Annotated in this window: 91 protein-coding genes, 16 pseudogenes and 1 riboswitch; of the genes and pseudogenes, 57 read left to right on the top strand and 50 right to left on the bottom strand. The window is 60.1% G+C overall.

Annotation, left to right across the window (positions count from 1 at the left end):
- Window positions 1-98 precede the first annotated feature (98 nt).
- Window positions 99-247, bottom strand: a pseudogene (locus tag EH240_RS38965) (IS21 family transposase); the annotation flags it as partial.
- A gap of 195 nt (window positions 248-442) precedes the next feature.
- Complete coding sequence (locus tag EH240_RS14805; protein ID WP_124999358.1) at window positions 443-1,168, bottom strand: FkbM family methyltransferase; 726 nt, start codon at window positions 1,166-1,168, stop codon at window positions 443-445.
- A 264-nt stretch (window positions 1,169-1,432) separates the two neighbouring features.
- On the opposite strand from EH240_RS14805, the pseudogene EH240_RS14800 reads away from it, so the two are divergent.
- A pseudogene (locus EH240_RS14800) lies at window positions 1,433-1,894 on the top strand (IS6 family transposase); the annotation flags it as partial.
- A 461-nt stretch (window positions 1,895-2,355) separates the two neighbouring features.
- The gene (wecB, locus tag EH240_RS14795) at window positions 2,356-3,498 is read left to right on the top strand and encodes a non-hydrolyzing UDP-N-acetylglucosamine 2-epimerase (RefSeq protein ID WP_124999356.1); all 1,143 of its coding nucleotides are present in this window, start codon (window positions 2,356-2,358) and stop codon (window positions 3,496-3,498) included.
- Between the two features lie 424 nt (window positions 3,499-3,922).
- Here wecB and EH240_RS14790 read toward each other — a convergent pair.
- From EH240_RS14790 to EH240_RS14785, 3 genes and pseudogenes are all read right to left on the bottom strand, one after another.
- Window positions 3,923-4,320: pseudogene (locus EH240_RS14790) on the bottom strand (NAD(P)H-dependent oxidoreductase).
- Window positions 4,310-4,480 carry a hypothetical protein gene (locus EH240_RS40340; protein ID WP_483466605.1) on the bottom strand — a complete coding sequence of 57 codons (171 nt, stop codon included), beginning with the start codon at window positions 4,478-4,480 and terminating at the stop codon, window positions 4,310-4,312. The pseudogene EH240_RS14790 and the gene EH240_RS40340 overlap by 11 nt, the downstream one beginning before the upstream one ends.
- A 1,717-nt stretch (window positions 4,481-6,197) precedes the next feature.
- Window positions 6,198-6,866 carry a hypothetical protein gene (locus tag EH240_RS14785; RefSeq protein WP_124999355.1) on the bottom strand — a complete coding sequence of 223 codons (669 nt, stop codon included), beginning with the start codon at window positions 6,864-6,866 and terminating at the stop codon, window positions 6,198-6,200.
- Window positions 6,867-7,244: 378 nt separating this feature from the next.
- Between EH240_RS14785 and EH240_RS14780 the strand changes: the two genes are divergently transcribed.
- The gene (locus tag EH240_RS14780; protein ID WP_124999353.1) at window positions 7,245-7,517 is read left to right on the top strand and encodes a hypothetical protein; all 273 of its coding nucleotides are present in this window, start codon (window positions 7,245-7,247) and stop codon (window positions 7,515-7,517) included.
- Window positions 7,518-7,643: 126 nt separating this feature from the next.
- Here the strand turns inward: EH240_RS14780 and EH240_RS14775 are convergent, their stop codons facing one another.
- The 5 genes and pseudogenes from EH240_RS14775 to EH240_RS38960 all read right to left on the bottom strand — a co-directional run bounded on the left by EH240_RS14775 (window position 7,644) and on the right by EH240_RS38960 (window position 10,762).
- Window positions 7,644-8,645 carry a hypothetical protein gene (locus tag EH240_RS14775; RefSeq protein WP_124999351.1) on the bottom strand — a complete coding sequence of 334 codons (1,002 nt, stop codon included), beginning with the start codon at window positions 8,643-8,645 and terminating at the stop codon, window positions 7,644-7,646.
- Between the two features lie 219 nt (window positions 8,646-8,864).
- Window positions 8,865-9,685, bottom strand: a pseudogene (locus EH240_RS14770) (IS5 family transposase).
- A 225-nt stretch (window positions 9,686-9,910) separates the two neighbouring features.
- Entirely contained in the window at window positions 9,911-10,180 is a 270-nt protein-coding gene (locus tag EH240_RS14765) for a hypothetical protein (RefSeq protein WP_245436052.1), read from the bottom strand.
- A 13-nt stretch (window positions 10,181-10,193) separates the two neighbouring features.
- Window positions 10,194-10,439: a hypothetical protein gene (locus EH240_RS14760; RefSeq protein WP_124999347.1), complete on the bottom strand. Its 246-nt coding sequence runs from the start codon at window positions 10,437-10,439 to the stop codon at window positions 10,194-10,196.
- Between the two features lie 86 nt (window positions 10,440-10,525).
- Entirely contained in the window at window positions 10,526-10,762 is a 237-nt protein-coding gene (locus tag EH240_RS38960; protein ID WP_245436058.1) for a helix-turn-helix domain-containing protein, read from the bottom strand.
- Window positions 10,763-11,040: 278 nt separating this feature from the next.
- On the opposite strand from EH240_RS38960, the gene EH240_RS38955 reads away from it, so the two are divergent.
- Window positions 11,041-11,517, top strand: a complete 477-nt coding sequence (locus tag EH240_RS38955; protein WP_245436050.1) for a TIGR02391 family protein — start codon at window positions 11,041-11,043, stop codon at window positions 11,515-11,517.
- 58 nt (window positions 11,518-11,575) lie between these two features.
- Here the strand turns inward: EH240_RS38955 and EH240_RS14745 are convergent, their stop codons facing one another.
- From EH240_RS14745 to EH240_RS14695, 11 genes are all read right to left on the bottom strand, one after another.
- Window positions 11,576-12,613, bottom strand: a complete 1,038-nt coding sequence (locus EH240_RS14745; RefSeq protein ID WP_124999346.1) for an EscU/YscU/HrcU family type III secretion system export apparatus switch protein — start codon at window positions 12,611-12,613, stop codon at window positions 11,576-11,578.
- Complete coding sequence (sctT, locus tag EH240_RS14740; RefSeq protein ID WP_124999344.1) at window positions 12,610-13,428, bottom strand: type III secretion system export apparatus subunit SctT; 819 nt, start codon at window positions 13,426-13,428, stop codon at window positions 12,610-12,612. The genes EH240_RS14745 and sctT overlap by 4 nt, the downstream gene beginning before the upstream one ends.
- Before the next feature lie 8 nt (window positions 13,429-13,436).
- Window positions 13,437-13,685 (bottom strand): EscS/YscS/HrcS family type III secretion system export apparatus protein, encoded by a 249-nt coding sequence (locus EH240_RS14735; protein WP_206075270.1) that lies wholly within the window; start codon window positions 13,683-13,685, stop codon window positions 13,437-13,439.
- A 29-nt stretch (window positions 13,686-13,714) separates the two neighbouring features.
- Complete coding sequence (gene sctR / locus EH240_RS14730) at window positions 13,715-14,380, bottom strand: type III secretion system export apparatus subunit SctR (protein WP_124999342.1); 666 nt, start codon at window positions 14,378-14,380, stop codon at window positions 13,715-13,717.
- Window positions 14,373-15,350, bottom strand: a complete 978-nt coding sequence (gene sctQ, locus EH240_RS14725; RefSeq protein WP_167484026.1) for a type III secretion system cytoplasmic ring protein SctQ — start codon at window positions 15,348-15,350, stop codon at window positions 14,373-14,375. Before sctQ ends, sctR begins: the two co-directional genes overlap by 8 nt.
- 125 nt (window positions 15,351-15,475) lie before the next feature.
- Entirely contained in the window at window positions 15,476-16,012 is a 537-nt protein-coding gene (locus EH240_RS14720) for a hypothetical protein (protein WP_124999338.1), read from the bottom strand.
- A complete protein-coding gene (gene sctN / locus EH240_RS14715; RefSeq protein WP_167484025.1) occupies window positions 15,988-17,307 on the bottom strand; it encodes a type III secretion system ATPase SctN in 1,320 nt (439 codons plus the stop codon). Before sctN ends, EH240_RS14720 begins: the two co-directional genes overlap by 25 nt.
- Window positions 17,308-17,342: 35 nt before the next feature.
- Window positions 17,343-17,966, bottom strand: coding sequence for a type III secretion system stator protein SctL (gene sctL, locus EH240_RS14710; protein ID WP_124999334.1), 624 nt, complete (start codon window positions 17,964-17,966; stop codon window positions 17,343-17,345).
- Window positions 17,963-18,406 (bottom strand): nodulation protein NolU, encoded by a 444-nt coding sequence (locus tag EH240_RS14705; protein WP_342634085.1) that lies wholly within the window; start codon window positions 18,404-18,406, stop codon window positions 17,963-17,965. The genes sctL and EH240_RS14705 overlap by 4 nt, the downstream gene beginning before the upstream one ends.
- Before the next feature lie 195 nt (window positions 18,407-18,601).
- Window positions 18,602-19,453, bottom strand: a complete 852-nt coding sequence (gene sctJ / locus EH240_RS14700; protein ID WP_124999330.1) for a type III secretion system inner membrane ring lipoprotein SctJ — start codon at window positions 19,451-19,453, stop codon at window positions 18,602-18,604.
- Between the two features lie 9 nt (window positions 19,454-19,462).
- Window positions 19,463-19,966 (bottom strand): nodulation protein NolB, encoded by a 504-nt coding sequence (locus tag EH240_RS14695; protein ID WP_281035120.1) that lies wholly within the window; start codon window positions 19,964-19,966, stop codon window positions 19,463-19,465.
- A 173-nt stretch (window positions 19,967-20,139) separates the two neighbouring features.
- Between EH240_RS14695 and EH240_RS14690 the strand changes: the two genes are divergently transcribed.
- The 8 genes and pseudogenes from EH240_RS14690 to EH240_RS14660 all read left to right on the top strand — a co-directional run bounded on the left by EH240_RS14690 (window position 20,140) and on the right by EH240_RS14660 (window position 26,644).
- A complete protein-coding gene (locus EH240_RS14690) occupies window positions 20,140-20,847 on the top strand; it encodes a secretin N-terminal domain-containing protein (RefSeq protein WP_124999326.1) in 708 nt (235 codons plus the stop codon).
- A 168-nt stretch (window positions 20,848-21,015) separates the two neighbouring features.
- Window positions 21,016-21,786: pseudogene (locus tag EH240_RS14685) on the top strand (IS5 family transposase).
- Between the two features lie 61 nt (window positions 21,787-21,847).
- Window positions 21,848-23,201: pseudogene (locus EH240_RS14680) on the top strand (IS701 family transposase).
- 111 nt (window positions 23,202-23,312) lie between these two features.
- A pseudogene (locus EH240_RS14675) lies at window positions 23,313-23,531 on the top strand (helix-turn-helix domain-containing protein); the annotation flags it as partial.
- Entirely contained in the window at window positions 23,500-23,760 is a 261-nt protein-coding gene (locus tag EH240_RS38490; protein WP_124999324.1) for a hypothetical protein, read from the top strand. The pseudogene EH240_RS14675 and the gene EH240_RS38490, both read left to right, overlap by 32 nt.
- Window positions 23,700-24,089: pseudogene (locus tag EH240_RS38950) on the top strand (transposase); the annotation flags it as partial. The gene EH240_RS38490 and the pseudogene EH240_RS38950, both read left to right, overlap by 61 nt.
- 172 nt (window positions 24,090-24,261) lie before the next feature.
- Window positions 24,262-24,495 (top strand): hypothetical protein, encoded by a 234-nt coding sequence (locus EH240_RS38480; RefSeq protein ID WP_206075271.1) that lies wholly within the window; start codon window positions 24,262-24,264, stop codon window positions 24,493-24,495.
- A gap of 283 nt (window positions 24,496-24,778) precedes the next feature.
- The gene (locus tag EH240_RS14660) at window positions 24,779-26,644 is read left to right on the top strand and encodes an HrpF/NolX family T3SS translocon protein (RefSeq protein WP_124999322.1); all 1,866 of its coding nucleotides are present in this window, start codon (window positions 24,779-24,781) and stop codon (window positions 26,642-26,644) included.
- A 907-nt stretch (window positions 26,645-27,551) separates the two neighbouring features.
- Here the strand turns inward: EH240_RS14660 and EH240_RS14655 are convergent.
- The 9 genes from EH240_RS14655 to thiC form a co-directional block, all read right to left on the bottom strand.
- Window positions 27,552-28,130: a CpaD family pilus assembly lipoprotein gene (locus EH240_RS14655; protein WP_124999320.1), complete on the bottom strand. Its 579-nt coding sequence runs from the start codon at window positions 28,128-28,130 to the stop codon at window positions 27,552-27,554.
- 10 nt (window positions 28,131-28,140) lie between these two features.
- Window positions 28,141-29,601: a type II and III secretion system protein family protein gene (locus EH240_RS14650; protein ID WP_425374801.1), complete on the bottom strand. Its 1,461-nt coding sequence runs from the start codon at window positions 29,599-29,601 to the stop codon at window positions 28,141-28,143.
- A gap of 28 nt (window positions 29,602-29,629) precedes the next feature.
- Entirely contained in the window at window positions 29,630-30,316 is a 687-nt protein-coding gene (locus tag EH240_RS14645) for a response regulator (RefSeq protein ID WP_124999318.1), read from the bottom strand.
- A 1,091-nt stretch (window positions 30,317-31,407) separates the two neighbouring features.
- Window positions 31,408-32,190 carry a hydroxymethylpyrimidine/phosphomethylpyrimidine kinase gene (locus EH240_RS14640; protein WP_124999316.1) on the bottom strand — a complete coding sequence of 261 codons (783 nt, stop codon included), beginning with the start codon at window positions 32,188-32,190 and terminating at the stop codon, window positions 31,408-31,410.
- Entirely contained in the window at window positions 32,181-32,786 is a 606-nt protein-coding gene (locus tag EH240_RS14635) for a thiamine phosphate synthase (protein WP_124999314.1), read from the bottom strand. Before EH240_RS14635 ends, EH240_RS14640 begins: the two co-directional genes overlap by 10 nt.
- Entirely contained in the window at window positions 32,783-33,556 is a 774-nt protein-coding gene (locus EH240_RS14630; RefSeq protein WP_124999312.1) for a thiazole synthase, read from the bottom strand. Before EH240_RS14630 ends, EH240_RS14635 begins: the two co-directional genes overlap by 4 nt.
- A 1-nt stretch (window position 33,557) precedes the next feature.
- Window positions 33,558-33,755 (bottom strand): sulfur carrier protein ThiS, encoded by a 198-nt coding sequence (thiS, locus tag EH240_RS14625; protein ID WP_124999310.1) that lies wholly within the window; start codon window positions 33,753-33,755, stop codon window positions 33,558-33,560.
- Window positions 33,724-34,725 (bottom strand): glycine oxidase ThiO, encoded by a 1,002-nt coding sequence (gene thiO, locus EH240_RS14620; protein WP_124999308.1) that lies wholly within the window; start codon window positions 34,723-34,725, stop codon window positions 33,724-33,726. Before thiO ends, thiS begins: the two co-directional genes overlap by 32 nt.
- Window positions 34,722-36,557 carry a phosphomethylpyrimidine synthase ThiC gene (thiC, locus tag EH240_RS14615; protein WP_124999306.1) on the bottom strand — a complete coding sequence of 612 codons (1,836 nt, stop codon included), beginning with the start codon at window positions 36,555-36,557 and terminating at the stop codon, window positions 34,722-34,724. Before thiC ends, thiO begins: the two co-directional genes overlap by 4 nt.
- Window positions 36,558-36,662: 105 nt before the next feature.
- A riboswitch (TPP riboswitch) is annotated at window positions 36,663-36,779 on the bottom strand.
- A gap of 401 nt (window positions 36,780-37,180) precedes the next feature.
- Between thiC and EH240_RS14605 the strand changes: the two genes are divergently transcribed.
- Window positions 37,181-37,486, top strand: coding sequence for a hypothetical protein (locus EH240_RS14605; protein ID WP_124999301.1), 306 nt, complete (start codon window positions 37,181-37,183; stop codon window positions 37,484-37,486).
- A gap of 604 nt (window positions 37,487-38,090) precedes the next feature.
- Here the strand turns inward: EH240_RS14605 and EH240_RS14600 are convergent.
- The 3 genes from EH240_RS14600 to EH240_RS14590 all read right to left on the bottom strand — a co-directional run bounded on the left by EH240_RS14600 (window position 38,091) and on the right by EH240_RS14590 (window position 41,783).
- Window positions 38,091-39,635, bottom strand: a complete 1,545-nt coding sequence (locus EH240_RS14600) for a Fic family protein (protein WP_124999299.1) — start codon at window positions 39,633-39,635, stop codon at window positions 38,091-38,093.
- A gap of 326 nt (window positions 39,636-39,961) precedes the next feature.
- Window positions 39,962-40,165: a hypothetical protein gene (locus EH240_RS14595; RefSeq protein ID WP_124999297.1), complete on the bottom strand. Its 204-nt coding sequence runs from the start codon at window positions 40,163-40,165 to the stop codon at window positions 39,962-39,964.
- Between the two features lie 463 nt (window positions 40,166-40,628).
- Complete coding sequence (locus EH240_RS14590; RefSeq protein WP_124999295.1) at window positions 40,629-41,783, bottom strand: porin; 1,155 nt, start codon at window positions 41,781-41,783, stop codon at window positions 40,629-40,631.
- Between the two features lie 1,229 nt (window positions 41,784-43,012).
- On the opposite strand from EH240_RS14590, the gene EH240_RS14585 reads away from it, so the two are divergent.
- Window positions 43,013-44,245, top strand: coding sequence for an IS110 family RNA-guided transposase (locus EH240_RS14585; RefSeq protein ID WP_124999293.1), 1,233 nt, complete (start codon window positions 43,013-43,015; stop codon window positions 44,243-44,245).
- Window positions 44,246-44,291: 46 nt separating this feature from the next.
- On the opposite strand, the gene EH240_RS14580 is transcribed toward EH240_RS14585, so the two are convergent.
- On the bottom strand, window positions 44,292-44,660 hold the full coding sequence (locus EH240_RS14580; protein WP_124999291.1) for a hypothetical protein: 369 nt from the start codon (window positions 44,658-44,660) through the stop codon (window positions 44,292-44,294).
- A gap of 419 nt (window positions 44,661-45,079) precedes the next feature.
- On the opposite strand from EH240_RS14580, the gene hemN reads away from it, so the two are divergent.
- A complete protein-coding gene (gene hemN, locus EH240_RS14575) occupies window positions 45,080-46,414 on the top strand; it encodes an oxygen-independent coproporphyrinogen III oxidase (RefSeq protein ID WP_124999289.1) in 1,335 nt (444 codons plus the stop codon).
- Window positions 46,415-46,669: 255 nt separating this feature from the next.
- Here hemN and EH240_RS14565 read toward each other — a convergent pair whose 3' ends face one another.
- From EH240_RS14565 to EH240_RS14525, 9 genes are all read right to left on the bottom strand, one after another.
- Window positions 46,670-47,653, bottom strand: coding sequence for a beta-ketoacyl-ACP synthase III (locus tag EH240_RS14565; RefSeq protein WP_124999287.1), 984 nt, complete (start codon window positions 47,651-47,653; stop codon window positions 46,670-46,672).
- A complete protein-coding gene (locus EH240_RS14560) occupies window positions 47,650-48,915 on the bottom strand; it encodes an adenosylmethionine--8-amino-7-oxononanoate transaminase (protein WP_124999285.1) in 1,266 nt (421 codons plus the stop codon). The genes EH240_RS14565 and EH240_RS14560 overlap by 4 nt, the downstream gene beginning before the upstream one ends.
- The gene (gene bioD / locus EH240_RS14555) at window positions 48,912-49,550 is read right to left on the bottom strand and encodes a dethiobiotin synthase (protein WP_124999283.1); all 639 of its coding nucleotides are present in this window, start codon (window positions 49,548-49,550) and stop codon (window positions 48,912-48,914) included. Before bioD ends, EH240_RS14560 begins: the two co-directional genes overlap by 4 nt.
- Complete coding sequence (locus EH240_RS14550; RefSeq protein ID WP_124999281.1) at window positions 49,547-50,692, bottom strand: 8-amino-7-oxononanoate synthase; 1,146 nt, start codon at window positions 50,690-50,692, stop codon at window positions 49,547-49,549. The genes bioD and EH240_RS14550 overlap by 4 nt, the downstream gene beginning before the upstream one ends.
- Window positions 50,689-51,693: a biotin synthase BioB gene (gene bioB / locus EH240_RS14545; RefSeq protein WP_124999279.1), complete on the bottom strand. Its 1,005-nt coding sequence runs from the start codon at window positions 51,691-51,693 to the stop codon at window positions 50,689-50,691. Before bioB ends, EH240_RS14550 begins: the two co-directional genes overlap by 4 nt.
- 206 nt (window positions 51,694-51,899) lie before the next feature.
- A complete protein-coding gene (gene nadC / locus EH240_RS14540; protein WP_206075266.1) occupies window positions 51,900-52,781 on the bottom strand; it encodes a carboxylating nicotinate-nucleotide diphosphorylase in 882 nt (293 codons plus the stop codon).
- 1 nt (window position 52,782) lies between these two features.
- The gene (locus EH240_RS14535) at window positions 52,783-54,324 is read right to left on the bottom strand and encodes an L-aspartate oxidase (protein WP_124999277.1); all 1,542 of its coding nucleotides are present in this window, start codon (window positions 54,322-54,324) and stop codon (window positions 52,783-52,785) included.
- Window positions 54,321-55,289, bottom strand: coding sequence for a quinolinate synthase NadA (gene nadA, locus EH240_RS14530; protein WP_124999276.1), 969 nt, complete (start codon window positions 55,287-55,289; stop codon window positions 54,321-54,323). Before nadA ends, EH240_RS14535 begins: the two co-directional genes overlap by 4 nt.
- 63 nt (window positions 55,290-55,352) lie before the next feature.
- Window positions 55,353-56,321: an NUDIX hydrolase gene (locus EH240_RS14525; protein ID WP_124999373.1), complete on the bottom strand. Its 969-nt coding sequence runs from the start codon at window positions 56,319-56,321 to the stop codon at window positions 55,353-55,355.
- 173 nt (window positions 56,322-56,494) lie between these two features.
- Here EH240_RS14525 and panB point away from each other — a divergent pair.
- From panB to EH240_RS14475, 12 genes and pseudogenes are all read left to right on the top strand, one after another.
- Window positions 56,495-57,321 (top strand): annotated as a pseudogene (gene panB / locus EH240_RS14520) (3-methyl-2-oxobutanoate hydroxymethyltransferase).
- Window positions 57,318-58,229 (top strand): pantoate--beta-alanine ligase, encoded by a 912-nt coding sequence (panC, locus tag EH240_RS14515; RefSeq protein WP_124999274.1) that lies wholly within the window; start codon window positions 57,318-57,320, stop codon window positions 58,227-58,229. The pseudogene panB and the gene panC overlap by 4 nt, the downstream one beginning before the upstream one ends.
- Before the next feature lie 95 nt (window positions 58,230-58,324).
- Window positions 58,325-58,690: an autoinducer binding domain-containing protein gene (locus EH240_RS39645; RefSeq protein WP_281035119.1), complete on the top strand. Its 366-nt coding sequence runs from the start codon at window positions 58,325-58,327 to the stop codon at window positions 58,688-58,690.
- Window positions 58,683-58,919, top strand: coding sequence for a helix-turn-helix domain-containing protein (locus tag EH240_RS39640; RefSeq protein ID WP_281035118.1), 237 nt, complete (start codon window positions 58,683-58,685; stop codon window positions 58,917-58,919). The genes EH240_RS39645 and EH240_RS39640 overlap by 8 nt, the downstream gene beginning before the upstream one ends.
- A 36-nt stretch (window positions 58,920-58,955) precedes the next feature.
- A complete protein-coding gene (locus tag EH240_RS39860) occupies window positions 58,956-59,054 on the top strand; it encodes a hypothetical protein (RefSeq protein WP_342634084.1) in 99 nt (32 codons plus the stop codon).
- A gap of 94 nt (window positions 59,055-59,148) precedes the next feature.
- Window positions 59,149-59,781 carry an acyl-homoserine-lactone synthase gene (locus tag EH240_RS14505; protein ID WP_124999272.1) on the top strand — a complete coding sequence of 211 codons (633 nt, stop codon included), beginning with the start codon at window positions 59,149-59,151 and terminating at the stop codon, window positions 59,779-59,781.
- A 19-nt stretch (window positions 59,782-59,800) separates the two neighbouring features.
- Window positions 59,801-59,998: a transcriptional regulator domain-containing protein gene (locus EH240_RS40080; protein WP_425374800.1), complete on the top strand. Its 198-nt coding sequence runs from the start codon at window positions 59,801-59,803 to the stop codon at window positions 59,996-59,998.
- Window positions 59,999-60,426: 428 nt separating this feature from the next.
- Window positions 60,427-60,615 carry a DUF2285 domain-containing protein gene (locus EH240_RS40075; protein WP_425374799.1) on the top strand — a complete coding sequence of 63 codons (189 nt, stop codon included), beginning with the start codon at window positions 60,427-60,429 and terminating at the stop codon, window positions 60,613-60,615.
- Between the two features lie 188 nt (window positions 60,616-60,803).
- Window positions 60,804-61,778, top strand: a complete 975-nt coding sequence (locus tag EH240_RS14495; protein WP_124999270.1) for a hypothetical protein — start codon at window positions 60,804-60,806, stop codon at window positions 61,776-61,778.
- 520 nt (window positions 61,779-62,298) lie between these two features.
- The gene (locus EH240_RS40070; protein ID WP_425374798.1) at window positions 62,299-62,829 is read left to right on the top strand and encodes a hypothetical protein; all 531 of its coding nucleotides are present in this window, start codon (window positions 62,299-62,301) and stop codon (window positions 62,827-62,829) included.
- A 600-nt stretch (window positions 62,830-63,429) separates the two neighbouring features.
- Entirely contained in the window at window positions 63,430-65,253 is a 1,824-nt protein-coding gene (gene glmS, locus EH240_RS14480; protein ID WP_124999268.1) for a glutamine--fructose-6-phosphate transaminase (isomerizing), read from the top strand.
- 456 nt (window positions 65,254-65,709) lie between these two features.
- Window positions 65,710-66,009, top strand: coding sequence for a helix-turn-helix domain-containing protein (locus EH240_RS14475; protein ID WP_124999266.1), 300 nt, complete (start codon window positions 65,710-65,712; stop codon window positions 66,007-66,009).
- Window positions 66,010-66,159: 150 nt separating this feature from the next.
- Here the strand turns inward: EH240_RS14475 and EH240_RS38940 are convergent, their stop codons facing one another.
- Both EH240_RS38940 and EH240_RS38935 read right to left on the bottom strand, forming a co-directional pair.
- A complete protein-coding gene (locus EH240_RS38940) occupies window positions 66,160-66,432 on the bottom strand; it encodes a Fic family protein (protein WP_245436048.1) in 273 nt (90 codons plus the stop codon).
- 3 nt (window positions 66,433-66,435) lie between these two features.
- On the bottom strand, window positions 66,436-66,780 hold the full coding sequence (locus EH240_RS38935; protein WP_245436041.1) for a hypothetical protein: 345 nt from the start codon (window positions 66,778-66,780) through the stop codon (window positions 66,436-66,438).
- Window positions 66,781-67,070: 290 nt separating this feature from the next.
- Here EH240_RS38935 and queC point away from each other — a divergent pair, with 290 nt between their 5' ends.
- From queC to queE, 3 genes are read left to right on the top strand one after another with little or no spacing between them, the layout of a single operon-like run.
- Window positions 67,071-67,769 (top strand): 7-cyano-7-deazaguanine synthase QueC, encoded by a 699-nt coding sequence (gene queC / locus EH240_RS14465; protein ID WP_124999264.1) that lies wholly within the window; start codon window positions 67,071-67,073, stop codon window positions 67,767-67,769.
- Window positions 67,769-68,125, top strand: a complete 357-nt coding sequence (gene queD, locus EH240_RS14460; protein ID WP_124999262.1) for a 6-carboxytetrahydropterin synthase QueD — start codon at window positions 67,769-67,771, stop codon at window positions 68,123-68,125. Before queC ends, queD begins: the two co-directional genes overlap by 1 nt.
- Window positions 68,122-68,856: a 7-carboxy-7-deazaguanine synthase QueE gene (gene queE, locus EH240_RS14455; RefSeq protein ID WP_124999260.1), complete on the top strand. Its 735-nt coding sequence runs from the start codon at window positions 68,122-68,124 to the stop codon at window positions 68,854-68,856. The genes queD and queE overlap by 4 nt, the downstream gene beginning before the upstream one ends.
- A 79-nt stretch (window positions 68,857-68,935) precedes the next feature.
- On the opposite strand, the pseudogene EH240_RS14450 reads toward queE, so the two are convergent.
- Window positions 68,936-69,220: pseudogene (locus EH240_RS14450) on the bottom strand (transposase); the annotation flags it as partial.
- Between the two features lie 251 nt (window positions 69,221-69,471).
- Here EH240_RS14450 and EH240_RS14445 point away from each other — a divergent pair.
- The 13 genes and pseudogenes from EH240_RS14445 (at window position 69,472) to EH240_RS14380 (ending at window position 92,393) form a co-directional block, all read left to right on the top strand.
- On the top strand, window positions 69,472-70,437 hold the full coding sequence (locus EH240_RS14445) for a hypothetical protein (protein ID WP_124999258.1): 966 nt from the start codon (window positions 69,472-69,474) through the stop codon (window positions 70,435-70,437).
- Window positions 70,431-71,186, top strand: a complete 756-nt coding sequence (locus EH240_RS14440; RefSeq protein WP_124999256.1) for a hypothetical protein — start codon at window positions 70,431-70,433, stop codon at window positions 71,184-71,186. The genes EH240_RS14445 and EH240_RS14440 overlap by 7 nt, the downstream gene beginning before the upstream one ends.
- Window positions 71,187-71,760: 574 nt before the next feature.
- On the top strand, window positions 71,761-73,104 hold the full coding sequence (locus EH240_RS14435) for an IS1380 family transposase (protein ID WP_124999254.1): 1,344 nt from the start codon (window positions 71,761-71,763) through the stop codon (window positions 73,102-73,104).
- 814 nt (window positions 73,105-73,918) lie between these two features.
- Window positions 73,919-74,346 (top strand): annotated as a pseudogene (locus tag EH240_RS14430) (ectoine synthase).
- A 110-nt stretch (window positions 74,347-74,456) separates the two neighbouring features.
- Window positions 74,457-78,920 (top strand): amino acid adenylation domain-containing protein, encoded by a 4,464-nt coding sequence (locus EH240_RS14425; RefSeq protein ID WP_167484024.1) that lies wholly within the window; start codon window positions 74,457-74,459, stop codon window positions 78,918-78,920.
- 337 nt (window positions 78,921-79,257) lie between these two features.
- Window positions 79,258-79,935, top strand: coding sequence for a 4'-phosphopantetheinyl transferase family protein (locus EH240_RS14420; protein ID WP_124999250.1), 678 nt, complete (start codon window positions 79,258-79,260; stop codon window positions 79,933-79,935).
- A gap of 97 nt (window positions 79,936-80,032) precedes the next feature.
- Complete coding sequence (locus EH240_RS14415; protein WP_124999369.1) at window positions 80,033-80,383, top strand: c-type cytochrome; 351 nt, start codon at window positions 80,033-80,035, stop codon at window positions 80,381-80,383.
- 52 nt (window positions 80,384-80,435) lie between these two features.
- Window positions 80,436-81,734, top strand: a complete 1,299-nt coding sequence (locus tag EH240_RS14410) for a molybdopterin molybdotransferase MoeA (RefSeq protein WP_124999248.1) — start codon at window positions 80,436-80,438, stop codon at window positions 81,732-81,734.
- Between the two features lie 324 nt (window positions 81,735-82,058).
- A pseudogene (locus EH240_RS14400) lies at window positions 82,059-83,174 on the top strand (IS630 family transposase).
- Window positions 83,175-83,373: 199 nt separating this feature from the next.
- Window positions 83,374-83,746: pseudogene (locus tag EH240_RS14395) on the top strand (LLM class flavin-dependent oxidoreductase); the annotation flags it as partial.
- A 385-nt stretch (window positions 83,747-84,131) separates the two neighbouring features.
- Entirely contained in the window at window positions 84,132-84,341 is a 210-nt protein-coding gene (locus tag EH240_RS14390) for a TlpA disulfide reductase family protein (protein ID WP_342634083.1), read from the top strand.
- A 148-nt stretch (window positions 84,342-84,489) separates the two neighbouring features.
- Window positions 84,490-90,963, top strand: a complete 6,474-nt coding sequence (locus EH240_RS14385; protein ID WP_245436040.1) for a non-ribosomal peptide synthetase — start codon at window positions 84,490-84,492, stop codon at window positions 90,961-90,963.
- 44 nt (window positions 90,964-91,007) lie between these two features.
- Window positions 91,008-92,393, top strand: coding sequence for an MATE family efflux transporter (locus tag EH240_RS14380; RefSeq protein ID WP_425374802.1), 1,386 nt, complete (start codon window positions 91,008-91,010; stop codon window positions 92,391-92,393).
- Window positions 92,394-92,877: 484 nt separating this feature from the next.
- Here EH240_RS14380 and EH240_RS14370 read toward each other — a convergent pair.
- Window positions 92,878-93,045, bottom strand: a pseudogene (locus EH240_RS14370) (transposase); the annotation flags it as partial.
- 231 nt (window positions 93,046-93,276) lie between these two features.
- On the opposite strand from EH240_RS14370, the pseudogene EH240_RS38925 reads away from it, so the two are divergent.
- The 14 genes and pseudogenes from EH240_RS38925 to EH240_RS14305 all read left to right on the top strand — a co-directional run.
- Window positions 93,277-94,509 (top strand): annotated as a pseudogene (locus EH240_RS38925) (ATP-grasp domain-containing protein); the annotation flags it as partial.
- Between the two features lie 36 nt (window positions 94,510-94,545).
- Window positions 94,546-95,718 carry a cytochrome P450 gene (locus tag EH240_RS38920; protein WP_124999365.1) on the top strand — a complete coding sequence of 391 codons (1,173 nt, stop codon included), beginning with the start codon at window positions 94,546-94,548 and terminating at the stop codon, window positions 95,716-95,718.
- Window positions 95,719-95,808: 90 nt separating this feature from the next.
- Window positions 95,809-97,098, top strand: a complete 1,290-nt coding sequence (locus EH240_RS14355) for a cytochrome P450 (protein ID WP_124999244.1) — start codon at window positions 95,809-95,811, stop codon at window positions 97,096-97,098.
- A gap of 1 nt (window position 97,099) precedes the next feature.
- Window positions 97,100-97,408 (top strand): ferredoxin, encoded by a 309-nt coding sequence (locus EH240_RS14350; RefSeq protein ID WP_124999242.1) that lies wholly within the window; start codon window positions 97,100-97,102, stop codon window positions 97,406-97,408.
- Window positions 97,395-98,240: an SDR family oxidoreductase gene (locus tag EH240_RS14345; protein ID WP_124999240.1), complete on the top strand. Its 846-nt coding sequence runs from the start codon at window positions 97,395-97,397 to the stop codon at window positions 98,238-98,240. The genes EH240_RS14350 and EH240_RS14345 overlap by 14 nt, the downstream gene beginning before the upstream one ends.
- Window positions 98,240-99,580, top strand: a complete 1,341-nt coding sequence (locus EH240_RS14340) for a cytochrome P450 (protein ID WP_124999238.1) — start codon at window positions 98,240-98,242, stop codon at window positions 99,578-99,580. The genes EH240_RS14345 and EH240_RS14340 overlap by 1 nt, the downstream gene beginning before the upstream one ends.
- Window positions 99,581-99,725: 145 nt before the next feature.
- Window positions 99,726-100,709 (top strand): polyprenyl synthetase family protein, encoded by a 984-nt coding sequence (locus EH240_RS14335; protein WP_124999363.1) that lies wholly within the window; start codon window positions 99,726-99,728, stop codon window positions 100,707-100,709.
- A gap of 305 nt (window positions 100,710-101,014) precedes the next feature.
- Window positions 101,015-102,565 carry a hypothetical protein gene (locus EH240_RS14330; RefSeq protein ID WP_124999236.1) on the top strand — a complete coding sequence of 517 codons (1,551 nt, stop codon included), beginning with the start codon at window positions 101,015-101,017 and terminating at the stop codon, window positions 102,563-102,565.
- Window positions 102,562-103,464 carry a terpene synthase family protein gene (locus EH240_RS14325; protein WP_124999234.1) on the top strand — a complete coding sequence of 301 codons (903 nt, stop codon included), beginning with the start codon at window positions 102,562-102,564 and terminating at the stop codon, window positions 103,462-103,464. The genes EH240_RS14330 and EH240_RS14325 overlap by 4 nt, the downstream gene beginning before the upstream one ends.
- Before the next feature lie 85 nt (window positions 103,465-103,549).
- A complete protein-coding gene (fni, locus tag EH240_RS14320; protein WP_124999232.1) occupies window positions 103,550-104,599 on the top strand; it encodes a type 2 isopentenyl-diphosphate Delta-isomerase in 1,050 nt (349 codons plus the stop codon).
- A gap of 33 nt (window positions 104,600-104,632) precedes the next feature.
- Window positions 104,633-105,048 (top strand): annotated as a pseudogene (locus tag EH240_RS38915) (transposase); the annotation flags it as partial.
- 858 nt (window positions 105,049-105,906) lie between these two features.
- A complete protein-coding gene (locus tag EH240_RS14315; protein WP_124999230.1) occupies window positions 105,907-106,677 on the top strand; it encodes a hypothetical protein in 771 nt (256 codons plus the stop codon).
- A gap of 24 nt (window positions 106,678-106,701) precedes the next feature.
- Window positions 106,702-107,736: a hypothetical protein gene (locus EH240_RS14310; protein ID WP_124999228.1), complete on the top strand. Its 1,035-nt coding sequence runs from the start codon at window positions 106,702-106,704 to the stop codon at window positions 107,734-107,736.
- A 132-nt stretch (window positions 107,737-107,868) separates the two neighbouring features.
- Complete coding sequence (locus tag EH240_RS14305; protein WP_124999226.1) at window positions 107,869-109,788, top strand: potassium transporter Kup; 1,920 nt, start codon at window positions 107,869-107,871, stop codon at window positions 109,786-109,788.
- 259 nt (window positions 109,789-110,047) lie between these two features.
- Here EH240_RS14305 and EH240_RS14300 read toward each other — a convergent pair whose 3' ends face one another.
- The 3 genes from EH240_RS14300 to groES all read right to left on the bottom strand — a co-directional run bounded on the left by EH240_RS14300 (window position 110,048) and on the right by groES (window position 114,160).
- Window positions 110,048-111,064 (bottom strand): hypothetical protein, encoded by a 1,017-nt coding sequence (locus tag EH240_RS14300; protein ID WP_124999224.1) that lies wholly within the window; start codon window positions 111,062-111,064, stop codon window positions 110,048-110,050.
- A gap of 1,081 nt (window positions 111,065-112,145) precedes the next feature.
- On the bottom strand, window positions 112,146-113,801 hold the full coding sequence (gene groL, locus EH240_RS14285; RefSeq protein WP_124999222.1) for a chaperonin GroEL: 1,656 nt from the start codon (window positions 113,799-113,801) through the stop codon (window positions 112,146-112,148).
- Window positions 113,802-113,863: 62 nt separating this feature from the next.
- Window positions 113,864-114,160, bottom strand: coding sequence for a co-chaperone GroES (gene groES / locus EH240_RS14280; protein WP_006203049.1), 297 nt, complete (start codon window positions 114,158-114,160; stop codon window positions 113,864-113,866).
- Window positions 114,161-115,343: the final 1,183 nt, after the last annotated feature.

The following is a 115,343-nucleotide window of genomic DNA, read 5'->3' as shown; positions in this document are numbered from 1 at the left end:
CGCGCACATGCGGATAATTTTGCGCCTATCCTGAGCCTATGAAATACGTCTTCGGCGCGTTCAGGGCCTGCGCTCGCGGGACATGGAGCTGAGGCCGTCTCCAGCAGCAAGGCGTTGAGTTCCTCCAGGTTCTTGAAGCCCAGCCCTGGCGTGAAAAAGCGCTCGCGCCCAGCCTGACCTGGTTCTCGACCCGACCCTTCTCCCAACCCGACGCTGGAGTGCAGGCCACCGGCTCGACAAGATAGTGGCCGATCCAAAGGCATGGCCAAACAGCGGTATCGACGCCCTCGTGCCATGGAATTCCCAGCGCTGAATGGCCTCAGCTGCCGCTTACGCTACATGCGGCAATATGCGCTTCCATCTGATTGCCACGCAGCACCCAAGGACGGACGCTGGGAGGCTTGGTGTACGTTCAATGACGCGTTTGATTTGGGCCGCTGCATCAAACCAATCGCTCGAACACGACGTTGATGTCAGTCATTGCAGCAAGCCGGTATGATCTGCATTCCATTACATTGATGATCCGATCCCTATTGCCCTTTAGATAATGCTCGTTTGGCTCGCATTGGATGACAGCAGGTCTGATGCACTCGTAGTCAATGGCCTTGACGAGATCGTGATCCAGTCCTTCGCAATCGATCGATAAGAAATCGATCTTATTGGCATAAGGGGCCAGTAGTTCATTGATACCGATCGCGCTCACCTCGATATGTTCTCGGATACCTCCTATACCGTCGAAGTCCCCGAAACTTTCAACGTGCGCTTTATCCACCGACGAAAGCTCATGGGCGTTTCCGATGAAGAGCGTCGCAGACGCTTGCGGAGCGGGCAAGACAACGGAGCGAACGAGAACGTCTTCCGGGCGAGCAGTCCTGATCAGCGCTTCCAATTCAGGATTGGGTTCAACCAGAACACCTCGCGCGCCCCGTTGGTACATAAGAAAGGTATTTGAGGTAGAAATGGGGTGATTAGCGCCGATATCGACATAAAACACGCTGGCCCAAGATCTTTTACTCTTGCATAGTTTTGCAGCCAAGATTCCTTCGACAATAACATCTTCTCCGGCTTGTGCGTAACTAGCCGGCGCGAAGTGCTTTATCCGAGAGTTCGGCAGATTGCGCCTAGCGACCTCTTGGTTTATGGACTGGTTTTCAAACTGGGACAGCATAGCTCGACCTCCAATGCATTGGACAGGGGACCGCTACGACCGGTTGTCGCGACGGCTCCTGTCATAATCCCTGCAATCGGCGCGCCACGTGCCGAATGCGGTGCTCCTTACTTAACAAGCGTGAAACACGTGCGCCCGCTGGAATGGCCGCGACACTTTTGTCGGGTTCGCGACATCGGCGCCACCGTCCGGCGACTTGCCGAGGAGGTTGCAAAGTTTTTGGCAATCAGGCCATCGGGCTCCGGTGTTCCTCGGAGAGTTGAGATGTTCAAAGGCCGCCATTTCGACCAATCCGTTGTTCTTGCTTCGCATTCGCTCGCATTTGGCCTACGGACTGAGCCTGCGCGATCGTCGAGAAATGATGGCGGAGCGTGGCATTAGTGTCGATCATTCAACGATCCATCGCTGGGTCGTTCATTTCGCGCTGCTGCTGATGCGGCACAAGCGCCTCGTGACCGGCAAATGGCGTGCGGACGAGACCTACATCAAGGTCCGCTGGCGATGGATGGACCTTTATCGCGCCATCGACACCGTCAGCGACACCGTCGAGTTCTGGTTCGGTGAATCCTGGGATTTGCCGACCGCCAAGCGTTTCTTCACAAGAGCGTTGGCACGCCATGGCTGTGCCGATCGCATCGTCATCGACGCAGGCAGACCAACCGGAAAGCCATTGCTTCCTGCGATGCCACAAGTCGATCACAGGATTGCTCCCAGCGCCGGTCGAAAGCCGACCCGAATTGCGGCCAGCTTGCCCGACGCAGCGATTTGCTGTTCGTCGCCGTCGTGTGTCGGCTTTGTCGGGCCCGTGACACGAAGTCCGGTTGGGCAATCTTTTGTTCCTGTTTGCTAAGTAACTGTAAGCAATCACTAATTGTTTTTCAGCTCGATCAGCCAATGTGGCACGAGTTTTGTGCCTCCTCGTTGAGGAGTGGCGGCAGCAATTGCCGCCATCATTGATGCCGGGGTCAGTCGCGATGGAGGAAGGCGATCCGCGTCAGATCGCGTACTATGGGAAGGGGACATCCTCGTCGTCCGCTGTGATTGGACAAGACGTGGTTCGCTTCGGCCCTGATGGATGGCGCCTTTGGCGCCCTTATGCGATTCCTTGGCGACTGCGGTCTCCGACGCCCCGAGGCCACGCAAGACACTAGCAGAGAGCGCGCTCAGATTTATTTGGAGAGACGATCATGCCCAAGGTGGCATTTATTTTCGGTACTCGTCCTGAGGCGATTAAATGCGCCACAGTAATTAACGCGATGAAGCTCGACCGCAGGTTCGAGCCCCTCGTTGTTTCCACGGGGCAGCATCGCGAGATGCTGGATATTGCTTTAGCGGAATTCGGTATTCGACCCGACATCGAACTAAGCGTCATGCAACCTCGCCAGACCTTGTCGCAGGTCACATATCGAATCCTGGAAAGGCTCTCCGGGCAAATAGAACAATGGGGGATCGACGCAGTAGTCGTTCATGGCGATACCGCGAGCACCTTGGCGGGAGCCCTGGCCGCCTTCCAGCACCGTATTCCAATCATCCATATCGAGGCGGGCTTGCGTAGCGGCAACATTGCATCGCCATATCCAGAGGAGGCCAATCGGCGCCTGGTCGCCCAGATAACGGATCTTCACTTGGCGCCGACGATTCGTAGCAGCGAGAACCTTCTCCGCGAAGGTGCCGCTGAGGATCGTATCACGGTCACCGGGAACACGGTCGTCGACGCCCTTCACTGGGCGGCCGAAAATGCCCCCGCCTTCGCCGAGCCAGCGCTTGCCGACCTCAAGAACGAATCGCGGCGGATCGTGGTCGCCTCAGCACATCGGCGTGAATCGTGGGGCGCACCGATGCACGAGATCGCAAGAGCTCTTGTGCAGCTATCATGTCAGGAGAACGTGCGTGTCATCATCCCATTGCACCAGAACCCGGCAGTGCGCGAAGTCATTTTGCCCTATTTAAGCAACCAGGCGAATATTACGGTGGTGGATTCTCTGCCGTACCGCAATTTCTGCAGCCTTATGCTGCGCGCGGACATCATCATCTCGGACAGCAGCGGCGCAGAGGAAGAAGGCCCTTCACTCGGCAAACCGACGCTTGTTTTAAGAGACATCACCGAGCGGCCGGAGGCTGTCGAAGCTGGCACGGCGCGCCTTGTGGGCCGCAGCACCGCCCGCATCGTGAGTGAAGCGACCCGGCTGCTACGCGATCCGGACGAATATTCACGGATGGCCCAGCCCGTGGACGCCTACGGCGATGGAAAGGCGACAACTCGGGTCATCGGTGCAATCGCGAGATATTTCGCTGCGCACACCGCGCGCGAGTCGCAGCTGGCCAACTGATGGGCCGCCAGATCAGCGGCGTGGCGCGGAGGCCCGCCCCCGATTCCGATTTGAAGCGCCCATACCCAAGGATCAGGGATTCGTCCTCAGTTCCTGGGGCAACCGCCTCTCGGCGACCGGCCTGCAAAATGGCTTTGCCGAGGTCCATAACCTCTTGTGGCGCGACAATCTGGGGATCTTCCGCATATTTGGTGCAGGGTCGGCGTTCTCTTGGTGTTTCTACGGTGTGAGGCGGCTGCCAGCAGCCTGTTTCTCAGCAGCGGATAGCCGCAGCTTCCCAACCTTGCTCACCTTCAGTCTCCTTTTCAGCCACAATAAAAATTCGCGATCAGGACGATGCGTTGCCGGGGTGCTATCCGCCGGGATTTCGGCAGCGTTGCTGTCGGCCAACGGTGCCGATGTCGGTCCCCATCCGGCCGCGCGCTTAGGCGGCCAGGCTGACGTTGCCCGTCTCTCCAACCACCCGGCAGGCTTCGACAACGGCTTGTTCGGTGCGGTTGCGGACGGCTTCGGATATGATGACGCCATCGGCGAAGTCTCGGTCGGAGGCGTAGATGCCTGTCGGGATCGTCAATGCCTCGAAGAAGCCGAAGAGTGGCCGAAGCCGATGTTCCACCACGAGGGAATGACGTTCGCCGCCACCAGTTGCCGCGAGGATGATTGGCTTCCTTTGAGTGAGGACGGCTCCAGCAGATCGAAGAAATGCTTGAATAGCCCAGTGTAGCTGCCTTTGAACGTCGGCGAGCCAACCACAAGGACTGCGGCGTTCGACAATTGCTCGACGATGTTTCGGGCCGATCGATCAAGGTCGCTAAGCCGCATGGCCTGTGCAAAAGGACGCGCCGAGATCCTCGATATCGAAAGTAGCCGAAGCTGCGCCGATCTTCGTCGCGACCTGTCCGACGATCTGGTCGACGAACAGCCTAGTCTTCGAAGGACGAGTAAGATTGCCCGAAACCCCTATTGCGAACTTTTTCGACATTCCTGGCTCCGTCAAAGCATTTAGAGCCACTATGGATTTGTAGAAATTGAAAAGACAGTTGATTTCAAAAACCAACCGCCAATCGGATGGAGTTTGAGGAACATCCGCTGCAATTGGTTCATTCGATGCAACTGATGCGTCAGGCCACTGCGATCGCGTATCTGACGCTGCTAATGCGCAGGCGCCTTTAGCAGGAACGGGCGACGAGTGCCGCCCGTCTCTGATCGCGCTTAGTTGGGGCCAGCTTCCATCGAGCGGTCACGGACCTTGCCAAGTTCACTTTTGTCAATGATTGCGCGGCCGGTGACGATGTGAGTGGCCACGTCTTACAGATGGTGCGCCGCCTTGTTGCGGCCGTTTTCGGACAACGATAGAGACTGAAATGGCACAGACGCGGAGCATTCATCAGACGATTACCGACAGCATGTCAACGCGACCGAGAACGGAGCGGCGGGGACTGGCAGATGGCCGTTAGAGCCTCGCCTGGGCGTTTGCGGAACCATGCAATAGGGTTTCGGCCCGAGGATTCAGCTCGGGCCGAGAGCGTGCCGCAAATTTCGTAGTTCCGAAAGGAGCCGCTGCCCAGCGGCTTGGAGTTGATGCGGGAAGACTATCGTCGGTCGGGATCGGGAAGGAAGTATAGCAAATGTCCAAGCAATGCGTTTAGACGATATATCCGACACCAACCTTGCTGCGCATCTTAGATCGAAATGGCGCTTGCCGCGGTATCGCTGCGCCCGGCCTGTCGTGGCTGGGCCATCGTGCGCAGCAGCCTGCTTCTGTCGAGCCTGCTGATCTATTACGCTTCGCTATCGCGCCTGGGATCCGGGACAATGCCGCCTCATCGCCGTCGACGACGCGCCGGATTTGAATTCCCGCGCTTTTCTGCCGGCCGTTGAAGCCGCCAGCCGCGAGCAGAAGCTCGCAAGTGTCTTATAAGAGCGATAGATTGCTTTGTTTGCCAATTAGGTCGGCCGTGAACGGATCTCGGGGACAGCGACAATCTGAGTGGCTCTTCGTGATATTGTCGATCCGTTGTCGTCCAGGCGACAGAGTCCCTCGATCGGCAACAAGCCGCGCGAATGCCGCGCATTCGGACTATGGCAACGAATCCTTACGTCATACTGATAACTCCCCCAAAAAGAGGCTGCCGCCAAATGCTGTTGGACGACAGCCAAGGCGCCTCGGGACGAGGGCTGAACACTTCCTATCTACGCGATGTGTGCTGCTGCTTGGCATCATGTCGCACCGAAAGGTAACCCGAGCAAGCCGCCGCTTACACCAAGCTAATCGGCAAGAACCTCGCCCTTGGAATGACAGCTTCCGTATGTCGCCGAGCATTTTTTAACGAAGCTGCGAACATTCTCCTGTCATACGATCTTGTGGCTGGCCTCCTTGCCGTCGCGGTACCAGCGGCAGCGACATGGATGAGAGCCCCGCGTCAATCTTCTCGATCTGGGCAGTGTTCAGCGGCAAAGCCTTGTAGCCTTTCTTCGAGCATAAAGAGAGTGCGTTGGGTAATAGGCACTGGCGAACACAATGTCGTAGACGGAGCACGTTCGCCGCCGGCTCTTCGCGCCTGAGACTACGGAAGCGCTCGAATACGCGGCAGCGGCAAGTGCCGGCGTCGAAACTGTTTCGACTTCTTTCGACTGTGAAAAACTAAATGATCTTTTGTCATCTCCGTGCCAAAGAGGGAGGGGCGGTTCGCGGCGTTTCAGCGGCGGCCGAACGCCAGGACGTCGGCTGTGTAGGTCTCCACCACCAAGCTGAAGGGCTGGTTCGCTCCGGTATAGAGGATGGCTCGGTGCCGCAGCACCTCGTGGGGAATAATCAGCGCCCCCTTAGCCGCCGCCGGCAACGGCGCATCCATCTCCCACCCCTTGGGCAGCGGCGACCACAGCAGCTCGGCGCTGATGGTCTGGCGGCGGAAGTGAAGGGGCTGGACCACCTTCCCGAAGGGCTGGTCGGTGGTGTCGAGCACGTGGTTCATCTCGAATGTGAGGCGCGACGGGACGTACCAGTTGTCGGCCTCGGAGAGCACGAGTTCGCCACAGGCGAGCTGCACGCGGCGGTAGTGCACGGGTTCGTCAGCGCTGATGCCCAACGCCTGGCGGGCATTATCCGGCAGCGGTTTGTCTTCGCCCTTCACGCGATGGGCGACGATCTTCGCTTCCAGCGCGAGCCCGTGGTCACCGCACCACCGTTCCAGCGTGAGCGTGGCGCTAGGGTGGCTGAGCAGGTCGGCGTTGAGGGTTTCCAGCAGGGCCAAGGTCTGGGTGCGAGAGGCGGTGTCGTTGGTGAAGGGGGTGCGGGCCTCGGAGGGCGACGAGACAGTCATCACCATAGCGAAGGAGGCTGCTGCGATGAAATTTCGAGTACCCATGCTACGAAAACCTTTGCGTTGCGTTAAGAAGCGGCGATTAGCAGGAACGCGCCCTATGCGCGATTGAAAAACAGCGCAGCGCAGCCGCACCCACGACCCCCCGTGCGCGACCGCTATTCGCGACAACGCTGCAGGGGACTGTCGCGCCTGCAAAATTATGAGTGCGATTCTCCCTTGGCAACCCCTTGAGTCAGGACGATCGGGTGATGTAACGGGTGACAAGAGACTATGATGGACCTGTTGTCCTTGATTTCGAGGGAGGGGTTGCGATGGATGATGTGCCGGCGTGTGATCGTGAGGCGCTTGGCGAAACGGTTGTCTTTCTGAGCTATTTCAAAGATCCGAACCCGCGGTAGCGCGGCAAAAGTGATATATTCCTTGGCTGAGGTGCTGTTGCTGTGCCTGCTTGCGGTACTAGCCGGGGCGGAAACCATCGCCGACATCGCCGACATCGCCAGACACATCGCCACATTCGGCATCGGCCAGAACCATGTCGGGCGCGCCGTCCTCGCGTTGGCCGTCTTGATCTACTCGAGCGCGATCTGCGGCTTCGTCTGGAACGCGATCCTGTGCGGGAATCTCGGACTTCTTGGGCTGTTCGGAATCTTCTGCCCAACTGTGCGGGAGATACAAACCCTAGGCGATCGGTAGGCTGGCGGCCTGCATGGCCACCCACAGACTGCCGAAGACCTGGCAGTTGTCCTGCTTGCGTAGGCCCCGTCGGGGGCCGACGCAGGTTTTACTTCTCCATCTTCTTTGTGGGCGGCAATCACTTGTTTAGTTTCGGTGGAGATGAATGTCGTTTTGCCTGCCTGATGGTCCCAACATCGCCGTGTAGGGCACGCCATCGATAGTGAAATTTGTCTGCGGCTGAGATGGGCTCGGAAGCACGCCCATGTAGTGCATTCCGCGCATGAGGTGCATAGGCGCGCGCTGATTGCCGTGTTGCCAGCCGGGGGCGTAGATTGCTAGATCAGGCACCGGAGGCGCATAAGACGCGTGTGCTACCCCAAAAATCGATGCTTCGGCGCCTTGATCCCATGATGGGCTTGGCTGGTTGACGCTTGGCGCCGGCGAAGGCACATCCATTCCCCGCCAAAAGCCTGACGTGTTGGTCAAACTCTGGGGCGGCAACTCGTTCCTTTCATCCACCCCCATCCAAAATCCCTCCGAAATGTCGCTGGGCGGCGGAGAAGCGTCCCCCGGCACCTCGGCCGCATCATACGCCTCCCAAAGCTGGTCTTGATTGTGACTGGACACTCGCGACGGGGATGACTCATGCTGCGGCGATGGCTGATGCACTGGCTGGCGTGAGCTGCCCTCGGCAGCGCGCGAGGTACCCACTCCAAGGGTCTCGCGGTACTTCCTAAGCATGTTCAACCCTTTCATGACCCGGCCGTCGTCCTCCGGACACAACTCCCTAGCATAAGCCTTCAGCGACTCGTCACCAAGGTCATTGAGAGACAAGTTGTGATGCTGCTGGAGCCTTTGAGATAACTTGCGGAGACCCGTACCATAGTCGATTACGGTGCGATTCCTAAGCCTTCCGCGAGCCGCATCACCCGCCCTCTGGATGAGGGCCGCGTCTTGAGGGGTGACCCCATACCGCCTCCCATAATCCGGGGCGTCCTGCTGGCCCGCCTCTTCCAGATGCTGCTCAAAGACGGGTTGTGCAGCCTCGGCCGGTTGCTCCCCCTGTCCTGCCTGCTGCTGTGCCAACATGGCGTAGTACGCGTTTTGCCAATCTGGAGAGAAGGGATTGAAGTTTTTCGGATCCATAGGTCACCTCGCTGTTTAAGAGATCTAATAGACGGGGAACATGCTGACCCTATCCACTGACGACAAGCTGACGGGGCCGCAAATCACAGACTAACAACCGCCCTTTTGCAGAATTGGCTGCCTGGGATGCGTCTCCGCTGAGGTGAGCAAACGACGAGTTGACCACCTCGGAACGGCCCTCGTCCTGCTAACCTGAATTTCTCAGAGTCAGTTTGAAATTCACGGATGAGCATTTCGGCGGACGAGATTGCCGCCCATTGCGACAAGGATCATGGCTTGCGAGACATCGATGCGCTGCTCGTAGTCGCGCACGAGGCGGCGCCATCTTGTCATCCAGCCGAAGGTCCGCTCGACGACCCAGCGGCGGGGCAGGATCTGGAAGCCCTTTTGGTCGTCGGATCGACGGATGATCTCGACCACGAAGTCGAGATAGGTGGCTTTGTCCATGAGCTTCAGCCGGTCATAGGCGCCGTCGGCGAACAGATGCTTCACCCAGGGCCAGCGCTTGCGAATACCATCCAGGATCGCCTGAGCGCCGGCACTGTCGGAGATATCGGCGGTGGTGAGGTTGACCATCAACAGCCGCCCATCCGTATCGACGGCAATGTGTCGCTTGCGGCCGACAATCTTCTTGCCGGCGTCGTAACCCCTTGTTTCAGCTTGCGGAGCTTTGACCGACTGGCTGTCGATCACGCCAGCCGTGGGAGTGGCCTCGCGCCCGGCTCTCGCGATCCAGCATCAGCGCCACGTCGTCGATGGTCTGGAACAGAAACCGCCGTGCCAACTCGCGGAACCAGCCGTAGACCGTCTGCCAGGGGCCGAAATGGATCGGCAGCATCCGCCAACCGCAACCGGAGCGGACCAGGTAACGCACGGCGTTGACCACCTCCCGGAAATCAACCTCGCGCGGACGGCCGCGACGCCCAGGCTTGGGCATCAGTGGTGCGAACTGCTCCCACTCCTCGTCCGTCAAATCAGACGGGTAGCGCTTGGTTCTTGGCGATCTGGGCCATCCGCCCACGGCTCTGCTCTGTCCACATCTAAAGCTTGAATCACAACCAAGCCTCAGACGGAGCCCATAGCCAGCCGATTTTCAAAACAGTCTCTCAGTGCACCCCGATGGCGCGTATCACCAGTGGAGGAAGGATCCACCCAGAAAGTGACTTGCTCCGAACCGATGACAAACCGGTCAGCGGCAGCGTAGGTTCGTTCATGGCGGGTGTGGTCTCCGGGACATGGCGAGGATCGGCCTAAGTAACCAAATCCTACGTCGTTGCAACCGTTTGCTCCAACCGCCAACCTGCCATGAATTTTCCGGGTTTAGATGCGTCGAATTCAATCGCAAATCGCGCGTCAATGGCACTCCGTGCAATGAGATCGCCGAATTCCCAGTCCGTGAATTCACAAAGCGGGAACATCTTCCTCATGGCGCGGATCGCCTCTGATATCGAAACGCTTGGGTGGTCGACATTGTCGATTAAATAGCGGACGATCGCTTGCCGAACGTCCGACGAGGTTGGCGCTTGCGCCAGCACGAGCATTTCCGGCCTACGAATGGAGCCGAGGTTCTACGCCATCGGCTGTTTTTACGTCGAAAGCGATGGGCACACCGTGAACGATGGATGCCGCCGCCAGCAATTCCTCCAACTCGCGATCGGTAGCCTTGCACGCCGGCACCAGGGTTCGAATGGCACGGATCGCCTGTGCGATGGAGAGGAAGTGGGCTTTGCCTCTAGAGAGGACATAGGCTTCGGCGGCTTTTTCGACCGTGATTGTGTGAAAAGTGTTGGTCATCGAGAATTTCCTCCCTGAAACCCTAACCAACATGATTTTGAGCAGCAATTTCGGCGCCGTTCAAGCTTCTGTCCGATACCGGACACTCAGCCATGGGCTATTCCGAAGTGACGCTGTTCTTCCTCGCCGTAAGCACCATGTGTGAGTTTTATCATCCCGGCGCGATCGACAATCGTGATCTCGCCGCGCCTGGCGTGAACCAGCCCCCGATATTCAAGCATTTGCAGGGCGGTGGTAACGCCGGGACGCCGGGCGCCGAGCATCGTCGCCAGAAATTCATGCGTCAGGTAGATCTTGTCTCCTTCACCGCGATCGTGGACCATCAGCAACCAGCGGGCGAGCCGTTCCTCGATTTTCGAATGGCCGTTGACCAGTGCCGTCCGCGACGACTGGACGAGGAACGCGTGGGCATGGCGAAGCAGGGACTCACGAAGGCTCTGGCTTTCTGCAATCACGGAGCGGAGATTATCGACGGGCAGGCCCCAGCCATTACCGGCGACAGCCAAGGTGCGGTCCCGCACCGGACTCGATGACGATGGCGCCGTGCTCGTCGACAGGGCGCCGTGCTCGAAGCGGTGAAGAGTTTTCGGGGACGCCTCCGATGCTGGCAATCAACGCCCTCGCGACTAAGAGCGAGCAGGACGAGCAGAAGGGCTTCGGCAATCTGCTGAAAGGGACGTTCGGGATGTTCCGCAATACCACCGCACACGAGGTGCGGATAAACTGGACGATGTCGAAGGAGGACGCCCAAGACTTGCTGTCGCTTGTCTCGTTGCGGGCCACAGCTGGCTTTACAAAACTCAATTTCCGCGTCCGCTCGTGGTTTCGACCACCTTCTAAAGATTATCTTGGAGACTTTCGCTTTGTAGATGTCGAGCGAGATCGCTTCACTCATTCCGAAAAATATTATATGGATACCGATCGAGGTATCGTCGCGCTTTATTCAGCCCGGTCAGTTTGGTTATGGGCATTTACCGTGCGACATCGGCACTCGCCATTGTTTAGCGAATTTCAAAATCATCTTTCTTTCGCGCGAAATGCGTGCGGCGATTGTGTTGCAGATGCGATATGTCGGTGACAGCGATTGGTGCAACTGGATCAGAACACTCGCAAAAACAGCGGTTTATGGATGCACGCTAGGCTAAGCCTGCGGCGAAGAGTGCTCTCGCGACGGGCTCGAAATATTGCATAGGAACCGCGTTGCCCAGTCTCGTTGTGCTGATGAGCTGACGCGCTAGGACATGATCATCGATAATCTTGATACGTAGCGCCTGCGCCTCACTAAACATGACTGAAGCGGGCTCGCCCTCGGCGCGGCAAACTAAGACGGGCACCCCGGTCTCACCACGAACGTAACGCAGACCGACCAGTATCGCTCCCCCTGTGAAGATCAACGTAGCGCGATGCACGCCAAGCGGAGGCTCGCCAGCCGCCTCGTCGCGGATGCGACGTCGTTCACCCTTCAACTCTGGCGTCCCTTCCTGCTCCTTCGACTCGCGCGTCACTTCGGTCTTGGTCATGCGCACTTCGCGCAGAAATAACGCGCGCTGCAGCAGGAGATCGATCAGTCCGCCGACTACAAGTGCGCCGGCGCCAATCCCGATCAGCAGTTTCGCCTCCGTAAACATGATGCCCAGACAGCCCATGCCACAGACCGGCAGATAGACCATCGTCTTCGACATGCCGAGAAGCGAGAGGGAAAAAGCTGCGCTGAGGACCAATACCTTCAAAAGCGTCTTGCCAACTTCGACGACTGACCGCACAGATGCCAAGCGCTTCAGCCCTTGAAAAGGGTCAATTTTCTCAAGGTTGAACTTCATTGACTCGAGAGAGAAGACAAATCCACCATTGGCTAATAATCCGGCCAAGATCACCGCGGCGACGAGAGTTCCAAGCAGCGGACCAACGGTTGTCAGGGTGAGTTCAATTAGCAGAATCAATGCCTGCCGGACTGCGACATCGAAAGGCAGGTTCTGCAGCTTGTCGGTTAACAGTAGCGCTTCGTGGCATTTGTCCACGATCACGCCCCCTCTTAGCCAAAGGTAACCGAGTCCGGCACAAGTGGCGGCCGCGCGGGTGAAATCGGCGCTACGCGGTATCTGCCCTTTTTTGCGTGCATCGCTTAGCTTCTTTGGGGTGGCGGCATGTGTCTTCTCTTCACTCGTTTCGTTCATTTCAGCAACTTGTCGAACCACTCAAGCGCGCCATTCGCTTGTGCGATCTCCAGTTTCATGCCCTCGACCAGATAGGCAGCGTAGGTGACCATGATAATCGGAAAGGCGATATTCTTGATCGCCGGGGACAGTTGGCTCGACTTGAATTGAGGCGCAAAGCGACGCAGTATCATCATTGATATGTCAATCAGCGCCAGAAAGAACACTACAGGTCCCGAGACCAACAATGTCGTGCGCATAATGTGGTCAAGGAGCCCCAGCAACTCCATTGCTCCTTGTGGGCTCAATGTGGGGTGAAATCGATACAGGGGCCAGATCGAATAGCTGCCATAAAGGGCGCTGATCACAGCCTCCAGACCTCCTGATGCGACAAAGATCGTAATTGCAGTGATCCCGAGAAACACTCCCATAGCGGAAGCCTGACTGTTCGTCGCGGGATCGGCCGGAGCCGACGGGCTGGTGATGCCGCGTTGATTGTCCATAAACTCTCCGGCCGCCTGAAGGCCCCATAGGGGAATGCCGAGAAAAGTGCCAAGTAGCACGCCGACTAAAACCTCCTTCACTCCGAGCAAAGTTAGCTGGATAAAACGTGTTTCAGAAGCCAGGGCCTGTAACCCGTCGCTGGCCTGTGCCAAGCATGGTAGGCCGAGTGCGACGGCTAGGCCGCCGCGGATCAGCCCATCGATCTGAGACCGCGTAAATACAGGAAGAATCAGCATAATTCCTATCGCGCGGGCCGCGCTAAGACCGGCTGCAACGACGAATTCGATAGCGGTATGGATCAGGATTTGGATCTCGGCCGATGACGCATTCATGGCGGCGATTAGTAGCCAAGTGTCATTGCTGGAAACTCGGTAAAGATCTGGTTGGCCAGCTCTATGAGCGGGGCGCTCAGCACAGGGGCAAACAGGCCAATTACCGCCACGACGACCAGAAGCTTCACGGTGAGTGGCAAGCTTTCATCCTGAATCTGCGTTGCCGCCTGGATAATGCCAATGCAAAGGCCAACAATTACCGATGCAATGAGCGGCGGCAGAATCCAGATCATGAAAACCACCAACGATTGGCTCATAAGTGTGACAATACTGGAGTCAGTAATGATCAACCTCCCGGGATCGCGTAACTCAAGACAAGTCCGTGCATCAACCTTGACCAGCCATCAATAGCGACAAACAAAAAGAGCTTGAAAGGGACAGATATAATCGTCGGAGATACCATAGACATGCCCATCGCCATCAAAATGGTCGTTACGATAAGATCTATGACAATAAAGGGAAGATAAAGGAGAAATCCGATTTCGAACGCACGCTTGAGTTCAGAAATTAGAAAAGATGGTACGAGAATGGCGAAATCATCAGGTGTGGCTCGAGCGCGCATTTCCTCTGGCCAGACTTTTTCAGTCGAGGAGAGGAAGAATCGCCGCTGCTCTTCGTTTGTGAACTTCTTGAGATGGTCGCGCAGGGGCTCACTTCCGGCTTTGGCGGCGCTTACCCAGTCATCGATCGTTTGATAATGAAGCTTCGGATCTGTGACCCGATCATAGGTTTGTTCAACAACCGGTGCGCTAACGAACATAGTGAGGATCAATGCCGCGGCGTATAGCACTATGTTAGGTGGTATCGTCTGGGTCCCGAGCGCATTGCGGACGAGGAATAGAACAACTGATATCTTTACGAACGCCGTGGTGGTGGCGACTGCTAAAACCAGCAGACCGAGCCCGGCGGTAACCGCAAGAAGCGCCGGGATTGCCGGCTGAACCTCAGTCATTGCATGCCAATCTGCCACGGAGTCTGACCCCCAGCTCCTCTCCGATGCGCACGATGTCGCCACGCCCGATACACCGTCCATTGGCAAGTATATCGACCGGACCGTCTATCGGCCGCCCAAGTTCGAAAACATGCCCTTCGCCGGCACTCCTCAATTCCCCTAGAGGGATAGGCCAGCGGCCGCATTCAAAGACAAGCTCGATCTCGACATCGTCGAGATCGGCTTCCGCCGGCCCTAATTGCGATCCGGGTTGTGTCATACGTGCATTCTCCAAAGGCCGCGATCGCGGGCGGAAGGGCCCGCGCAGGATTAGATGGTCGCCCTCAACATTTGCCCCAGCCCATAACCGGCCCACAGATAGGGTGATCTGGCCGCGGGCTAGCGGCGATATGTCAGGTAACAGAGCATCACCGTTACATGCTCTTTGAAGAAGCGCCGCAGGAACGCGAAGCGTGCCGATCTCTCCTGCAACTATGACCGGGAACTCTGGGGAAAGCCCACGCGGCAGTCGCGGCAACCGGCCAAGCAGTTCGCCTAACGCACAAAACGCCGACGGCACGATGCCATCGACAGGCGAGAACAGGACCAGACGACCCTCGCCACTGACCGGGCCGAAGACAATATCCAGTTTGAGATAAGGAGCCATTGTTGTGGCTTCACGCACGCGAACGAGGTGCAGTTCCTGCTGGGTCTCATCCTCCAGTCGAGCGATAAGCGGCTCGAGTGCAAGTTCCAGAACGAGCGAAGCAGTTGGCTCGGAAGGGAAAGCAAGGTCACTTTGCACTGTTGAGACGAGTGCCTCCACAAGTGGTCGAGACAGCGACAAGACGACCATTTCAGGTCCCACGCGCCAAATGCAGTCAAGCATCGGAATGGCACAAGTTTTCTGCTGCCAGACAAGCCCGTCCATCCGCACCGATAGCGGCTTGTCGCTGATCCGGCTCTGAAACGGCCTGCGGGAAGCCGCCATATCATTGAGCCACGAGGCGACCACGTGGGACAGTGTTAGCGCTGGTTCGAATATAGCGGGTCTGGCCACAATGGTTACCAACGCGGCTCTAAGCTGCACGAACGCGTCATCCAGAGAACCTGCGCTTATCGGATCTGCTTGCGCGACATGTGGGCGAGCGAAAGCCTCCCATAGCGGAGCAATATCTCATCGTCGGCCTCTATCTCGCCTGCGGTTTCCGAATGAATCTCGATGGCGCGCCGCACGTCATCGTCGATTTGTAGCCATTTCTGCTTTGCCGCCGAACATGTGACCCATAGGTCTCTCGTCTCAGAGGCCGCTATCTCGGCATTTTTTTGAGCGATACGCGCATCATCAAGCATCTGGCGTCTGAAAGTGATCTCAGCCGCAAGCCGCTCCATATAGAGGTGGTGACGGTCGAGCGTTGCGCTAGACAAGCTGTCGAGCCTCATCAGCTCCTGGTAGAGCCCTGCTTCGGCCGTTGCGCAATGTTGCCGTGCCTTTTCAAGCTCCAGGGAAGCCTCCTTGACGGCTAAGGTGGCCATTTGGCGCTGGGCTTCCTTCTTGGACAGCTCTCTATGGGCTCGATGCTCTTGCATTTCCTTCAGGTGCCGTAGCCTCGAAGCCTGAATACCATTCACGCGGTCAGGCGCGACATCCATGCGGCCGTCTCCTCAAAATCCGACACCTCGTCTTCGCTCTGGCGCAAAAACTCTCTCAGGTCGCCAATCGACGCGACAGCCCGGTCAGTTAGGGGATCGCCGCCTTGCTTATATTCGCCGACATTGATCAAAAATTCAGTGTCGGCATAGCGCGAGAGGAGATCTCGGAACAATGATGCTGCGTTGCGATGTGTCGCAGAAACGACGGCATCCATTACGCGGCTGCGACTCTGCAGTACATCGATAGCGGGGAAATGCGACCGCGCCGCGATAGCGCGTGACAGGACGATATGGCCATCGAGAATACCGCGCGATTCCTCGGCGATTGGATCACCTGTACCATCACCTTCGACAAGCACGGTATAGAAGGCGGTGATTGAGCCCCACTCACCCATGCCGGCGCGCTCCAGCAGGCCTGGTAGTGCGCCAAAAACGGAAGGAGGAAAGCCCCGTCGGGTTGGCGGCTCACCCGCAGCAAGGCCTATTTCGCGCATGGCGCGGCAAAAACGTGTCAGCGAGTCTAGCATGAGGGCGACGCATAGCCCCTGTTCGCGAAAATATTCCGCGAGCGCAGTCGCCATAGGTGCACATTGCGCCCGCTCTACTGCCGAGCGGTCGGATGTTTCAACGACAACGACGGTACGGCGAAGGCCCTCCTCCCCAAGATGCCTCTCGATGAATTCACGAACTTCACGTCCACGTTCGCCTATGAGCGCGACTATAACAACGTCGGCGCCGGCACCCTTTACGATCTGCGACAATAACGTCGACTTGCCGCAACCAGGCTCGCCATAAATCCCGATCCGCTGGCCCTCGCCGCACGTCAGGAGACCGTCCAAAACACGAACTCCGAGCGGGAATGGCCGCTCGATAATACGCCGTGTCATCGGATTGGGCGCCCGGCCGCGCAGCGGACGAGTTTCGACGGTTTTGACTTCGCCTTTGCCGTCGAGTGGACGGCAACGGCTGTCGATCACGCGGCCGAGTAAATCGGGACCGACTGGCACTTCACGCATTCGTCCGGTGGCCACGACTTCTGCGCGGCTGGACAGGCCTACCAAGTCACCGATCGGCGTGAGCAATACGCCGTCATCCAACAGACCGATTACCTCGGCTTCGAGCGACAGTCCGGTTCGCGGATCCTGCAGGAGACAAAGTTCCCCAATACGAGTGTCTGGCAAAACAGCATGGACCAGAGTACCAACAGCCCGCGTGATCCGACCGCGCACGACGCGCGTGTCGATTCGCTTTGCCGTAGACCTCAAAGACGAAATTGCCGGATCGGGTGCCGGCATGCCAGCGAGGCTGCTATGCTGTGGTACCGGCTTTGTCACAGTTCGCCTTCTTCAGAAAGTGACCCGAAGCCGAGGCGCAGCGCGCGCATCTGCGCATCAAGTCCCAGGTCGACATTGCCATACTCGCTCCACAGCACACACTGTTGCGGCGACAAGGCCGGATCCGGCTCAATCCGAACCCTCGGCCGGCCTTCCCGCCCGTCGCATCCAGCAAACTCGCGCGCGAGCATATCGACTTGCACGGGACATACATGCAGGCAAACTTCCGCGCCGCTGTACTTGCGCTCAATTGCGTGACGAATAGCCCTCACTAACAGCTCGCCCGGATCGAAAGTACCCAGGAGCTCCGTTAGGATCTCCATAACGAGCTTCGGCAACTCCCGCTCCAGAACCACCTTTCGTCGCGCCACTTCGGAGGCCGCCCCCGCAATCAGCCGGCCCATTTCCTCAGCCCCTGCATTCAATCCCTCGGTATGGCCGCGCGCCCGCTCACGCTGATAAGCGGCGCGTGCCCAAGTGCGAACCCGCTGCTGGTGCCGTTCTGCCGCGGCACAAGCTTCTGCGGCGCTATGCCAGATTTGGAGCTCGCTCGCCGGTATCAGGGGCCCAACTGGGCGCATCTGCGGCGGGATGGGCGCTGCGGAAACATCGGCTGTCATCGCGCCGGGATCTCAAAATGGGCCACCACAAGCGAAAACAACTGGGCTGACGCATTTCCGTGCTCGGGCGCCGGATTCTCGGCAGCGGTCCCGACGGGCAACCGTAGAAACACGCGGTTACGCTCAAGCACCGGCCTGTCATTAAGCCAAGCGCCAAGACAGGCATGTCCATCGTGTTCAATTTGCTGCGCGAGCTTTTCCGGATCCGCGATCAATTTGTTTGCGATCGCATGGGCCACATGTCGGATGCCGAACGCATGCGCCTCAGCGCCGATGAACTCTATAAACACGGTGAGGTCAGACTGCGAAACAAGCTTCCGCAACGAACGGGCATGCCAAATACTCCCGGCGAGGAGAGCAGCCCGACGCGGATCATGTCCGCGCAGAAGATCCGGCTCCCAGCCGCTTCGGTCCGAATCCATATCATTGTCAAGCAGCAATTCTGCCAGTCTTGGCTGGAGCCTGGGACACTCCTGCAACCGCACTAATGTCGCCGCCGATAATGCTGGATCAAGCCGGGCGGCAAGACGAGTCGGATGGGCCGAAGCAGCAAGCTCGCTCCGACACACGGAACGCAATTGGAACGAACCATCAGGTTGGGTGGTTGGTATCGATGTCGCCATTCGGAAATACAGCTACGCCGCGTGCCCGTTGATTTTGTTGCGAGTGGCCCCGATGGCGCGAACATCTGCGCGCCCCTCGAACTTGGGTGGTTCGCCCGATGATTGCCTGCGCCGATGCCTAAGCAAACTGGCCAAGAGATAGCACGCCACAGCGAACACGGCTGCGGCAACACCCATCACGACCGCCAGAAGTGGCGCTGGAAAGGGCCTAGATGCAGTCTGTGGTACCGACCGTTGCTCATCTACAGACCGTTCCACCGGCACCAAAACCACTTCTACCTTTTCATAGGACAAGCCTTCGATGCTGTCGGCGACGAGCATCTTTATCTTCGGCAGCAGAACCGACAGATTTGCTTTGGCGTCGTGCCGGATAAAAACCGAGGCTGAGGACGGCGTGGCGTCCGCTCGCAGCAGGTCGTTATGCGGCAGGACGACATGAACACGTACAGAAAACACGCCATCGATGTCGCTGATCGTGCGCGATAACTCTTCGCTCAGGGCATAAACGTAACGGGCACGCTCTTCGGTCGGCGAGGCAATCAGGCCTGATCCTTGGAATATCTCGCCGAGATTCTTGAAAGACTGGCGCGGCAACCCCTTAGCATTCAGGAGGTTGATTGAGAAGGCGAGCAGCTTGTCGTCGACCTGGATCGTGCTGGTCCCGTCCTTAGCGGCCACCCTGACCGCGTCAACCCCGTTGTCTATCAGAAGCGCCAGCATCTCATTGGCCTCGCGCTCCTGCAATTGCGTGTAGAGATCGACCTTGCAGCCACTCAGCACGAAGAGCAGCGGCAGCACGATAAAAGTTAGCGAACGCCAACCGGACCGGCGACCATTCATGGTATCGCCAAAAGAGCCAATCATGCGCGCGACTCACCCTTCCTTTATTAGCTTGTTCACAGATGAGGTGACGCCGCTGATACCCTTGGAAACAAGAGCGACCTGGGTGACGCCATTGTAAATATCTCGCAGACCAGCAACCATCGTTCCGAAATCTTGCCCGGCTTGCGGAACTCCCGACGTCCCGCTCGCTGCCCCATCTTCGATAGCGCGCTTCTGCGCCGACCCCGTTAGAGCGCCCCTCGTAAGGGCTACCTCCTCGTTAGGCGCGGCAGAAGTAACTGTGTTGTCCGGGAACATCGAAGAAAACATCTGCTGCACCCGGTGGCCCAGGGGGCTCGTCTGCGAAACCGCGCGTTGCACATCCATTGGCGGAGCAACCGGCGCCACCCTCGCTAGCTCCGAAGCGGCATCGTTTTTCATGGAGGGGGCTGCCTGGGCTAGAGCGCGCTCAAACTGGGCCTGCTCGACCAATGACGGTGAGCCGACCCTGGAGAGACTGTCCGTTAGACTGGCAGAGATCGACGTAACCGTCATCATCAACGACTCAATTGCTTTCTCTTTGGCGTGGATGAGTCCAGCCGGTCAATACCTAGCGAGGCGATCTGACGACAAGCTGACGGGACCGTTGGTTTAGTCATTTAAAATAAAAGTCACATTGGCGACTTAGTGGCTTGTGTGAATTTCTGCCTTTGGTTTATCAAGGAGAGATGCCAAGCACCGTCATTCGATCTACTATGCTGCACAGCTTGACGAGACTGGTCTTTGTCGGATTCTTTCTCTCCACCGGAATCCACACAAGTCTCGGCGTCCCGCTGTCGCTCTCCACGACACCCTATAAGTATACGGTTCTAGATCAGGATCTCTCTGCCGCGTTGCAGGAATTCGGCAGCAACCTCAATATCAGGGTCAACATCAGCCCCGACGTGAAGGGGCGGATTCGCGGGCGTATGCCGGATTTGCCACCGCGCGAGTTCCTCGACCGCTTGACCCACCTGTACGATCTCCAATGGTACTATGATGGGCTGGTACTTTACGTGTCTGCTGCAAAAGAAGCGCAAACTCGGATGCTCGTGCTGACCTCGGTTCACTTCGATGCGTTCAAGGAGGCCCTTGATGAGCTTGGCATCTCCGATGAGCGCTATGTCTTGAGGCCCGCGCCGGGAAATGGCCTCGTCATGGCTTCCGGTCCACCGCGTTTCATGGCGCTTGTGGAGCAGACGTTCAACGGCCTGGTGGCTGAGGCGCAGGCGCAGCCTCACGTCGTGGAGATGCCGCCAAGCGAATCGGTGCTGATATTATTTCGGGGCTCATCCACCATGGTCGTCCGCGACGGGCGACCGGAAGCGTCTTACTCCTCTGACGTGCCGCAACAGGACGGTGTTGGCGGGAAGCCTGAGCGCAGCCAGACGCCGTAGCTTCTAGACAAAACATCGCCGCCTCCCGCCGATTGTGAATTCTAAGCATCGCGGCAAGCTCGCTGACATTTACGTCCGCTAGTCTTACACGTGAACTAGGTCGCAAACTCATAAACTGGATTTCGTTTTGTGACGGCTTCTGATTCAAGGCTTCTTTTGGGGGCTTGAATGCGTCGATACGAATTGAGCGACTTCGAGTGGGGTGTGATCCAGCCGCATCTGCCGAACAAGGTTCGCGGTGTGGCGCGGGTTGATGACCGCAAGGTTCTCAACGGCATCCTGTGGCGTTTCCGAACCGGGTCGCCCTGGGCCGATGTGCCGGAACGCTACGGTCCCTACACCACCTGCTACAACCGGTTCGTGCGATGGCGCAAAGCAGGTGTCTGGGATCGGCTGCTGGCGGTGGTTTCCAAGGCTTTCGACGGCGAGATCGTCATGATCGATAGCTCCTGTGTCCGCGTTCACCAGCATGCGGCCACGGCAAAAAAGGGGGCCATGACGATGGTTGCATGGGACGTTCCCGCGGCGGCCTCACGACCAAGATCCACGCGCTCGTCGATGCCGAAGGGCGACCGGTCGATCTCGTCCTGACCGCCGGACAGGCGCATGACGGCAAGCCCGCCATCGCCATGCTCGACGCTCTCCAACCCGATACGATCCTGCTTACCGACCGCGCCTATGACAGCAACGCCATTCGCGAACTGGCAGCGCAACGCGGCGCTTGGGCAAACATCCCGCCGAAGAAAACCCGAACCGGCAGTTTCCCCTTCAGCCAATGGGTCTACAAACAGCGCAACCTCATCGAGCGATACTTCAACAAACTCAAACATTTCAGAGGCATAGCAAACCCGCTACGACCGAGACCCGCTCAACTTCCTTGCCGCAGTCAAACTCGCTTCAGTCCGCATCTGGTTGAAAAGTTATGAGTCTGCGGCCTAGCACTACTTTGGCAGTTTTTTAGTCTTGGGAGCGTTTTGAGGATTCCCAAGAGCGGTTTTGCGTGATTCATGAGAGGTCGGCTGTTGGAGGGGCCGGCCATGAACAGGGATTGGCAAGTCGATCTGGAGCGGTGGCTTGAGCCGTTCGTCTCGGCGTTGAGGCACAAGACGCGTGCGCGGATGTGTCCGGCCTATATTACTGGGCTGATTGGTCTTGGGGATCGCAAGAGCGTCCAACCGATGGCGGCGCGGGCCGCAGGCGTCAACTATGACCAGCTGCACCACTTCATCGCGAGCGGCGTATGGGATGCTGCGCCGTTGGAAGCGGCTCTGCTTACCGAGGCCGACAGACAAGTTGGCGGGAACGATGCCTGGCTGATCGTCGACGACACCGCGCTGCCCAAGAAGGGACGCCACTCGGTCGGCGTCGCGCCGCAATATGCCTCGGCGCTTGGCAAGAACGCCAACTGCCAAACACTAGTGTCGCTGACGCTGGCCTCGGACGAAGTGCCGGTCATGGTGGGGCTGCGGCTGTTTCTGCCCGAGAGCTGGACCTCCGCTCCCGCCCGGCTCGCTCGTGCCGGTGTACCCGATGACCATCGCGCCTACAGGACCAAGCCCGAGATCGCGCTGGCCGAGATCGACCGAGTTCGCGCGGCCGGCGTGCGCTTCAGTTGCGTCCTTGCCGATGCTGGATATGGCTTGAGCGCCCCCTTCCGGCAGGCACTCACCGAGCGCGGCCTGATCTGGGCCGTCGGCATCCCGTTCAAGCAGAAGGTCTATCCCGCCGATGTGGCGATGATCTTCCCCGTTGCCGGACGCGGCCGCCCGCGCCAGCGGCATATTCCCGATGTGAAGTCGATGACCGCGCAGGCGATGCTGGAGAAGGCCCAATGGCGGACGGTCAGTTGGCGGCGTGGCACCAAAGGCCGCCTCTCGGCGCGCTTCGCCGCTGTCCGTGTCCGAGTTGCTGATGGCCCACCTCAACGCATCCGCGACATGGGCGCTCAGCATCTGCCCGGCGAGGAGGTCTGGGTGATCGGCGAGCACCGCTCGACCGGCGAGCGCAAATACTACCTCTCCAACTTGCCCGCCGACACCCCGCTCAAGCAGATCGCAGGCGCCATCAAGGCGCGCTGGGTCTGCGAACAGGCGCATCAGCAACTCAAGGAAGAACTCGGCCTCGACCACTTCGAGGGGCGCTCATGGATAGGCCTGCACCGACACGCGCTGATGACGATGATCGCTTACGCCTTCCTGCAATCTCGCCGCCTCAAACAAGTGGAGGGGGGAAAAAAGAATCCTTGGCCCGCCGCCCCAACCGAGCCTACCCGCCGTCAGGCAAGCCATCCTCACCGCGCTCGCGCAGCCGCCCCCAATCCGTTGTCCCCACTGCCGCAGAATCCTCTCCGCTAAAAATCTGCCAAAGTAGTGCTAGCCTAGAGCAAATCCAGCGATCGATGAATCGATTGTGATGTGACACAGGCCTGCTCGACTGATTCAACGTCCACTTTGATGAGTTGGATGATGGCAAGGGCACTGAGCGAGGATCTTCGGTCGCGGGTCTTGAAGGCTTCGGACGAGGGCATGTCGGCGCGGCAAGCGGCGGCGCGGTTCGGCGTGGGAGTGTCCAGCGCGATCCGCTGGATTGCGCGAGCCAAGCTCGGCGAGCGGACGCCTCGGCCCCAGAGTTGGCGGCGAGGTTCAAGCCTCGATGCGCATGAAGCCTTCATCGTCGGGCTCCTCGCACATTCAACACATGCAAAAGGCGCTGACGCAAATGAATCTGCAGCTCCACCACGTGGTAACAGACATCACCGGCGCGACAGGCATGGCCATCATCCGTGCGATTGTGGCCGGGGAGCGCGACCCGGCGATGCTGGCGACCCATCGCGACCCACGCTGCCGTGCGTCGTGGAAACGATCCGTCAGGCGCTCGTCGGCAATGATCGCGAAGAGTACATCTTTGCCCTGACCCAGGCGCTGGAGTTGTACGACGTCTACCAAGCTAAAGTGGCGCTCTGTGACGTGCGCATCGAGGCCGTCTTGAAACGGTTGCGGAAGGCCTCGTCCGGCCCTGTAGGCAAACTGCCGCCCGTACGGACATCGCAGAAGCAATCCAATAGCCCAGCCTTCGATGTTCGCGCCGCACTGCAAGCATTGCTCGGCTGCGACGTCACCCAGATTCATGGGCTCGGGCCTTATCTGGCGCTCAAATTGATCGGAGAATGCGGGACCGATCTCTCGGCCTGGCCTGATGCCAAGCACTTCACCTCCTGGCTATGCCTCTCACCAAGCAACAAAATCTCCGGCGGCAAGGTGTTGTCCTCACGAACCCGACGATCTGGCAGCCGGGCCGTGCGCTTGCAGAACAGGCCTGGGTGCTGTGCTTCGACGAGTTCTCGGTCACCGACATCGCCGATGCGCGGCGCTACTGCTGCTTGCCGCGGTTGCGGTCGGGCGCACAGAAACCGCGTTGGGGGCATTCTATCGGCGTTTGTCCGCGCGTGTTGGCAAGGCCAAAGCGGTCACCGCCACCGCCCGCAAAATTGCTGTTCTGTTCTACAATACGCTGCGTCACGGCATGGAATACAGCGATCCAGGAGCCTCCTATTACCAGGAGCGTTACCGCCGACGCGTCCTCACCAATCTCGAACGAAGAGCAAAGTCGCTTGGCTATACCCTACAGGCCGCACCAATGCCCGCCTGAGTGTTTCTTAGGAATGCCGGGAAATTGAGCGCTTACAATTCGTCTGAAACTCGTCAGTTTCTCGAAAGCTAAGCCGCTCATGATGAGAACCGGCAGCCCCAAACGATGTCGCCTGCCATTGTGCTGGAATTGAACCTTGGGGCTAGCAAGAAGCGGAGCAATCAAAAGCACGGCCAGGGGCATTGGTGACCCGGCCGACGCTCGGAGTTGTCACCGTTCGTGAACACATTGGCCTCACATGAGGCCCTTGTGGGGATTTCAACGTCACGCCTGAGGATGCACAATGTCGGCCAGCAATCTTTCACCATCCTGCAGCTCAAATCCCGCACAGCCCGTGCAGGTCTGGGTGGGCCAGAAACCGCGTGCGCAAATGTCCACGCAGGCTCAGCAAAGCGCATCATTATTCGACGCGATGCTATCCGCTTCCTCGATGCAAGACGAGACCGAACCTTCGGCGCTGGGGGGCCGGCTCGCGCCGGATCTCGAGTCGACAATGGACGATTTGCGGCAGCACCCACTAGACCTGCTGCCACCGCATATGAAGGCGGCAATCGAATCGATGAGTCAAGACCCGCAGCCCACTGCGGAGGACTTGCAGCCCCCGGCGGTCGAGTCCCCTTCCGTCGCGCCGGCTCCGGTGGCAAGTTCGAGAATCACGTGGAACGGCGGCTCGCTGACCGACAGTGAGTTGCAGATTGTGGCAGTGCTGAACCGTCACAAGGACCAATGCCCACTCAGCTGGGAGACGCTGGGGGACAAAGCCAATGATCCCGCTACGCCGCCGGATCTGAAGGCAGCAATCCTGGGGCTGCAGCAGGATCCAGAACTCTTTTTTGCGATCGGCTCCCAGGGCGATGGCCACTGTCGCGGCAAGATCAAGGCGAAGGATCTGTCCGGATTCTCTGGCCATCACTCGCAAGTGGCCGCATTTCAGGATCGACAGGCGCAAAGCTACGAAAAGAACTACATCCCATCCGACAGCGCTGGAAATCCACAGCCGTCGGTCATGACCTCGAACGATGCATTGCGCGAGCTTTACCGATTCTCCGAAAACCTGCCCAAGAACTTGAGTCTGGCTGATTTCAAGCAAATCGTCGACGGCAATGCGAAAACTGGCAAATGCCCGCCCCAGGTCATTGCTGCGGCTCAGTACTTCGTCAATCACCCGGACGCCTGGAAGCAGTTGTACGGTGGTACGATAGACAAGGTCCACAAAGAGGATTTCCTGCAAGTTGCTTCATCGTCGATGAGTCTCACGCGAAACGAGCTGAATACGCTCAAGACGGTTAACAGCCATCAGGACGCCTTCTTTGGGAGCGGTGACCTGACTCGTGACAAGCTGGCGAGCATGGCTGACGACAAGAGCCTCGATCCGAAGGTGCGGCAAGCGGCGTCGCAACTCCTCTCAGATCCTCTGTTGTTCGGTCTGCTAAACAATTCGATTACCGGCTATAAGACCAAACATGGGTTCTTCGACTTCGGCGGCGGACATACGGTCGATTCCGGTAACGTCAGCAAAAAAGATTTTGCCCGCTTCTACACCAACATGTCGTCTGCGAATCGCACCGTTCAGCAGTCAAAGACCCATGCGCCCGAAACCCAGGCACAGCAGGACGCCGTTGCGGATATGATGATGGGCCGGGCGGACCAGCCTGACATCAAGTCACCCAAAAAGAACGGCGGAGCCTTCATGCACGCAGCCGACGACGTGCTCAAAATGGGCTCTAAGGTGCTTGACTGGGCTGCAACGGCGGTGGGCGTGCTCAGCTTCATTCCAGGCCTGGGCGAAATAGCCGACCTCGCATCCATGGGCCTTGAGTGGGAGTCTCAAGTGGCAAATGTGTTACACACAGCCATCAGTGGAGGCAATATGAAACAGGCGCTGGAAGAAGCTGGCCTCAATCTCGCGGCGCAGGCGATCGGCCTTGTCTCGGGCCCCGAGGTCAAACTGGCAATTCGCAACGGGCTCATCAAGAAGGCGATGGAAGAGGCCGTCTCGGCCGGTGTTAGTCTGCCGCTTTCCATGGCGCAAACCTATGCAGACGATTATTTGAGCAACCTGCAAGCACGCCTAGAAGCCGACCCTGTGCAGGCCGCCGGACTTCCCAGCCAGACCGGCACAACGCCATTATCACAGAACGTTGCCTGACGATAGCTTCCTCGGCGCGTCCCATTTTATCAATCAAGCAAGCTTTGCACTCAACTGATCGGCGCGCCTGGGAGATCGAGATATCGTGATTGATCTAACCTAGCAGGTCCGGCTCGATCCGGTTCCTGCGTCCTAGAAGCGGTTTTCAGCCTTGCCCGGTGAAAAGGCGAGACCAGCTCGCCAAAGCAATCCCACAGAGGGAAGTTCTGCGCGCCAAAGCAGAGCGAACCATAAAGACCGTTGCAATCCGGGTTTTTAAAGGCACTCTCGATTGCGGCAGAAGTTGAGTGGCGCGCCAATGCAGCCCAGCTTTAAGATCGGGATGAGGACTTGCTCGATATAGCCGAGGTACTGTTACGGCCCACCGTGGACGCACAGCGCGGTCATGCCGATGAGGCGCAGCGACCGGTCAAGGTAGTAGCCTCCCATAGGGCACCGCCGGCCTACAAAACTCGACGTGCGGAGCGCGACCAGGCGGCTGCGCCTCTTGGTCAACACAACCCGGCCTCGAGGTCGTCTCGCCATTGAGCCAAATCGGGGGAGGGCGCTTCAGGACACGCGAGCCCTTCATGTTCTGCCAACGAAGATCGCCGCTGAGTACTCTTGCCATCGTCCCCTCTCCAAAAGAGTGAATTGGGCGCGATCCATCCTGACTCCGGCCACACCTTCGGTATGACAGTGACAGCTGTCTTCAAACAAAGTCGCGAGCCAACCGCCCACTCAAAAGTGTGCCGCAGTGAGGTGGGGCGGCCTGTCAGCCCGCCTGGGTCATCGAAGGTCAATGACTCGATAAGGTTACGATGTAGGCGCCGTAGGCGCCTTACCGAAACGATGGTGCATTGACAGTGTCGCGCACCGCCAAATCCAATGGATTCGCGACGTCACGTGCCGGAGCAGGTGCCGGAGTCTACCGAGCGACGTCAGTCACCTTACCCGTCGCGAATGTCCTGTATGTGGCAACTGGTATGGCCGCATGCTCACCATCACTTAGCTTGACAGCCTTGTTGTCGAGCAAATCGCGCGGATCGTTGACCATTACAGCTAGGTTACGTCGTGTCGAACAGCCAAGCGGCCGTTCGAAGGATTTGTCACTGAGTAAAGGACCGGAATACGATGGACAGGCAGGTGGGCGGGCATGATACACAATCGCTTCTACTTCGAGTGCGCCGCCATCGTGTTGGTCGAGCAATTGGATGTTGTACGTGTCAATACCCAGCTGTCTGGCTTGATGCACCACCTCTGCGCTGAGCCGGGACGAGCCCCAGATAAGGAGGTGAAGGGCATCGCGCCGGCCGCGACTGGTCCTCTCAAGGAACACACGCAAACGCTGCCGTTCGGAAGCGCGAAGGTTCTTTATCACCAGCACTGTGGTCTTCTGCTCAATAACGATCGGTGTCGATGGCTCGACGTAGACCGGCGCGGTGCTTGTGCAGCCACTTGCGCTCGCGGTGAGACCGATCAGGAGAAATATGATCCGCAAAGTCATTCGGCGACCGCTATTCGATAATGAAGCCGAGACCGCCCTCGGCGCCTGGCGCGCCGGCGCGGACAGGAGTTCGGTCTCTAGGCGGACTTGCCAATGAATTCATCCGAGTGGCGGCCCCGTCCAAAGGCGGCGCCATCCGGTCCGTGGGCGCGCTCATCTGGTTGGGGGTCGAACCTGGCCTTACGATGTAAGGCGTAACCAAAATAACCAGTTCTGACTCTTCCTTTTGAAACGACGACGAACGGAACAGGGCGCCAAGGATCGGTATTTCGCCGAGCCAGGGAAAAGTACTGATATCGTTGTTGGTGTTACGCCTGATCAGACCGCCGATTGCAAAGCTCTGCCCGCTGGCGAGTTCGACGACTGTGTCGGCACGGCGAGTGGCAATTGCCGGCACGGTGATACCGTTGATTTGAACGGCCCCTTGCGACGATAGTTCACTGACCTCTGGCTTTACATGAATATTAATTTGGTTGTTGCTTAGAACGGTAGGCACGAATTCCAGGCTGACGCCGAACTTGCGGAACTCGACCGAGACCTGGTTATTATTCTGCGCGACAGGAATGGGAAATTCACCGCCGGCCAGGAAGCTGGCGGTTTCACCCGACATAGCGGTGAGGTTCGGCTCAGCCAAGACGGAAGCAATGTGCTCCTTGGCGAGCGCGTCGAGAACCGCGCCGACGTTGACAGCACCGTTGTCGAATCCGATTTCTGCTGTACCGCCACCATTCGCCGCACCGGAGCCAGAATCTCTGCCGCTCAACAAGCCCACTTTGAAATTACCGATTTGACCGAAGGCGGACAGGTTAATACCCAGTGATTTCATGGCGCTACGAGAGACCTCTGCTACGCGCACGCTCAGATTAACCTGCAAGGATCCAGCGACCTTGATGTTATTGACGACCTGCCCACCGTCACCGAGAAATTGCTCAGTGACTCTTTTCGCAGTGTCGACGACCTCTGCATTGGGAGCTGTACCGCTAAGAATTGCGCCGCGCGGCGTATAGCTGACGTGGATCGGGTAGTCGCCGACTTGATCCCTCAACATGGCGCGCAGGTCCCCGATCGGTTGCGTGACGACAATACGCAGCTCGGCAAGAGCCTCGCCTTTTTCGTCCAGAGCGAATAGGCTGGTCCGCCCAGATTTCTTGCCGAAGACGAAGATGGTTTTGTTTGAGGGTGCTTGATAATCTGCGATCGTCGGGTCGGCAACAAAGATGGTCGCGGCTGGCGCGGGCAAATGAACTGTCTTGCCGAGTGAAGAGGAAAGGTTCAGCGTGGCGTTGATGCTATTGGAAGCGGCGCGGGGCGCCCCCGCATCCAGCTTGTTCTGGGCAGCGGCAGAAAGTGGAGATAACATAATGAGCGCGCAGAGGAGATGGCCCAAATAAGGAGAAACGGCAGGTCTCGGACGGTCTATGATGACAGGCTGGTGATAGGCGCCAGGATGACGACTTGGAACGATTTTCACGGCAGTCTTTTCTTTCAAATTCGACTAACTATGCGGATACCGAGTCGGTCAATTCAAGGATGTAACCAATGCCGCGCACGGTCTTGATTTGTGGCGTTGCATTTGACCTGCACAAATGTCCTCGTAAGCGATAGATTCCGACTTCAAGAGCGTTGGCAGATACTTCGTCGTTGAATGAGTAGAGGTGATCTTCCAACTGAGCACGAGGCACGATGCGACCTGCACGGTTAAGCAGATGCTCTAGAATACATATTTCGCGGCGTGCAATCCTCAGCGGATGACCAGCAACCGAAACCTGTCGGCTGATCGGATCGAAGTGGAGATTGCCAAATACTATGTTGGGGTCGGTCTTCTGCGTCGACCGGCGCAGAACGGCTCTCATTCTGGCGATAAGCTCATCGCTAGACACTGGCTTGAGCAGAAAATCGTCCCCGCCACCGTTGAAAACTGCGATTCGCTTTTCAAGATCGTTGAGGCTACTCATAATAACGGCAGGAACTGAATGCCCGTCGCTCCTTAACTGCCTCAGCCAGTCCAAGCCGTCGCCATCTGGCAGAGACAACTCCAACAGGAGAATTTCATAGCTCGCGCAACAAAATGCAATGGACGCCTCTTCCAGGGTATCAACTACATCAACGGCGAATCCGCTATCCCCGAGCGCAACTCGCACCGCCCGTGTAAGATCCACATGATGATCAACGAACAGCGTTCGCATTTCATACCCTATCAAGGCTGGATACAATCCATCCGTCGGAGACCCGGCGACGGCGGCAGTCGCGCAACTCGTCGCGTATCTGCAAGCGCTTTGTCGTGTAGGACCATGCAAGCCGCACGCCCACAACAGTGGGGGATAGGATCATGTGAAGACCTTCAACGGAGCGAAACTGTCGGTCGGTCAACGAACTTGCCACCAACCCAGCCTGCGATTTCTCTGCGCATCGATCCTCCTACCTGCAGCCCGCTACATTCTAGGCCAGCGCCATCACCAAGAGCCCCAACATTCCACGACTTAGGATGGCGAAGCTTTCGAAAAGCTGACGAATTGATCAATTGTTTGGATAGGAATGCATCCACCAGATGGATGCGTCCCCCCTACTTCAGGTTGAGTCACTAGCGTTGCCTATCGGCCGGCATGAGGTGTCGCACGAAGGGAGGACCGCCACCCACCTCTTCTATCGCGACGCCGCGATTGTTATGTTTCGACAAAACACGCGGCTTGGCTAACAATTAGGAGATGGCGATATGACGAAGACGAGAATTCGGCCGTCATCGACTGCTCTGCAACAGCGCTTAGCCTGCTCAACGAGAACATGGCTCAAACGTGCTGTGATCCGCTCGTCTTTAGAGCCGATCAGGCCTTTGCGAGCGGCAGCACGAAGCGTCTGCCGCACGACAAACTTCTGCTCGCCGGCATGTCCTCATTGGCATCCTTACGGATCAGGCTCCGCATGCGCTTCTTTTTCGCAACTTCGCAACAAGGCGCCAGACGGTCACCGAGTTGCTTGAGTTCGCTCTCGTGAATGTTGCGCTCGAGGACAATTTCGCGCGACCATGAACAAGGTTGCGGGAACCATCGCTCCAGACATCCGTTCGGCTTCTGAGTGAGATTTGAGTGTCAGAATTCGATGTCGAAGCAGCCCTTCGCTCGTTCGGTGGCTTTCCAAGAAAGAAAAGCAGTTGCAACTTGAGAACAGCTGGCCTTAAGCTGCGCTGCCTACATGACTGCAATCTGATCGGGGTGTCCCGTTGACTCGGAACATCGCCGACCTACTGCCGACTACTCATTCCTGGTGGCCAAGCCCTTTTCTACAGGTAGCGCCGCTCCCGCATTCGCCACCCTCTGAGACGCAATATCTCGAATACAAACAGCTTGCCTTTGCGCACACTGTCTTCAAGCGGACTCGCCTTTGCCAGATGCGCCGCAACCGCGCTGGCCAACATGCAACCTGTCCCGCGCATCGACGCGTTTAGGCGCGGGGTGGCAAAGCGGACTGGTTCACGATCGGGGCGCAACAGAATATCGGCTGATCGAGGTCCTGATGCATGCCCGCCCTTGATCAGCAGGGCCTGAGGCCCGGCGGCCAGCAGTCTTTGTCCTTGTTGAAGCGCGCTTCCCTCATCCATCGCCAATTCCGAGCCGACAAGGAGCGCCAACTCGATGAGATTGGGCGTGACGACACGGCAAAGCGGCATCAGATCGCGTTTCATGGCGGCGATGGCGTCCGTTTCGAGTAGTGCTCGGCCTGAAGTGGAGGCCAGCACCGGGTCGAGCACTGTCGGCACCTGCGGATTTTCGAGCAGCACGCCGGCAACGGCAACGACGATCTCCGCCGTCGCAAGCATGCCGATCTTGATGGCCGCCACCTTGTTGGCCTGCAGCGCAGCGCGCATCTGATCGGCTACCAGGCCTGGTGGCGAATGATGGATTTCCATCACAGCATCATGCGTCTGCGCCGTCACCGCAGTGACGGCCAGGCAAGTGCGTACGCCAAGGGAAGAGATCGTCTCGATGTCGCGGGCAATTCCAGCCCCGCCGCTGGAGTCCGATCCACCGACGACAAGCACATGCGGTTCTCGCCTCAGCGCCATTGGTCCGTCTTTTCGATCCATTCCCTGGTACGCGCTTCGGGATCGACGTTCAGCGTGATGTCGGTGACCACGGCCGCACTGTCCGCTCCAGCCGCGAAGACACCGTCGAGCCGGTCAGGATTGAGGCCACCAATGGCGACCAATGGGACAGGTGCGACCCGGCGCTTCCACTCGTCGATCCGTTCGACCCCTTGCGGCGCCCATGTCATCTTCTTCAGGATGGTGGGATAGATCGGACCCAGCGCAACATAGTTGGGTTCGGCAAACATGGCCGTTTCCAGCTCGACATGATCATGGGTGCTCAGCCCGAGCCTCACGCCGGCTGCCCGTATCGCCAAGAGGTTGGCGGTCTGCAAATCCTCCTGACCGAGATGGATGAAGTCGCAACCTTCCTCGATTGCCAGGCGCCAATGGTCGTTGACGATCAGCTGGCACTGGTGCTCGGCGCACAAGGCCTTTGCCTGGCGGATCTCCGCGCGCAACCCAGCCTCATCCACGGTCTTGATGCGCAGTTGCACAAGTCGGACGCCGAGTGGGACTAGCCGTTCGATCCAGGCGGCGCTGTCGACGATCAGGTAGAAGGGGTCGAGCTTCATGCAAAAACCGCCTTGCCGAATGTCGGCGTCGATGGCACCGCGACATCGCGCGGTTCGAGCATTCCCGAACCAAAAGCTTCGCGACCGGCTTCGACCGCCTTGCCGAACGCACGCGCCATGCCGACCGGATCGGCCGCCTTGGCGATCGCCGTGTTCAGCAGCACGGCATCAAAGCCGAGCTCCATGACGGTCGCTGCGTGCGATGGTCGCCCAAGGCCCGCATCCACGATCAGCGGGACGCCAGGGAAATGTCCACGCATCGAGCGCAGCGCCGTCATGTTGACTGGCCCGAGAGCGGAACCGATCGGTGCGCACCACGGCATCAGGACCTGGCAGCCCGCCTCCAGCAGCCGCTCGGCGACAACAAGATCGTCGGTGGTATAGGGGAATACCGAAAAGCCGTCATCGCACAGGATGCGGGCGGCTTCGACCAGGCCGAAGACATCCGGCTGCAGCGTGTCGTGGTTGCCGATCACTTCGAGTTTGATCCAGCTCGTGCCGAACACTTCGCGCGCCATCTTCGCGGTCGTGACCGCTTCCTTGACGGAGTGGCAGCCGGCGGTGTTCGGCAGGATTCTCGTGCCGAGCGAGCGGATCAGCGACCAGAATTTTTCGCCGGCCCTGCCGCCTGCCATTTCACGCCGCAACGCGACGGTCACCACCGACGTTCCAGACGCCTTGACCGCGTCGGCAAGGATGGCCGGCGAAGGATATTGAGCCGTGCCGAGAAGCAGCCGCGAGGAAAGCGCCGTTCCAAGAAGATCGAACATGCTAGCCTCCCTGCATGGGTGAGAGGATTTCGATCCGGTCGCCGTCGCTCAACTGGAACTCCGCCCGGTTGGCTTTGTGCACGAGGTCGCTGTTGACGGCCGTCGCCAGCCAATCGCCCTCGTAGTCAAGCGCCGCGAGCAGCGCCGCCAGCGTTGGGGCATCAATCTCAAGCGCTTCGCCGTTGACGGTCAGTTTCATGAGCAAGCTCCACGGGTTTGTCGTGACTGAAGATGAGTTCGGCCGCCTGGCGCGCCATGGCGGGCGCGAGAAGAAAGCCATGGCGATAAAGCCCGTTGATTGCGACGGTGCTTCCATGGGCCTCGACACGCGGCAGGTTGTCGGGAAAGGCTGGACGGACGCCGACACCGGCCTCAACGATCTCGGCCTCGCCGAATGCCGGATGGAGCGCACAGGCGGCACCCAGCAGCTCCATCATCGATCGCGCCGTGACCGGTCCGACGGACTGGCTTTCAATCATCGTCGCGCCGATCATGAAACGGTGGTCGGTGCGTGGCACCGTATAAAGCGGAAAGCGCGGATGAAGCAGCCTGACTGGGCGCGACAGCGAGACATCAGGCGTATTCAGGATCAGCATCTCGCCGCGAACGCCGCGCAGTCGGTCATCGCCCGCCGCCATTCCCGTGCATTCGATCTGGCGATCGAAACCGGAAACAGCCGAAGCGTCGGCGCCGAAGTGGAACTCGACGCCCATCGCCGCCAGCCTGTCATAAAATGCCGCCATCGCCTGACGCGGGTCGAGATGGGCTTCGTCGGGGAAGAGCAGTCCGCGGCGGAAGCGGCCGGCGAGGTCGGGCTCGAGCAACACGATTTCATCTTCATCGACACGCCGATGACCCGAGGTGCGGCTGGCGAGCCGGTCGAGCTCGCCCGCATCGCGCGGCGCGGCCACGACCAGTGTTCCGGCCCGTGTCACCTGACCCGGCAGTACCGCATCCCACCAGTCGGCGGCATCGCGTCCGAGATCCAGCACTGGCTGCTCCGCGCTTTCACACTCGCACCATGGCGCCAGCATGCCGCCGGCGAACCACGACGCATTGCCGCCAAGAGCATCTCTTGCCTCGGCAACTGTAACCGCCGCGCCGCGGATGGCGAGTTCGAAGGCAGCGGTGAGGCCGGCGACACCGGCCCCTTTGACCAGAACCCTCATGATGGCTCATGCGCCTGTGGCATGAGCGGTGCGCCGGTCTCGTCCGCCGGCACGTAGAGATCGCCGCCCTCGCGATACTTCGCCGCCATCGCCGCCATCCCCTCCTTCTGCGCCTCGGCGCGAATGTCGTGGGAGATGCGCATCGAGCAGAATTTCGGCCCGCACATCGAGCAGAAATGCGCCAGCTTGTGCGCCTCCTTGGGCAAGGTCTGGTCATGGAAGGACCGCGCGGTTTCGGGATCGAGCGACAGGTTGAACTGGTCCTCCCAGCGGAACTCGAAGCGCGCGCGGGAAAGGGCATCATCCCTGACTTTCGCCGCTGGATGCCGCTTCGCGAGGTCGGCGGCATGGGCGGCGATCTTGTAGGTGATCACGCCGATCTTGACGTCGTTGCGATCGGGAAGGCCGAGATGTTCCTTCGGCGTGACGTAGCAGAGCATGGCCGTGCCGAACCAGCCGATCATGGCGGCACCGATACCTGAGGTGATGTGGTCATAGCCCGGCGCGATGTCGGTCGTCAGCGGTCCAAGCGTATAGAATGGCGCCTCGCCGCACACGGCGAGCTGCTTGTCCATGTTCTCCTTGATCTTGTGCATCGGCACGTGGCCGGGCCCCTCGATCATCACCTGGCAATCCTTGGCCCAGGCGATCTTCGTCAGCTCGCCGAGCGTTTCCAGTTCGGCGAATTGCGCCGCGTCGTTGGCATCGGCGATGGAGCCCGGACGAAGGCCGTCGCCGAGCGAAAAGGACACGTCATAGGCACGGCAGATGTCGCAGATTTCCGCGAAATGCTCGTAAAGGAAACTCTCCCTGTGATGGTGGAGGCACCATTTGGCCATGATCGAGCCGCCGCGCGAGACGATGCCCGTGACCCGGTCGACGGTCAGGGGGATGTAGTGCAGGCGCACGCCGGCGTGGATGGTGAAGTAGTCGACACCCTGTTCGGCCTGTTCGATCAGCGTGTCGCGGTAGACCTCCCATGTCAGGTCCTCGGCAATGCCGTTGACCTTTTCGAGCGCCTGATAGAGCGGCACCGTGCCGATCGGCACCGGCGCATTGCGCACGATCCAGTCGCGGATGTTGTGGATGTTGCGGCCGGTCGACAGGTCCATCACCGTATCGGCGCCCCAGCGGATCGCCCAGACCATTTTTTCGACTTCCTCGGCCATCGAGGAGGTGACCGCCGAATTGCCGATATTGGCGTTGATCTTCACCAGGAAATTGCGGCCGATGATCATCGGCTCAGCCTCGGGATGGTTGATGTTGGCTGGAATGATCGCTCGTCCGCGTGCCACTTCTTCGCGCACGAATTCCGGCGTGACGAAATCGGGAACGGCCGCGCCGAAGCTTTCGCCGTCGCGCGGCAGCTTGCCGCGGGCGATTTCCCGGCCGAGGTTTTCGCGGATGGCGACGAACTCCATCTCGGGCGTGATGATGCCGGCGCGCGCATAGGCAAGCTGTGTCACCGCCTTGCCGGCCTTGGCCCTGAGCGGTCGGTTGCGGACTGGAAATTCCGGTGTCAGGCGCTCGCCCACCGCAAATCCATTGTCTTCCGGCCGGATATGGCGGCCGTCATAGGCCTCGACATCGCCGCGCGACGTGATCCATTCGTGGCGAAGCCGGGCAAGGCCGTTTTCGATGCTGGTTTCGACAGTCGGGTCGGTGTAGGGGCCTGACGGATCGTAGACGGTGACGGGTGGCTCGCCGGCCGTCGGATGGACGGAGATTTCGCGCATCGGCACCTTGATGTGCGGATGGAGGACGCCGGACTTATGGATCTTCCGTGAGGCAGGCAGCGGTCCCGTCGAGACGGCTGGGGTGAGGGCATTCATCTTGAGGCTCCGTTGCTCATGCATTGGAGACCCAGTTCTGTGCCGGAAGGATGAAAAGACGCTTTGATCTACCTGCTTGGAAACAGGTCTTCGGGCGTGAACTCCCGCAAAGCGCTTGCACCGTCCCTACGCCAGTATGAACTGGATCAGGTTCAACGGGTCACTGCGCCGCGAAAGCAAGCAGTATCTCAGCCCCTTGCCGGGACTCCCCTGGTGAATGCTTGGACTTGAACGGGCCGGCGCTGCTTTGTCAAGCCGCGTTCGGCCCGCAGTCGCTGATCAACCGAAATCCGGCCCAGCTAAAAGTTCAACATCCTGGTCGATCAAGACATCGTGTCCACAAATCGTGAACCGTGAGTGGGGATCGAACTGGCGACGGAGCCACCCTTGACCTATGACGAGGGAGAGGTTTGATTTCGAACCCAGATGTTCTTCCGCAAGTCTGGCACTCCACTGACTGAGACAACTGCCGCGATGCGAGGGAAGCGGCTTCGAGCGAGATCGCCCTGACAGACGCAGGATCGTATCTGCTGAAATGCCGTAGCGCACGAAAAATTGCGAACCCGTCAGATCGACATCCAACGTTCTGCTGCAGCCGGTCCGCGATCCAGAGGAAACACGACATGCTAAGGATGAACCGTACCGCGCTTTACGAACTGGTCTGGTCGAGACCTATGACGGAGATCGCGCGCGAGTTCGGCATCCGCGACCAGCATGTCGCGCAGGCCTGTGATTATCATGATATCGCCAGGCCGCGCGCCGGACATTGGCAGAAGATCGATCATGGCAAGGCGGTGGAAAGGGTTACCCTCAGCAATGACGCTTTTTCTCCCGATGACATTATCATCATCGACTCTACGGGTTGGAAGATCGCCCCAGCATTGCAGGACAGCGACCACGAAACGGCATGGACGGCATCTGCGCCGTGATGCACCTCCTGGCCGTCCGGTGATGCCAAAGCCAGTCGGAGTGCTAAACGCGGAACGGAGGGGAAGCTGCTCGAATTGCCGGCGTTCCATGGGAAGCGTGCCAGGTCGGCGAGCGGATCGAATTCGTTGCCTGCGGCGAAGCAGGTCCATCCAGAGCAAGAACAACTGAACTTGATCTTGTCCTGAATGGACGAAGGTCTCAGCCTGCACATGCGCTACTCCGTGGTACATCCCTCGACAACCTGGCCGTTTGCGAGCCTGGCCCACGCCAAAAGAAAACGCGCAGCAACGATGACGGGTAAGGGTCCCCGTGGCCGCTGGCTCTGATGTCCTGAAGGTAGGACTGAGAATGGCTAACTAGACACAACTAAATTAGTTGAGTCGATTACTCGAGTAGGAGAGCGCCCATGCAGGAATGAATTTCCTCGAAAAAGAAAAACAAAATTTGCCAGGCTCTTGCTGGCGGCTGGATTTAAGGCCTGCATTGGTCCCAAGCGCATCATCATAAAACAGTCGCCAAAGGGGCCTTGAAGCGGTTTAGGTCAGAAGAAGGCCAAACGTAGATTAAATTAGGTCTTTCGTATTACTTACGATGACCCATGCTTCAGTTGGCACCAAAGGTTTGCGCGTAGATCGCCTCGATTCGCCCTGCCTCGTCATCGGTCAGCGCAGCGAATTCCTTTTCGCGCGCGCGGTTTGACAGATGTCCACCGTTCTGGTGCAGGAAGCGGAAGAGCAGATCAGTCAGCCGCTCGGGCATGTCGATAAAGGCGTCCACCTGCTGCCGGAATTGATCGTAGCGCTGCCGAAAAGCGGCTTCCTCGGGAAGGTCCCGTTCGATCGTCCGCTGAACGCAGGCATAGAGGAATTCGGCGTGCAGGGTTGCATCGAAGAATCGATAGAGATCACCGGTGTCATTCAGCACCCGGACGTTGAATTGCGGCGTCGGTTCCCATTCGATCAACGGCACAAGACGGTGCGAATAGCTCTCGAGCACGCCCCTGTACTCGTTGATCTGGTCCAGGATCGCGGCCGAGACCGGAAAGACCACTCCCGGCGGATTGAAGCCGTGGATGGCAAGAACGTGGTGGATTAGGTAGCGGTGAATGCGGCCGTTTCCGTCCTCGAATGGGTGGATATAGACAAAGCCGAAGGCGAGGATTGCGGCGGCGATGACTGCATCAAGGTTTCGCGCGGGGCCTTGATCGAAGGCCACCATTCCATCGATTAGCCGCGGCAGGTCCTCGGGCCGGGCGCTGATGTGATCGGGTAGGGGCATGCGGTTGTCTCGGTCATGCTCACCGACGAAGCCTCCTTCCTTTCGCAAGCCCAGTCTTACGAAGCGGGGGTCGCCGAGTACAATTCTTTGCAGACGCAGCAGCTCATCGCGATCGATCGGTTGGCGGCCGGCTTCGCCGATGGCGCGGCCCCAACGTTGGATGCGATCATGCGGCGGGCGCTCGCCCTCGATCGCGTAGCTTGATCGCGAGTCTTTTTGCAAAAGAAAGGCGGCGGTCCGAGCAAGGATGTCGCGCGGCACGTCCTTCACCATTGCTTCCGCACGCCGCGGTAGTTCAAGGTTGATGAATTTTTCGAGATTCTTAGTGCGGAACACCAGAGGGCAGAACTCAGGCGTGCCGGGAAGATTGTCTCTTATGCGGTAGCGCGAAGCGGTCTTCTCGGGTCCAGGCCACTGCAGCTCGGGGTCGAGAACCGGAACATAGCGTCCGGCCTCCGCGTCCGGCAGATCGATACGCGCGCCCGTCAGCCATTCATATAGAAACCAGATGCGGCGGGCGTAACTGCCGGTCGGGCTTTCACGGACCAGCGCCTCGATCGGCGCGGGACCGGTCACCTGGAACAGCCGCTTGAGGACGGCAAGGTCGAGCCCCTCGTATTTGAGCGCGAAGGTCAGGTGACCTTCGAGGGTTGGGTGTGGGGCATGACGGGGCGTCATGATCCGCCAGCCATCCCTTTCGGTAATGCGATGATGCTCGCCAGTGGCGGACAACGTACGGGGCAAGGGCACGGCGAGCCTGTAGGCACTTATCAGGGCACTATAGCCGGCCGGGGTCGCCGGCTCAGGAAGGCGCATTTCCCGAAAAACGATAACAGCATCTGAAAATTGGTGCTGATACGACTCTGTCATGAAAATCGAACCTTCCTGTCGAATTTTGGCCAACTAGGCCAAAAACTCTGAACAATGATCCTAGTTCATGAAAATTGAGGCCGCAATTCGAATTTTTACGAAAATCGATCCTAAATTCATCGCTTAAGAGCGACTCGTCAGATCAGGAAATGAAGAAATTCCCCGGATTCTGCCTGCCAGAAGGTATTCAAAACGATCGCGCACCCAGTTACGAGAACGCGATATCGGAACCCCGTCATGAGCGTTAAGCGTCACTGGCTGGTGGTTGTAGAAAGCGCAGCCACCATGCAGATGGCCATCTTGCCGGACGCCCCCCGGTGCTTATATTAGTCCGCCGACCCGTTGTCGGCGAAAAATGACGCGCTTGGCACGCACTGCAGCGACCAACCGGCCGACGTTGGCTGTTTCTGATACTCGGTGATGGCGCCAGCGCATTGTTCACGCGTGTCGAAGTTGCTAGGCAACACGACTATCCCCCCCTGCGGACCGGCGACTACCAGATACCAGATCAAGGCTGCGGTTGATGCCATGGTAATTTCCTTTCCTCTGCCCAAGTCTTCGTGACGGCTCCCTGGCGGTGAACACCATGCCTTTGCTGCTCAAATGCGTGGGTACGGCCGCCAGCTTCTTCGGGCGCAACATCCTGCTCCTTTTGTCTGTCGCCACGACCGCACTTGACGGCTCCGGCCAGTTTAACAACGCCCGTGCTGCTCATGACTGCTCCCGTGTTATTAGGGCTTGCAAGCGGTCTCGCCTCGCGCTCGAACGTCGTGCGGTTTGCCGACCCGTTGATGATGAGCCGTCCGACCTGAGCTGGAGTTTCCTCGCAAAGTGGCCGACCTCATATTCTACCTGGCCCGACACTCGGTCGCGGTCACGCAAATACGTTTGGTTTGGTCGCCGATCATGGCGGTCCTCTTTGGAGGAGGACAAGCGCTTCCCGGCGAATGTTGCGCCTCTCTATGCGCCTCCGAGGTGCAGCTTTTGTTTCCATTAGAATGAGCGTTGGAAGCGGATGGTGCCGCCGACGCTGTTCTTTTTTTCGGCGTCAGTCCAATTCACGTTGGAAGTGTCGACCATGCCGACGCCGCAATTGCCGTAGTGGTAGTAGTAGACTTCGACCGTGGCCGTAAAACCTGCAACGACGGTATAGGCGACGTTTGCAGCCACACTATGGTTCTTGATCTGATCACCCGAGAACCGAAGGTTCAACGAATTTTTCTCGGTGACTTTATAAGTGCCGCCGGCCCAGAAGGCCCAGTTGCCGCCCCACTGCTTGTAGAAACCACGACCATGGGCGTCGATGACGTTACTGGAGCCATCGTTGAGCCTGCCATTGGAACCGTAGCCCAACATTGCGAATAGTGAAAATTCGCTGGTGACATTCACGTCGACGCGGACCTTGCTGGCCACCGACCCGTAATTGCTATCATAAGCGACAACGCTGGTGATCGCGCCCCGGCCTTGCGTGTATTTCACGCCGCCCACCACGTGCGGAACATAGCTGTCGATACTACCCACTACGCCCGAGCCTTTTTCGAGTGAAACTACAGCGGAAAGGCCGTTGCCGGCGTCGAAGTAGTACTGAACCGCGTTGGTATCTAGGCCGCCGTACGGAGCAGTCATGTCATTGAGGACGTTGCCGGCATAGCCAATAAACGTGTCGAAGGCGGACCAGTCCTTGCCAACCCGGAGGCCACCAAGCTGGATCCAGGCGAAAGTCAACATGATCTCTCTTTTAGATGCATAGTTCTGAGGAATGTCGGGACCCGAATTGCGGTTCCCGAAGTCGAAGCGGGTTTCGGAATGGGTCTTCAAAGCTCCGAGTTCGGTCTCCTGGCCTGTCCAAATTTTGAATGCGAAGCGCGTGTTGTTTCGCCATGTTCCCCGATGATCGCCAGTCCTCACAGCTGAGGTTCTTGCGCCGTCATTCGAGCCGACGTGCCCGACGCCAATGTCATAACGGACATAGCCGCCGATGCGCAGGCAGCTTTCGGTGCCGGGGATGTAGAAATAGCCAGCGCCATAGACGTCGCAGATCTTGACGTATTCAGCGGGTTCCAGCTCGACGACGGCGTCGGCGGCGCGCGCACCGGAAACTGCGATTATGGCTGAAGCGAAGCCGAGAAGAAGGCTCTTGATGCTCATTCTTGACCTCTATTCAAAGACTAGACAGGGGGTGCACGTCAAAGAGCGAACCATTCATCATTTCCATGATCGGAGAAGAATTGTATCGCACTGGTACTTCTCGGCATGGATATACGTTATAACTCATGCTAAATTGCTCAGGAGAAACTTTAGTTGAGCATGCCAAGATGATAGTTGCCATTATCTAGATAATCTAGTTTCTTTTTGAGAAAATGCAGAGACATACATTAATAGCCATACCTGGTCCCTACGCCACGTGAGAACTAGAGGCCGACATGGGTGTGGATCAAAAAGACGCAATGTAACTGCGGCGCCCGTGTTTCGGCGCGCTGGGTTCGACGCAACTCGTCAGTCAATTCTTCAGTTGTCCCGGGGAATTCAGCACTTCTGAGCCATTGCCATAGCCATAGTCATCTCCGCTATTTGTGTGCAGGCCGTCACAACGGCTTTTCAAAGTTGACCGCGCAAGTCACGTGCCATGCTGAAAACGTAGCTGCGCGCTGACACTGAAATTGGGCGGTACCTTCGCGTCGCGCATCCTTCTTTCTTGCTTGAGGCTCAGGCAGAGCACGAAAACCAAACGTTTCGGACCTGGCTCGTTTGTTCGGTATGCGACAGTTTGGTTCAATGGCGACAACATCGCCTTGGAGCCTGGATTGAGACATCATTCGACGGTACCGCTCGATACGTCAGACGAGATCCCCGCCGACCACGACATAGTATTCACGAGCGAGGTGGGACATGCGATTCTTGGAGGCCGGCCCGCGCCAGTAAGCGGCATGGTCGGGGCCGACGGCCACGCCTCGTCGGTGCGACGCTGATCATGATCCGTGCACCAGCTTGCAAATCAGTCCCGGCAAAGTGATTTCGCAAGCCTGAGAAGATCGACACGTAACCGCCTCTGGATCGGAAGCCGTGCATCGGCCGTTCCGTTTTTGTAGCAGCACATGCGCACATGCGAATTCTCGAAGCGATTGTTATCAGGCATGAATAGGCGCGACGCGCCAATCCGCATTCCCCTGCACGGACGGATCAACTACCGTCCACCTACCGGGATTGGGGTGTCGGGAGCACGCATGGCGGGCAGGCCGAAATATCTGATGAGCTGCGAGCTCGAGTTGTTATCTGGCCGCCCCTTCGACTTGCCCAGTTGCGCTGCGAGCGCGGATCCGTAGTTGTCGTGTAGCCCGCCGGCTCCCATGGTTTCTGACCCTAGAAAGGAGCCGGGAATGAGAATCATTGCCCTTGATGTCCACCGATCATTCGCTCAAATGGCAATCTTGGAGAAAGGCAAAATCCGGGATGCCGGGAGGATCGATCTCGAACGCGGCCGTCTGTTGCAGTTCGCCACGAAGCTCAAGCCGGATGACGAGATCGTCATCGAGGCGACAGGCAATACGAGCGCGATCGTCCGGTTGCTCTCGCCCTTTGTGGGCCGGGTGGTCATAGCAAATCCGATCTTGGTTCGGGCCATCGCCTGGGCCAAGGTCAAGACCGACAAGATCGACGCCGCAGTGCTGGCCAAGCTCCACGCGAGCGGCTTTCTGCCTGAAGTCTGGATGCCGGACGAAGAAACCGAGACGCGTCGTCGCGTGGTGGCCGAACGAACACAGCTAGTTTCCCAGATGACCCGTCTCAAGAACCGGATCCATTCGGTTCTGCATGCCAACCTGATCCCGCCCTACAAAGGCACGCTGTTTTCGAAGCGCGGCAGGACTTGGCTGGAGGCTCAACCGCTCGCCGAGGATCAGCGGCGTGTCGTCCTTCGCCATGCCGGTGAACTCGATCGCCTCGGTGGCGAGCTTGCACAAATTGATAAGTGCCTTGCGCAGACGGCCCTCCAGGAACCACGGGTCAAGCGGCTGATGACGATCACCGGCGTGGATATCACGGTGGCACTGAGTATCGTGGCAGCCGTCGGCGACATTGAACGGTTCTCATCTCCGGAAAAGCTCGTCAGCTACTTCGGGCTCAATCCGCGGGTTCGGCAGTCCGGCGACAAGCCGGCCTATCACGGCCGCATCACCAAACAAGGCCGAGCCCACGCACGATCGATGCTGGTTGAAGCCGCATGGGTCATTTCCGGCGTGCCTGGTCCGTTGCGCGCCTTCTTCATGCGCATCCGGGACAAGCGCGGCAAGCACGTTGCCGCGGTCGCGACCGCACGCAAGCTGGCGGTCATCGTCTGGCACATGCTGAGCAAGGACGAGGATTACACCTGGAGCCGCTCGGCGCTTCTGGATTGGAAGCTCCGAAGGCTGGAATTGACCGCCGGCTATCCGTCTCATCGCGGCGGCAGGGCAAAGGGATCCGCCGCCGCCTACAGCAACAAGTCGGTGCGTGACAGCGAGCGCGAAACGATCGGCAACGCCGAGGAAATCTACCGTCGCTTTGTCGCCACATGGAAACAGCAATCGCCGAAGGGGCGCTCGGGCGCCGCACACGAGGTGCGACGATCATAGGCTGCGCGACAGGGTTGCAACCTCGACCCTGCTCTTCGCCACGCGGTCACCCGAGCCGCGACAGAGTAGCAAAATCAGCTTCGCCGTTCCATCCCGTAGCGGCGAACGATAGCGACGTGCTCGCTCCGTCAAGGCCAAGCCGCGCATACCGCGCGATGGCCTGTCGGCCAGCCCTGACCTTGCTGCGCGCGACGCTGTCTCTGCCGCCCGTCGGAACAGAATGCCTGAGAGCCACGCTTCCAAGAGCAGAACGACCCTTGTCAAATACATCCGTCAGACTTTGTGAGCGATGCTTGACCCGCGGCGTCACCTGGCGCTTGCCGATCCATAGGAGCACGATTTGTCGATGATCGTGCGCCTGGCGCAGCCTCGGTTTCAGTAACCGGGTCAGCTGGGGCCTTGCAGCCTCGAACATTGCGGTGGCCTGGACAATCTCGTCGAGCTCATCCCCGTCCTGACCAAGGGGCTGCAGCTAATGCTTCTGCCGACAACGGAGACCATGAGCTCATCGAGAGGTCAGAGATGTCTATACGACGGCATCATCGAATCAGCCAGCGAGCGTACCTTCCTAATCGGCTGCCGAGCTCGAGCTGAAGTATAGTCGAACGGTGTGGCGATGGTCTTGGTGGGAGACTGATAGCGCTCGCAAGTGACCGGCCAGCTGATCATGCCATCGCCATCCATCGAAGATTGATCGGCAGATAACGTGACATGGCCCGCGTGACAATGGCGCAACACAAGTTTCGGGCGAAAAAAGCGGAACGGACTGACATAGCGCAAGGACATAGGCGAGTGCAGCGATAAGAACGGTCGTCATCGCACGGAGCTGTAGCTTTGCAGACATCAATCCTGACAAAATATCGCGAGGCCCGCCTGCCTTGGTACACTATCTATCCGACTGTGCCGGAGTTCTCCGCTGCGGTCGGCGCCGAATCTTATCAGGAATGGCTGAACCTCCTACCGGCCGACGATTCCGTATCGCTCTATCTACACATTCCGTTCTGCCGATCGCTGTGCTGGTATTGCGGCTTCCCTACCACCATCACCTGCCAGGATGCGCCGATCCTCAATTATCTGTCGGTTCTGCGTGACGAGATCCGTTTGGTCTCGGAGCAAACGCCGCAGCCGCTGCCCGTGAGCGACGTCCATTTTGGCGGCGGAACCCCGACCCTCATCGGGCCAGCGGAGTTCTTGGCCACCATGGATTTCCTGCGCCGCCGTTTCGCGTTCAGGAAAACGACCGCCGTCGCAGTCGAGATCGATCCGCGCACGTTTACGGACGAGATGGCCGAAGCCTTGGCCGCAGCCGGCGTGAACCGCGCGAGTCTCGGTGTGCAGAGCTTCGATCCCATTGTTCAAAAAGCGATCAACCGGGTCCAGAGTGAGTCGCAGACGGCGGCTGCCGTCCAAAATCTGCGCCGGCATGGAATAAGCCGCATCAATTTCGACCTTGTGTTGGGTCTTCCGCACCAAACGGTGCAGTCCTGCGTCCAGAGCGCGACAGCGGCGGTAGCCATGCGCCCCAACCGGCTTGCGGTGTTCGCCTACTCGCACATTCCGTCCATGATAAAGAATCAACGTCTCATCAAGGAGGCAGTTCTCCCGGACAGCACTACTCGCGCCGAACAGGCTGCGGCCGTCGCCGATACATTGGTTGCCGGCGGCTACCAAGAGATCGGGCTCGATCATTTCGCCTTGCCGGACGATGAGCTCGCGCTGGCGCAGAAGATCGGTCGCCTGCGGCGCAACTCGCTAGGTTACTCGGCGGACACCTGCAAGACGCTGATCGGTTTAGGCGCGTCGGCTATTGGCCGAATCGGCGAGGGCTACGTCCAGAACGAGGTTACACGGGATTGCTACACCCGGCACATCGCAGCAGGCCGTCTGGCGACGTCAAAGGGCTACCGTCTCACTGACGAAGACCGCGTGCGAGCTGCAATCATCGAACGGCTGATGTGCGATTTGGAGGCCGATGTGCCGGCAATCTGTGCCGCCCACGAATTTGATCCGATCCGTTTTCGCGGTTCAGCTGAACGCTTGGCGACTCTGGCTGAGGATGGGATAGTGGACGTCGAAAAGGGTCTCATTCGCGTGCGGCAGAAGCATCGGTTTGTGATTCGCGCTGTTGCTGCCGCATTCGATGCTTTTCTTGACCGGGTAGCTGCGTAAGCGCAGCCAGCGTGGCGACACTCGCCGAGAATGACTTAGGTCGCAATCCGCGCACCGGAATTCTTTTTCCAAAGCTGGGCAGGGTCCCGGCTGCTTCGCAGTGGTCAGGGTCCAGCGTTATTGAGCACCGTGATCGTCGAGGTTCCCTTCGGTGAACTGGATCGCATGCAGCTTGCCGGCAACCATTTTTCGCATTGGTTTCCGTTTCCTATCCCACATAGCCAGTTTTGATGTCACTTCTGCAGCCGTCGTTCGTTAGATGCCGATGACAAGCGCGCCGCCGCTGAGACCCGCACCCGCTGCCGCTAAGAGGACTTTCTCGTCCGGCCGAAACGGCTCCGCCCGATCGGCCAGCGAGAGCGACAGTGGGATCGTCGCAGCGGAAGAGTTGCCGTAGTCGGCGATCGTCTTGACGATTGCGTGGCCTGCTATGCCGAGGTTCCTCCCGACCGCATCGAAAATGCGTGCATTGGCCTGATGCGGCACAAACCGATCAATGGCTTGCGGGCGCATTCGGGCAGCAGTGAGCGCGTCCTGCGAGCAGGCGGTCATCATCTCCACGGCCTTGGCGAACACTTCACGGCCGTCGGTGATCGTCATCCGTGTCTGCTCAATGTCGAGGTCGCCATGGAACGGGGTGTTGCTTCCGCCGGCGGGAATCTGGATCAGCCCGTAGCGCGAGCCGTCAGAATCCACCGAAGCACCAAGAATCCCCCGATCCGGGTTGTCACCGGGGCCAATCACCACGGCGCCGGCGGCATCGGCAAACAGCACGGCGCTGGCGCGCTCGGCTGGATTGATGCGACGGCTGAGGATGTTGGCGGCAATGACAAGGCTTGCTTTGCCATGCAGGCGGGTGAATCCGTCAGCGAACATTAGCGCATAGATGAAACCGGCGCAGGCGCCGGTGAGATCGATCGCACCGGAGCTACCCAGTCCCAGTCTATGTGCGACCAGCGGTGCGCTTGGCGGCAGAAGATGGTCGGGCGTCGAGGTGGCAAGCAACAAAAGACCGATGTCGCTTCGGTCGATGCCGGCGCCCGCCAACGCCATGTCGCCGGCTTGCGTGGCGAGGCCCGACAGCGTGTCTTCGTCTGTTGCCCAGAAGCGCGAACGAATTCCGGTACGCCGTTCGATCCAGCCAGGTTCGAGCCCAAGATTGTTCTCGATCTCGGCATTCGCCACTTTGCGACCAGGCGCATGATGACCAAATCCGAGAATGCGCGACGACCGGCTCATGGTCTTGAACTGAAGCGTTCGCCGGCTTCCTCGATCGCGTCATAGAGTCCGTCCAACTCGTCTCCGGTGATGCAATAGGGTGGGAGAAGATAAAGGACATTGCCAAGCGGGCGCACAAGCAGCCCCTGGTCGAGGAAGAACGTGCGCAGTTTTGGTCCGATCTCGGCCAGATAGCCGGCTGAGCCGGCGCGCAGGTCGAGAGCCACGATGGTGCCGGTCGCCCGGCAGTCGGTGAAGTTGGCATTGTCGCCAAAGCGCCGAAGCCGGGCGGCCTGCATCGCGCTCAAGGCCGCGATCCGCTCGGCCACCGGTTCGTCCTGCCAGATCTCGACATTGGCAAGTGCGGCCGCGCAAGCAATCGCATTGGCGGTGTAAGAGCTCGAGTGGAAAAACGTCTTCTTCCGGTCCTCGGAATAATGGGCCTGGAAGATGGCATCGGTGGCGAGCGTGGCAGCCAGCGGGATGACGCCACCGGTCAGGCCTTTCGAGGTGCACAGGATGTCCGGAGAAATGGAGGCCTGCTCGCAGGCGAACATGGTTCCGGTACGCCCCCAGCCGGTCATCACCTCATCGGCGATCAAGAGCGTGCCGGAGGCCTCGGCGATCCTCTTCAATTCGGTGAGAACCCAGGCCGGATACATCAGCATGCCGCCGGCGCCGAGCACGAGCGGCTCGACGATCAGGGCGGCGGCGCGCCGGTCGCGGCTGACGGCCTCGAACCGATCCAGCGTCTCCTGCTCGCGCCCGGCGGCCGGGAAGGGGATGGTGTCGACTTCGAACAGCAAGGGTTCGTAGGCGGCGTTGAACACGCCGCGGGCGCCGACGCTCATCGTGCCGATCGTGTCGCCATGGTAGCTGTGCTCCATGACGACGATGCGCGAACGCGGCGCCCCGATGTTGCGGAAATAGCCGAGCGCCATCTTCAGCGCGACTTCGACCGAGGTCGAGCCGCTGTCGGAATAGAACACCCGGTCGAGACCGGAGGGAGCGAGGCCGACAAGCGCTTCGGCCAGCCTTTGGGCCGGCTCGTGGGTGAAGCCAGCGAAGATGATCTGGTCGAGGCTCGACGCGGTCGTCTCGATGGCCTTCATGATGCGGGGATGGCGGTGGCCATGGGTGACGACCCACCAGGAGGAAATGGCGTCCAGGATGCGGGAGCCGTCGGCCTTGTGGAGATAGGCGCCTTCAGTCAGCACGATTTCAGGCATCGCCGGCTCGAGCGCGTGCTGGGTGAATGGATGCCAAACAGCGGAGCGGCTCATGCGCGGATTCCCCTGAAATCGGCGACGTTGAATGAAGCCTGCATGGCTGCGGAAAGCGTTCCGGGCGACAATGGATTGAGACGCGGCAGACGACCAAGTACGCGCACCTTGCCCATTTCGGCGATCGTCCTTTGCGTATCGACCATCCTGTCGCCGATGAACGCGATGCCGAGCAACGGTATGGAGCGGGCGCGCAGTGCCTCAATTGAGAGCAGCGTGTGGTTGATGGTGCCGAGCGCCGTGCGGGCGCAGAGCACCACTGGCGCACGCCATTGCGCGAAGACGTCGATGTAGAGCGCGCGCCTGTTGATCGGCACCATCAGCCCGCCGGCGCCCTCCACGACGAGCGGCCGGTCGGTCGTGGGCAGTGTGAGGGTCTGAACGTCGATTTCCACCCCGTCCAACTCAGCGGCGCGGTGCGGCGAGAGCGGCTCGTTGAGGCGCCAGGCTTCCGGCAATACCCGATCGAGGGGCAGTCCGGCGAGCAGGGAGACAACCTCGCTGTCGGTCTCTTCCCGGATGCCCGATTGCACCGGCTTCCAGTAAATACCGTCGAGCAGGCCGGTCAGGCCGGCTGCGAACACAGTCTTGCCGATACCGGTATCCGTACCAGTGACGACGAAGGTCCTGCTCATGCCTTGGCGCGCTCCCATTCCTCGGCCAGCGCCTCGATCATGGCGACAATTTCGGCTTCGTCGACGTTGAGCGTCAGCGAAATGCGCAGGCGCGATGTGCCCTCGGGCACGGTCGGCGGACGAATGCCGCGAACGTCGAAGCCGCGCGCCTGCAGTGCCGCCGCCGCCGCCATGGTGCGCCCAACGTTGCCAATGACAAACGGCTGGATCTGCGAACGGCTGGGCTTCGCGTCGCAGCGCTCAGCCAATTGGCGGCCCGCGAAGCCGATGCGCTCATGCAACTGGACACGGCGCATCGGCTCGTTGGACACAATAGTCAGCGCTTCGCGCGCCGCGACCGCCATCAGCGGCGATGGCGCGGTGGCGTAGATGAATGGCCGGCAACGGTTGACGAGATAGTCGCACAACGTTCGCGCTCCGGTGACGACCGCACCCGAGGCGCCGAGCGCCTTGCCGCATGTGTGGAGCGCGATGATATTGTCGCGGCCTTCGTACGCGGCGGCCAGTCCCCGGCCGTGCGGCCCCCACACGCCGGTGGCATGCGCCTCGTCGACGACGATGAATGCCTCGTGCCGGTCGGCTAGCGCGACCAGGCTGTCTATCGGCGCGCAATCGCCATCCATGCTGTAAAGGCTTTCGACCGCGATCCACACGCGCCCCATGCCGCCTTCGGCGCGCCAGCGCGTGATCGCATCCTCGACAGCATCGACGTCGTTGTGGGCAGCCAGCTTGAACGCGGCGCGTCCGGCCTGTGCCCCCTCATGCATGCTGGCATGGGCGAGCTCGTCGAGGATCAAAAGGTCGCCCTTCTGCGGCAGAGCGGTCAGCAGGGCGAAGTTGGCGATGTAGCCGCTGCCGAACAACAGCGCGCGTTCGGCCCCGAAGAACGCCGCCGCGTCTGCCTCCAGCGCCTCATGTTCCGGCGCGTTGCCGCGCAGAAGCCGCGAGCCGGTGGCGCCAACCGGCGTGCCGCGCGCGATGGCCGCGGCTACCGCATCGCCAAGTCTCCTGGAGGCAGCAAGCCCGAGATAGTCATTGGACGAGAAGTCGAGCCCGGCGCGCGGCGCAAGCGTCCGCAGCCGGTCCTTGCGCGCCAGTCCCTGCAAGGTCGCCTCATAGCGGGCAAGTGGTGGCTCGTTCATTTCGCCCCGCGTTGCATCGGCTCGATGCCGAGACGCCGGAACAGAAGGGTATCCTTGTCCTCGCCCGGATTGTCCGCCGTCAGCAGCGTGTCGCCGACAAAAATCGAGTTGGCGCCTGCAAAAAAGCACAGCGCCTGCATCTCGTCGCTCATCGCCGTCCTGCCGGCGGACAGCCTCACATAGGATTTCGGCATCATGATGCGGGCCAGTGCAATGGTGCGGACGAAGTCGATCGGATCGATGGGTTCGGCCTCGGCAAGCGGCGTGCCCTTGATGGGGATCAGCATGTTGATCGGCACACTTTCCGGCGGCTCGGGCAGGTTGGCGAGCGTGACCAGCATGTCGATGCGGTCAGCCTTTTCCTCTCCCATCCCGACAATGCCGCCGCAGCACACCTTCATGCCAACCTCGCGCACGTGGCCAAGCGTTTCCAGCCGGTTGGCAAAGCTACGGGTCGAGACAACCTCGCCGTAATAGCGCTCGGAGGTGTCGATGTTATGGTTGTAGTAGTCGAGGCCTGCCGCCTTTAGGCGTTGCGCCTGGCCAAAATCGAGCATGCCGAGCGTCATGCAGGTCTCCATGCCGAGCGCCTTGACGCCCTCGATCATGGCGACCACGGCGCCCATGTCACGCTCCTTCGGACCGCGCCAGGCGGCACCCATGCAATAGCGGGTGGCGCCGGCGTAACGCGCCTTGGTCGCTTCGGCAATGACGCGCTGCACCTCCATCAGCTTCGACGCTTTTAGGCCCGTTTCATAGTGCGCAGACTGGCTGCAATAGCCGCAATCCTCGGGGCAGCCGCCCGTCTTGATGCTGAGCAGATGCGACAGCTGCACCCGGTTTCGATCGAAGTTCTGGCGGTGGATCGTCTGAGCCAGGAAGAGCAGGTCATTGAACGGCATGCCGTGGATAGCCTCGGCCTCTTTGCGGTTCCACCGGGGTAGCGCTCCGTCGATCAGGGGCAGGTTCACGTCGGAGTCCGCGTTCAATTCAATCGTCATCGTCAAAAGCCTTTGTTACTGGTCCGCGAGCGTGCGCAGGAGTCTGTCGACCGGCGAGCCTTGGTCTGCGATGACCCCTCGATCAGCGCGATGCGCCTGGACCGCAAGTCGTTGAAGGATGCATCTTCATGGGGTACAGGCTCGCTTGCACACCTTCCTGCGTCGGCGCGCAGCACCGGACTTCATTGCTCTTCATTCCGTCTCCATCAGTTCAACCGAGTGCCGATGTTTCCGTGAGCCGGAATGTCCAGGCCGATATCGAGGATCGGCGCGCTGTGTGTCAGCCACCCCATGGAGATGAGGTCGACACCGGTCGCCGCAATCACCGGAGCCGTTTTCGGTGTCACCCGACCGGAAGCCTCGGTGATTGTACGGCCGCCGACTATTGCCACGGCGCGGGCAAGATCCTCGATCGACATATTGTCCAGCAGCACCGCGTCGACTCCAACCGTGAGCGCGACATCGAGCTGTTCCAGCGAGTCGACCTCGACCTCGATTTTCACCATGTGGCCCGCGGCGGCGCGCGCCCGCTCTATCGCGGTGCGAATGTCGCCGGCGATCGCGATGTGGTTGTCCTTGATGAGCACGCCGTCATCGAGCCCGAAGCGGTGATTGGCACCGCCACCGACGCGTACGGCGTATTTCTCCAACGCGCGCAGGCCGGGCGTCGTCTTTCGTGTGCACACGATCCTCGCCTTGTGGCCACGTACGGCCTCGACCATTGCCGCTGTGGCAGTGGCAATGCCGCTCAGGCGGCACAGGAAATTGAGCGCCGTGCGCTCGCCCGTGAGCAGGCCCCGCGCCGGCCCGCACAGCTTCGCGATGGTCTCACCCGCCCCGACATCGCTGCCGTCAGGGCGCCAGATCTCCATGTCGATCTCAGGCTCGACGAGCAGGAAGGCGTACGCGACCAGATCGAGCCCGGCAACAATACCCGCCTGTCGCGATTTGATCACCAACGTGGCCGTGCAATCATGGGGGATCACTGCGTCGCTGGTCAGGTCGCCGCATCTGCCCAGGTCTTCGAGAAGGGCACCGCGCACGATCGGTTCGATCAGGGTCGAGGGAAGGGGTGAGAACGAAATCATATCAGGTGCTCCCTATCGGTGCCCGACAACTCAGTGCGGCGGCGGCCTGCATTGCGCTGTGCCGTGTCAGCCGCGACGTGCGCGCGTCTGCATCGCGCCCGGGGAAATCGGATCGACAGTGCGCACCGCGGCTCTCTTCCCGCCGCAGGGCCGCGATCGCGATCATCAGTGAGACCAAAGCCGGTCCAGACCCAGCGCTGTTGTGAGTTGCGATCGGCAGCAGGGTCGCCACCGCTTCGCGCATCGTCTCCCCGTCACGGATGATGCCGAGTGCGGCGGAGACGACCGGGCGGATGCCGGAAGCGTCTGGCCGTGGAGGCACGAGCGTGGAGCATTTGCGCCGTCGCCGGGTATGCGATGCGCCCGCAACGCTTTCAGCAACCCAGCTCGCGGTGACTGCCGCTTCGGTGAGCGAGTTGCTGGCGAGGCGGTTGGCGCCGTGCAGGCCGGTACATGCGACCTCGCCGCAGGCCCACAATCCATCGACTGAGCTGCGACCGGCGGCGTCTACGGCAATGCCGCCCATGTGATAATGTGCCGCCGGGCGCACGGGGATCGGGTCGGTCGCGGGATCGATGCCTGCGCCCCGGCACAATTCGGCGATGCGCGGAAAGCGCTTGTCGAATCTCGGGCCGAGACATTGTCGCGCATCCAGGAACACGCGGCGTCCGACCGCAAGCTGGTGCCAAACCGCGCGCGCAACCACGTCGCGAGACGCAAGCTCGCCGCCAGGCGTTTCAGCGAGGAAGCGCTGTCCTCGCTCATCGATGAGCACCGCGCCTTCGCCGCGCACAGCTTCGCTCACCAGCGGCATCGGCCGGCACGGACCATCGAGGGCGGTCGGATGGAACTGTACGAATTCCAAGTCGGCGAACTCCGCCCCGGCCCAGGCGGCGAGCGCTAGCCCGTGTCCACATGAGCCAGGCGGGTTTGTCGTATCGCAAAACAGCCCGCCCATGCCGCCGCTCGCCAGCACCGCGCGGCGCGTGGGCAGGGCGATTGCCCGAGCGCGCCCGGCCGCGACCACAGCGATAATCGACCCGTCATCCACGATCAGCCGGCGAGCCTCCATGTTTTCGAGGATGGTGATCGAGGCTGTACGCCGCACCGCGGCGATGAGTGCGCGGACCAGCTCGCGACCGGTGGCGTCGCCAGCGGCATGCACGATCCGCCTTTGCGAGTGCGCCGCCTCTAGCCCGAGCCGTAACGCGCCGTCAGGGTAGCGGTCGAATGCGACGCCGAATCGCTCAAGAGTCTTAACCGCTTCGGGTGCAGCTCGGACCACCCGCCGCACCGTCGCCTCGTCGCAGAGCCCGTCGCCGGCCGCGAGTGTGTCGCAAAGGTGAAATCCGGGGTCGTCGTCCTCGCCGAGACTTGCCGCAAGGCCGCCCTGGGCGAGCTCACTGCAGGCTCCGGTTCCAAGCGGCGTATTGCACACAAGCACAACCGGTTCCGGCGCCAGAAAAAGCGCTGTCATCAGACCGGCGATGCCGGCGCCGATGACGACCGGTGCCCCGGCGATGTCGTGAACGTCGAGGCTCATATGGAAAGCATGCGCTCGACCGCCCGGCGGGCGGGACCGGCAATCCTCGGATCGATCCGGACCTCGTGCCGGTTCTCCTCGAGCGCGGAGCGAATGTTGGCGAGCGTGATGCTCTTCATATGCGGGCAAAGGTTGCAGGGGCGAACGAACTCGACGTCGGGATGCGCGACCGCGACGTTGTCGCTCATTGAACATTCCGTCATCAACACCACACGCGGCGGTTTCTCCCGCTCGACATAATCCGACATGGCGGCGGTCGACCCCGAGAAATCCGCCTCTATGACAACGTCGGGCGGACATTCGGGATGGGCGAGCACGACGACACCTGGATGTGCAGCACGCAGTTCGCGAATGTCGGCCGGAGTGAATCGCTCATGCACCTCGCAATGACCCTTCCAGGCGATGATCCCGACGTTCGTCTCGGCGGAGACGTTCTTCGCCAAATATTCATCAGGCAGCATGATCACGCGCGGCACGCCAAGCGATTCCACCACCGCCTTGGCGTTGCCCGAGGTGCAGCAAATGTCAGATTCGGCCTTCACGGCGGCGGACGTATTAACGTAGGTGACAACCGGGATCTCCGGATAGCGCTGTCGCATCAGCCGCACGTCTTGTGCCGTGATCGAGTCGGCCAGCGAGCAGCCGGCACCCAGGTCTGGGATGAGCACCGTCTTGTTCGGATTAAGCAGCTTCGCGGTCTCTGCCATGAAATAAACGCCGGCAAGCACGATGATTTGTGCCTCGGCCGTCACAGCCTTGCGAGCCAGTGCCAAGCTGTCGCCGACGATGTCGGCCACGCAATGGAAGATCTCGGGCGTCTGATAGTTGTGCGCCAGGATGATGGCGTTGCGCTCGCGCTTCAGGGCAAGGATGGCTTCGATATCTTCGACGAAAGTCGGCCATTCGACGGGCGGTATCACCCGCCGAACGCGCTCGTACAGGGCGGCGGCGGTAGCCCCAGTCATCAGCCCCTCCGATTATATTCGATCTGACAATAAGGGAATATGTCTACCTTGACTATAAGGTTGTCAAGCCCGCGCCAGCGGCAATTTCGTCCCAGCAATAGCCCTTTCATCGAGGACTGCATGGCGGAAACGATAGAGCTTTGCAGGTCGCCCCCCGGTGTCAACGGAAGTGTCGCCGGTTTCCTCGACAAGCTCCTGCTGCTCAACAAGCCTGCGGAAATTCGGCTTGTTGAGCAGCCTGCCAGCCAAAGCTTCCACGGTTCGCTGCAACTGGAGCAGCGTGAAAGTCGGTCGCATAAGCTCGAATACGACTGGCCGGTATTTGATCTTCGAACGTAGCCGCGCAACCCCTGTCGCCAGGATGCGGCGGTGATCAGCAACCATTGCCTTGCCAGACACGGCTGCAGGCGGAGCCTCATCCTGCCCGCCACTAGCCTCTTCGACCAGGCGTGCTTCGTAGAGCAACTCATAGCGTTGAAGCGTGAGCTCCTCATTCCAACGGCGGTCGTCGAAACCGAAGGCTATCGCCGCCCTCTGCTGGCGTTCGCGTCGCTTGGCCGCGTCGCCGGCTGCGTCTGCCCATTCCATCAAGCGCCGTCGCAGAACATCCAGCACCACCGGAGGCGCACCGGAGCGGTGATCCTCCCATGGAAAATAGTCATACCAACTTTGCCAGCCGCACTTGGACGAGCCCGAGGCCTGTTCCTTGCGAGTCAATGCGAGATAGCTGATGGAGATGGCGCGCTGCTGGCGCTCGGCACCGATGCGATCCCGATCGGCGAAGGTGTAAAGTTGCTCGATGTACCCCAGCGGGTGGCCGGTCTGCTGCTCGACCCAACCCCTCAAACCGGATTGCAGCGATCGGTGCTCGAGCACAAATGGACCAGAAGGCAGGATGTCTGCCTGCCCGATTGTCAGGACACAGGGTTCAATGTCATTGACCGCAACGACAACAGCGATCAAGTCCACTTTGGCTTCGTCGGCCTTGATGGCAACTCTGTCTTTCCTGGTTCCTTTTGCCTGATGATGCATGTTCGCGAAAGTGGTTGGCCCCAGCTCGGCGCGCTTTAATCGATTTAGTGTAATCGTGGCTCGCCGCACGTCAACACCGCAGATCTGCGCGCCGATTTTTAGCTCTTCGCACTTGCACAAAAATATGCGAAACGCGACACCCGCGGCGGGTAACGCTAGGGAAGGAGGAGTGGGTGAGCGCAATTGATGATCCAAAGGAAATTAAACCTCCGGATATTCGCGTATGGAAGGGCCAGATCCCACTCGTCTGCCTGAGGGCCTACACCACGCCGGTCGCGAGGCTGGTCAATCGACATTATCATTCTCGTCGGCGACAGCGTCGGTATGGTACCGCACGGCCTGTCGTCGGCGCCGGGCGTCGCCCTCGACATGATGATCATGCACGGCCAGGCCGTGCGCCGCGGAGCAGGCGCTGATGGTCCTCGACCTGCCGTTCGGCTCCTATGAGGAAAGCCCCGAGCAAGCGTTCCGCAACGCTGCGCGCCTGATGGCGGAGACCGGTTGTGCAGTGGTGAAGCTCGAGGGCGGCGAGATCATGGCCGAGACCATCCGATTCCTCGTCGCCCGCAGCGTGCCTGTCATGGCCCATATCGGCCTGACGCCGCAGGCGATCAACACTTTCGGGGGCTACCGGGTCCAGGGGCGGGGAGACGATGCCGAGTGGATCAGGCGCGATGCAATCGCGGTCGCGGAGGCCGGCGCCTTTTCCGCAGTGTTCGAAAAGATACCAGAACAGCTTGCGCGGCAGATAACCGCGGAGATCACCATCCCCACCATCGGCATCGGCGCCTTACCAGCCCGCGACGGCCAGATTCTGGTGAGCGACGATATGCTCGGGCTCTTCACCTCTTTCCGGCCGAAATTCGTCAAGCGCTACGCCGAGTTCGGTGACCAGGTCGAGGCGGCGATTACCGCTTACGCCGCCGATGTGAGGGAGCGGAGCTTTCCGGCGGTCAAACATCTCTTCGCCAACGCGTCGAAGGCCGGAGACGTCGCATGAGCGTGCCCATCGTTCGAACCGTTGCCGAGCTCCGCACTGTTGTTGCCGGATGGCGTCGCTCAGGCGCCAGTATCGCCGTTGTTCCGACCATGGGGGCCTTGCACGAGGGGCATCTGAGCCTCGTGCGCGCCGCGCTTGAGAGAGCCGAGCGGGTGGTCGTGACCCTGTTCGTCAACCCCAAGCAGTTCAACAATGCCGCCGACCTTGCCGCCTATCCACGGACGGAAAACGAAGACGCTGCCAAGCTCGTGCCGCTGGGAGCGCATCTGCTCTATGTGCCGGATGCAGAGGAGATGTATTCGGCGGACTTCGCCACGACGGTTTCGGTATCCGCCATCAGCGAAGGCCTGTGCGGCGCGTTTCGGCCCGGCCATTTCGATGGCGTGGCGACGGTCGTGGCCAAGCTCTTGCTGCAGACCAGCGCTGACTTCGCCTTTTTTGGCGAGAAGGACTTCCAGCAGCTGCAGCTTGTCAGGCGCATGGTCCAGGACCTGGATATTCCGATTACCATTGTCCCCTATCCGACAGTCCGCGAAGCCGATGGTCTTGCGCTATCATCGCGCAACCTCCGGCTCTCGCCAGCGGAACGCACCATTGCGCCGAAGCTAGCATCGGTCTTGCTCGATACGGCTGAGCGGCTTGCGCGTGGCTCTCCCGTCTTACCAACGCTTGATGAAGCGCGTGCAGCGATTCTGGCTGCAGGGTATCGCGAGGTCGAATACCTGGAGCTTCGGGGGGAAACAGACCTGCAATCGATGGCAAGCCTTGATCGACCGGCACGCTTGCTTGTCGCGGCTTGGCTTGGCGACACACGGCTCATCGACAACGTCGCAACATCACCGATTGGTAATTGGCCAGATTCGCAGCGTTCTGTTGAAGTAGAAGGAGCAAAGCAATTGCGGCGATGATGGCGACGAAATCGTACGCGTCGCATCGATGCGTAATCGTTTAGACCGAGGACTCCGCCTGGCAAGCAACATTGCGGAGGTTACGCAAAGCGCAGATGCACCGCGTATTTGAAAACTTCGTCGAGCAACTCTGTGCAAGCGTCGATGCTCTCGATCTCCACGAGGCAATGGCATCCGCCGCAGAAGGCTTCGACTTTCCGCTCTTCGCCTATTTCACTTACCCGTCGGCCTCCGGCGACACGCCGCGATTGATTTCGAACTACCCTTCATCCTGGACATCACACTATATGCAACTGCGCTACCACAGCCATGATCCGGTGATCCTGCGCGGGCTGCAAGGCTGGGATACTTTCGATTGGGGCCTGGATCGAACTCGGAGAATCTGCCGGCCTCGCGGCAACAAATTCTGGAAAAGCAGCTCAGTTTGGCATTCGCGGCAGATTGACGGTCTCCATGCATGACCATGACCATCGCGGCCGGTTTGCGGCACTGACCTTCGCTTCCGACCAGTCCCGTCCGCCTCTTTTGCGGTCACTAACAGATTACGAAAAAGCACTGCAGCTGCTGGCAATCAACTTTCATATCAACGCCCGCCGCCGGCTCGCCGAAGATTGCGTAGGGGATGGCATAACGCTCACCCAGCGGGAGTTCGAATGCCTGAAATGGGCGGCGCGCGGCAAGTCGGCCTGAGATATCAGCCAGATCCTCGACGTCTCGAAACGCACCGTGACCTTCCATCTGGAAAACGCCAAGGCGAAGCTTGGCGTGCGAACCATCAACCAGGCCGTAGTCCGGCTGGCTGCTTCCGGTCGGGCGAGATCCTGATTCTTTCGTCGGGTAGCTGTATAGGTCTACAGGCTGCGTCAATGAAGGTTTTGCCCTTCGATGGCGGGAACACATCCCCGCACGGAGGCGACGAATGATGCAGCTGATAACGCCCGATCTCTACGGCGAGTTCGCAAGCGAGCTCAAAGAAATGCACGGGCTCAGGCATCGGGTTTTTAAGGAAAGGCTCGACTGGGAAGTTCAGACCGAAGGTGAAATGGAAACAGACGCATTTGACAGCCTCCACCCCGCCTATCTGCTTCTCAAGGGATCCGACTGGCGAATTTGCGGTTGCGTCCGTCTTTTACCGACTACCGGACCGACAATGTTGCGCGATACCTTTCCGATGCTGCTGGATGAAACTGTGGCGCCCGCGAATGACAGCATTTGGGAGAGCAGTCGCTTCGCACTCGATCTTCCTCCATCAGCGCCGAAGGCGGCGGGCGGACTGGCCCAAGCAACCTACGAGCTCTTCGCCGGCATGATCGAATTCGGCTTGGCCAACAATCTCACTCGGATCGTGACGGTGACCGATACGCGCATGGAACGGATCCTGCGCCTCGCAACATGGCCGTTGTCGCGCATGGGACAGCCGAAGCACGTCGGCAAAACGGAGGCGGTGGCCGGCTTTCTTGAGATTTCTTACGCGAGCCTTTTGCGCATCCGCTGGAGGGGACGACTGAATGGGCCTGTATTGTGGCAGCCGGTTCTCGCCCTGACGGCATAGCACCTACCGATGCTCAGCCATGACCAATGCTCGTCTGCCCATGGGCGCCAGGGAGGGTCCCGCTGTCTGGCCGGAGTGGCACGGTCAGGATGCTTACGACTATTCCGATCGATTGCCCTATACGGCCTTGGCTTGGGAATTCCTTAGGCGCAATCCGCATTCCAGCGTGACCACGCCAAAATGGCGGCGCCCGCTTACCTTGTCCAAGACGCGCTGAAATGGAGATCATCGAACTGAAGACACGAGCCCCCCGCTCGCGCAATGGAGCCGCTTTTTCGCGGACGCGCCGCAGTTGGACGCCACGTCGGCAAGGGTCTTTTAGGATCCGCACGGCTGCGCGCATATGCTGCAAGCGACCGCGGAGCCGGTTGGACACGAGCCCAGGGTTGAACCGCTCGACCTTTCTTCACTGTCATGCCGCAAGGACATCCTGCAGATTTCGGCTGGCATTCAGCATGTCCTGCTGTGCCAGGACTGTCGCCTCCGTGCTCCGCCCGTTGCGACTGTATGTCGGTGCGATCGTGCCGCCGCGGCGCCTGAAGCTCCAACTCGCTCCCCCTTCAGTGCCTGAATGCTATCTACGCCAGCGGCCGCCTCGCGGCCGCTGGCTTTCCACCGGAGCCGCGCGGACAGCGTCTGCCTATCGTGCTCCAGGCTCTGGATGGTTCCCTTGCCGGAGCATCCCATCAGGAGATCGCTATTGCCCTGTTCGGGAGACGGCGTGTCGAAGAAGGTTGGTCTCATCCAGGCAACCATATCCGCGACCAGGTGCGTCGCGCCATCCAACGTGGTCGCTACCTGATGGGCGGCGGCTACAGACAGTCTATAGTGTAATTGCGGTGACAGCTCGTAATCGGCTATTCGAAAATGGATCGGGCGTTTGCCATAAAGGGCCATTGTGCATTGCACAAAGCCGTTCGCGCGATTAGTCCTTCCACGGCGGGAATCGGGTTTGGGAAATACGCACGAAGCACTGAAAACCAATGCTTCCTTGATAGTGCATTCATACCCGGAGGACCCTCATGAACGATATGAACCCCGACAAAGCCGGCGCTGCAAGCCTCGAGGCGATCGCGCGAAATGGCAGCATGCTGCATCGCATCGCTGTGCGCATCCCGACCTATCTCTCGGATCTTCGCGAAAATCCGGCGTGGCTGCCGATGTTCATGTTGGCGCGCACCATGCCGGCACGCAAAATGCACTGGCGTGGCGCAAAGCCGGTCCGAAAGTCACAAAGAGCCCAGGACACTATGTTCGCTGGCGTCAATCGCCAGGATGTTGTCGAGGCTCTGCGGTCGGATGGGCTTTTTCCCGGTCTCGTCTTGCCAACAATCGTGTCTGAAGATGTAGCCGCATTCGCCAGGTGCACACCTTGCTTCGGCAATTTCGACCGCCGCCTCGAATTCATGCCGACGGAGCATGCGGAGGCTGAGATCCGGTTTGGCCGTCCGTTGCTCAGCGGGCACTATTTCGAGCGCATTCTGGACTGCAAGGCGGCACTTGCCATCCAAAACGATCCGCTGCTCATGGATATCGCCGCGCACTATCTCGGCGGCCAAGCGAAGCTGATCACCACACGTGTCTGGTGGAGTTTCCCCACCGGCCAGGCCTCCGACGCCGACAAGAACCTGGCATCGCTTGGCAAATACCACTTCGACCTCGATGACTGGCGGATGCTGAAGTTCTTCTTCTACCTGATGCCGGTCGACGAGGGCACCGGCCCTCATGTCTATATCCGAGGCAGCCATAACCGTCGCGCTCTCAAGCACCAGCTTACGCTTGTCGTGGGCCATCCCGCGCAAGAGGTCCTTGATGTCTATGGCGCGCAGAGCCCGGTCACGCTGACCGGGGAGGCCGGTCTCGGTTTCGTCGAGGATCCGTTCGGCTTCCATATGGGAACCGTGCCGACGCGCACGCCGCGGCTGATGATGGAAGTAGGCTTCGGCGTTTCGCCGCCCTCGCGCCGTCGTTTCCATGGCGAGCCTGTGATCCGCTGATCGAAAAGTCCCGAAACGCGTCGTTCTCCAGATCGGAAGCCTGGAATGCCGAGCGTAATTGGCAAGCGGCGCCGGGGTTCACCGTGCCGGGCTCGAACAGCGCGGCAGCTGCTAAGAAATCGCCAATAAGCCGGCGCGCGCTCACCTGCGCCAACATCCAGCGCGATGACAATTGCAGACTTTTTCGTTGGGTGTTTTATTCTACCCAAAGTTGGGTCCATGCCAACCAAAGTTGTATCCTGGAGTGGATCGGGGCAACCTCAGTGAACGGAGAGAAGGGTGCCCTTGTCGATGATTTGGCCAATGTCCAGGGTAGCAGAAGACAGCTTGCGGCCGGCCTCTTTCTGCCCGTGACACGGAGAAATGCTTGGCAGGGCAAAGAGCAGCGCAAACCAGAAACGGTTGTCTTATGGGCTTCGGCCCTCGGCCCCTTGGCTAATTTGGGGGTATACAGGGATTCCCGAGACCTTAGTCTCGACCGTGCAAAGGCCTGCTACAGCTCAGGGAGGGGAGGGACGTTTTGGACGAGCACGATCCGAAGGAAGAGCTGATCGAGACGATTTTCCGCAACGGCACAATCACTGTCCTGGGCATCCTGCTTGCCTTTTCGCTCGGCTTCGTCACCCATTGGGCGGCAAACCCCGTGCCATGGCGGCTCTACGATCTCTTCGCAGTTGCGCCGATCCTGGTCGGCATCGCGTTGCAGATGCGGGCGCTGTCGATGTTGCTCGACATAAGTTCGCTGCGCCGACCCATCTACGAACGCGCCAACCGCATCTTCATGTCCGGCCTCATCCTGACAGCGTGCGGCGTCGGGCTGGCCATCCTGCTCGATGTCTTCGCGATGTCGGCGAAGGGGTGCGCTATCCGGTGCGTAACGGCTTGTCACTGCGCTTTGGCGCTGCGCCCCTCATCGCTGTCAGTCGGTTGTTGCATCCGCCGCAGGTCAGGCATCTTGGCAGTGTCGTACCATTTGGCGCCCTTAGCGCTACAGTGGCTTCGCCGGCAGCCGGCACCGCTTGATCCTAGCCGCAGCGACACATCGCAATAGACCGGCAGTAGTAAGGCGAGGCCGAAGGTGGTAAACGCCTCGCGTGGCCGGTGATTTCCATCACCTGCTCGGCGTCAAACATGCGTGGCTTGCCACCGAACATATCACGCCATTTGCGGTTATCGCGCCAAACCGCCAACGCCGATGGCGATCCGTTGCGACCAGCAGAACCGGGTCGCCGATGCCCAGGGTTACTCGCTGAGGTGACCACAAGGAAACCCAGACCTGATGTCGCCGGGCGAGGGCTGCTTATTTCTGAAAACAACTGCCAGAGCGGCCCGCGCTTCCGCTTCTGCTTCCTGATGTTTTCTGAACTGATGCCTTGTCGTAGCAGGCGGACCGCTCAACTAACCTGCCTGTGGTAGAAAAACGCACCGACGATTCCTGGCAGTCGGGTCGGAACGATTCCGCCCAGCCGGACAAGGCAACGAAGTGATTTTGATCCGGCCCCCCAGACGAGTGTTAACTAATCCATAGGGTGGATGTTACCTATCCGTCTTATCAATTTTACCAATACTTCCGAATCCTACTATGAGATCCTGCCTGAAAGCCCGCCAGGTGGGTGTCCGTCCGCGTGCCGGCAAGAATTCGGAGACGAACATGTGCGGCATTGTTGGCATCGTTGGGCAATACACCGTGTCGGAGCGCTTGGTCGACGCGTTGAAGCGTCTGGAATATCGCGGCTATGATTCGGCCGGCGTTGCGACGATCACCGAAGGCGCCTTGCACCGCCGGCGCGCCCAGGGCAAGCTCGTCAATCTCGAGACGAGACTGAAGCAAGAGCCGCTAGGCGGCACCATCGGAATCGGCCACACGCGTTGGGCAACCCATGGGGCATCGACGGAACGCAATGCGCACCCGCACTTTACCGAGGGTGTGGCCGTCGTCCATAACGGCATCGTCGAGAATTTCGGCGAGCTGAAGGAAGAATTGACGGCGGCAGGAGCCGAGTTCCAGACCGAGACTGACACCGAGGTCGTCGCGCATCTCTTGGCAAGATACCGCCGGGAGGGCATGAGGCGGCGAGAGGCGATGCATGCCATGCTGAAACGCGTCAGGGGCACCTACGCGCTTGCCATCCTCTTCGAGGATGATCCGTCGACCATCATGGCGGCGCGCAACGGACCACCGCTGGCGATCGGTCACGGCGACGGCGAGATGTTCCTCGGCTCGGACGCGATCGCGCTTGCTCCCTTTACGAATGAAATCACCTATCTCATCGATGGCGACTGGGCAGTTATCGGCAAGACGGGCGCCCATATATTCGATTTCGACGGCCATCCCGTCGAGCGTCCGCGCCAGACCTCCATCGCCGCGGCCGATCTGGCCAACAAGGGCAATCATCGCCACTTCATGGAGAAGGAAATTTACGAGCAGCCCGAGGTAATCGCCCATGTGCTCGGCCATTATATCAATATCATGGAAAATCGCGCTGATATGGGTTCTAGCATCGATTTCGCCAGGATCCCGAGCCTCGCGATCTCTGCCTGCGGAACCGCCTATCTCGCCGGACTGATCGGAAAATACTGGTTCGAGCGCTATGCGCGCCTGCCAGTCGAAATCGACGTTGCGTCCGAATTCCGCTACCGCGAGATCCCGTTGTCGCCGCAGTCGGCGGCTCTTTTCATTTCGCAGTCTGGCGAAACCGCCGATGCGCTGGCCTCGCTGAAATACTGCAAGGAGCTTGGGCTGAAAATCGGCGCCGTCGTCAATGCCGCCGAATCGACTATCGCTCGGGAGGCCGATGCGGTCTTTCCGATCCTTGCCGGCCCGGAGATTGGCGTGGCCTCCACCAAGGCTTTCACCTGCCAGCTTGCCGTTCTTGCCGCCCTCGCCATCGGTGCTGCCAAGGCCCGCGGAACCGTAACCGAGGACGAGGTGCAGGCCCTCGTGAAGAGCCTCGCCGAAACGCCGCGCGCCATGCGCCAGGTACTGAACACCATCCAGCCGGAGATCGAACTCCTGTCGCGCGAACTGTCAAAGTGCCCTGATGTCCTGTATCTCGGCCGTGGCACCAGTTTCCCCCTCGCGATGGAAGGTGCTCTGAAGCTCAAGGAGATTTCCTACATCCACGCCGAAGGCTATGCAGCGGGTGAATTGAAGCACGGTCCGATCGCGCTAATAGACGAGAACATGCCAGTGATCGTCATCGCGCCACATGATCGCTTTTTCGACAAAACCGTCTCCAACATGCAGGAAGTGGCTGCCCGTGGAGGTCGGATTATCCTGATCACCGATGAAAGAGGGGCAGCTGCATCGAAACTCGACACGACGCACACGATCGTGCTGCCGGCCGTCGACGAGGTTATCGCGCCGATGATCTTCTCGCTGCCGATACAGCTTCTTGCCTACCACACGGCGCTCTTCATGGGTACAGATGTCGACCAGCCGCGCAATCTCGCAAAATCGGTCACCGTCGAATGATTGTGAACTCCTTGTCCGTGGCGACGGTGGTCTATGCGAACCAACACTTGTCGGCTTTATCCATCGGCCGCCTCATCCCTTCAGTCTGCGAATAAGCATGGCGGTAAAAAAATTGTCGGCAGAGGTGATCGATGCGTGATTCAAACATAAGCGCATTTCCGCCGCATCGGCGACGTCAGCGTCCGCTAGACTCGGTGGATGGTGCCGCGAGATAGCCGCGCGCGGCGGCAGGGGAGTTCGAGTTGCTGTTCCAGAAAGCCATCGGCGAGGATGAGTCGCGTGCGATCGCAGGACAAATGCGGTACAGTCGATCAGGCCAGAACCGGCTGAACCGTCATATACCGGCCGGTTGCCAGTTTCAGGCGGCCCATTGCTAATTATTTGATTTTGGTGGAGCGCCAGGTCGGGAGGAAATCTCACGATTGTCAGACGCCCTTGCTCTTCTTGGAGATGCGTATGAAGGATTCGCCTATTCCCGAGCCAGTCTTGACGGCAATGTCGCAGGGAAGCCACATCATCCGCGCTTATCGTGAGCACCTTGGTTATTCGATCGAGGATCTGGCGGTGGCGTCCGGGCTGGCCGCCGAGGAAATCCAGAACATCGAGTCGGGGCTGAGGTACAACAAGGGCTATCGGGCTCGGATCGCGAGATCGCTGTCCCTACCTGCGGGGATTCTTGAGGCGGAGTCGGATATATTGGACGCTGCCTGTTCCGTGCAACGCGCAGCAGGCACGATTGCAACTGTAGGTGACTGATAGCGACGAATGGCCGAAGCTACTGCGAGCGGCGCGACACGACCTCTGGGAGGCAACGCGCCGGTTTTAGCATCAGAAATCCTCCACTGGTTCATTGTCCGCACTACTGAGCGGCATCTTCTAGCTTCGTGGACAGGTTTCGTGGGGGTCTTAAGTGTGCCCCACGAAAGCCAGAAGCGGCGCGATGCCGTGATTGTCGGCTGACTTCAGAGCAGCGATATAGGCTGTGCGCCGTTCACCCAGCTTTTGGAGATCGGAGCCCGCCGTCCAATCGATGGGCTCCGTTCCATAGACTTTATCCAGCACAGTATCGGCCAGAATGCGTGCGTGACGCCCGTTTCCGTTGAGAAACGGATAAATGAAGACAAGACGATGATGAAGCCGGACAGCAGCCTTCTTGGGCGGATACGTCTCGTGCTCCACCCACTAGCAGGCGTCGTCCATTGTGCCGCGCAGCTGAATCCCAATTTGGATTGGATCAACGCCGATGTTCTTCCCGGTCTTTCGAAACGCTCCTGCCCAGTTCCACACGTCGCAAAGAGCCCGCCGGTGAAGCTCGATTGCAAAATCGTCCGAGAGAATGTTCTTGCGATGCGTGCGGGCGAGCCAGCGCAGCCCGGAAACGATGTTGGCCTGCTCAAGCTCGTCTAGCTCGCCCTGCCTGGTGATGTGCTTGTACTTAAGCCCACCGAGCTCGACGGGGCAATGTGGCGGCTCACAATAGCTGCTGTCGCCGATGCCGTGGCCCGTTTCGGTTGCGTCAAGACCCAAGCCGAAAGCCCCTCCTCTTAAGCCTCGCCGTGACGTCCCACGAAGCTCGGGACCACCTGGCGCTTGATCAAACCGGCGAGAACTGGTTTCCACAGGTCCGTCTCTTCAGAGCATTTGCTTGGTTCTGAACATTCATTGAAGAGGCTCAGCCCCGCTCTCGGCAACCTGCTGCGCCACAGCACGTCAGCGTATCACTTCCACCGGGTTCACAAAGGTGACTCGCTGAGGTAGGGGGAGCTCAGAGAAATCTCCGGTCGCAGCCTTACCCGGTCAAAACAAGGATACCAACGATGAAGACTCTCGTCATCTGCTCCGGCGGATTGGACTCCGTTTCCCTTGCTCATAAAGTCGCAGCGGAGCACGAGCTCGCCGGCCTCCTATCATTCGATTACGGCCAACGGCACAGTAAGGAATTGGGCTTCGCCGCCCTGTGTGCTGAGCGTCTGAACGTCCCGCATAGCATCATCGACATCCGCGAAATCGGTCGCGGGCTTTCGGGCTCCGCGCTGACCGATAGTGTGGAGGTGCCGGACGGGCACTACGCCGAAGACACGATGAAGATCACGGTGGTGCCGAACCGGAACGCCATCATGTTGGCCACCGCCTTCGGTTTCGCCGCCGCGCATAAGGTCGAAGCGGTGGCGACGGCCGTCCATGGCGGGGATCATTTCATTTATCCCGACTGCCGTCCGGCCTTCATCGACGCTTTCCAGATGATGCAAGACCGCGCGCTCGACGGCTACGCGAAGATTGGCCTTTATGCGCCCTATGTGAATCTCACGAAGGCGGACATTGTCGTGGATGGAGCAACATACGGCACGCCATTTGCGCAGACCTGGTCGTGCTACAAGGGCGGCGAGCGTCATTGTGGACGGTGCGGGACCTGCGTCGAGCGGCGCGAAGCCTTTCTTCTCTCGGGCCACGCCGATCCCACTGACTACGAGGACGCCGGCTTCTGGCTCGAGGCGCTGCGGAGGAGGAGCGCGTAATGTTCCGGATCACCAAGGAATTCCATTTCTCAGCCTCGCATCAGCTCACCTCTTTGCCGCCCGACCATCAGTGTGCGCGCCTGCACGGGCACAACTACATCGTCGAGGTGGAGCTTTCGGCAAAGGAACTGAATGAGCACGGCTTCGTGCGCGACTATCACGAGCTGGCGCCGCTCAAACGGTACATCGACGAGGGCTTCGACCATCGACACCTCAACGACGTGCTCGGCCATAAGCAGGTCACGGCGGAATACCTGGCCAGACATTTCTATCAATGGTGCAAAGCACGCCTGCCCGAGACCGCGGCCGTGCGGGTGAGCGAAACCCCGAAAACCTGGGCGGAATACCGGCCATGACGGATACGCATCCGGCAATCCGTGTGAGCGAGATATTCGGGCCGACGATCCAGGGCGAGGGCGTGCTCATGGGCTTGCCGACGGTCTTTATCAGAACCGGCGGGTGCGACTATCGCTGTTCCTGGTGCGACAGCCTCCATGCGGTGGACAATCGATTTCGTCATGAATGGGAGACGATGCCAATCGATGCGGTGTGGCAAAGCGTTGTTGCGCTTTCCGGTGGCCGGCCAGTGATGGTGTCACTGTCGGGCGGCAATCCGGCCATTCAGCCGTTCGGCGCGCTCATCGAGCGAGGCCATGATGACGGCTACCGTTTTGCGCTGGAAACCCAAGGTTCGGTGGCCAGGGACTGGTTTGCGGATCTCGACGTGCTGGTCCTCAGCCCAAAGCCGCCGTCAAGCGAAATGAGGACCGATTGGGCTGCGTTCGAGACATGCATCGAATCGGCGCAGGAGAAGCCGCAAATCGTGCTCAAGCTGGTTGTTTTCGACGAGGGTGACTACGCCTTCGCCAAAGGCGCGGCCGCGCGATTTCCGCGCCTTCTGGTCTATCTGCAACCTGGCAATCACACGCCACCGCGCCCTGGCAATGAAGACGCACCTGTCGACCTGGACGGAATAAACAAACGCATGGAGTGGCTTGTGGAAAAGGTGACACGCGACAGGTGGTTCGAAGCCCGCGTGCTGCCGCAGTTGCACGTTATGCTCTGGGGGAACAAGAGAGGCGTCTAGGCTCGCGAGCCATCAAAACGCACCGCGGGTGACAGCCAATTTGGAAACCGACAAGGTGTTTGCTTGCTCGATCCCGCACGACCAGCACGCGGCCGAGCCGGATGACGGTCCTGATGTCGGGCAGGTTCTCCAGCCGCGAACACGTCGGCTGCGAGCACAGGTCGAGCCCGCTATCGGGCAACCGTCCGCAGGCGAGCTTGAAGGCTGGATCGGTGCGCAGCCGGTTGAGATCGTTGGCATCCTCATAACCGCAGGCGATGGCGAAGATGCGGGCGCGCAGGATGTCGGCCATGGCGTGCGTCACGCGCGCTCGATCACGTGGATTGTGGATCGCAGCCGCAAGCCGGTCGCGTCGCGGCAGTCGGTGGCCGATGGCGTTCCAACATCAGCAGCCAGCGATCGCTGTAGTTAAGGCTTTCGCGGTGGACTTAATCGGATGGGCGTTCGTGGCTGACACTCTGGGCGGAGTGGACAATCAAGCTTCATTCGCTCGCCGGACCGCTACTCGGCATCTTGCGGCAGAGTGGCCCACAGATTCAGAATCACAATAAAGTTGAAAAATAACAATGCTAATGTTATTTTACAGTAATGATGTTATCTACAGCTCGTCCACCCATGGCCGTCGACAGAATCTCGGAGTACCTCAGGTCGGTATTGCGCGCCGATGTCCGCATTGAGCGGCTCGCCTCCCGCGGACAAATCCCCCTCTTCGTCGAGGATCTCTACGACCTCTACATGGCGAGGATCCTGGGCCGATCATGCGTCTTGATGGTCTCATCCCACCCACCAGGCACCTCCTCAAGCGTAGCCAAGCATGTCGCACTCGTCCAGAAAAGCCTGGGGAGGATCGCGATCACGGTGTTTCCGGCACTCGATGGGCGACAACGCTCGAGTCTCGTGGCCGCCGGCGTTGCGTTCATGGTGCCGGGCAACCAGCTTTTTGTCCCGGCTCTCGCCGCCGACCTGAGCGAACGCTTCCTTACCGAAGCGATGCGTGTAGAGTCGCATTTGACGCCGACTGCCCAGGCGATCATCCTCCTTTGGTTGTTGAATAGGGAAGGATGGAGCGGAACCACGTTGTCGCTCTCGGCGCGCCTCGGCGTCGCGTCCATGTCCATCATCAGGGCTTTCGACGAGATTCAGAAGCTAGAATTTGGAGAGACGGGCAAGCGCGGTCGCGAGCGGGAGATCGCCTTCAGCTCGGATAGGCGAAAACTCTTCGAGCGATGCCTGCCTCTGTTCCAGAACCCCGCGCGTACGACCAGAGCTTTCCCGCCATCCCTCGGGTATCCCGATCTTCCCATGGCTGGAGAGAGCGCCCTATCGATGCTGACGGATCTCGGCGCGCCGGCTGTGCCCATGTTCGCGGTCGCCTCGAGGTCTTGGGGCAGCTTGGCGCTTCCGGAAGCCGACACGGCTGGTGAAAGCGGCTTCGCGGTCGAGAGCTGGTCCTACGATCCCGTTCCCCTGGCGAGCAACCGCTTCGTCGACCCGCTTTCCCTCTACATCCAATTCCACGGCAATCCCGACGAACGGGTGGCGCTGGCAGCCGACTCTCTCTTGGAGAACTTCAAATGGTGAAAGGCATCGAGCGCTTCGCAGAACACTTCGCGGGTTTCGAGGAGCAGTACGCCGTCATCGGCGGCGCTGCCTGCGACTTGCTGTTCGATGATGTTGGCCTCCAGTTTCGGGGCACGAAGGACATCGACATGGTCGTCTGCGTGGAGGTCGTCGAATTGGCCTTCGCGGAGCGGTTCGGGTCCTTTCTCGATGCCGGAGGTTACGAAGCACGGGAGCATGGGGACGGGAAGCGGCAGTTCTACCGCTTCCATAAGCCAAAAGACGACACTTATCCCTACATGCTGGAGCTGTTCACCCGGCGGCAAGAAGTGATCACGCTTCCGGAGTCGGCAGTGGTCACAAGGATCGTCGCGGAAGATGATGCCGCAAGTTTGTCCGCCATTCTGCTCGACGACGACTACTACGCCGCCATCGCCGCAGCGCGGCGCGTTGTGTCGGGCGTATCGATCATCGACGAGAGCCTCCTTATCCCGTTTAAGGCCCGCGCCTTCCTCGACCTGTCGACCCGCGCGGCGGCCGGGGAAAAGATCGATTCCAAGACTATCAAAAAACACCGCAACGACATCGTTCGCTTGTCGCAGTTACTGGTAGCCGATGTCGCCATCGATTTCGGGGAGACCATCAGGAACGACATGCGAAGGTTTCTCAAGACGATCGAAGAACGCGAGGACGTCGACACGAAGTCCCTCGGCTTGAAGGCGCCGATCCAAGAGGTCTTGGCCAGACTGCGCTTGGCTTACGGTATCTAGCCGAACAGGAAGTCGCGGACCGGGTGTTTTGGCCGAAACTGCCCGCGGACAGCCTCAGGAGCGCTCGAGGACGCGGGGTTGCTCTCGAAAGACTCCTGGCAGGCGACATCATGCCGGGGTTTGCAGATGCCGGCGATAATGTGCCGACGCCGTCATGGACGATCCGCGCCAAGGTCGGAGGACCCGGCCGCCGACCTGAGGCTCGCTGAACTGGAATGTCGCGATGGGGCTTTGACGAGGTCCGATCGTCGGCCACGCGCAGACTGCGTTGGAGCCGCATCCCTGACTTCGATCTGCGGCTCTTCCCTGTCGGGATTAACGACAAAGGTCAGCCGCTGCCGGTTCTCTTCGCGCGCTGACCGAATCCAGATAACCGGACAGCATTGTGTCCGCCATCTCTTGGCAGTTTGTCAGATTGGCTTCACTGCCCCGCCGATCGTTCCACTCTCTAACCCGTCTTATGCACGACGACCGGTCTGAGAGGTTGGCGGATGCAGCTTAAACGATTGATTTAGGCGTAGGATTCGGTTGTCTAAGCCAACCCTGCCACCGGCTCTCGCGAGCCACACCCGCCATGACCGATGATACGTTGCTGCCGCTCTCATTTCCAGCCGTTGGGCGCAAGAAGATCACAGCTGCGTTCGACGGCGGACGCATCACCTCGGATGGTGGCGTCATGCTGCTGGCCGCAGCCGAGCGACGCCTGCAACTGGCCGACAGGCTGGCCGCCGCGATCCACGATCCGCGCGATCCAGCGCGGGTGACGCACGCCATGGCCGACATTGTGCGCGCCCGCATCTTTGCGATCGCCTGCGGCTACGAGGATGCCAACGATCTCGACCGGCTGCGCACCGACCCGGCCTTCAAGTTCGCCTGCGGTCGGCTGCCCGACAGCGGGCTGGATCTGTGCTCGCAGCCGACATGCTCGCGCCTCGAGAACCTGCCCGACCTGCGCACCGTCATCCGGCTCGGCTGGGTGCTGGTCGATCTGTGGTTGTCGAGCTATGACGCGCCCCCCAAAAGCGTCACGCTCGACATCGACGACACGGTGGATGTCGTTCACGGCCATCAGCAGCTCTCGCTCTTCAACGCCCATTATGACGAGCGCTGCTTCCTGCCGATCCACATCTACGACGCCGCGACAGGACGCCCGGTCGCCATGATCCTGCGTCCCGGCAAGACCGCGACGGGCAAGGAGATCCGCGGCCATCTGCGCCGGCTCATCCGGCGCATTCGCGTCCGCTGGCCGACCACCCGCATCCTGGCCCGCGGCGATGGCCACTATGGCCGGGCGCAAGTCATGGCATGGTGCGAGGACAATGCGGTCGACTACCTCTTCGGCCTGCCCGGCAACAAGGTTCTCCAGCGTCTCGTCGATGAAGCCGCCGACGATATCCGCACCCACCGCGCGCTCGAGCAGAGGCCGGTGCTGCGCGGTTACGCCGAGACCCGATACAAGGCGAAATCCTGGAAGGCGGAACGTCGCGTCTGCGCCCGCATCGAGGCAACCACCCGCGGCCTCGACATCCGCTTCGTCGTCACCAATCTCGACAAAGGCTCCGCCGAACATGTCTACGACGTGATCTACTGCGCCCGCGGCCAGGCCGAAAACCTGATCAAGATGCACAAGAGCCAGCTCGCCTCCGACCGCACCAGCTGCCGCTCACCGATTGCCAACCAGGTCCGCCTCGTCCTGCACACCGCCGCATACTGGCTGATGCTCACCCTGCGCGAGGCGGTGCCCACGACCCATCATCTCAGCAAAGCCGAGTTCGCCACTCTGCGGCTCAGGCTTCTCAAGCTCGGCGCCCGCGTCACCGAAACCATCTCGCGCATCCGTCTGGCCTTCGCCGCCGCCTGTCTCGAGGCAAGTCTGTTCCGAGCGATCGCCATCACGCGGCAGCCCGAAGGGCCATGAGCGCCGGGGCAGCAAAGCCCCGCCGAACCCGATACTTGACCCTCCAGCGCGTTCCAAAGTCCAGTCTCAGCCGCGGTGAAAAAGACGCCTCACACCTTCGTGACCGAACGCCCAGCGGCAAGAGAACCAGGCCGCTCGTGAATAGGACGGGCTAACTAGCTGAAAAACAGCCACAAATTTACCCCATATCTGTCTACTAGGGTGGCGCGAGATTTGCCTCAGTAGCTAAGAGGCTGCGGAGCCGTATTCGTGTCGCGAGGCACAGCGAAAGAAGGAACAACTTGCCAGATCTGCGACCGAAAATGCTTTTTGTGGCCGGCAACATCACCAACGGTATTCTGAAACATGCCAACGGGGCGGCGGTACCGCAGAAGTGGAAACATCACGGTAGTACGCGCCCCGGCTCCGCTGCGTGAATACCTTCACGCCAACATTTTTATGTAGTCGCCACCGAGGAGCAGTAGGCCTTTTGGGTGTAGCCGACGCAGGACTACTGCACGTGCTCTTCACGACCGGCGGCTGGTTGTTCCGACGGAGTTCCTACGCAGCGTCCACGTCGCACGCGCAATAGGGGCATTGCGAAAAAGGGGATCGAGTTAGATCAGAACGAATGCTTCGCTACCCGGCGCGCAGCGATGGCGGACAGGATTTGCATGTCCTTGCCGGCATGCCTCCCGTACAAATAACCATAGCTTGCCTTCGGCTTCGGGAGCGGGCGGAAGCCGCGCTTCCAGGTCAGAACAACGGCCTCTAGCTTCCACAATAATGACTAAATCTGTATTCCCGCAATCAAAATTAAGAAAAGGATAGCGCTATGATTGTGCGTAGCCTGCACGATGTTGAAGCGACCGATCACTTCGTCGATCGGGGCAATGGTGCTGGCCACCGCCTCCTGACGGATAAGGACGGCATGGGCTTTAGCATCTGCCACACCGTAGTGCGCGCTAACACCGTCTCGCTTCTGCAATACCGTAATCATCTCGAAGCCTGCTACTGCGTCGCCGGAGAGGGCGAGGTCGAGGACATGGACGGTAATGTCTTCCCCATTCGCAAGGGAGACATCTATGTGCTTGACAAGCATGACAAGCATCTTCTGCGGGGCGCTGTCCAAACAAGCGGAGCCAGCTCTCTTTGACATTCCAGGCTCCGCTTGCTTTGCCCGGAACACATCGGGCGAGATCCGGAAGGCTTGTGCCGATTGACAGCGCGCTCAATGATAGGATGTCCGACGATGTCGGATAAGTGACACAGCAGTATTATTTCTATCATATTGATTGAGAACGATTTCACCTTTGGCACAATACATGCGTAGTCCTCTAAAAAGGCGGTATGGACTGAAGAGAGGTCGTCCGATGATCACGCTCACCGGAAGCTCGGACGAGGTTAAGGTGGCAGCTGCGATACTGCCAGCGACGATATTTGGTGACGTGGGAGCTTGCCGAGGACATTGGGAAGATCTGGCTCCGCGCGAGAGTTTCGTTGCCGTCAATGCACGCCAGATTACACAAGGCGATTGTGGGCGCTCCCGAGCAGATCCGACCCGGTGTGAGCGATTACGTGGGGCGGCGCGATCAATCTCCTCCAGCGTCTTCGTTGGCAGTGGTACGCTCGCTATCCGTTGCGCTCAGCTGGCAATGGCGATGGGCCACGTCATTGGTGCGGCCCTGTGTGGCGACGCCGTATTCGCAGAGTGGGCGACTCGTGCCAACATCCCGTGCATGGAAAGTGTTGAAGAGCTCTCCTCATTTTTGAAGGCTGAGCCAGTGGATTGGATTTTCTCCGTTGCCAATCCGTTCATATTGCCACCGGACGTGTTTGGGCGAGTGCGTCGAGGTGCTTTCAATTACCACGACGGTCCATTGCCACGATATGCGGGAACGCACGCGACGTCCTGGGCGCTGCTGGCGCAAGAGACCGAATATGCCATCACGTGGTATCGGATCGACGATGGTGTTGATACGGGTGACGTCGTGATTCAGCGCCAAGTGCTGACTTCGCCCACCGATACGGCGCTGACCCTCAACCTTAAATGTTATGAAGCCGCGATCGAGGGCTTCCGCGAGCTCTTAACTGGTCTCGAGAATGGGAAGCTTGGGGCCTATCCGCAGGCGCTGGTGGACAGAAGCTATTTTCCGAGACATCGACGCCCAGATGCGGCAGGCTGTCTGCGATGGGATCAATCCGGGCAAGAGTTGTCAGCGATGACGCGGGCCCTAGGCTTTGGGCCATATCAACCCAATCCAATGTGTCTGCCCAAGGCTCTCGTAGGCGATCAGGCTGTCACGGTCAGACACCTGGAGATGTTGGCTCGACGCTCGGGCGTTCCCGCAGGCTCCCTGCTTGAAGTCCACTCCAGCCATTGGCGTGTGGCGACGGGTACAGAGGATGTCGATGTTTGCTTTGGCGGCTCCGATGGGCAGGAGCTGGACGCGCGAGCCCTCGCCAGGCACTCCAATCTGGATGAAGGTAGTCGCCTTCCGATCTTGAGCAATGAACAGGCGCGGAGCATAACTGCCACCCACGAATTTCTGGCGCCTCGGGAGGATTTTTGGCGACAGCGGCTCGGGCAGTTTAGAATATTTCATGCTCCTTTCCTGTCGTCGTCCGTGGCTGTGGCGCCGCCCGGATGGCAGTCGAGTTCGTGGTTCATTCCAAGTGCTTTGGCTAAACTGTCCCCACTCGATCACACGGAATACTTGGTAACGGCTTGGCTGGTCTGTCTCGCCCGCATCACGGGAGAAACAGAGCTTCAACTGGGATGGACGCCAGCATCGGGTGGATCGAAAGCTGGCTCCAAAGCGGTGGAGGTGTTGATCGCCTCTGTCGTGCCGATGGAAGTTGCCATTGATCTTGCACATGATTTTGAAGAAATGCGCAAAACGGTGGCGGCCGAATTCGCTCAGCTGAGGGCGCACGCTAGCTTTGCCCGGGATCTTATCGCGCGCTACCCGACATTGCGAGGTGTGGAGGCGCTACGGTCGCATCAACCCTGGCCGATTGGCATCACAATCACGACAGAGAGCTGTTCCGTCGCTGGCGATCTGATGACGAGCCACAGAGCTGGCCCAGCTCTATGCGGCAATTTGCTGACCTTTGAGGTTTGCGCTCTGGATGGGAGCTTCCGCTGGCATTTTGATGCCAGTCGATTAGCGCCGAAGCAGATCGACCGCATGACGCAGCATTTGCAAACTTTGTTACATGCTGTGATGGCCGATGCGGGGCAGCCGGTCGGCCGCATCGACATCCTGCCGGCCGTCGAGCGCACCTATCTGCTGGAGGAGCTGAACAGGATGGCGGCGGCATATCCGTCGGAGCGGTGCATCCATGAGCTGTTCGAGGCACAGGTGCAAAAGGCGCCGGAGGCGGTGGCGGTGGTCCATGAGAACGAGCGCCTGGGCTATGGCGAGCTCAACGCGCGGGCCAACCGGCTGGCGCATCATCTGATCGCCCTTGGGGTCAGGCCGGATCAGCCGGTGGCGATCTGCCTGGAGCGCAGCCTGGCGATGGTGGTGGGTGTTTTGGCGATCCTTAAGGCGGGCGGTGCCTATCTGCCGCTGGATCCGGCCTATCCGTCGGCGCGGCTGCGGCAGATTGTCGGCGATGCTGAACCGCGACTGCTGCTTTGCGATGCCGCCGGCCGAATCGCACTGGGCGCAGAGGCGCTGGCCGATGTCAGCGTGGTCGATCTGGATACTGCCACCCCGGCCCGGGCCAAATGGCCGCCTTCGGACCCGGAGCCGCGCACGCTTGGCCTCACCTCGCGCCATCTCGCCTATGTGAACACCTCCGGCTCAACCGGAACCCCAAAGGGCGTCGAAATGTCCCACGGCTCGCTTGTGAATTCGCTCGCGGGGGTTGGCACGTCAAAACGACGCACATTTCAATTCGCGACCCTGAACTTCGATGTGTCCTACCAGGAATTGTTCATTTGTTGGAAGGAGGGTGGGGTGCTCGTGCTCGTGCGGGAAGAGACCCGTGGGGACTTCTCCGACTTGCTCGATTTCGTGAAGGAGGAGGCGATCGAGCGGTTTTTCCTCCCATTCGTGGCATTGAACCATTTTGCGGAGGTCTGGGGCGCGCGGCAAGTGCTGCTGCCCTCTTTAAGTGAGATCTATACAGCGGGTGAGCAATTGCAGGCCACTCCACTGCTTAGGGCGTTCTTCGAAGCACATCCAAAGGCGACATTGATCAATCAATACGGGTCCACAGAAATCAACGTCATTGCCGAGCACCGCCTTACAGCTGACCCATCATGCTGGCCCCAATTGCCTCCCGTCGGCCGTCCGATTGCCAACACGCGGGTCTATCTGCTGGACGGTTATGGCGCGCCCGTGCCGTTCGGGGCGGTGGGTGAGCTTTGCATTGGCGGGGCAGGCGTTGCCCGTGGCTACCTGACCCGGCCCGAGCTGACGGCGGAGCGGTTCATCGCCAGTCCCTTTGTGGACGGCGATCGGCTGTACCGGACCGGCGACCTGGCGGGCTATCTGCCGGACGGCAATCTGGAGTTCCTGGGCCGCAACGACGACCAGGTGAAGATCCGCGGCTTCCGTATCGAGCCGGGGGAGATCGCCGCGCGGCTTTGCGAGCATGCCTGGGTGCGCGAGACGGCGGTGGTGGCGCACGAGGACCGCGCCGGCGACAGGCATCTTATCGCCTATGTGGTCTTCGCGCCCGAGGCCGGCTCGGACGAGGACGATGGCGCGCTTGCCGGCGCCTTGCGCGCGCATCTGGGTGCGCGGCTGCCGGACTACATGGTGCCGGCTGCGTTCGTGCCGATCGCGGCGCTGCCGCTGACGCCGAACGGCAAGCTCGACCGCAAGGCGCTACCGGCGCCTGGGGATGAGGCCTATGCGCGCCGCAGCTATGAGGCGCCACAGGGCGAGGTCGAGACGGCGCTGGCCGAGATCTGGGCCGAGCTTCTCGGTGTCGAGCGCATCGGGCGCCACGACAACTTCTTCGAATTGGGCGGCCACTCGCTCCTGGCGGTGCAGGTGCTCAGTCGAGCGTTAGATCTTCGGCTGAACTTTAGCGCCGCAGACCTCTTCCAAGCCTCTGTTCTGAAGGAACTTGCATCGAAGATTCATTTGGAGCCACAGCCCAGTAGTCCCGGAGTGATTTCCGTTCGACCAACCGGATCGCAGCCACTGCTCTTCTTTGTCCCCACAGGTTTTGGAGATTGTTCCTATGTCCTCGGTTTGGTGGAGGAAATGGATGTAGACTGTCCCGTCTACGCTCTGCCGTGGCCGCCCTTCAATGACGTTTGTCCACCAAGTCTTGAGGCGATAGCCGCGGAGGCAATCCTCGCTATTAGAGAGATCCAGCCACGGGACCCATATCGCTTTGCTGAATACTCATCAAGTGCGATCGTGGCTTATGCAATTGCCCATCACTTACTGAGTCTCGACGAAGCTGTATCATTCATGGCGTTCATCGATGTTACGATACCTGCAACTTTGTCAAATATATCACCTATCAATTTGGTACGAAAAAATTTTTTAGAACGTTGTGAAATCTTGCATGATGACTTCGTCGAAGTATTGGAATGCTTTGATGGGCAACGTTCAATTGCTGAGTTGCTTAAAAAGGCCCAGCAAATGGGGGCATTACCTCCGGATCACGATCTCCGCAGCGACGTTTTGATGTATCAAAAGGCCGCCCAATTCCACCGGGCGCTACAGTCCTATCGAGTTCCGTCGCTCCCAATCGAAATACATCAGTTTTATGCCGGTGAGCCTCTCATCAGTCGTTGGCTACCGCCTGACAAACAATTAGATCGGCAGGCAAACTTGCCAAAGCAGGTTGGGACCTGGTTTTGAATGCGGGGGCGATTCATGCGGTCCGGCTTCCAGGCAACCACGCTACAATGGTGAGCAATCCAAAAAACAGCCAAGTTCTGGCTCGAGCCATTTCAATGGAGTTACTTGGAACTCTTGAAAAGATGGCTAGCCAAGTGCTCCGAAGGTTCTGGCTCGACCATATTCAGTCTCCCGACCCTGACAATACCCCACAAGTCGGAAGTCCTGTCTCGGTGATCCAAAGCTGGGACGCACTTCATATGTGGTCACACCGTCGCTGCTGATCGACGAGGGAAGTAATCCAGCGCCATGGTACTTGGATGAGCTTCGCATCAGAAAAGCTAAAGGACAAAAATAGATGGAGATTGTCACGGTCGATCAACAGAACATCTTGGTCGGCATTCGTCCAATAGAAAAGACCGACGAATTCACCTTGCACGCATCCGAACTTACGTCTATGGGACGCGCTGTTCCCAAAGTCCGCCGCGAAGGCGGTGCCGCAAGAGTAGTAGCCCGAACACTTCTTGGGCAACTGGGATTCCCACCAATGCCGATCTTAAAGACGCGCTCTGGTGTTCCGATCTGGCCACCCGGCGTCGTCGGATCTTTGGCGCACCACGATAGAGTAGCAGCCGCCGCTATTGCAGGGACGAAAAGGATTGCAGCTCTCGGCATCGACATTGAGCCTAATGAACCTCTGCCGGAGGGCCTGATCGAATTGATTGCCACCCCTAACGAGCAACGCATGTACGATCTACATCTGCTCAAGCGGCGGGACCTCTTCGTTTTGAAGGAGGCGGTATATAAGGCGTATTTTCCACGGTACAATCAGTTCCTTGAATTCCAAGACGTGGAAATTGATATCTCTGCGCGATTAGGACACGTGTTGAAGGCAAATTGCACGTTTTCGCTCGAGTTACTTGTTTCCAAGAATGTAATCGGGTTGGCTTATTCGCGGCCAACATCCGCCAAAGGCGATATTTACACCGAGGGAGGCGGCGAGCTTCCTTACGGCCGCCTGATTAACGTGCATTAAGTGAGGATCGGATCATGGCTTGCAAACATATCGACCGTCTTCCAAATCTTCATTCGGGGGGAGTTCCTGCGTGAAATATCTGTTTATCGGCGCCACAATGGTTTGGGCGTTACTGCCTCCAATCGCCCGAGCCCAGGATATTGAGGGAGGCAAGACGGTCTTCAAAAAATGCGCCGCCTGTCACAACGCTGATACCAAAGCGAACAAAGTCGGGCCAACCTTGAAAGGCGTCGTGGGCCGGGCAGCCGGGACCGTCCTTGGCTATTCCTATTCGAGAGCCATGAAGGAAGTGGGCGCTGCAGGCCTCCTATGGGATGAGCCGAACCTGATGGAATATCTGACAAATCCCAAGGCGAAAGTGCCAGCTAACAAAATGGGGTTTCCTGGCCTCAAGAATCCCGACGACATCAGAAACGTCATCGCCTATCTCAAGACTTTGTCAGGTTAGAACCTTCGGCCTTTGCATTCCGAGACCAACGCAAAGGAGGGAAGGAGCGATCGTGTTTCATGCCGTGGAACCTGTTTTGAAAGCTGATTGTTCTGCCGGGCAGAGTGGCGAAGCTATCCCGTTCGAGACGGCGGTAACCAAAGCCATCGCGCTCGCCAAACCTGTTCGGTATAGGGAAACAGTCCCGCTTGCCGGAGCATTGGGACGGGTTTGCGCGGTCGATATATGCTCGCCTATTTCGCTGCCACCGTGCGATAACTCGGCCATGGACGGGTTTGCCGTTCGAACGGCGGATTTCGAAGGGGAAGGGCCTTGGACTTTTCGTGTGGCTGAACGGGTGGTCGCCGGCGATGTACGTGTTCTTGAGAACCTCGACCCCCGAACAGCCCTCAGGATATTCACGGGCGCACCCGTTCCATGGACCTTCGACGCCGTGGCCATGCAAGAGCGCTGCGAACGAATTGGTGACACCGTCACGATGTACGAGCGGCCCCGCCGTGGCCGTCACATCCGTTTTGCTGGCGAAGACGTCTGCCCCGACTCGGAACTGATAAGGCGGGGCAAGGGCCTATCCGTTAGGGATCTAACCTTGCTGGCAGCGGTGGGGATCGTCAACGTCCAGGTGCTTCGAAAAATCCGGATAGGACTGCTCTCGACCGGGACCGAATTGAAAGAACCGGGTCAACCCCTCGAACACGGTCAGATTTACAATTCCAATCAGCTCATGCTGAGCTCGTCGCTGGCGGCTTGTCCTTGGGCGGAAATTGTAGACTTCGGCATCGTCCCTGACAGCCTGGGTCTCCTCACAAACGTTGTCGCTCACGCGGTCGCATCATGTGACGCCTTAGTCACCACCGGCGGGGTCTCGGCAGGCGAGGAAGACCACATGGTCGCGGCTGTTCAGGCTCATGGCGCCGCCCTTGATGTCCTCAACGTCGCCATGCGGCCGGGCAAGCCGCTGAAGGTCGGAAGGATCAGAAAAACAGTCTTCGCAGGGTTGCCAGGCAATCCCAACGCGGCCCTGATAGCGTTCCGGCAGATTGTCCTGCCTGCCTTGCGAAGGCTGGCAGGCCTCGCGGAGATCCAGCCGCAATGGTTCTCGGCGGTGGCTGGCTTCAGCTGCAAAAAGGGGCGAGGCCGAACCGAGTTTGTGCCCGTCCGCATAGCCGGTCGCACCGAAACGGGTGAACCTGTGCTGGAGATGCTTGAACGTGGAACGCCGGCCAATTTGATGGCCATGGCGTTGGCCGACGGCATCGCACTCCTGCCGCCTGAGGCCGCAGACATCACAACCGGCATTCCGCTACGCTACAAGCCGTTGGGACCTAGTGTGCCGTCGCGGAGATTATGACGGGTTAGTCTACGCCGAGAATGGGCAGTTCCTGTCGCGGGGCGAGCAACTGGATGCTGCGAGCGACACCGGGCTGCTTGTCGATCAAGCCGAGCTGGTCGAGGCTCTTGAGCATTGGTGGACTGACGGTGCGGTGACTCTGAAGTAGCGCTGGAAGTCCGCCTCGGCCGGCGCGCGGCGATTGATCTGCGAATAGGCCAGATGAAGGCGAGGTACTGGCCCTGTTTGGCGGTGAACCGTGCTGTCGGCGCCGGCGTCTTTTGGTGAAGCAATTGATTCATTGTAGATTCACCTACGGCTCTTCCACCAAGAAGGGCTTTGGGAATGAACATACGATATCGCGTCGAGCTCAGCCAATCCGAACGAGACGAGCTGCGTGCTTTGGTGAGCGGGGGTAAACTGCCGGTGCGGCGGCTCAAGCGGATGCAGATCTTGACTGGCCGCCGACGCCGGGGTCGCCGACGAGGCCATCGCCGCCTCGGTGCAGACCAGCGGCTCGACCACCTACCGCACCAAGAAGCGCTTTGTGGAGATCAACCTGGAGGCCGCCCTCAGTGAAGAGCCGCGTCCGGGGGCGGCTCGCAAACTGAGCGGCAAGCAGGAGGTGCAGTTGGTGGCGTTGGCCTGTTCTGACCCGCCGCGGGGATGCGCCCGGTGGACTTTGAAGCTTCTGGCCAACGCCCTGGTCGAAGTGATCGAACACCAAAGCCTCTTCACGCGACATCGTCCGCCGCCGGTTGAACGACAACGACCTGAAGCCCTGGCGACAGAAGATGTGGTGCATCGCCAATATCGATGGCGAATACATTGCCCGCATGGAGGATCTCCTCGATCTCTATGCCGAGCCGCATGATCCCAAGCGACCGGTGGTCTGCTTCGATGAATGCCCGATCCAACTCATCGGCGAGGGGCGCGTGCCCATCATGCCAAAACCCGGAAAGCGATACCGCTACTATTCCGAGTACAAGCGTAACGGCACAGCCAACCTCTTTATCATGGTCGACACCAACCGGTCGTGGCGCAAGTCACCGACCGGCGCGCCAACGAGGACTTCGCCGTCTGCATGCGCGAGCTGGTCGACGTGGACTATCCCGACGCTGACAAGGTCCGCGTCGTGATGGATAACCTATCAACCCACACTGCCTCCGCTGTCTATCAGACCTTTCCAGCCATCGAGGCGCGTCGGATCTTGCGACGCTCGGAATTCCACTACCAAGGCACGCCAGTTGGCTCAACATCGTCGAGATCGAGATCGGCGTGATGCGCCGACAATATCTGGATCGCCGCATCGCTAGCCGCGACCTCCTGGAAACAGAAATCCGGGCATGGGAACGTCGACGCACCGAAAGTGGCGCCCGCATCCGATGGATGTTCTTAACACAGCAGGCCCGAGCCAAGATGGCCAAATCCTATCCAATACCCTCTCTCAACGAGTCATAATCTCCGCGACGCGACACTAGCGTTAGGCGAATGGACATCCGCCCCGATCCACGAGCTCACCCGGCACACGCCGGCTGCGGACCCGCCGGCTGCGGACCCGCCGGCGCATTTTTGCCCAAAGCCGGATTGGGCGCTCAGCCCCGATGGGCTGGGGCAGCTTACGGATGGGCTGAGGCAGCTTACGGGGCGCGGCGGCACGAAGCCGATCGAGCCCTTGCCCGAGATCTTCCAGGGCGGCTCGTCGCGCGCCGCGCGCGACATCGCTTCGCGGGTCTCCGACTGGTATTTCACCAACGGCAATCCGGAAGCAGGTCGACGATATCCGTGCCAAGGCGAAGGGGCGAAGGGGCGAAGGCCAATGGCCACAAGGTCGAGATCGGCGTCAATGCCTTCGCCATCGCTCGCGGGACCGAGGCAGAGGTGCGCGCAGTGCTCGACGAGATCATCGCCAAGGCCAACCCAGAGGCAGTCCAGGGGTTAGCCAATCAGGTCAAGAATGCCGGCAAAGCCTCGCCGGAAGGCGAAGCCAATTGGGCGAAATCCTCCTTCGGGATCTGCTGCAATACAATGACGAGGACACGCGCCGGGCGCGCCAATCGGCAAAAGGCTAATGCGATGCTGACCCTGAGCGGCGTCGGCATTTCTTTGGCGGCGTCAAGGCGCCAAAGACGGTGAGGTCCGCGCGGTCGCGTCGTAGCTGGCCACCCTTTTCTGGCGGCGCGAAAGCGCGTGATGTGTGTCCAAAACCTGACAGCATCAGAAAACATGTCAGGTTCATTACAAACTGCCATCTTGGGCTCGGTGGTGTTTTTCAATGCGTAATCATGCGCTCCCGCGCGCTGAGCGCGCTGGCACGGCCTTTGCTGATTGAGATGCGGCAACATTGGGTGAGGGCTGCCTCATCTCTAAGAGGAAGACAAGCTCGCGCATAGAGTGGCGCAACCTTTGGAGAGCAACATGGTCTTGCAGATGGAGCCCGCCGGATCCTCGATCAAAGTGGAGATCTGGTCGCCTGGCGAACCCCTCACGAGCTTCCAGGATGGCATCCACGAATTTTGGGCAACTTGGTGCGGAACATGTGTCGCGGCCATGCCACATCTGGTCCAGCTGCATCAGAAATACAAGAACAGCGGACTTGGGTCATCGGAGTCGCAACAGACGAAATGAACAAGCTTTGGATGCATCCCAGCCTTTCTGTCCGAATTCCGACCTCGTTCGTGGTCGACCGACGGCTGGCGCAACTTGGACTCTAGAACGGGGCCTGCCCCAAAAATTGTAGGTTTCGAGTGTCGCGGAGCTAGCGGCGCAGAGCTGGATGCGCATGTTTAACAAAGATTCACGTGAGAAGCACAAGCTGGTCGGACGTCGGCTCACCGATGTGATCGCGGCTATCGATGAAATCGGGGCATCGTTTCCGGACAGAATCGCGATTACGCATGGCACGACGGAACTCACATATGGTGAACTGCGAGTCATGTCGGCTAGAATCGCGAGCACTCTGCGAGAGCGCTGCGCGGTGGGAGCGGTAGTGAGCTATTGTGGTGAACGAAATCCCAATTGGGCCGCTACACTAATCGCAATTCTGAAGGGGGGCTCAACATATTTGCCGCTCGACCCATCTTCACCGGCCTTACGCATTTCATTCATGGTCGAGCAGAGCGGTTGCACTCTGATTATCGGGCAAGAGCGACCGGAAGCCATTGGTCTGCTTGAAGAAAACGGTCACGGCAATCGAGAATTCATGACGGTGCAGACCGCGTTAATTGGGGACCGTGCCTCTCCTGCGATGCCCTCTTCGGCTGAGTGCGGTCCCGCTTACATCTTGTTTACGTCCGGGTCGACAGGGTTGCCCAAGGGTGCGACGGTCGAGCGTGCCGGACTGAACAACCATTTGATAGCCAAGATCGATGCGCTTGAGTTGACCGAGAAGGACTGCATCGCTCAAACTGCATCGCATTGCTTTGACATCTCGCTGTGGCAGCTCTTGGCAGGGCTATGCGTTGGAAGCCGCGTCGCGATTATAGACGATGCCACGCTTAAATCTCCGATCGCTCTACTTAAGGCGCTGCAGGGACAAGGCGTCACAATTGTCCAATTCGTGCCATCGGTGCTTGCCATATTTGTTGAATACCTGCAGACACTCGCGGCCGATGAGCGGCTTCTCATCGCCTTGCGCATGATCTCCACGGTCGGCGAGCCGCTGACGCCTGCGTTGGCGCGCGCCTGGCTGGCGCTGTATCCCCGAGTCCCGATTCTTAATCACTATGGCCCGACAGAATGTGCGGATGGGGTCACCCACCATGTGATTTCTGTCCCGCCTAGTGCATCTGAAGCATATGTGCCGATCGGCCGGCCGATCTCCAATCTTGAGGTCTATGTCGCCGATGGATGGCGGCTGTGCACGACGGGTGAAGTCGGCGAGATCTGTGTCAGCGGAGTCGGTGTCGCTGCTGGCTATATCAATGATAGCTCGCGTACCAAAGATGCTTTTTTTCCAAACCCGTTCTCCAACCATCCCTCCCATCGGCGCCTCTACAAGACAGGCGATCTCGGACGCTTCAGAGCTGACGGCCTCCTGGAATGTCTTGGCAGGCGAGACCGTCAGGTCAAGATCCGGGGGCACCGAGTCGAGCTTGGAGAGATTGAGTCTCGGCTCTGCACCCATCCTTCGGTAAGTGGCGCCGTCGCCGTAGCCCCCGTCAATGAAGGCGTGAAGCTCACAGCAAGAGAAATAACCAAGGCCGACGGAGGGTTCAGGCCAAGACGGATAGTGGCCTATGTATCGGCCCCTCCCGACGTCTTGGAAAGTGGACTCCGAAGCTTTGTTGCCGAAACGCTTCCTGCATACATGGTCCCGGAGCGAATCATTCATATCGATGCCATTCCAATTACCAGAAACGGCAAAGTAGACTTTGCGGCTTTGCCGGACCCGACGACCATTCGTCCTCAACTGCTGAATCCGTTCGAGGAACCAAAGACGGAACTCGAACAAAAGCTGCGCGATATCTGGTCCAGTGTTCTTCGCATCAAAAGTATCGGCGTGAATGACCAGTTCATGGACCTTGGTGGGGACTCGCTCCGGGCGATGCTTATATTAGCCCAGCTGCAGAGGCAGCTCAGGGCGAAGGTGGATTTCAGGCTGGTGCTAAATGGGACGGTCAGGTCGCTGGCGGCATCCCTATCAAGCCAATCCGGAACGACACAGAACGTGCTTCCAGCGGGCCGGAAGCACGGACGATCAACGCTGACACGGGTACAGGAACACCTGTGGTTCCTCTGGCAGCTCGATCCGGATGCGAAGAACTACATCATTCAGGGCGGCCTGCGTGTACGAGGAACAATGGATCTGACTGCTTTCAACGAAGCTTGGATCGATGTCGTCGGGGCCCACGACGCGCTTTCGGCACGTTTCAGCGATGAAGACGGGCCGGTCCAGATTTTTGATGATCCGCACTCCGCCAGTTTAGAGTTGGTTGACATCACTCACCTTACTCAACAGGACGCTGAGCAGCTTGTGTCGGAGATGCGTCAGACCGAGCTCAACGACGCCTTTGATCTCAGTCAGGGCCATTTGTTTCGTGCGCGCATGATCCGGCTTGCCGCGGATGACCACCTAATACTGATAACCGCACACGAAATCATCATAGATGCTTGGTCGATCTCCATCCTGCTCAGAGACTTGCGAACGAGATACTCCAATGCTGCTCAGTTCTCTCCAGGACATCGTGTGTCACTCTCGGCTTATGCGCTCTGGGAAAGTGTACATGTTACACCGGACTTGCTGGTTGAGCAGCGGCGCTACTGGCGTGGGCAGATTAGCGACAATCCACCCGCGCTTTTGCTAGCGAGTGATCGACCGCGGCCGAAAGGGAATTCCTACCGGGGGGCCTCGCATGCGGTCCCCCTTGGTGAAGAACTGTCCGATCAAGTGAGGGGTTTTGCACGTCGGCACAGGTGCACCACATCCACGATCCTGTTGGCATCCTTCAAGCTCCTGTTGCGGATGTATAGCGGCCAGGACGATGTCATTGTCGGTATACCGCACGTCATTCGCGACAAAACAGGCACCGAGGAAATTGTTGGATTTTTCCTCAATATGCTACCAATTCGAACCACGATTGATGTCAATAAGTCCTTTGTGGCTCATGTAACTACTGTGCAAGCCCTTGTCAGCGATGCCATCGCGAACTCAGCGTATCCATTCAGTTGGATGGTGAGGGACGCTCGATTGTACCGCGAAGCCGGTCGGTCACCGATCTTCCAAGTCATGTTCAACATGTACTCCGAACCCCAAGAGCCAACGGCCGAACGCGATTTGGATCTGACCTTTCGTGAATATGACACAGGCTATGTGAAGTTCGACCTTACCCTGTATGCGCAAGACCAGGGCGATGAGATTGCGCTGCAACTGGCATATGCAGAAGACATTTTTTCAAGTGACCTGATCGCTCGCATGGCCGCCAATCTTCGCCACCTTATTGCTGCCTGTTTCGAGAGGCCGACTGAGCCGATTGTCGCCCTGACCTGCCTGTGCCCCTCGGAGGTCGCGATGCTGGACGCGCTCAGGGGCCCTGAGCAGGTATATGAGAACGAAGCTTCGCTCGTGGAAGCCTTCGATCAGGTCAGCACAAAGAACGACCAGGTGGCGTATTTCGGCGAGTTCGGAGAGATCACATTCGGCCAACTGCGCGATCGCATGGCGGCGATCCAGTCCACTCTGCGTACCTGCGAGGTAGGGCCGGGCGACATGGTCGCGATGCTAATCGACCGGTCACCTGAAGTGGCCACTACAACTTTGGCTATCCGGGCGATGCAGGCGACCGTCGTGCCTATATCGCCAGATTACCCGAAGGAACGGATCAGCCACGTTGTAAGAGATAGCGGTGCAAAGCTCCTAATTCACGCCAGCGCGGACGAAGAGATTGATTTCGGTGTGCCGTCCGTTAGCTTGTCATCCCTGCAGGAGAGATACGACCCCGCTCGAGCGTTGCACTGCGAGGTAGAGCGGCCTGATAACGGTGTAGCGAGCTTGATCTACACCTCTTCATCGACGGGTAAGGCAAAAGGTGTACTCATACCTGAGTCCGCAATACTCAATCGACTGAATTGGATGTGGCGATGCTTTCCGTTTGATGGCGCCGACGTTATCGTTGTTCAGAAGTCGGTGGCACTTGTGGCCGCTGCATCGGAGTATTTTGGAGGATTACTGAAGGGGGTCCCGACGCTGATCCTGACCGATGACCAGTTGCTCGACCCCGACCTCTTGTTGAGCGCCTTGATAAGGCATCGCGTGACTCGGTTATTCGCTTCCCCGCCCATTCTGTCCGGACTGATCGTCGCCTCTCAAAAACAACATGCGGAAACGACCAGCTTGCGCATAGTCACAAGCAGTGCTGAACCGATGCCACCATCGCTTCCTTCTCGTTGGCGAGAGTGCTTTCCAAATGTGCCGCTATGGAATTTTTATGGCGCCACTGAATGCGCGTCTAACGCGGCAGTCTACGCAACATCGCAGGCTGACGATGGCTCCAAAGCTGTGCCGGTCGGGCGCCCAATCGACAATGTGAAGATCTATGTGCTCAATGCACAGTTGGAGCGGGTTCCCGTCGGGGTAGCAGGCGAACTCTGCGTCGCGGGACGCTGCGTAAGCACGGGGTACTGGCGGGACCGAGAGCGAACGAAGCAAAGTTTCGTGCCCAATCCATACGATAACTGCCAATACGGCCTTCTGTATCGCAGTGGCGATATCGCCCGCGTCTCAGCCAAAGGTCTTCTGGAGATTTGCGGTCGATCGGACAACCAAATCAAGCTCCGGGGTTTCCGAATTGAGCTGGAGGAAATCGAAACCGCCCTTGAAGCGCATCCTGGAATTGCCAGGGCCACCGCAGTCGTTCAGGGAATGGATGATGATCGCCGACTGATGGCCATAGTGGTCCCAGCTCACGATGGCCTTACCTCAGGAGACATTGTGAATCACTTGCGGCAGGAATTGCCATCTTACATGGTTCCATCCGATTTTCGTATGGTGGATCATATGCCACTGACGGCGAGCGGGAAGATAGATCGTCGTAGCCTCTCATCTGTCCCATCCCGCGAGCTTCGGAGTGCCCAATCCGCTGAGCCGCGCACGGAGCGGGAGCGACTTCTTGCCGAGATCTGGCAAGGATTGTTGAGCGCCAAATCTATCGGAATCGACGACGGTTTCTTTGATATCGGCGGAAACTCTCTGCTGAGCGTGCGTTGCGTTACACTGGCGCGTAAAGCCGGACTGAGCTTGACCGTTGGCCAACTGTACAGAACACCGACCATTCGGGAATTGGCCAAGGAAATCGCATCAGCCCCGACGATCTCTGCCTTTGAGGCCCCAGATGGACTGTTGCGAGTGACTCCTGCCGTCTCATCTTGGAACAGCCTTGTCGGATTAGGCGAGCACTACAACATTGGCGACCTTTTCTTCCTGCCCTCGGGTCTCTTGAAATTATCAATCCTTGAAGGCGCCCTTGCTCATGTCATTGGTCGGCACGAAGGACTGAGACTTCGAATAGTCCAAACCGAGAGCGGCCTATCTCAGGCAATCGGATCGGTAGCCAATCCCCTCGTGGAAGAAATAGATCTGGTCGGCATGACCACGGCAGAACAGCTGACGGTCATCGAAGGCGCCTGCGCAGAGCGTCAAATCGGGTTTCGGTTTGACGGTCAGACATCCCTTGTTAGGCTTTCAGCCTTCCGGACATCAGAGAGCGGGGACTACTATCTGCTTGTTCTGATGCACCACTTTGTAGCTGACGGGACTGGGTACCGACTGTTCCTAAATGCACTGGAAACCGCCTACACTACTCTGGCCGCGGGCGGGACCATTGCAGATCCTGAGACAACGCCTCTGTCTCAGTGGTTAGCGCGATTGGGCCATTACGCAGATAGCGAAGCACCAACCGAACTCGAATATTGGGAGGGGGTTCGACATGATCTGCTCGATATGCATGTGAGCGATGCTGGCTCGGGTGCAGCCGAATTTTTAGATGAAACTGCAAGAAGGCTCCATTATGCCCGCTTGGAGGGATTGGTAAATGAAGAATATTGCAGCCAACTTTGGAAAGATCAGGCCAAATATTGCATAACGATCGGCGAGAAGGCGACGGCCAGACTTCTCAATGTCTCGGCGACGTCTGCGCAATGCGAGGATTTTGATATATTCCTTGCAGCTGTGTCAGGGGCATTTGGTCGCGCTTTCGGGAATTACTCGCTTTGGATCGACAGCCTCACATCGACTAGAGGTGAGTTGTTCGACGACATCGATCCGTCTCAGATCATCGGCTATATCGGCGAACTGGTTCCGCTTCCCTTATATCTGACTGAGAAGGAGTCTCCTCCAGATCGCGCTCGTTCAATATATCGGCAGCGCAACGCGCAGCCGCGCCGGGGGATCGGTTTTCGGGCGATGAAGTTCTTGAATCGGGATCCGGCAGTGCGGAAGCGGATCGATCATTTGCCGTTGCCTAGGATCGGACTGAACTATCGAGCACGACTGCAACGCCATTATCCACGGCGTCTGCTAGCCACAGATCCGCACTCGCTTTGGATCGGCGAAGATATGAAGCAGTCCGCCATGAATTATCTCTTCTGGTTTCGCGTCGGGTACGAAGCTGGTGAGCTTGAAATCGAAGTGAGATACGATCAAAGACAAGTTGGCTACGAAACGACCCGCAACCTTTGCACTATGTTGCGCCAGGAACTGCTCCAGACAATCAATGCATTTGAAGGGTCTCGCCGATCCCCAACCGACGGATGAGTCCAATGTGGGTGGGGGCCGATGCAGAGGGGCAAGGGAAAAGCATGGCTGCACCGGCACAACAAATCAATTTTACGGACGACAAGATTTCCCGCCTCATCATGCGACTCGCCATTCCCACGATTATTGGCTTGTCGATCAATGCGCTTCAGCAGTTCGTGAATGCAATCTTTGTCGGCACACTCGGCGCGCAGGCTATCGCCGCTGTCAGCATGACTTTGCCGATCGTCGTCCTGCTCACGGCTGTCGGACAGGGGATCGGCGTTGGCACAGCATCATTCGTATCCCGCAATCTTGGCGCTGGCAACTCGCTTGAGGCGAGTCGAGGTGCGACCTTGGCACTCGCTCTCGCTGTCCCGATCGGAGGGACGATTACTGTCGCTCTGCTCCTACATTTGCGCGAGTTTCTCGCCATGCTTGGCGCCAGTCCGACAATCATGCCGGCTGCGCTTGAGTACGCATCGACGCTGTTGTTCGGCTACACTCTTATGCTACTGAACGTGGTCAACGGGTTTATCGTAAGGGCCGAGGGCAATACACGATTCAGCATGTGGACCATGATTACGGCTTTCGCGCTGAATACTGTGCTCGATCCTATCTTCATATTTTTGCTGGATCTGGGCGTTCGAGGAGCGGCGCTTGCGACGCTGTTGTCTCAGATCGCCGCCATCGGCGTCTACATCGCATATTTTCTGAAGAAGCGTGGGATTGTTCGTATCCGAACTTCTTACATTACGTTGAGCGTCGACCGCATCAAGCAGATCGCCGCCATTGGAGCGCCGGCCACTATCACCAGTATTTTGTCTGCTGTTGCATTCATGCTCTTGTACCGGGCTGCTGCACCATTCGGCGACGATTCCGTTGCCGCTGTGGGAATAGCCGTGCGATTGTTAACAATCGGGGCACTGCCCATTGTCGGCTTCTGCATAGGCTCCCAGACGGTTCTCGGTTTCAGTTGGGGAGCACAGGATTTCGCTCGGGTAGAGAAGGCCGCGAAGTTCATGCTTTCCGTAACCGTCCAATTTTCAATCAGCTTTTCTGCCCTGGTCATGGCTTTTGCCCGGCCGATGGTTTCGCTTTTCAGCGATAGCGAGAATGTAACCGAGATCGCGGTGCCTACGTGTGTTGCATTCCATTTTTTTTTCGGCCTCTTTGGTGTTCAGTACGTTGTGATCACCCTGCTTCAGTCACTGGGGAGAGTACGTCTGAGTGCGGTCGTTTCCCTCGCTAGGCAGGGATATCTTTTCATACCGGCCATACTGCTATTTCCAGCCATTTGGGGTTTTAACGGACTGTTGGCCAGCCAGGCACTTGCTGAGTTGGTGGCGGGGCTGGTTGCTCTGTTTGTAATGCTCGGGCAGATCGACGATCTCAAAGGAATGCGCACTCGCTCAGTCGGGGATCGGGTCGAGGGCAAAAAGCTGACGTGAACGTGGCGACCATTCGGTTCTGCCCAGGACTGTGGCTGACCAGCCAAATCCAATGAGGAACGCATCTGTGCATGCTTGCCGGGCGCGAATGTCAATCCGCTCAAACGGCAGGGCCATAGGACGGCTGTTGCTGCAGCGCGTCGAGAGAGCGAGGAAATCTGGATACGCTGCTCCCCCCAAACGTTGCCGTGCAAACCTGTCGGGCAAGTGATCTCAGCAGGGTCCTAGTGATGGCCGAAGAAGAGAGTGCAATCGCCACTGCAGTTGAGAGCAGAAGACGTGAATTCTCGATCGGGCGAGACTGTGCTAGCTGTGAGCTTCTCTCACCAAATCTAAGCGCCAGGCTCCGTTCTGACGCGGCGCGGGCCCTGGCATGGCTGTGGAATTCGAGAACGGACGCGATCAGGGCCGCGGTGTTGCCACGGTCGGGTTTCTCAGCAATGTATCCTCTGTTGTTTGTGAGAAGGGTTCGGGTCCGGCGGCGTCACAGAGCCGCCGCAGGTATTCGGGTGTGAGCCAGGGCGAACTCTTCGGCATAGGGACACGCTGAGGCCATCGCCACCTTGATGCGGCGAACCGAGACGCGCACCTGTGCGCCGATCTTCAGCAGTTTCAATCTGATCGTGCCGCAGTTGGCGTTGGCGAGCCGGGTACCCTCGCTTGAACGAGGCAAGCCTCCGACGTTCGTTGAGACCCGCTGTACGACATCGCCGGTAATCAAAACGCTGCAACAAATCCTTTAAATCAATTTACAAGATCTTTACAACCGCCTGTCGTTCACAATGGTACGTTCACCGCAAGTCTGAGGTCTGGGCACGGCTAACAAATGTTATGCCGACTACCCTCGGACCGCCGCACAGCACGCAACATTGGGTTAACAGCAATGGCAAGAAGAGCACTAATCTTGGTTGAAGGTCATAGGGGTATTGGTCTGCTATACACCCAAGCGGCTCAGTGTCTTTGTCTTCATCCAATTGCCCTGACGGCTGATCCAGCTCGGTACGACTATCTTGCGTCGGAAAACGTTGAGGCAATCCGCGTCGATACTGACAATCTCGATGCGTTGATCCGCGAATGTTCCCGGCTGGGGGCGACCCACGACATTGCTGGCATTACTGGCTTTGCGGGGGACCACGAGTTGGTCTATGCGACAGTTAGCAAGCTCTGCCGGCATTTCGATCTACCGGGACCGAACCCTGAATCGATTGAACGAAGCTGCGACAAATTCAATCAACGCCAGCTTCTCGCGCAGGCGGGCGTTCCAATACCTGATTATCGGTTGGCAACGAATGCGGCGGAGGTAGAAAGCTCGGCTGCGGAGATCGGCCTGCCCGTGATTGTTAAGCCAGCAGTAGGCAGCGGCAGCATCGGTGTCCGATTGTGCCGCAGCGTCGAAGACGTAGCCGAACATACGAGCTATCTGTTGGGCGGAAAGCACATATGGCGGTCTACGCCAAAAATACTCGTCGAAGAATTCGCACAGGGCCCGCTCTATAGTGCTAATGTAATGGGAAATGAGGTCGTTGGGATTTGCGCCAATGACTTTGGTCCCCTCCCGCATTTCGTCATTCGTGAGGTGACCTATCCGGCCCTGCTGACTGATGAGGAGCGTGAGCGCATCGCCGACGTTTCGCTGAGTTGTTTGCGAGCTCTCGGCCTTGACTGGGGGCCAACGAACATTGAACTCCGGTGCACGAAACGCGGTCCAGTCGTCATTGGAGTCAATCCGCGTCTTGGTGGCGCGCCCGACCCTCAACTGGTCCAGTTGGCTTATGGTATCGATCTCGTCACCGAGCACATCAAGCTTGTCATTGGCGAGGAATGGAATCTGCGCAAAAGGCATTCGCACACTGCGGCCGCGCGGTTCCTGCTTCCTGATCAAGATGGCATCCTCGACTGGATCGGTGGCGACACTCAGGCGGCTGCTATACCAGGTGTCGCCGAGGTCAAATTGAATGTTGAACCCAAGACACCGATCGTCAGGAAGGGCGATTTCCGAGACTGGATTGGACATGTCATTGCCACTTCACCCAGCCCTTCTGAAACCGAGGGCGCCCTTCAGCGCGCCGTCGACTTGATCGATTGGTCGATCACCCCTTTTCCAGCCGTTGGCGACCAGGCACAATCTGCATTACCCTTGCCGACGCTGCCGATGTGGCGCGTCGATCACATCGAGCCCTCGCCCGAGATGTTGGCGCTACGCGCCAACGGTCCGATCCACCGCGTGCGCTTCCCGTCTGGGCACGAAGGCTGGTGGGTGACAGGCTATGACGAGGCCAAGGCGGTGCTGTCCGACGCGGCGTTCCGGCCCGCGGGAATGCCGCCGGCGGCATTCACCCCGGATTCGGTGATTCTCGGTTCGCCGGGGTGGCTGGTCTCGCACGAGGGGGGCGAACATGCCCAGTTACGCGCGATCGTGGCACCGGCCTTCGGCAACCGCAGGGTGAAGCTGCTCGCGCAGCAGGTCGAGGCGATCGCCGCGCAGTTGTTCGAGACGCTGGCGGCCCAGCCCCAGCCCGCCGACCTGCGGCGCCACCTCACCTTTCCGCTTCCGGCCATGGTCATCAGCGCGCTGATGGGCGTGCTCTACGAGGATCACGCCTTTTTCGCCGGGCTGTCCGACGAGGTGATGACGCACCAGCATGAAAGCGGCCCGCGCAGCGCGTCGCGCCTGGCCTGGGAAGAACTGCGCGCCTACATTCGCGGCAAGATGCGGGACAAGCGCCAGGATCCGGGCGACAACCTGCTGACGGATCTGCTCGCGGCGGTCGACCAGGGCAAGGCGACCGAGGAAGAGGCGATTGGCCTGGCGGCGGGCATGCTGGTGGCGGGGCACGAGAGCACTGTCGCGCAGATCGAATTCGGCCTGCTGGCCATGTTCCGCCATCCGCAGCAGCGCGAACGCCTGGTCGGCGATCCATCCCTGGTGGACAAGGCGGTGGAGGAAATCCTGCGCATGTACCCGCCGGGCGCGGGCTGGGACGGCATCATGCGCTATCCGAGGACCGACGTGACCATCGCGGGCGTGCATATTCCCGCGGAGAGCAAGGTGCTGGTCGGCCTGCCGGCGACGTCGTTCGATCCGCGCCATTTCGACGACCCGGAAATCTTCGACATCGGACGCGACGAAAACCCGCACCTGGCGTTCTCCTACGGGCCGCACTACTGCATCGGCATGGCGCTGGCCAGGCTGGAACTCAAGGTGGTGATCGGTTCGATCTTCCAACGCTTTCCCTCGCTGCGCCTGGCCGTGGCGCCCGAAGAACTGAAGTTGCGCAAGGAGATCATCACTGGCGGGTTCGAGGAGTTCCCGGTGCTCTGGTGATGCGCGGACGCCGCCGGGAATCGCGATCTTCTCCGCAATTTGCCGGCGCCTGGCGCGCCGGTCAGATCAGCCAGCCAACAGGTAACCAAGATGAACGTGCAAGAAACCACGGCAGCATGCCGGGACGCCTTCGCCGAACTGGCGTCGCCAGCGTGCATCCACGACCCGTACCCGTTCATGCGGTGGTTGCGCGAGCACGATCCGGTGCATCGCGCGGCGTCGGGCCTCTTTCTATTGAGCCGCCACGCCGACATCTACTGGGCGCTCAAGGCCACGGGCGATGCGTTTCGGGGACCGGCGCCGGGCGAACTGGCGCGCTATTTGCCGCGTGCGGCGACCAGCCTGTCGCTCAATCTGCTGGCGTCCACGCTAGCGATGAAGGAACCACCGACGCACACGCGTCTGCGCCGGCTGATCTCGCGCGATTTCACCATGCGCCAGATCGACGACCTGCGGCCGAGCATCGCGCGCATTGTCGCAGCGCGCCTGGACGGCATGGCGCCCGCGCTGGAGCGCGGGGAGACGGTGGACCTGCATCGGGAATTCGCGCTGGCCTTGCCCATGCTGGTCTTCGCCGAACTATTCGGCATGCCCCAGGACGACATGTTCGGGCTCGTCGCCGGCATCGGCGCCATTCTGGAAGGCATAAGCCCGCACGCCAGCGATCCCCAGCTCGCCGCGGCGGACGCGGCCAGCGCCAGGGTGCAGGCCTACTTCGGTGACCTCATACAGCGCAAGCGCACTGATCCTCGCCGCGACATCGTGTCGATGCTGGTCGGCGCGCACGACGACGATGCCGACACGCTGTCGGATGCGGAGTTGATCAGCATGCTGTGGGGCATGCTGCTGGGCGGCTTCGCCACCACTGCTGCGACCATCGACCATGCGGTCCTGGCGATGCTGGCGTATCCCGAACAGCGGCACTGGCTGCAGGGAGACGCCGTGGGGGTTAAGGCATTCGTCGAAGAAGTCCTGCGCTGCGACGCGCCCGCCATGTTCAGCTCCATTCCGCGTATCGCCCAGCGCGACATCGAACTGGGCGGCGTGGTGATCCCGAAGAACGCGGACGTGCGCGTGCTGATCGCGGCCGGCAATCGCGACCCGGACGCCTTCGCCGATCCCGACCGCTTTGATCCCGCGCGGTTCTACGGCACCAGTCCTGGCATGTCGACCGACGGGAAGATCATGCTGAGCTTCGGCCACGGCATCCACTTCTGCCTCGGCGCGCAACTGGCCCGGGTGCAGTTGGCCGAGAGCCTCCCGCGGATCCAGGCGCGCTTCCCCACGCTGGCATTGGCCGAGCAGCCGACCCGGGAGCCCTCCGCGTTCCTTAGGACGTTCCGCGCGCTACCGGTACGGCTGCATGCGCCGGGGGGCTAAGATGCGCGTCGTGGTCGACCAGGATCTGTGCGGAACCACCGGGCAGTGCGTGCTGACGCTGCCGGGGACCTTTCGCCAGCGCGAACCGGACGGCGTGGCCGAAGTGTGCGTGGCGACGGTCCCGCGGGCGCTGCACGCCGCCGTGCGGCTCGCGGCCAACCAGTGCCCGGTCGCCGCCATTCGGGTCATCGAAAGCGACGCTGGCGGTGACGAGCGCGCCAGCGCCGATCCTGCGCCTTCTCCGGCGGAAGCCGAGCGGCATGCCGCGAAAGACCAACACAATCCAGGAGAACACGATGGGACGGTTTGAAGGCAAGGTGGCCGTGGTGACCGGCGCTGGCGCCGGCATCGGCAAGGTATGCGCCCTCGCCATCGCGCGCGAGGGCGGCAGAGTGGTGGTGGCCGACATTGATAGCTCGGCGGCCATTGCCTGTACCGCGCAGATCGCGGCCGAAGCGGGCCACGCGCTGGCCCTGGCCATGGACATCGCCGATGCGCAGGCGGTGGCAGCGCTGTTCGAGACGGCGGAGCGCCACTTCGGTGGGGTCGACCTACTGGTGAATAACGCGAGCGCCATGCATCTGACCCCACGCGACCGCGCGATCCTCGACCTGGACCTGGCAGTCTGGGATCAGACCATGGCGACCAATCTGCGCGGCACGCTGCTCTGCTGCCGGCAGGCCATCCCACGGATGATCGCCCGCGGCGGTGGCGCGATCGTCAACATGTCGTCGTGCCAGGGGCTCAGCGGTGACACCGCGCAGACGTCCTACGCCGCGTCGAAGGCGGCCATGAACATGTTGTCGGCCTCGCTCGCCACCCAGTACGGTCATGCGCAGATCCGCTGCAACGCGGTTGCGCCGGGTCTCATCATGACCGAGCGGCTCCTCGCCAAGCTGGACGAGTGCATGCAACAGCATCTGCGGCGGCACCAGCTCCTGCCGCGCGTCGGCCGCCCCGAGGACGTGGCCGCGCTGGTGGCGTTCCTGCTCTCCGACGATGCTGCGTTCATTACCGGCCAGGTCGTGTGCATCGACGGCGGCATGCTGGCGCATGTGCCGACGTATGCCGACGGTGGCAACAGCCCCGCCGCGCGGCCTGCCGGCGACATCGTCGAAGCGGCCGCGGCGCCGCGCTGCTGATGGACATGCTGCTCAACCCGCTGGACCGTCGGCACCGGCTGCGGCACGACATCCCGGTCATGCCCGGCGCTTTCCCCCTGGTCGGGCATCTTCCCGCCATCGTTTGCGACCTGCCGCGCCTGCTGCGGCGCGCGGAACGGACGCTAGGCAGCCACTTCTGGCTGGATTTCGGCCCTGCCGGCCACATGATGACCTGCGTGGATCCGGATGCGTTCCCACTGCTCCGGCACAAGGACGTGTCCTCGGCGCTGATGGAAGAGATCGCGCCCGAATTGCTTGGCGGAACGTTGGTCGCCCAGGACGGCCGCGCGCACCGGCAGGCGCGCGATGCGATTAAGGCGGCGTTCCTGCCCAAGGGGCTGACCCAGGGCGGCATCGGCGACCTGTTCGCGCCCATCATCATGGCGCGGGTGCAGGCGTGGCGCGACCGCGGCGACGTAACCATCCTGCGTGAAACCGGCGACCTGACGCTCAAGCTCATCTTCAGCCTCATGGGAATCCCCGCGCACGACCTGCCGGGATGGCATCGCAAATACCGGCAACTGCTGCAGTTGATCGTCGCGCCCCCGGTCGACCTGCCCGGACTGCCCTTGCGGCGCGGTCGCGCGGCCCGCGACTGGATCGACGCGCAGTTGCGCCAGTTCGTCCGCAACGCGCGCGCGCATGCCGCGCGCACCGGGTTGATCAACGACATGGTGAGTGCCTTCGATCGCAGCGACAATGCGCTCTCCGATGACGTCCTGATCGCCAATATCCGCTTGCTGCTGCTTGGCGGTCACGACACCACCGCCTCGACGATGGCCTGGATAGTGATCGAGCTGGCGCGGCAGCCTGTGCTGTGGGACACCCTGGTCGAGGAGGCCCAACGCGTGGGCGCGGTGCCGACCCGACACGCGGACCTGGCTCAGTGTCCGGTCGCCGAGGCGCTGTTCCGCGAGACGCTGCGCGTGCATCCGGCGACCACGCTCCTGCCGCGTCGCGCGCTGCAGGAATTGCAACTCGGCCAACGGCGCATTCCCGCGGGCACCGATCTGTGCATCCCGCTGCTGCATTTCTCGACCTCAGCGCTGCTGCACGAGGCGCCTGATCAGTTCCGCCTGGCGCGGTGGCTGCAACGCACGGAGCCGATCCGGCCGGTGGACATGCTGCAGTTCGGTACCGGCCCACACGTCTGCATCGGCTACCACTTGGTATGGCTGGAACTGGTGCAGTTCTCCATCGCCCTGGCGCTGACTATGCACAAGGCCGGGGTGCGGCCGCGGTTGCTGAGCGTCGAAAAAGGCCGGCGCTATTACCCGACCGCACATCCGTCCATGGCAGTCCGCATCGGATTCTCATGAGCTGGCATCGCATGCCCCGTCTGGCGGGCAGCGGCGCCGGAAAGGCGCGGCATTTCTGCACTCGGCGCAAGCGCTCGGCGCCGGCAACACCGCGGCGGCTCGCCGCTCGCCGTGGCCGTCTGTCAGGTACAAGGACATGAACAACATGCAGACCGGTTCCACGTTACACGACGAACGAACTGACGGATTGGGCGCGCAGGCGCGTGGCGCATCCGGCACGCAGCTGCCGGAGATCTGGATGCAGGACGGCGCAAAGCGGGTCGAACAGGCGCTGGCGCGTCTTCTCTGCGCCGATGACGACGGTGAGACCGAGCTGATGGCGGCGATGCGCTACGCCACCTTGCATGGCGGGAAGCGCACCCGCGCCTTGCTCTGTCTGGCTGCCGGCGCACTGGCTGACACGCCGGCGCACATGCTCGACGACGTCGCCGCCGCCATCGAGATGATGCACGCCTGTACTCTGGTCCACGACGACCTGCCCGCGATGGACGACGACGTGCTTCGCCGCGGCCTTCCGACCGTGCACGTCAAGTTCGGCGAAGCCACTGCGATCCTGGTCGGCGATGCGCTGCAGGCACACGCCTTCCTGGCCCTGGCGAGCCTGGATGCGCCGGGCGACAACCGTATCGCGCTCGTCCGCGAACTGGCGCAGGCGGTGTCCGCCGAAGGTGCCGCAGGCGGGCAGGCCATGGATCTATCGCTGGTCGGAAAGCACGTCGAGCTGGACAGGATCGTGGCGATGCACCGGATGAAGAGCGGAGCGCTAGTGCGTGCGTCCGTTCGCATGGGCCCGCTATGCGCCATCGCGGAGGATGCCGCGCACGCTGCGCTGTACTGTGCGCTGGATCGCTACAGCGCCTGTTTCGGCCTGGCGTTGCAGGTGGTCGACGACATTCTCGACGCGACAGCGGATACCGCGACGCTGGGCAAGACCCCCGGCAAGGACGCGGCAGCGCAGAAGCCGACCTGCGCGTCGATCATGGGGCTGCAGGCAGCGCGCCAGTTCGCGCTGGATCTGTTGCGCGACGCCGGGGAGGCCATCGCCCCGCTGGGGCCGCGTGCGGAACGGTTGGCACAGATGCTGCACCGGGCCAACGCCTATCTCTTCAAGCACGCGCCGTGCGCATGAGCGCGCCCGTCCGCATGGAGTCGCCCCTGCGCTTGCGATGGCCGGCGGCAGCGGTGCATGCTGCACTGTGTCCGAGTCCGCGGCCGCCGATCGCAGCGGTTGCCCAGCACGGCCGCGGCGCACGCGGCGCGCTGCGCGCAAGCCTATGCGGCGGACCGGCGCCAGCATCGGGGCGCGTCGCCGCGCCGGAGCAGGGCGGCCGTCCGGCGCTGCCCATGCGCCGGGCCGCGACGGGCCTGCGGCGACGTGCGCGGCGTCTGCCCGATCCTGGTTCTCGTCAACCGTCTGCAGAAGGAACATCCCGCGTGAACGCGCTGTCCGAACAGATCCTTTCCGAATTGCGCCACCTGCTGAGCGAGATGAGCGACGGCGGCAGCGTCGGTCCGTCCGTCTACGACACGGCGCGAGCTCTGCAGTTTCACGGCAACGTCATCGGTCGGCAGGACGCATACGCGTGGCTCATCGCGCAGCAACAGGCCGATGGCGGATGGGGAAGCGCGGACTTCCCGCTGTTCCGCCATGCGCCCACGTGGGCGGCGTTGCTGGCGTTGCAGCGTGCCGATCCTCTTCCCGGCGCTGCCGACGCAGTCCAGGCTGCAACCCGATTCCTCGAGCGCGAGCCCGATCCCTACGCCCATGCGGTGCCGGAAGACGCGCCGATCGGCGCGGAGCTGATCCTGCCGCAGTTGTGTGGCGAGGTCGCATCCTTGCTGGGCGGCGTGGCGTTTCCGCGCCACCCGGCGCTGTTGCCGCTGCGGCAAGCGTGCCTGGTCAAACTGGGGGCGATGGCGAGGTTGCCGAGCGGTCATCCGTTGCTGCACTCCTGGGAAGCCTGGGGGACGTCGCCGACCACCGCATGCCCGGATGACGACGGCAGCATCGGCATCAGTCCGGCGGCCACCGCCGCGTGGCGAGCGCACGCCGTGATACAGGGGAGCACGCCGCAGGTCGGGCGCGCCGACGCGTATCTGCAGGCGGCATCGGGGGCGACGCGCAGCGGCATCGAAGGTGTCGTTCCCAACGTCTGGCCGATCAATGTGTTCGAGCCGTGCTGGTCGCTGTACACCCTGCATCTGGCCGGGCTGTTCGCGCATCCCGCGCTCGCCGGGGCGGTGCGCGTGATCGTCGCGCAGCTCGACGCCCGCCTGGGCGTGCGCGGTCTGGGCCCGGCCTTGCACTTCGCGGCCGATGCGGACGACACCGCCATTGCGTTGTGCGTCCTGCGCCTTGCAGGCCGCGACCCGGCGGTCGATGCGTTGCGCCATTTCGAAATCGACGAGCTGTTCGTCACCTTCCCCGGCGAGCGCAATGCCTCGGTGTCGACCAACATCCATGCCCTGCATGCGTTGCGACTGTTGGGAAAGCCCGCCGCCGGCACCAGCGCCTACGTCGAGGCCAATCGCAACCCCCACGGTCTATGGGACAACGAAAAATGGCACGTTTCGTGGCTGTACTCCACCGCGCATGCGGTCGCTGCGCTGGCGCAAGGCAAGCCCCAGTGGCGCGACGAGCGCGCGCTGGCGGCGCTGCTGCAAGCGCAGCGCGACGGCGGCGGCTGGGGCGCCGGTCGCGCGTCCACATTCGAGGAAACCGCCTATGCGCTGTTCGCGTTGCACGTGATGAACGGGAGCGAAGAGCCGACAGGGCGCCGGCGCATCGCGCAGGCGGTGGCGCGTGCGCTGGAGTGGATGCTCGCCCGCCATGCGGCGCATGCATTGCCGCAGACGCCGCTGTGGATCGGCAAGGAACTGTATTGCCCCACCCGGGTCGTGCGCGTGGCCGAACTCGCCGGGTTGTGGCTGGCGCTTCGTTGGGGGCGGCGCGTCCTGGCTGAGGGAGCAGGAGCGGCGCCATGATCCAGACCGAACGCGCACTGCAGCAGGTGCTGGAGTGGGGGCGTTCCCTGACCGGGTTCGCCGACGAGCATGCCGTAGAAGCGGTCAGGGGCGGCCAGTACATCCTGCAGCGCATCCACCCGAGCCTGCGCGACACCAGCGCCCGCACCGGCCGCGATCCGCAGGACGAAACGCTGATCGTGACGTTCTATCGCGAACTCGCGCTGCTGTTTTGGCTCGATGATTGCAACGACCTTGGCCTGATCGCGCCGGAGCAGCTCGCCGCGGTGGAGCAGGCGCTGGGGCAGGGCGTGCCGTGCGCACTCCCAGGATTCGAGGGCTGCGCTGTGCTGCGCGCTTCGCTGGCCGCGCTCGCCTACGATCGTCGCGACTATGCTCAGCTTCTCGACGATACCCGCTGCTACTGCGCGGCGCTGCGTGCCGGACACGCGCAGGCGGTAGGGGCGGAACGCTGGTCCTACGCCGAGTACCTGCACAACGGCATCGATTCGATCGCCTACGCCAACGTGTTCTGTTGCCTGTCGTTGTTGTGGGGGCTGGACATGGCCACCTTGCGCGCCCGTCCGGCGTTTCGCCAAGTCCTGCGGCTCATCTTCGCGATAGGGCGCCTTCAGAACGATCTGCATGGACGCGACAAGGACAGGTCGGCTGGCGAGGTCGACAACGCGGCGGTCCTGCTGCTGCAGCGCTATCCGGCTATGCCTGTGGTGGAGTTCCTCAACGACGAGCTGGCCGGCCATTCGCGCATGCTGCACCGGGTGATGGCGGAAGAACGCTTTCCCCCGCCGTGGGGACCGTTGATCGAGGCCATGGCGGCCATCCGCGCACAGTACTACCAGACCTCGACCAGCCGCTACCGCAGCGACTCTGCGGGGGGAGGCCAGCGTGCGCCCGCCTGAACGCGCCGGAGGCGGCGGCGTGCGCAAGCTGCCGTCGGTCCGATCCGACGCAACGCCGTCGCCCGATGCGACGGATGGAGCGAGCATGAGCGACACCGCCCTGAGCCAGCGCAAGGACGACCATCTGGACATCGTGCTGGATCGGCAAACGGCGCCGGCCACGGTCGCCGCCGGCTGGGAGTACATCCGCTTCGAACACTGCGCATTGCCCGAGTTGGATCTGACGCAGATCGATCTGCGCGCCTCGCTGCTGGGCAAGACGATGCGCGCGCCGCTGCTGATCAGCTCCATGACCGGCGGCATGTCACGCGCCGAGGCCATCAACCGGCATCTGAGCGAGGCAGCGCAAGCCTTGGGGATCGCCATGTGCGTCGGTTCGCAGCGCGTGAGCCTGCGATCCCGCAACTCCCAGGGGCTGACGCGCGCGCTGCGCCGCCTGGCCCCAGACATACCCTTGCTGGCCAATATCGGCGCCGCGCAACTGCGCGAGGCCGACGGCCTGGACCTGGCGCGCGGGGCGGTGGATGCGCTGGAGGCCGATGGACTCATCGTCCATCTCAATCCGCTTCAGGAAGCGGTACAGCCGGAGGGCGACCGCGACTGGCGCGGCGTCCTGGCGCAGATCGCTCGCGCCGCGCGCAGCGTGGGCGTGCCGATCGTGGCCAAGGAAGTGGGGTCGGGCCTGTCCGCCTCGGTGGCCTCTGCGCTCGTCGAGGCGGGCGTGGCGGTGATCGATGTCGCCGGCGCCGGCGGCACCAGTTGGGCCGCAGTGGAGGGCGAGCGCGCCCGCGATGCCGCCGACCGTGCAGTGGCGATGGCGTTCGCCGATTGGGGGATTCCGACCCCGGCCAGCGTGCAGGCGGTACGTCGGGCGCTGCCGACGGTGAAGCTGATCGCGTCGGGCGGGATCCGCGACGGCGTCGACGTGGCCAAGGCCATCCGCCTGGGCGCGGACATCGCCGGGCAGGCGGCCGGCGTGCTGCGCGCGGCGACGGTGTCCACCGAGGCGGTTGTCGCGCATTTCGAGATCGTGATCCGCCAGTTGGCCGTCGCCTGCTTCTGCACCGGCTCGGCTGATCTGGCGGCGTTGCGTCAGGCGCGCTTGTTTCCCTCGGCGCATCTGCCCGACGGTTGATGCCGGCGTCGCCCGCACGTGGCGCGGGCGCCGCTTTGTCTTACCGACATCGCGAGCGGATGGACCGAATGCGCGCCCTTGCTGGTGCGTGAGCAGAAGCTGTTGAGCGAGGCGCTGACGGAATTACGGCGGCTCCTGCCATTTCAGCTTCTCGGATTCAACACGGACAATGACAGCGCGTTCCGAACGAGACGATACGCGATTACTGTCTGGATGCCGGCATCGAGTTCACCCGCTGCCGCCCTTGCCGCAAGAACGATAAGGCGTTCGTCGAGCAGAAGAACGGCGCCGTGGTGCGGCGCATTGTCGGGTATCGTCGGCTGGAGGGGCTTGAAGCCGCTGCGGCCCTTGCACAGCTCTATTCGACGCTTGGGCTATTCGTGAACTCCTTCGGCCTCGTTCAAGCGGCGGAAAAGGAGCGTGACGGCGCCAGGATGCGCAAGTGTCACCTTCCGACTTGATGGAACACCTGCTGACGCCGGCGTCTGTTCGCGCGAAGCCTGCTGGGCGACATGAGAGCCGCACAACAGCGCCTTTGGTCTCAGCCGATCGATAACCACATCAGATTCCGCGGCGTCCGAGCCGGCGCTCGATGAGTTCCTTTCAGGCTTGCGAACCGCATCGAGCGAGGTGAAATACGGCGGCGTCCTGATCCATTTGCAGGGGTCGCCCACGAGCTAAGTGGCTGGTTTGAAGAAGGCCGTCGCAAACGAGCCGGGAATTGCTGGCGGCTGCAATCGGAATACCCGGAGAAGTATCCCGATCTCCTTCTGCGCACGCTGCTACGTCGCGTCAAAATATGGCGAAAGGGAAAGGCTCATGAGATGGTGTTCGGCACAATTTCGCCAGCAGCGACCTTCCAAGCAATGACAGAATGACGGATCGCGACCACGGGAACATCCTGGTGAGGCAACGGCAGCGTTGCTCGGGAGCACCCTAGGTGAGGCAATACGTATAGGCAAGGTCAGCAGCAAAGCTAGCAGCGTGCCGAGAAGAAAGCCGAGAGCTGAGGCGAGGACGGGGAGAAGCAGCTTCGACCAAGGCCAACCAGCGCAGGTTTGGAGAATCAGAAGCCGGCAAAAGACGTCCCAGCCCCATCTCACATTGCACCAGCGAACGCAAAGCGGATGACGAACTGATCGAATGGCGGCCCTTGAAGATCTAAACTCTCCGGCGAAACACCGAAGACCATGCCATACCTCGGATACCGAAAACTTCGCAACACATCCGTCTTGGCGAGCACGTTGTCGTCGTCAGGTTCTCGACAGCTTTTCTGTGTCAGATCCAACCCCAGCTTCAAACGGCTTATGTTGCTGAAAGTGAGACGGATGGATTTCACCTCGATCAAGCGCTTACGTGGACAATCGAACAGGGCGGGCCCGCAAGGGAGCTCACCCGCGGCTCGGTCCGCAGTTGCGCCGACCTTTGAGCGGCACCTGAGAGAGATCGCCAATTCAGGTGGAGCAGCAATACCGGCCGGCTCGGCGCCGCAGCCGGCTCAGTCAGCTCAGTTTTTGAAAAGGCTCAGCAAGCGCCCTCTCCATCCCGGGGATTCTGAGCCTATTTTGGGACTTGAGGCGGCCCTCATCAAGGGCAACGCCGCCGAGGGCACCGCCAAGAACGAGGTAAGTACTCTTCTCCGCTTCGGGCACTGGCTGTTCGAAAACAAAAAAGCTCCCATTATGAATCGGCTCGACGAGCAGTCGCTGACCAACGATGTGCACGAGTTCATCGGACCGGGTAAGCCCGCGGGTGGCCTTGCGAGGGTTTCTAACGCAATAGGTCATCTCTGCACCTCGCAGTCGACGGAGGACGTCGTGCCGATGGCAGTCCACGCTGAGTTGAAGCATTGTCCCAAGGACGCGGTTCTCGTCGAAGAGTATAAAACCGAAGCAGCGACAGAAACCGGCAGGAGGAATGCAACTGCTCTTAGGAGCTTCAGTGGCTACCTTCGTCAAAACAACAAGATGGGCATTGCTGATCGGCTTTCCGGCAAGGCGTTGGATGGAGACATTAAGAGATATAAGCAGGACGCCGGTGGTGATCGAACCATCGGTTCCGCACTGGCTCGTCTATGAAAATCGAAGGCCGGCGCTAAAGCCATGGAGGTCGAGCACCCAAATCCCCCAGTTCCTGATCCCAACGACGCAGCACTGACACAGCAGAGGCGGGTCGGCGACGCCGATGCGCAGCACAGCGCGTCGCAGGACACTGGCAGTTGGTTAAAGGAGCTTTCCGCGGAAGCCCACGGTCATGATATGCGTTTGGGGCTGATGGACGGACCGGGACCGCCGTCCTCGGCGTCGCAGCCGGCTCAGTCAACGGGGCTTCGCAGAAAGCGGCCTCTTTACTTTGAGGATGCTTCGCTTGATCGCGAGGATGCTTCGCTTATTTCGGGGTTTAGGGACGCCCTCATCGATGGCAACGCCGGCAAGAGCACCGTCAGGAACAATGTAAGTCACCTTCTCAGCTTTGGCCGCTGGCTCTTCGCAAACAAAATGGATCCCATTAAGGACCGGCTCGACAAGCAGTCGCTGCGCGATAATGCGCGCGAGTTGATGAGAGATCCTGATCCCCAGAGACTCCTTAAGGCCATAGATCCTCTCCGGACCTGGTGGTCGACGGGCGCCGTGCCGACAGTACGCCGCGCTAAGCTGAATCCTCCTCCCCAGACGTGCCGCTCCTCAATCCAGATGACGCGATGGAGCGGATGCGGGTCGGCGATGCCGCTGCGCAGCACAGCGCGTGGCAGGATCCTGGCAGTTGGCCAGAGGAGCTTCCTGCGGAAGGCCACGATCAGGATGTGGCGTTTGGGGCTGATGGACGAACTGGGTCCGTCGTCATCTCTTGAGCCCGCCGCGCGCCATGACCGGGCACCGGATGCTGCAGGGTCCGATCACCAGCAGTCCGCGGACGGGCTGATGGGTGCACTTGCCAGGAGCAACCTTCTGCCGGGCGAAGAGGTCCTCATCAACGATGAGCATGACATAGCTGAGGTGAGACCAGCGAAGAGGCAGAGGATCCTGGACACTGCGCAAGACGTTGCCACCGAGCGGCAGCTGAGCGGGATTGCTAGTTCAGGCGGTCGCCTGCTGACGCCGGCCTTCACCCATCAACTTCCGTGGTTGCGCCCGTGATGCAAGAAGTTTCCGACTCGTGTGCAGCTGATCGAGTGCGGGCTTCGCATTGCTGGCATGTAAGCCATTTGCTTGACCTTGATGTTGCATTGCAGCAAGCGTAGAGCCCGCCCGCTTATCGGAGTGTTGTCCATGGCCTTTACCGATTCTGGTAGTGAGGCAGAATCCGTCGAACAATCAAGCTACCCAGAAGTCGAACAGCACAGCACCAAGGTGCTGATGCTGGGCGCGCTCGGCGTGGTCTATGGCGACATCGGCACCAGTCCCATCTATGCGTTCCGCGAGGCGCTGCACGCCTCGTCCGGCGGCAACGTTGCCGAGCGCGGCGACATTCTCGGCGTGCTGTCGCTGATCATCTGGTCACTGACGATCATCGTCACCATCAAATACATCATGTTCGTGCTGCGCGCGGATAACCGTGGCGAGGGCGGCGTGCTGTCGCTGATGGCGCTGGCGCGGGGCAGCTTCCCGACGCGGTCGGCGGTCATGCTTGGCGTCGGCATCGTCGGCGCCTCGCTGTTCTTTGGTGACGCCGTCATCACGCCGGCAATCTCGGTGCTTTCTGCGGTCGAGGGCATGAATGTCGTCACGCCGACGTTTCAGCCTTATGTGGTGCCGCTGACATTGCTCATTCTCGCCATAGTGTTCGCGGTGCAACGGTTCGGCACCGGCGGCGTGGGACTGGTCTTCGGTCCCGTGACCGCGGTATGGTTCCTGGCCATTGGCCTTGCCGGTCTCAATCACATCATCGCCGATCCGGAAATCCTGTGGGCGATCAGCCCCCACTACATCGTCGCCTTCCTGATCCATTCGCCCGATGTCGCCTTCGTCACCATCGGCGCCATCTTCCTCGCCGTTACCGGCGCCGAGGCGCTTTATGCCGATCTCGGCCATTTCGGCCGCAAGCCGATCGTGCTCGCCTGGCTGGCCATCGTGTTTCCCTGCCTGCTGCTCAACTATGCCGGACAGGGCGCCTTCGTGCTGGCGCATGGTGGCGTCGTCGGCCATCCCTTCTTCGAGATGAACGAGGGCTGGACGCTTATCCCGATGGTGGTGCTGGCGACCGCCGCGACGGTCATCGCCAGCCAGGCGGTGATCTCGGGCGCCTATTCGCTGACCAGGCAGGCGGTGCAACTCAATATGCTGCCGCGGCTCGAAATCCTGCACACATCGGAACGGCAGTCCGGCCAGATCTACATGCCGCGTGTCAATCTGCTGCTGGCGCTGACGGTGATGCTGCTGGTCGTCGGTTTCGGCGAATCGAGCCGGCTGGCCTCGGCCTACGGCATTTCGGTCACCGGCAACATGCTGGTGACGACGGTGCTGCTCTTTGTCGTCATGACCCGTATCTGGAAATGGCGGCTCTGGGTGGCAATCGCGATGACGGCTTTGTTCGCCTTCATCGATATCGGCTTCTTTGCCTCCAACATCGTCAAGGTGTTCGAGGGCGGCTGGGCGTCGCTGGCGGTGGCCTTCACAGTGGTGCTCGCCATGTGGACCTGGGTGCGCGGCAGCCGCTATCTGTTCGACAAGACCCGCCGCAAGGAGATCCCGCTCGATTTCCTCGCCGGCAATCTGTTGAAGAAGAAGCCGCAGCTGGTGTCAGGCACTGCGGTGTTCCTGACCAGCGATCCGCTGAGCGCGCCGACCGCGCTGATGCACAGCCTGAAGCACTACAAGGTGCTGCACGAACAGAACGTCATCCTGTCAGTGGTGACGGCGCCGCAGCCGGTCGTGCCCGACAGCGACCGCGTCAAGATGGAGACGGTCAACGAGCTGTTCATGCGGGTGACCTTGACCTTCGGCTACATGGAGCAGCCCAACATCCCGCGCGCGCTGGCGATCTGCCGCAAGCAGGGCTGGAAGTTCGATATCATGACGACCTCCTTCTTCCTGTCGCGGCGTTCGCTCAAGGCCTCGCCCAATTCCGGCATGCCGGTGTGGCAGGACAAGCTGTTCATCGGCCTGGCGCGCTCGGCGGCCGATGCGACCGAGTATTTCCAAATCCCTACCGGGCGCGTTGTCGAGATCGGCACGCAGGTGGTGATATAGGGCATGCCGCGATTGAACAGAATCAAATTGGCATTCACGAGCGGATGAATGCTGGCGGGCGAGGCCCGCATCGGATACCGAGACTCAAATGACGGATTGGTGAGTGACTCAGAGGCGAGGGATGGCCACCTGGATGGCCACCCTCCTGAACGGTCAGTGTCGGTGCCCATCTTCAAAGCAGCCTAGCCGGGATTGTGCCCGGGGATGCCTGCCAGGAGCAGCTTTAGGTGCCAACTGCCACGCGACGAAGTGGCAGGACCTAAAGAATCGTAGTGTAGAAGATCGCCGCGTGGCCGAGATAGTAAGCGAAGAGCGTTGCTGTCAGCGCCGCACATAATCCGACCGGAGCTAGCCAGGCAGCGTGAGAGTCGGGCTCATTAGGCCGGTGATCGGAAAGGATCGCGACGAGGACGACGATGATGGCCGAGTGCCCGATCACATCCAGCTTGCCGAATTCGAAGCACGCGCTGACGAACATCCCAAGCAACACGGCCGCCGCAACGCGTCGGACCACCGGCGTCCAAGCGAGGGCAAAGGCGAGCGTGAACTCGACCATGCCAGCGGCCCGCATGTAGAATTCGTTGGTGAAGCCAAAGGTGATACCGGGGTGCTCGTTCAGAAGCGGGAAGCTCCATTCGGGATAGGCCCACTTCTCGACCGACGCCCACATCAAGGTGACGGCAGTCGCATAGCGCACGACGTCGAGCGGCTGAACGCCGAACAAGTTCTTTTGCAACCCCGTGAGAGCGAGATAGACGGCAAGCCCCAGAAAAATCGGATAGTCAGCCAGATGAAACATGCCGTAATCGCGCACGGCCAGGCCGAACAGGACGACGATGCCTGCGGCGGATAGCGGCGCAGTGCGGCGTGACAGAAGGCCGGCCGCGATGGCGAGCTGCAAAGGTCCCGCCAATGTGGACGTCGTTTTCAATTCGGGGGTCAGGAGGATGCCTCCGACCGCCCAGAGCGAGATGAAGAAAAACCCACAGATCGCGCGGATCATGGCCTCGGTATGCAGCCGCAAGCTCGCCGTGAGGCGGTTGAGCGAGCGGGTTATCAGCTCGCCTAGAGACATCCGCTCCACCACGCAGCCGGAAAAGATCCAGAGCAAAGCAACGCCCAGGAGGAGCTCGAAATCCTGACATAGAACGTTTTCGAGGCCGCGCGGCTGGCCGGCAGCGTCATAGGCAGAGAACCATTTGACGTGGGCGGCGGCAGCCTGGGTCCCGAGGATCCAGAAGGAAAATCCCGCAATGGACTTAGCAAACAGGAGCATTCTCCGAGAGGCGGCAAGGGGATCCCGCCCCCAAAACGTTTTGGAAGGCACAGGTTAGCGATCTATTCACGTTTAAGGTTACGGACGTCCGCCGCACCCGCCGGTTGTCGCGTGGTTACCTCGGGCTGTGATGGCAGGAAAATCCCGAATAAGGGCTTTGAAGCCGCCGCACCTGCCGCGCTTGCGGCGACCGTAACTTCCCCGGCTGTTTTGCTAAAGCTCACACGTACCTAACCCGAGCCCGTTTTCAATTTCATTCTTGCACCTAAATCCGACAGCAACCGAAGGCAACCGTCGTCCTGGACGACTAGAGGACCCGCACCAAACTCGAAGACCGCGATCTCAGTGCCGCGGGTTCCGATAACGGTCGTTGACGTTCGGCATCGTTCTCATGCTCAAAGGGCGTCAGGACTTCCATCGTTCGGCCTTCGCTCGTTGATATTCCTCCAGCTTGGCAAGTGCTGATTCCTTGAGTTCAAGATGCGAGTGAAGATAGGCCAACGTCGTTTCCATCTCTCGTGACCCAACACAGTGCGATGACCGAACAATCGACGCCCGCCTGCAGCAGTTCTGTGGCCGCGCTGTGCCGATTATGTCTTGGCCAACACAGCCGACACACGCCCGCCGTGCACCGGCGATTGCTTGGTATCGCTCCGGGTCAATACGTGCAACGGTTGCTTGCGCAACTCGCAACTATCTTGGGCACATCGATATACGTTCAACCCAGCGCTATCTGCACATGACGCCGGAGTTCGTCGATGCGGCCAGTGAGCGCTTTGCGTCTATCGGGCTTCAGGAACGCCATCGATGATGGCAAAGAACGTGGCCGACGTAGCTCCCTCAAGCCTATATCAACCTTGGCCATCTGGCGCTTGGCGGATACATCAGGATACAAACCGTTCGCTTGTGGCAAAAAAATCGGTTTGAACGAAAGGCGATTGTGAGATTGTGTAGCCGGATCAAGTGACGGCGCCGCTGGCCGTCGGTCCAAAATTTTGCGAGCGTCAAACCGACCAGATTTGCGCCAAAGAAAAGGGCGGCATTGCTGCCGCCCTTGCGAGGTTGTTGAGATGCGGGGACCTTAGAAATCCATACCACCCATACCACCCATGCCGCCGCCGCCCATGCCGCCAGGCATGCCGCCGCCAGCCGACTCCTTCTTCGGAGCCTCGGCGATCATGGCTTCGGTGGTGACCAGCAGGCCGGCGACCGAGGCCGCATCCTGCAGAGCCGTACGAACGACCTTGACCGGATCGACGATGCCCATGGCGATCATGTCGCCATATTCGCCGGTCTGGGCGTTGTAGCCGAAGGTCGCGCCCGTGTTGTCGAGGATCTTGCCGGCAACGATCGAGGCTTCCGCACCGGCATTGGCCGCGATCTGGCGGGCCGGAGCCTGCAGCGCGCGACGCACGATGTTGATGCCGGCAGCCTGGTCGGAGTTGACGCCGGTGGCCTTGAGGCCGCTCGAAGCGCGCAGCAGGGCCACGCCACCGCCAGCGACAATGCCTTCTTCCACGGCCGCGCGGGTCGCGTTGAGGGCGTCATCGACGCGGTCCTTCTTTTCCTTGACTTCCACTTCGGTCGCACCGCCGACGCGGATCACCGCAACGCCGCCCGCGAGCTTCGCGAGACGCTCCTGCAGCTTCTCCTTGTCGTAGTCCGAGGTGGTCTCTTCGATCTGCTGCTTGATCTGGGCAACGCGGCCCTGGATCTCGGCCTTCTTGCCGGCGCCGTCGACGATGGTGGTGTTCTCCTTGGAGATCGACACCTTCTTGGCGCGGCCGAGCATGTTGAGGCCGACATTCTCGAGCTTGATGCCGAGATCTTCGGAAATGACCTGGCCACCGGTGAGGATGGCGATGTCTTCCAGCATGGCCTTGCGGCGGTCACCGAAGCCCGGAGCCTTGACGGCGGCGATCTTCAGGCCGCCACGCAGCTTGTTGACGACCAGCGTGGCCAAAGCCTCGCCTTCGACGTCTTCCGAGATGATGACCAGCGGCTTCGAGGTCTGCACGACAGCCTCGAGGATCGGCAGCATGGCCTGCAGGTTGGAGAGCTTCTTCTCGTGGAGAAGGATGTAGGCATCTTCCAGATCGGCGACCATCTTGTCGGCGTTGGTGACGAAGTAGGGCGAGAGGTAGCCGCGGTCGAACTGCATGCCTTCCACGACTTCCAGTTCGGTCTCGGCGGTCTTGGCTTCCTCGACGGTGATGACGCCCTCGTTGCCGACCTTCTGCATCGCTTCCGCGATCATCTTGCCGACTGACTCGTCGCCATTGCCAGCGATTGTGCCGACCTGGGCGACTTCCTCGGAGGTCTTGATCTTCTTGGCGGCCTTGCCGAGAGCCGCAACCACTTCGGTGACGGCGAGGTCGATACCGCGCTTCAGGTCCATCGGGTTCATGCCGGCGGCAACGGCCTTGTGGCCTTCCTGGACGATCGACTGCGCCAGGACCGTGGCGGTCGTGGTGCCGTCGCCGGCGATGTCGTTGGTCTTCGAAGCGACTTCGCGGACCATCTGCGCGCCCATGTTCTCGAACTTGTCCTCAAGCTCGATCTCCTTGGCGACGGTGACGCCGTCCTTGGTGATGCGCGGGGCGCCGAACGACTTGTCGATGACGACGTTGCGGCCCTTGGGGCCCAGGGTGACCTTCACCGCGTCGGCGAGGATGTTGACACCGCGCAGCATGCGCTCGCGGGCATCACGGGAAAACTTTACGTCTTTGGCAGCCATTTTTAGCTCCTGGCAGGGGCTTTGATTGAGCCCGGGAATTCAGTTGACGGAAAGGCCTGATATCAGCCGATGATGCCCATGATGTCGGATTCCTTCATGATCAGAAGGTCTTCGCCATTGAGCTTGACTTCCGTGCCCGACCATTTGCCGAACAGGATGCGGTCGCCAGCCTTGACGTCCAGCGGCACGAGCTTGCCGGCTTCGTCGCGGGCGCCGGAGCCGACGGCGATGATCTCGCCTTCCTGCGGCTTTTCCTTCGCCGTATCGGGGATGATGATCCCGCCGGCGGTCTTGGATTCGGATTCGACCCGACGAACGACCACGCGGTCATGCAGCGGCCGGAATTTGGACTTTGCCATTTTAAATGTCCCTGGTGCGGATGTTGAACGGTTCTCCGTTGCCGGAGCGCGGCTGTTAGCACTCGCCAGTTACGAGTGCTAACGTGGCGGTGAGATAGCCCGTGGGAGCCTACTAGTCAAGACGGACGAGGGACGGGCGAAGAGCAAAGAATTTGGAAACGGGTGCCGAAGCACCAGGCTCCTTTACCTGAGGAGAAAGCTCTTTCTGCATCTTTGCTGCCAGTCGCTTGAGCCTGGTCCTGGTCAATCTCATGCACGCCAACCGGTTTGTTGTAGGGACCACCCACGACAGGTTCCATGGTCCGGCGATATTAATGTTGTTGCCGCGGTGGGTGGCGCATTTTTCTATAGAGGGGTACCAGCCAGCCGCTAGGTGCGTCGGCTGTCAGCCTTGGGCCCGAATTTCGTCTCTCGTTCAAATGTGAAATTGATGACCGGGCAGTCCGCCGGAAAATCGCTCTCCAGGTCTTGAGCTTTTTGCAATTCATTTTTAACCTAGAGTTGCATCGCCAATAGGAGCGCTTATCTCATAAGCAGGCACTAACGGACATGATCGGAATGTTGTCTTAAGAACGAAGTTCCCCACATTTCGGGAGCCGCGAAATCGTGATGAAATGCCGAGACGTTGAGCCACCTCTTACAGAGGAAGTCCCTTGGCCCGACAGCCTGACCACCTACGACAAGGAGCACTTCACGACTATCTTAGGATGCATCCGTCGACGGTGCCAATCATGAAGAGATTCATAGGGTCTCGATCCGGCGCACGAGTCGGAGCGTGCGCGCATAGCCGCGCGAAGCCATCTGGATCGGCGAACTGGATGGTTGCGACCGGTTACAGGGAATTGTTCGCCGAATGAGAGTAATCGGGCGGCGACACGCTCTGCTTGTTAAACATGATCAGTGAGCCGTGGATGTAGGTTCCTTCGCAACCTTCGGTCACGATAATCAAAGCGGATTTCCCGCTTAAGCGCTTTATTCAAGTTTTGGCCGTAGAGTTCTCCCCAAGCGGGTGATCATCCTGCCTGGGGGAGAAGCATGTTGAAAGTTTACACTTGCATTGCGACGCAGCATGATTTGCGTCTGGTTGCGCTGGCGGCCTTGATCTGCGCCCTGGCCTCCTTCACGGCCGTGAATCTCCTCCACCATGTCGGGCGCAGTGAAAGCGAGATGCGACGGATCTGGC

Source organism: Mesorhizobium tamadayense, from assembly GCF_003863365.1.
GTDB lineage: Bacteria > Pseudomonadota > Alphaproteobacteria > Rhizobiales > Rhizobiaceae > Mesorhizobium > Mesorhizobium tamadayense.
This window is presented reverse-complemented; position numbering and strand designations above follow the sequence as displayed.

Bases quoted from the DNA above. Each gene is read 5' to 3' on its own strand.
- EH240_RS14805 (WP_124999358.1), bottom strand. From the start codon at position 1,168: ATGCTGTCCCAGTTTGAAAACCAGTCCATAAACCAAGAGGTCGCTAGG.
- wecB (WP_124999356.1), top strand. From the start codon at position 2,356: ATGCCCAAGGTGGCATTTATTTTCGGTACTCGTCCTGAGGCGATTAAA.
- EH240_RS40340 (WP_483466605.1), bottom strand. From the start codon at position 4,480: ATGTCGAAAAAGTTCGCAATAGGGGTTTCGGGCAATCTTACTCGTCCT.
- EH240_RS14785 (WP_124999355.1), bottom strand. From the start codon at position 6,866: ATGGGTACTCGAAATTTCATCGCAGCAGCCTCCTTCGCTATGGTGATG.
- EH240_RS14775 (WP_124999351.1), bottom strand. From the start codon at position 8,645: ATGGATCCGAAAAACTTCAATCCCTTCTCTCCAGATTGGCAAAACGCG.
- EH240_RS14760 (WP_124999347.1), bottom strand. From the start codon at position 10,439: ATGACCAACACTTTTCACACAATCACGGTCGAAAAAGCCGCCGAAGCC.
- EH240_RS38960 (WP_245436058.1), bottom strand. From the start codon at position 10,762: ATGGTCCACGATCGCGGTGAAGGAGACAAGATCTACCTGACGCATGAA.
- EH240_RS38955 (WP_245436050.1), top strand. From the start codon at position 11,041: ATGCTGGCAATCAACGCCCTCGCGACTAAGAGCGAGCAGGACGAGCAG.
- EH240_RS14745 (WP_124999346.1), bottom strand. From the start codon at position 12,613: ATGAACGAAACGAGTGAAGAGAAGACACATGCCGCCACCCCAAAGAAG.
- sctT (WP_124999344.1), bottom strand. From the start codon at position 13,428: ATGAATGCGTCATCGGCCGAGATCCAAATCCTGATCCATACCGCTATC.
- EH240_RS14735 (WP_206075270.1), bottom strand. From the start codon at position 13,685: ATGAGCCAATCGTTGGTGGTTTTCATGATCTGGATTCTGCCGCCGCTC.
- sctR (WP_124999342.1), bottom strand. From the start codon at position 14,380: ATGACTGAGGTTCAGCCGGCAATCCCGGCGCTTCTTGCGGTTACCGCC.
- sctQ (WP_167484026.1), bottom strand. From the start codon at position 15,350: ATGGCGGCTTCCCGCAGGCCGTTTCAGAGCCGGATCAGCGACAAGCCG.
- EH240_RS14720 (WP_124999338.1), bottom strand. From the start codon at position 16,012: ATGGATGTCGCGCCTGACCGCGTGAATGGTATTCAGGCTTCGAGGCTA.
- sctN (WP_167484025.1), bottom strand. From the start codon at position 17,307: ATGCCGGCACCCGATCCGGCAATTTCGTCTTTGAGGTCTACGGCAAAG.
- sctL (WP_124999334.1), bottom strand. From the start codon at position 17,966: ATGACAGCCGATGTTTCCGCAGCGCCCATCCCGCCGCAGATGCGCCCA.
- sctJ (WP_124999330.1), bottom strand. From the start codon at position 19,453: ATGATTGGCTCTTTTGGCGATACCATGAATGGTCGCCGGTCCGGTTGG.
- EH240_RS14695 (WP_281035120.1), bottom strand. From the start codon at position 19,966: ATGACGGTTACGTCGATCTCTGCCAGTCTAACGGACAGTCTCTCCAGG.
- EH240_RS14690 (WP_124999326.1), top strand. From the start codon at position 20,140: ATGCCAAGCACCGTCATTCGATCTACTATGCTGCACAGCTTGACGAGA.
- EH240_RS38490 (WP_124999324.1), top strand. From the start codon at position 23,500: ATGCGCATGAAGCCTTCATCGTCGGGCTCCTCGCACATTCAACACATG.
- EH240_RS14660 (WP_124999322.1), top strand. From the start codon at position 24,779: ATGTCGGCCAGCAATCTTTCACCATCCTGCAGCTCAAATCCCGCACAG.
- EH240_RS14655 (WP_124999320.1), bottom strand. From the start codon at position 28,130: ATGACTTTGCGGATCATATTTCTCCTGATCGGTCTCACCGCGAGCGCA.
- EH240_RS14645 (WP_124999318.1), bottom strand. From the start codon at position 30,316: ATGCGAACGCTGTTCGTTGATCATCATGTGGATCTTACACGGGCGGTG.
- EH240_RS14640 (WP_124999316.1), bottom strand. From the start codon at position 32,190: ATGGCGCTGAGGCGAGAACCGCATGTGCTTGTCGTCGGTGGATCGGAC.
- EH240_RS14635 (WP_124999314.1), bottom strand. From the start codon at position 32,786: ATGAAGCTCGACCCCTTCTACCTGATCGTCGACAGCGCCGCCTGGATC.
- EH240_RS14630 (WP_124999312.1), bottom strand. From the start codon at position 33,556: ATGTTCGATCTTCTTGGAACGGCGCTTTCCTCGCGGCTGCTTCTCGGC.
- thiS (WP_124999310.1), bottom strand. From the start codon at position 33,755: ATGAAACTGACCGTCAACGGCGAAGCGCTTGAGATTGATGCCCCAACG.
- thiO (WP_124999308.1), bottom strand. From the start codon at position 34,725: ATGAGGGTTCTGGTCAAAGGGGCCGGTGTCGCCGGCCTCACCGCTGCC.
- thiC (WP_124999306.1), bottom strand. From the start codon at position 36,557: ATGAATGCCCTCACCCCAGCCGTCTCGACGGGACCGCTGCCTGCCTCA.
- EH240_RS14605 (WP_124999301.1), top strand. From the start codon at position 37,181: ATGCTAAGGATGAACCGTACCGCGCTTTACGAACTGGTCTGGTCGAGA.
- EH240_RS14600 (WP_124999299.1), bottom strand. From the start codon at position 39,635: ATGACAGAGTCGTATCAGCACCAATTTTCAGATGCTGTTATCGTTTTT.
- EH240_RS14595 (WP_124999297.1), bottom strand. From the start codon at position 40,165: ATGGCATCAACCGCAGCCTTGATCTGGTATCTGGTAGTCGCCGGTCCG.
- EH240_RS14590 (WP_124999295.1), bottom strand. From the start codon at position 41,783: ATGAGCATCAAGAGCCTTCTTCTCGGCTTCGCTTCAGCCATAATCGCA.
- EH240_RS14585 (WP_124999293.1), top strand. From the start codon at position 43,013: ATGAGAATCATTGCCCTTGATGTCCACCGATCATTCGCTCAAATGGCA.
- EH240_RS14580 (WP_124999291.1), bottom strand. From the start codon at position 44,660: ATGTTCGAGGCTGCAAGGCCCCAGCTGACCCGGTTACTGAAACCGAGG.
- EH240_RS14565 (WP_124999287.1), bottom strand. From the start codon at position 47,653: ATGAGCCGGTCGTCGCGCATTCTCGGATTTGGTCATCATGCGCCTGGT.
- EH240_RS14560 (WP_124999285.1), bottom strand. From the start codon at position 48,915: ATGAGCCGCTCCGCTGTTTGGCATCCATTCACCCAGCACGCGCTCGAG.
- bioD (WP_124999283.1), bottom strand. From the start codon at position 49,550: ATGAGCAGGACCTTCGTCGTCACTGGTACGGATACCGGTATCGGCAAG.
- EH240_RS14550 (WP_124999281.1), bottom strand. From the start codon at position 50,692: ATGAACGAGCCACCACTTGCCCGCTATGAGGCGACCTTGCAGGGACTG.
- bioB (WP_124999279.1), bottom strand. From the start codon at position 51,693: ATGACGATTGAATTGAACGCGGACTCCGACGTGAACCTGCCCCTGATC.
- nadC (WP_206075266.1), bottom strand. From the start codon at position 52,781: ATGATTTCGTTCTCACCCCTTCCCTCGACCCTGATCGAACCGATCGTG.
- EH240_RS14535 (WP_124999277.1), bottom strand. From the start codon at position 54,324: ATGAGCCTCGACGTTCACGACATCGCCGGGGCACCGGTCGTCATCGGC.
- nadA (WP_124999276.1), bottom strand. From the start codon at position 55,289: ATGACTGGGGCTACCGCCGCCGCCCTGTACGAGCGCGTTCGGCGGGTG.
- EH240_RS14525 (WP_124999373.1), bottom strand. From the start codon at position 56,321: ATGCATCATCAGGCAAAAGGAACCAGGAAAGACAGAGTTGCCATCAAG.
- panC (WP_124999274.1), top strand. From the start codon at position 57,318: ATGAGCGTGCCCATCGTTCGAACCGTTGCCGAGCTCCGCACTGTTGTT.
- EH240_RS39645 (WP_281035119.1), top strand. From the start codon at position 58,325: ATGCACCGCGTATTTGAAAACTTCGTCGAGCAACTCTGTGCAAGCGTC.
- EH240_RS39640 (WP_281035118.1), top strand. From the start codon at position 58,683: ATGCATGACCATGACCATCGCGGCCGGTTTGCGGCACTGACCTTCGCT.
- EH240_RS14505 (WP_124999272.1), top strand. From the start codon at position 59,149: ATGATGCAGCTGATAACGCCCGATCTCTACGGCGAGTTCGCAAGCGAG.
- EH240_RS40080 (WP_425374800.1), top strand. From the start codon at position 59,801: ATGACCAATGCTCGTCTGCCCATGGGCGCCAGGGAGGGTCCCGCTGTC.
- EH240_RS14495 (WP_124999270.1), top strand. From the start codon at position 60,804: ATGAACGATATGAACCCCGACAAAGCCGGCGCTGCAAGCCTCGAGGCG.
- glmS (WP_124999268.1), top strand. From the start codon at position 63,430: ATGTGCGGCATTGTTGGCATCGTTGGGCAATACACCGTGTCGGAGCGC.
- EH240_RS14475 (WP_124999266.1), top strand. From the start codon at position 65,710: ATGAAGGATTCGCCTATTCCCGAGCCAGTCTTGACGGCAATGTCGCAG.
- queC (WP_124999264.1), top strand. From the start codon at position 67,071: ATGAAGACTCTCGTCATCTGCTCCGGCGGATTGGACTCCGTTTCCCTT.
- queD (WP_124999262.1), top strand. From the start codon at position 67,769: ATGTTCCGGATCACCAAGGAATTCCATTTCTCAGCCTCGCATCAGCTC.
- queE (WP_124999260.1), top strand. From the start codon at position 68,122: ATGACGGATACGCATCCGGCAATCCGTGTGAGCGAGATATTCGGGCCG.
- EH240_RS14445 (WP_124999258.1), top strand. From the start codon at position 69,472: ATGGCCGTCGACAGAATCTCGGAGTACCTCAGGTCGGTATTGCGCGCC.
- EH240_RS14440 (WP_124999256.1), top strand. From the start codon at position 70,431: ATGGTGAAAGGCATCGAGCGCTTCGCAGAACACTTCGCGGGTTTCGAG.
- EH240_RS14435 (WP_124999254.1), top strand. From the start codon at position 71,761: ATGACCGATGATACGTTGCTGCCGCTCTCATTTCCAGCCGTTGGGCGC.
- EH240_RS14425 (WP_167484024.1), top strand. From the start codon at position 74,457: ATGATCACGCTCACCGGAAGCTCGGACGAGGTTAAGGTGGCAGCTGCG.
- EH240_RS14420 (WP_124999250.1), top strand. From the start codon at position 79,258: ATGGAGATTGTCACGGTCGATCAACAGAACATCTTGGTCGGCATTCGT.
- EH240_RS14415 (WP_124999369.1), top strand. From the start codon at position 80,033: ATGGTTTGGGCGTTACTGCCTCCAATCGCCCGAGCCCAGGATATTGAG.
- EH240_RS14390 (WP_342634083.1), top strand. From the start codon at position 84,132: ATGGTCTTGCAGATGGAGCCCGCCGGATCCTCGATCAAAGTGGAGATC.
- EH240_RS14385 (WP_245436040.1), top strand. From the start codon at position 84,490: ATGCGCATGTTTAACAAAGATTCACGTGAGAAGCACAAGCTGGTCGGA.
- EH240_RS14380 (WP_425374802.1), top strand. From the start codon at position 91,008: ATGGCTGCACCGGCACAACAAATCAATTTTACGGACGACAAGATTTCC.
- EH240_RS38920 (WP_124999365.1), top strand. From the start codon at position 94,546: ATGTGGCGCGTCGATCACATCGAGCCCTCGCCCGAGATGTTGGCGCTA.
- EH240_RS14355 (WP_124999244.1), top strand. From the start codon at position 95,809: ATGAACGTGCAAGAAACCACGGCAGCATGCCGGGACGCCTTCGCCGAA.
- EH240_RS14350 (WP_124999242.1), top strand. From the start codon at position 97,100: ATGCGCGTCGTGGTCGACCAGGATCTGTGCGGAACCACCGGGCAGTGC.
- EH240_RS14345 (WP_124999240.1), top strand. From the start codon at position 97,395: ATGGGACGGTTTGAAGGCAAGGTGGCCGTGGTGACCGGCGCTGGCGCC.
- EH240_RS14340 (WP_124999238.1), top strand. From the start codon at position 98,240: ATGGACATGCTGCTCAACCCGCTGGACCGTCGGCACCGGCTGCGGCAC.
- EH240_RS14335 (WP_124999363.1), top strand. From the start codon at position 99,726: ATGCAGACCGGTTCCACGTTACACGACGAACGAACTGACGGATTGGGC.
- EH240_RS14325 (WP_124999234.1), top strand. From the start codon at position 102,562: ATGATCCAGACCGAACGCGCACTGCAGCAGGTGCTGGAGTGGGGGCGT.
- fni (WP_124999232.1), top strand. From the start codon at position 103,550: ATGAGCGACACCGCCCTGAGCCAGCGCAAGGACGACCATCTGGACATC.
- EH240_RS14315 (WP_124999230.1), top strand. From the start codon at position 105,907: ATGTTGCTGAAAGTGAGACGGATGGATTTCACCTCGATCAAGCGCTTA.
- EH240_RS14310 (WP_124999228.1), top strand. From the start codon at position 106,702: ATGGAGGTCGAGCACCCAAATCCCCCAGTTCCTGATCCCAACGACGCA.
- EH240_RS14305 (WP_124999226.1), top strand. From the start codon at position 107,869: ATGGCCTTTACCGATTCTGGTAGTGAGGCAGAATCCGTCGAACAATCA.
- EH240_RS14300 (WP_124999224.1), bottom strand. From the start codon at position 111,064: ATGCTCCTGTTTGCTAAGTCCATTGCGGGATTTTCCTTCTGGATCCTC.
- groL (WP_124999222.1), bottom strand. From the start codon at position 113,801: ATGGCTGCCAAAGACGTAAAGTTTTCCCGTGATGCCCGCGAGCGCATG.
- groES (WP_006203049.1), bottom strand. From the start codon at position 114,160: ATGGCAAAGTCCAAATTCCGGCCGCTGCATGACCGCGTGGTCGTTCGT.